This window comes from Jezberella sp., from assembly GCF_964834465.1.
The window spans coordinates 1-114,562 of sequence record NZ_CBAZRM010000007.1 but is presented as its reverse complement, the minus strand read 5'-3'; the positions used below and the strand labels follow the sequence as shown (position 1 = coordinate 114,562).

Sequence of the window (114,562 nt, the reverse complement as noted above, 5' to 3'; positions counted from 1 at the left end):
AGGATGCCGCACATGCTAACCCCTAGACCCGAAAGCTTGCTTCAGCTTTTTGAGCGCCCATTGTGGCGATCGAAAAAGTTGTTCTTTTCTTCTTCTGAGCTGATTGTTGAATCGATCGGGATGGCTGGATCCGCCGAAATTCTGATTCAACACGTGACGATCAGCGACCAGATTTTGTTTAACAACGGTTGGGTGAGTCAGCGGGCCTAAGGGCAACGCCGGTAACCCTGCTTGATCGTCTGCGGTCACGGTGTGCGTTGCCTCAGGCCCAAACCCGATATTCGTCACGAGGTTCACTTGAGGTGTCGCGGTCAAACCACCGTGATACCAAACCGTCGCCGTCCATTGATAATCCCAGGTATCGATCTCACCGCGCTGCACCCGATCAAGGAGGTCTGACCAGATTTTTCGCTCAACGGGGTCGGGCAGTTTTTTCACCCAGTCAACAGTGTCTTTCCAGCCAGGCCAAAAGGGGATGTCTACGCGATAGTGCTGCCATGCTCGGCGCCAAGTCGCCCAGCCCCAGCAATGGTTGAATTTCGAAAAATAATACGCAGCATCGCCACGCTTCTTACCGTTCTGAAAGTTATTGCCCGTGATGACCCAAACGCGCGAATCAGCCTCGTAACGCGTCAACAGGGTGTCACAAAAAGAGAAAAAGTCTTGGTTAGGCAGGCAATCATCCTCAATCACGATCGCCTTTTCTACTTGCTCGAAGACCCAGTCAAGGCCAGAACTGACGCGACGTTTGCACCCCATATTGGCATCAGCGTAATTTCTCAACACTTCACAAGGCCAATCAATGTGAGCAACGATCTCGCGCGTTTCTCGACAACGAGCGGCATCAGTGGGGTGCCCTGCGCGAGCACCGTCGGCGATGATCAATAATTTACTGGGCCGCTGCTCGCGAATCACTGCAAAACTTTGACGCGTATGATGCGGCCGATTGAAGATGATGAAGGCGATAGGGGTATCTAGCATCGTCTATTCAACGTCAGTCAATGCGTTGCCTGCTAGCCGTTTAAACAAATCCGACGTTGCCATCAAATCTTGGTAGGTGCCATCTGCAACGATACAACCACTATCGAGCATCACAATCCGATCGCAAGCCTGCACGGTACGCAAACGATGAGCGATCAAAATCATCGTTCGCTCTTGACTCAGGTCTTGCACGGCCTGCATTACAGCGTCTTCTGTCATCCCGTCGAGTGCACTGGTGGCTTCATCGAATACCAGCACATCAGGGTTATGGTAAAGCGCCCGGGCAATCCCCAACCGTTGACGCTGGCCGCCAGAGAGCTTAACGCCACGCTCGCCGACCACGGTGCCGTAGCCGTCGGGCAATTGGTTAATAAACTCTTCAGCTTGTGCCATCTGGGCGGCGCGATGAACGGCCTCGTGATCGATCTCGTGATCAGGGATACCGAGAGCGATATTTTTTTCGATCGAGGCGTTGGTCAAAAATACGGCCTGCGGCACATAGCCGACTCTTTTACGCCAAGCTCTCTCGTTCTGCTCGGTCAACTCAACCCCGTCAATCGCAATCGTGCCACTTGCCGGGGGATACAGCCCAAGAATCACATCGGCCAGCGTCGTCTTGCCCGAGCCCGTTCTCCCTACCAAACCGATACTTTGATTTTGGGGAATGGTGAGGGTGAGTTTATTAAGCGCTAAGCGCTCTGCGCTTGGATACTTGAAGCTCAAATCCGTCAATCGGATTTCGGTTTTAAAGCTCAAGGCAACTGCTTGCTCATCGTCAGCTTCTGTTTGCGCAGAACGCACCGTCGCCAAGTCAGCTTCTAAAGACTCGACGGCTTTGGTGTGATATTTGATCGTGATGGCGGCAGCAAATAGCTGCTGAAAAATCGGCACCAAGCGATTACCCGCCAAGGCATATAAAGCCAGTGATGGGATGGCAGACATCCCCTGCCCTTTAAGCACAAAGGCCAAGGTCACGGCCACAATGCCGGCATAGGCAAACACCTCGATGACATAGCGGGGCATGGCAGAGGCCAGCGAATTAGACGCTTGCGTATTCATCAGCTCGGTCATGGATCGGTTGTATTCAACCGTTGAGGCATTTTCGCGACCTAAGACGCGTAACTCTTTGATGCCTGACAGACCTTCGAGTGCGGTGCGACCCACGATCGTACTGGCCTCGACCATCTTCGCACCGAGCCTGACCTGTCTGACCCTGATCAACCGGTACACCATCATGTAGCCACAACCAAGCACCACCACCGTACCTAAGGCGACCAGAGGATCCACGGCGACGATCAGCGAAATCAGCACTAGCCCGCTCAAGCCTTTCGAAACTACAGCAAGCAGCGATGCCAGAAAACCGCCAACCGCAGATTCAACATCACCACCCAAGACACGCCCAAGCGAGCTGGTATCGCGCTGAATATGGAACGAGTAAGGCAGGTACAGGTAACCCGAGAACAACTCGGTTGCCAAGTGACGCCGCGCCGACGCGAGATAACGGGTCTGCACCCAAAGATTCGAGGCAGTCACGGCATTGCCAATCGCCAAAACGGCCACCGTCAAGATACCTGCGGCGATAATCGCTGATTGCTGATTGCTGATACCCAGATATCTCAGCGAGCTATCTAACCAGTGATATTTGGTCAAGATCGTGGGATCCATCACAATGGCCATGAACGGCAAAATGGAGGCCACACTGGCCGTCTCAAACAGGGATGCCACCAAGCTAATCAACACAACAAAGGCCAGACCGCGCTTACTGGCAACCGGCAATATCTTGTAGAGCCTTTTAAACGGCTCGATGACGCCAGAGACAATACTCACTGGGCGACCTTAACGCGTTTGACTGACAAAGTCAGCATACGCAAGCTTTAACCCCGTTTGGATATCGACTTGTGCCTGCCAGCCAAGGCGTTTCAATAAGCTGCTGTCGATCAGTTTTCTCGGGGCGCCATCCGGTTTGCTTGAATCGAACACAATTTCGCCGCTGTAACCCACCACTGATCCTATGGCATGCGCCACTTCTAAGATGGTGATGTCTGAGCCATACCCCACGTTGATGTGGCTTTGCATTGGGCTCGTATGCGCGTCATAGATTTCTTTATTCAGGTTCATGACGTGAACACTTGCAGCCGCCATATCGTCGACAAAGAGAAATTCGCGATACGGTTTGCCCGAGCCCCAAATCGAAACCGTCGGTGCATTCGCGATTTTGGCTTCGTGAAAGCGTCTGATCAAGGCCGGGATCACGTGCGAGTTCTCTGGATGATAGTTATCGCCAGGGCCATACAGATTGGTTGGCATCACCGAGCGATAATCAATACCATGCTCTTGTTGATATTGACGGTTATAGCTTTCACAAATCTTAATACCTGCGATTTTGGCAACGGCGTAAGGCTCATTGGTGGGTTCTAGAAACCCCGTGAGTAGCGCATTTTCTGGCATTGGCTGGGGCGCCAGCTTCGGATAAATGCAGCTACTGCCTAAAAATAAAAGCTTTTTGACACCATTGCGAAACGCCGCATCGATGACATTGGCCTGAACCATCAGGTTGTCGTAAATAAACTCTGCTGGATACGTATTGTTGGCATGGATGCCACCGACTTTGGCCGCAGCCAAGTAGACCTGATCAGGCTTCTCAGCGGCAAAAAACGCCCTCACCGCCGCTTGATCTGTTAGATCAAGCTGTGCGTGCGTGCGACCAACGATGTATGCGGGATCATGCCCCTTAGCAATCAACTGACGCACAATCGCCGACCCCACCATGCCGCGGTGGCCTGCAACGTAAATTTTGGGCATTTTGTTCTGTATCGTCATTTCAAAAACTCACCGCGTGTTTAAAGACTCAAGGCTTCTTGTACAAAAGCAATTGTTACCAATAACAACCGTTTTCAACCATTTCTTTATGGGTCGGGATATCCGTGGGTAGGGGTTTTATCCAATAGGGCGAATTATTGTAAAAATTTGCCTGGCGCCAAGTTTCATCGTATTCAGTCTCCCAGCGCTGCCCTCGAATACCGAATAATAGTTGGGTTTGCCCGCCTAGATGCACGCACGGCACGCCCATTTGCTTAATAAACTTCAGCAAAGGCAGAGAATAGGCACCCGCGCCGACCACCGCAAAATCAAATTGATGCTTGGCAATCTGCTTTTTGATCGCCGTTAAACAATCAAAATAGTTCTTGTAGGGATGCGCCGTGGTTAACCACGGCGGGTAAAACGACCTGACACAGATGGTTTTTTTTATGGCTGCCCCCGGCCAAATCGACCCAAACCGCAGGGCTTGCGCCTCGATGCTGTCAACCATGGGATGAACCACCAAAACCGTCTTATCCGCCAACCCATAATGCCAGGCGTCTTTGCCCAGATAAAACGGCAGCAGATCGTCGATTACCGTGGTCGTCAGTCGGGTTGGGTTGTATTGCTCAAGCAGCGCAGTATCTTTACCAAACCACCACTCTGCGACTGCATCGAGCGAGCGGATTGAGTCGAGATACTCTTTCATCCACTTAGTGACAACTTTCTCGGTCAAGGGGAACACACCGGCATTAATCCCGAGATTTTCGCCCCAAATCACTTGTTTATTCGCGTGGCTATTAGCGATGCAGTCTGTTTCAACGGCACCTAACTTGCCGAAGGACATTGGCCGCTTTTTCTGGATAGATTGTTTAATGAGTTCGTTAAACAGAACAAATGACATGTTTTTTGATCCGTCAGTGGTTGCTGACGTCTTTCTGAGCACGTTTGGTCAGCCGCAATTTAGGCAACACCCAACTAAAGTGTATTAGTCGGGCATACAAAAATGCGTACAAAACCGCGCAAAAAACAAAAGCAAGCATTAAACCAATCGTGCTCTTACGATAAACAATCGAGAGCGCGACAGGGATGATCGCGTAGGCGAGCATCATGGGCATCACACTCGAATTCTGCTTCAGGGTAGACGAACTGACCAACCATTTACGAGAGATACGCGACCAGACCAAGCTGTGTAAATGAAGTCGGTCGGGGTGCCCGATCTTCAAGGTGCGAGCCGAGCGTCGTGCCATCGAAAACAGCACCTCGAGAATAGGATAACCGCACGCCAACAAGGGTGCCCATGGTGACATCCCTGGATTACGCACGGCCACCATGACGGCGATCCAACCCAACAGGAAGCCCAATAGGTAGGCGCCACCGTCGCCCAGAAAGATCTTGCCTGACGGGTAATTCACCAAGAAAAACCCGAACGTTGCCCCGCCCAAGATGAAACAAATCTTGGCCATCTCGGCGTCACCATTTAAAAACGCGAGCAACCCTAACCCGGCTAAACAGACCAGCACCGTGCTGCTCGCTAGGCCGTTAAACCCATCAATAATATTGACGGCATTCGCCACGCCACCAACCGCAAATGCAGTAAACAGAACAGACACAGGGGTGATCGTCAACAGCCAATCTACCCCGCCGATCCCGACTCGTGTGAGGCTGTCGCCCGTCAGCCACCAAGCCAACACACCGCTGGCGCACGTCGCCAATAGCCGCTCGGTGACTCGACCACGCTTGACAACATCTTCGGTAACGCCAGCAATAAACGCGGGCAAGGCGGCAATCAAAATCGGGCCCAACATGACCGCGATCTCAGGGGGCGCAAAAAACCAGCCAATCCAGCTGCCAACTAATATCGCCACCCCGCCGATACGAGGGGTGGGCTCTTGATGGACTTTCTGCACACCAGCTTCTGAGTCGAAGGTATGGGCGCCGTGCAAATGGGTCGTCCAGACAATGCCGAGACAAATTGCCAACGAGGCAAAACCAGCCGCAGCGAGTGCAAAGTGGGGGATGGCAAAAAACACTATAAATGGACTCGTCAGACGGGCGAAAAGTCGCTCATGATAGCACGGCTATCGTCACTTGTTGCTGATATTTTAAGATATAACTCGTTGATCTATTTAGTTTTTATGCTTTGTTCATGTGGCCCGTTGAGCGATAACTGACGATCCCAGAACCCTTCATCGTACCGCTGCCAGGCATGACACCCAAAGGGCAGGCGATGCGCGTTGAGTGAATACAAATACCCAGGTTCTGCTTCAAAGGCAAAAGCCATCGCTTCCTCTAGTGGGGGCACCGTAAAAAAATCACAGTGCGCAGACACGAATAAGCCCCAGAAAACATCTTCATTCACATCCACGTTGATCTGGGTATTTCGATAAGCAAAGCACCAATAATCTTTGACATACCGATAGCAAGTGGACGCCCAGCTGCCCGGCCAATCCTCCATCAGCTTGTTTCTGAACAGCCGAGGTCGCCCCAACACCTTCAGAAAATCTCTCACGCGGCGCAATGAAAAACCACCGTTACCGACGCAAAAAAGGCTAAGCGGCTGGCTTGGTGTGGTGAAGCCCTTGAACATCGGCGCCCCGATATATGAGTAGCCTTTGCGGCACCAGAGGGCCAGTTCATCGCGAATCACCAGCGCATCAGTCTGAACAATGAGCAGGTACTCATAGGGTGCAAAGCGCGCATAAAAATGGGCGGAGAGCAGTAATTTGTTATAGCCCGCAATGCTTTCAAAGAACTGATCGGCAAACAATTGCAGCTGCAGCCGTTCGCCGTATTGTTGAGACAACTCAAGAAAATAGCCCTTGAGACGCGTTGGCCCAACAATGAAAAGGTCGTGCTCAGACAGCAAGGCAAGTGTCCGCTCAAGTGACAGACGCTCTGACGCCGTCAGCCCCTCTTTATAGAGCGGGACAACAATGGCTTGCCTGGGGCTCACGGTTGTCCCTTGAGGATTCTCAGCAACTTGCTTTTGACTCGACGCGGAAACGCCAGATATTTGCGGGGAAATTTCTGATTCAGACCACCCAGTTCGTGATCAAAAAAGTACTGATCTGCAACCGTGTTTTGGACAACAGCGGACGGATGCGTCAAGGGGCCAAGTGGTTTGACGGGAATGCCCGGCTCGTCTTCAAGGGCAACCGTATGAGTACCCTCTGGGCCTACGCCGATATTGGTGACGAGGTTCACTTGAGGGATCGCTGTCAGTGCCCCGTGATACCAAAGGGTGGCGAGCCAAGGATAGGCCCATGAGTCGATTTTGCCAGCTTTGACGCGATCAAGAATGTCGATCCAGTAGAGGCGTTCGAGAGGATCGGGCATTTTCTTGTCCCAATCCGCGCTTGCTTTCCAGGCAGGCCAAAAAGTGAGGTCGCCGTCAAAATGTTGCCACGCACGACGCCAACTGGCCCAGCCCCAACAGTGCCCGAATTTAGAGAAATAGTAGGATGCGTCGCCCCGCTTTTTGCCGCGTTGAAAGTTATTGCCGGTGATCACCCACACCCGCTCATCATCCTGGTAGCGATCGAGCAAGTCTTCGCAGTAGGCAAAAAAATCAGGGTGGGGGACACAATCATCTTCAAGAATGATGGCTGACTCAACGTGCTCAAACACCCAATTCAAACCACTTGAGATGCGGCGCTTGAGCCCGAGGTTTTGATCTGCATAGTTACGGTAGACCTCACACGGCCAGTCGATTTGCGCGACGATCTCTCGAACGTGCGCACATTTTTGTGCCTCATCTGGCCTGTCGTCTCGTGGGCCATCGGCAATCAGAAACAATTTCTTAGGCTGTTGAGCACGCACACAGGCGAATGACTCTCGCGTGTGGCGAGGTCGATTAAAGACGATCAGGGCGATTGCAAGGTCTGACATGGGTTCAATCTAGATAGGTTTTGACGCGATAATACAGTCTTCCGAGTAATTCTCTCAGGCACAGATCGGTGCCACTTAGCGCACCTGGGTTAGGCAGAAATGCGGTTTTCCAGTCTAACTGCCCACCTGCCTTGAAATCGACGGGGTAAGCGAACACATCGAACCCTCGCTTGTCGAACAACGCCTTCGCGCGATGCATGTGAAACGCCGAGGTCACCAAAATGATGCTCTGATGTGCGGGGTCAAGCATGTTGGCGACGGCCTGCGCTTCTTCGTCTGTGTTTTCGACCTTACCGGTCACTAAGATCTGATCTTCTGGTACCTGTGCAAGCATGGCAAAGCGCTTGAGCACGTCCCCCTCGGTCTCGTCACCCAGTTGCCAGGGCAACTTTCCACCGGTAAAAATCAATCGAGGTGCCCGCCCCGCCTTAACAAGTGCAATACCATCCCAAAACCGATCTGCGTCAACCCACTCGGGCGCCACACCGTGGCTTGTTTTAATCCAGTCAATCATGCCGCCTAGCACCACAATGGCGTCTGATTTGGGCGCGTCGGCGGTTGACAGCTTCAGCGCGTCGCCTTCAACGAACTGCGTTAAGTTCACTGACGTAAAGGGAATGCTGGCTGAATATAAGAAAAGAAAGGCGGCAAAGACCAAGCCGCGACGCTTTATCAGCACACCCAATAGCATCAGAAACAGCACAATCGCCAACGGAGATAAAAAAAGCGGCAAAACTTTATGTAGGTAAATCACTTCAGTTGCTATCCAAGTCAACAAACCAGTGGCTACAACTATAATCGCTCTTGTTTTGAAATATCTCAATCATCCGCTCAAACACTGGCGTCGTGGTTGTGTTTTTATTTTTTACGATGGCTTAGCCGATCCAATATGAAAAAAACACGAAAGGGCCTGATTTTGGCGGGCGGGGCTGGCACCAGGCTCTATCCCGCCACGAAAGCGGTCTCGAAGCAATTGATGCCGATCTACGACAAGCCAATGATCTATTACCCGCTGTCGACGCTCATGTTGGCCGGTATTCGAGATATTTTGGTGATCTCCACCCCAGAAGACACCCCGCGATTCGAAGCACTGCTTGGCGATGGTCGCCAATGGGGGCTCAACATTGACTATGTCGTTCAGCCGAGTCCCGATGGGCTGGCTCAGGCTTTTATTTTGGGTGAGCGCTTCATTGACGGGCACCCGAGCACCCTTGTCCTGGGCGACAATATTTTCTACGGGCACGATCTGGTTAAAAGCCTCACGCATGCGAGCCATGCTGAGACAGGTGCGACAGTTTTTGCTTATCACGTGCCTGATCCTGAACGCTATGGCGTGGTTGAGTTCGATGCAACATTTCGTGCGCTGAGCATCGCTGAGAAGCCGGCTCATCCAAAAAGCAACTATGCCATCACCGGCTTGTATTTTTATGACGAACAAGTGTGCGAGATTGCGAAAAGCATCAAACCAAGCGCAAGAGGCGAGCTAGAGATTACAGATGTGAATCAGCACTACCTCGACTTGAATCAACTCAGGGTCGAAATCTTGGGCCGTGGCTTTGCTTGGCTGGATACGGGCACACATGACAGCCTGCTAGAAGCGTCGAGTTTTATTGCGACGCTACAAAAGCGTCAAGGCTTGCAAGTGGCATGTCCTGAAGAGATTGCTTTTCGGCAGCAATGGATTTCAACTGAACAACTTGAACGCTTGGCTCAACCGCTAAAAAAAACCAATTACGGTGCTTACCTGCTCAAGCTCATTAACCAACCAAGTCTTTAACAATCCGCGGAGCTTTCATTGCCTTACACCGTCACTCAGACTGAATTATCAGGCGTCTTGATACTCGAGCCCAAGGTATTTGCAGATAGTCGCGGCTTTTTTTTTGAAAGTTTTAACCAGAGGGATTTTTCTGACGCAACCGGCGTAGACGTCGCGTTTGTGCAAGACAACCATAGCCAAAGTAGTAAAGATGTTTTGCGGGGATTGCATTACCAAGTCGCCCACCCTCAGGGCAAACTGGTGCGCGTGGTTCGCGGGGCGGTCTTCGATGTCGCTGTCAATCTGCAACTAGGGCATCCTGAATTTGGCAGATGGGTAGGGATCTATCTCGATGAAGCAAACAAGCGTCAAGTATGGATACCCCCTGGATTTGCACATGGCTTTCTCGTGCTCAGTGAACAAGCCGACTTTCTCTATAAGACTACTGATTTCTATTCCCCCACGGATGAACGCTGTTTAGCCTGGCACGATAAAACGGTTGGGATTGACTGGCCTTTGAGCGGTGAGCCCATTCTCACCGCCAAAGATCAAGCGGGCAAGTCCCTAGAAGAGGCCGACGTGTTTCAGTCGACACTCACGCCGAGCCGCCCTTAGCGATGTCGTCACTTCACCGTCTCGAAGCCCCTGCGGCGAGCCTTTTGAAGGCGTTGATTCAAGCAGCAGGTCTGCTCATCGGCTTTGCGGCTGTTTTGCTGATTCTCGCGAACCAATACCCTGCTCTCGTCAGCCTTGACCCAAAATATCGCATCACCACCTCGGCACTTGGTTTGATCTGCGCCTTAGCCACCAGCATCGTGAGCCCGCGTGCTGGGCTGATTGGGGTCATGTTTGCCTTACCCTTACAACCTAAACTGGCCTGGCAGATTCAGCAGTATTTTGGTTATGGCCGGATCTTAGGCATTGAGAACGCTGGCCTGGATTTGATTGCGGGTTTTAGTGTCGGCACGTTAATCAATAGCGTTTGGCGCAGACGCGCATGGCGCGACACCATTGCCATGCCTTGGCCTGTCGCGCTGAGCGCCTTGCTCGTCACGCTGTCCACTGCCCTCTCGATCGGTCGAAACTTACACCAAACATCGTCTCTCTTTCACGCCCAGACACTGGTCTATAACGTGCTTCATCTGCGCTCACTCGACTGGCACGACGACTTTCGTCCGCTGTTTGACTGGGTGGTCTACGGCAGCGCATTTTTATTTATTTCGGTCTTAATCCCTTTGTTCAAGACACTCAAGAGGCGCGAGTATTACTTGTTCATCCCCTTGATGATCGCACTGGTCATGGCCGCTCTCGTCGGTATCAGACAATCTCTTTACGGGATTGGTTATACGCCGGTGCAGATGCTCTTCAGGTCAGAATCCTTTGGCTTCATGGCACTTGGTTTTCAAAATGATATCCATGCCTTTGCCGGGCAACTGCTGATCGGGGCCATTGGTCTTTGGGGGTTGGTGTATGGGGCAAAAAGCCTGCCGCTTCGGTTGGTGATATTGCTCGGCGTGATGCCACTCGCCTGGATTGGTCTCTTTCTGAGCAAATCAAAAGCCACGTTCGCACTTGCCTTACTGGCGCAAGTATTGATCGCAATAATCTGGCTATGCAGAAGAGCAAAACGCTTCTGGCCAGTGGTCTATGCACTGACGATAGGCGCATTTGCGTTTCTAGTTTATGGTTTGTTTTTCAGTGAGGCTTGGCTAAATCTGATCAAGCAAGGCTTGCAGCTGGCTGGCCTGCGAGATCTTGAGGCGTTTAACCTTGCGCTTTCCTATCGGCCCGAAGTCTATGCCGCTGGCTTACACATGTTTTCGCTGTTCCCAATCTTTGGCATGGGCCAAGGCGAGTACTACCGACAAGCCGCCAATCATGACTTAACAAACTCGTACTTTTTAAGTATTCAACAAAACGGCGAGAATGGGCACAATTATTTTCTTCAAACGCTGGTTGAAACTGGGGTCGTTGGGGGCGTTGTGTTTGGCCTGCTGCTGCTTTATCCGCTCTTGGTCTCAAGCAATAAACGCGCCCTATTGCCCGCTGGGGTAGCTTTAAGCGCTATTTTTATCGGCAATATTTTTGCCCACTCTCTCTTAGTGCGAGAGACGCTATTCATTGCTGCCGGTTTGTTAGCCTTGCTCTATGTTTATACGGACACGGATATGGATTCAGGGTTTTCAATCTCTGCCAAAGCGTCAGCCACCGCGACGATGCACTGGTCTATCAAAGGGTTTTTTCTGTTGTTCACGGCCGCAGGGCTTGTCGCCAGCGTTGGCATGACCGGGGTTTTGAGTTACCGAGCTCAGGCTCGATTCCCGTTTACGGTGGATACTCAATGCTACAAAACCCGCGCCGTAGATGCTGATGGCTGGACATCTGGTTTGTTTGAGTTTCGAGCAACCCCTGACACTGCCTCGATCACCGTGAACTTAAAGCCCAATCAGCTCATTCTCGATCCTCGGTCGTTGAATATTGAAGTTGTTGTTAGAGAAGGCGATTCAGCGCCACGTTCTGCACAGACGATCCGCTTGACACCGTCCGGGCCCAGAACATTCACCATCAATCTTGACAACGAGACATCTCTGGCAAGCACTGAAAAGCTTGTCTCATTTAAGCTTGAGCGTTGTTTTATCCCAAGAAACTTGGGCATCAATGAAGATAGTCGGCGTCTCGGCCTACAAATTGAAGACGTTAGTTTTAATCAACGGTTGCGTTGAAGCAGCTGCTGACCGAGCCTGATGCCAGGCCGCTCTACCAGTCGATACAAGAGATATGACACACCGACCACCAGAGGTGCGGTGACCGCGAGCGCGATAAGAAACCTGAACCCCGGCCCAATACTCAAATATTGATCAAATCTCAAGAGCAACGAGACGACAACGGTGACGATAAAAATATGCGAGAGATAGATTGAATAGGATATTTCACCTAGCACGTGTAACACCTTGCCGCTGACCCAACGATTCAGTGTCGGTACGGCACTTGAAATAATAATAAAGAAAACCCCATAAATAAGCACCACAGGTTTGCTCAGTGGGGCCACACACACGAGCCCAAGCAAGATGTACACGACACTGGTCTTATTGATGCTTTTAGACGTTTGCAGGTGATGCCGCATCCAGTTGGCCGCGAGCATGCCAGCGACAAAGGCGTTAAGTCGATAAGTGATAAAGCTGGGCTGACCAAAATGAGCCCAACTGCCTGCGTCTAGGTAGTTGCCTAACAGCCTGGGGCTAAGCAACGCTAACGCTACACTGATCGCAACGAGTAAAACTTGTCGCTTTTCTGTTCGGAAGGACAACAGCAAGAACGGAAACAGGAGATAAAACTGCATCTCGAGAGACAGAGACCAATCAGGCAAAGGCGTACTCGACGTTTCGCTCGGGATCATGCCAAACGTAAAGCTCAGGTGGGTAGCCCACCATTGTGCTGAAGTGACAGCCCAAGCGGTCACAGGATGGTAATTCGCAGTATCGGTAATCCAAGGGGGAGGAAACGTCGCCAGAATGTGGTCCTGCATACTTGCCAATGGGTGAGCAAGCCAGAAGCAGGCAATCAGCAAAACCACATACAACGGGGCAATTCTGAACACTCGCGCGGTGTAGAACCTTAACGTCGTCACACCCCAAGGATTGTCGTAGCCGTGACGTCCCTTCCAGGTGTGCACCATCAGGAAACCCGACAACACCATAAACAAGTCGACGGCAAGCGGGTGTAACGCGAGTAATTTATTCGAGTAGCCGACAGCCTTGGCTAGATGACCTGCATACACCCATAGCGCAAGACACGCCCTAAAACCATCCAATGCAGATAGGTGTGAATACTGATCTGATTGGCGCTGTGTCATCTCAGTTGCAGGCGTAATCGCTCTGCGTGCTGCTGTTTCTAAAGGGATCGGTCAAAGCATCCGTATATTCACCCATTAACAACCGCTGTTTGGGCAGAAAGTGGCCGCGAAAGTAACGACTCGCTGTCGCAAGCGTATTGCCCCAGGCGGTTAACTTGACGCAACCCGCGTTGATGACGATCGTGCCCGATTGCTGTTGCTCGGTCAGACGCACATCGACCAGACGATGCTCTTTGACATACTCATTCGTGAACACTTGCTCGAACGCATCGAACTTAATGCCGCCCCCCCGTTGCTGAATTTTCTCTAGGATGTAAAAGGATAAAGAACGATCAATCACGGTTGGCACAGAGATCGCAAACGAATAACCTAACAATAAACAGATGCACAGCCACTGCACAGTTTCAAACCGGCTGAAGACTCGCAACCACCGGATGAGGCCAATCAGCGCAACGGCTAAAGCAACAGCAATGAAGGCATCGAAGATTGCACTGTAGAACACCACCTTGACCTGAAAGTAAGTGACATGCAGGTCATAAACCACGAGCAAACAGACACAGTACAACGCGAGGGCCACGATGAATTTAAGGTATTTCATACTTTAAACACCATGATTTTGTTACCGAGAAAGCTCAGAATAGTCTGAATGACGGTCGCCAACAGAAAGCTGAGACGATAGTCATTGCCGTAGACGTCCGTCGATAAATACATCACAAGCCCATGCACTGTCGCTAGCGTGACCGACAACGCGATAAATCGAGTCACTTGTTTCTGAAAGGGTTCGTCTGAGTTTTTAAAAACGAAATAGCGATTACCCAGAAACGATGAGGTAATGCCAAACACCGACGCAGTCATATTCGACAAGCCGGCCGAGTGCCAAAGCAGCACTTTTAAACAAAACGTCAACACCGAAAAGTGGACACCCGTCGCAAAGACACCATTGACAAGAAACTTAGCGGGCTGAACAACGCTTGCAAGCAATTGCCCGTTTAATCTACTACGCATGCTTCACAGTATCAATCAGAGCAAGGTAATCGACGGGGTTTGTCGTCCCACTGCGTGCGATGCCTGTCAACATCAGAGTCATTAAGGTCAGTGCACCTGTCTGCATGAATACCAGCACCAAAATCCCGAAGGCCACCGAGAACCAGCCCGGGGTTGCAAAGCCCATGAGTTTTAAGGCAATCGCCACGAAACTGATCAGAACCGATAACGCTGCGATCAATGCGCAGGCGATGCCTACGCGGACTAAGACATCTTCTGCGAATACCATCAAAGCCTTAAACCCATGCAGTGCAAGCCCGACGAAGTTCATCTTGCTTTGGCCAGCATATCGCGGCCCCCGATCAATCAATTGGGGCGCAATGCGAAGTTTTGAAGTCAAGGCACAGCCAGCGATGTGCGTCCAGAGTTCTTGCATAGCCGCCAAGCGTTTGACCGCGTTTGGCTTAAGCGCCATGTAATTACCGAAACTAATTTTGCGACCCGTCAACAGCTGAAAGAGACGCTTGTAGACGACATAGAAGGTTTTAAACCAAAACGTCTCGACCCGGCTCTTACGCTGTGCGACGACAATGTCAACGTCTGGGGCTTGCAAGGGTGCCATCAGCTGTCGAATGGATTGGGGCGTATCTTCACCGTCTGAATCCATCACGACCGTGACATTCATCGTAGGCATCTTGTCTGCGACGTAGCTCAACCCGATGGCGATCGCACGCTGATGACCGACATTGCGCTTCAAGGTAATGACAACCCCTTTCAGGCCCGCGGCTTCGAGGGCTTCAATCTGCACCGGTTGTCTCACCGACCCGTCATCTACCACGATCAGATAGGGGCGATCACCGTATTCACGACACAACGCTTGAAACAGCTGTGTGGATGCCTCACGATCCTCGTAGACCGGCATGACGACCGCAAAGGGCTGATCAGTGCTGAATGAGGACATGCATGTTCTCCGGGTGCGTTCAGAGCACCGTTTTAAAATAAGCAATCGTGCGCGCCAAGCCCTCTTCAAGCGCCACAGTCGGCACCCAGCCCAGCTGCTCTTTTGCTTTTGCAATATCGGGACGACGCTGCTTTGGATCGTCTTCGGGCAGCGGGAAGTGAATCAACTGGCTTTTCGACCCCGTCAGACGCAACACGCGCTCTGCCAGTTCAAGCATCGTGAACTCGCCAGGATTACCGAGATTCACCGGACCAATCACGCTGTCGTCTGCGTTCATCAAGCGAAGAAAACCCTCGACCAGATCATCGGCATAACAAAAGCTTCGTGTCTGAGAGCCTTCGCCGTAGACGGTCAGGTCTTTACCTTGAAGCGCCTGCACAATAAAGTTGCTGACAACGCGACCGTCGTCTGCCGCCATGCGAGGGCCATAGGTATTGAAAATCCTGACTACCCGGATGCGCAATTTATATTGGCGGTGATAATCAAAAAATAAGGTTTCTGCCGCACGCTTTCCTTCGTCGTAACAGCTGCGAATGCCGATCGGATTGACGTGTCCCCAATATCCTTCGGGCTGTGGGTGTACGATCGGATCCCCATAAACCTCAGAGGTCGACGCTTGAAAAATTTTCGCATTCGAACTGCGTGCGAGCTCAAGCATGTTCAAAGCACCTAGCACCGACGTCTTCATTGTGTGCACCGGATCATGCTGATAGTGCACAGGCGAAGCCGGACAAGCCAGGTTATAGATCTCGTCCAACCCATCGATATGGATAGGGTTGACGACATCATGCTCGATGACCTCAAAATTCGGGTGACCGTCTAGCTGAGCAATATTTCTTTTATTGCCCGTAAAAAAACTGTCTAGAGCAATCACGTGGTGCCCTTGTGCAATGAGCCGATCACAAAGATGTGATCCTAAAAAGCCTGCACCACCTGTCACTAGAATCTTTTTCATGCGTTTATTTGTCACAACCGTTAGACCCGACCAACGCCAGCATAGTGAAATCCGAGTGTCTTCATGGCGACCGGATCCAGATGATTTCGACCATCAAACACCACTGCTGACTTCAGCCGCGCTTTGACTAGCGCAAAATCCGCCTTTTTATATTCGGCCCATTCGGTCACAAGCGCGAGTGCATCTGCATCCTGCGTGGCATCACTCGCTTGATCAACAATGGTCAGACGATGATGTCGAATCAGGTCGGCGAATATTTGCTCGGCAACCTCTTTGGCCACTGGGTCGTGCGCCACGACGTGAGCACCCGCATGGCAAAGCGCACGAATGAGATCGATGGACGACGCCTCACGCATGTCGTCAGTTTCGGGTTTAAACGCCAAACCCCAAACGGCAATCTTGCGGCCCGTCAAATCTTTGCCAAACCGAGTCACGATCTGTTCAAACAGATATTGTTTCTGCTTCTTGTTGCGTGATTCAACACCATTCAAGACCATGGGCTCGACGCCGACACTCTGAGCAATTCTCACTAACGCCTGCACATCCTTGGGAAAGCAAGAACCACCATAGCCGCAACCCGCCTTCAGAAAAGCTGGACCGATACGACTATCCATGCCGACGCCTTGGCGTACGTCTTCCACATCAATGCCATAGCGATCACAAATATTGGCGATTTCGTTCATGAATGAAATCCGCGTGGCCAGCATCGCATTGGATGCATACTTGATCAGCTCTGCCTCTTTGACACCAACGGTCAGCAACCGCTTGTCGTCGTCAACAAAGGGGCGATACAGCCTGAGCATGTGGTGCCGCGTCTGTTCGTTATCACTGCCGATCACGATACGGTCAGGTTTGAAGAAATCCTCAATCGCAGCCCCTTCTTTGAGAAACTCGGGGTTACTGGCGACATCAAAGTCGATAAAACATTTACGTTGAAACAATTGCCAAGCGACTTCGCCTTTCACGGAATCGGCCGTCCCTACGGGCACGGTTGATTTATTAATCACGATCGCGGGCTTGGTCAGATGTTGACCGATTTCGCGAGCCGCTGCCAAGACATAGCGTAAGTCTGCAGAGCCATCTTCGCCTTGGGGGGTGCCGACGGCGATAAAAACCAAGGTAGGTTCAGCGCCGTCTTGCTCTATTTGGGACAACCCCGCTTTGATGCCGAGTTCGAACGACAACTGACCACTTGCCATCGCAGCGTCAACAATCTCTTTGAGCCCTGGCTCGTAGATCGGTATTTGACCCGCGGCCAATTTGGCTAATTTTTTCGGATCCGTATCAACGCAAACCACCCGATTGGTTCGATTCGCGAGACAAGCAGCTGTGACCAATCCGACATAACCTGCACCAACGACCAAGATGTTCATAAATAAGGCACTTTGCTTTGGTAAATCAATTAATTAGGCGGATTATACTGATACGGTTTGACGCCCGAACCTCTAGGCACAAACCACCTTTAACAGCTGCTGAGCACTTTCTTGCCAGGTAACGTAGGGCATGCCTGTCGAGACCGGATGGCTATTCGTGCGGTATAGCGCCAACCAGGCTAGCACGCCAGCCTTGATTTCGCGGGCAGTGAATCCCTCAAAATAAAACGCATGTTGACCTGCCACCTCTCTGAAAACCGGTAGATCGCTGGCCAGCAGCGGCAACCCATGAGAGGCCGCCTCAATCAACGGTAAACCAAACCCCTCGCCCACAGACGCCATGATCAAGGCGTCGCAGGTATCGTATAGCGCGAGTAGGTATTGGTCACTAATGCCTTCGAGCCAAAAAAGCTGCCTACCTGCTTGCTGATGGCCTCTGAGCCTTTCAGCCAAACCGTCAATATTCCAGCCGAACTTACCGACCAGCACAAGGTTGACGTCGTGACCGTCAGCCCAGAGTTGCTCGAAGGCAAGCAAGACTTGTTCGTGATTTTTTCTGGGCTCAATTGTCCCCACGACCAAAAATGTGGTGGAGGTTTTGAGTTGCGCCAACACAGCCTCTGCGCTCTCATCGATGCCTAGCGTCGGGACTGAATTGTCGATATCACAGCCTAACTGAAAATGCGTTACCCGCATCGGTTTGAGGCCTGCGGCATGAGGCAAAAAGTCTGCTTTGATTTCGTCTGCGACGGCTTTGGAAATGCAAATCAATTCTTGCGACTGCATCACTGTGTTGAACCATTGGGTAAAGACGGCTTCGATCCCCAGCGGAAAGTTCTTCGGCATCGTGAGCGGCAATAGGTCGTAAACCACAAATTTCACCTGAACCCCGAGGTTGCGCAGGCTTTGCAACAGTTGACCTCGTTCTGGCACAAATGACGGATGCAAGTCGAGCCCCAGAAAAATGTCCCTGTCAGTAAACAACACGGCTTCGTCTCGAGGAAGTTCACTTACTTTCTTATTTAGCCAGCGATGCATGAAGCGCTTGGCGCACCGATATCCTTGCTCATCAGGTGTTGTATAAATGGGCAGAATTTCATAGCCCGCTGGGGGTGCTTCAACAAAAGATTTCAGCAACGCCCGCACGACACGCTGAATGCCGCTCTTGGCATCCATTGCCACTAACATCGAGATATCGACGCAAATGCGTCTGGCCTCTTGTTGCGTTTGATTTCTGGCCATCGCTTGAGCAAGTCGAATCCGGTCAACCGCACTCCATTGCTGCAATTGAAGTGACGAAATCGCATCAATCAAGTCGCGACCTAGGGATGCCTGGCGCCGAACGCTTCTTAAGAGATGAGGGTGACCCGCATCCGTCGAGACGGACGAGGCCAATTCATGATCTGCCGCTTCGAGCAAGTGGATGACTTGCTCATACACGGCGTCAACTTTAATCTGCGTCAGGCACCGAAGACCATACGGGCACTGGTCTTTGACGGCGATATGGCAAGGGGAGCACGGTTCGGCTGTATGCAAAATGACGGATGTGCCGAACACAGGTGCCCACTCAGCAACGGTCTCGTGACCACCATAGATCCCCAACACGGTTAAGCCCAGATAAGAGCCGATGTGTGCCCCAAACGAGTTGTTGGCGATACATAGCTGATTGGCGGAGAGCGAAGCGAGCAGCCCGTCATAAGGCAAAGCCACATGAATCTGCAATTTGGGGGATTGCAGACTAACAAAGGGCCGACCCTCTTGGTCGTTGGTCACATAGATATTAATGCTTGTGACGGTCGGTTCTTCAATTAAACGACCAATCAATTCGATGAACTTGCCCAGCCCCCATTCTTTGACTTCGTTGCCTGCGTATGGGAACAGCGCGATTGACCCTGCAGCAGCAGTCGGTCTGTTCACCCCAACGGGTGCGTGAGGCAGGTAATCGTCATCCCGCGCCGGGATCGCATCAATCAAGGCGACCATCTGCTTGGTGGTCGATTGCTCGTTCAATACGGTCGTTTTGTAGGGGACATCTTTTGCAGACGAAAGCAGCAGATTGATTTGCTGGTCAAGGCTGGCATTGAACGTTTGATAAGCCACCTTCAACCGCGCGTCACACAGAGCCAGCAGTTGACGCCCATCGGGTTGCCGACGCAGATCAAGCGCGACATCGTATTGCTTGGGTAATCGTTGCAGAAAATGCTTGAGTGCTACCTGATTCGCGCTGGGAGACGCCGCTGATTTTTGTTTAAAAAAATCAAAAGCATGGATTTCGCTGAATACATTTAAGCTGCGTGCAAGGGGAACACACCAACTACCCACGACTGCATCGATATGGGCATTGGGATAGCGGGCTTTCAATTTGAGAATGGCGGGGATCGCCAGAATGAAGTCGCCCAGATGATCCAGCTTGATCACTAAAATACGTTGCGCGGGTGAGCATTGTGAAGCCACATGCTCAACGATCACTGGCGAGGACGTGCGCTCATTACCGCCCAGCGTTGCCGCGAAACGTTCAATGCTCTGTAGCGCCATGATCGCGCTCGCATCCCAAGAAAACCGTTTGAAATGCTCATCCCCGTGTGCAATTAGCCTTTCTCTAAAGGCGGGGTCTGTGAGCGCCAGTTGCAATTTATCCGAAATGCTCTGGACAGAGGTGGGATCAAACAAGGCCTCTGGCAACCCGATGACTTCTGGCAAACTCGAGGCATTCGCCGCAATAACGGGCGCACCACAGGCCATGGCCTCAAGGGGCGGCAAGCCAAAACCTTCGTGCAACGAGGGAAACACAAAGAGTTCGCAACAGTTATAGAGCTTTAAAAGATCTTGATCTTCAAGGTAACCCGTGATGACCAGATCCGCCTCTCTTAAGCCCTCTTCTCTGGCGACGCTTCTAAAGACCGACGTGTAGTCCACTGGCATTTTGCCTGCAAACACCAGCTGTTTCGACTGCCTGACTTCTTTAGGCAATCGGGCATAGGCTTGAATCAGGCGAACGAGATTTTTTCGCTCATCTGCGCCCCCCGTGTACATGATGAACGGCCGCTCAATCGAGTATTTGCGCTTGAGCGCTCGGATGTCGCTGTCGGATAAAGACAGCTTTTTAAAAGAGGCGTCGCACGCCCCTGAAATATTGACCACATCCTCGGCGCGAGACCCTAAGGCAGTCAAGGCTTCTTGTCGAGCACTCTCAGAGATAGCGAGCAAAAGCGGGCTATGACGCAGAGAGGTGATTTTTCGTTTGTAAAAATCCTGATGCATTTTGCTACTGAGAAAATGCTTATCCGGGCTAATCAGTGGGATTAAGTCATAGAGGATGACCGCTGTCGGCGTACGTTTGTCAAAAAGGCCAACGCTCGTGACAGTATCGTCGCCTAACCCTTCGAATAAGCTCGTGATCAGAACAAGATCGGGCTCGAGCCCTTCAATAAATGCCTCTCTCAGGCGCTCGGATACTTCACGACGCTGCGTGTTAGCGGGGTCGACTTCGCGTGTGGGGCCAATGCCATCCCAAACGCGAATTTGATCTTGCGGCAAAAGGCCATCGAACGCAGCTCGAATCGGGGCAACGGTGTCAGCCAGCAAACTGTTGAGCACCAACATAATCTCATGCCCGCTGGCATTGCGCACCATGGCCTGCGCGAGGGACAGAGAGTATCGTCCGATGCCGCGAAACCGGCTCTCAGACTGAGCCCCTTGCATGTCGATCACAATACGCATCAGTGCTTCTCTGTCTCTTTGATGGCGGCGTCTAGTTCGCTGAAAATTTGTCGAACGGCTTGAGGCTGGTCTGATAAGGTCGCCTCGTCGGCTACCTCAAGCCCGTCTTGCTGAGTGCGTTTAGCCGCCGCCGGGTTGCCAAGATTAATCATTCTGTGTAACAGGTCGAAGATACCCAGACGTTCGCTAATTTTGATCAACACGCCGTGAATGCGTGGGTTCGCATTCAACGTCGCTTGGCCTCTGCGAAGCGCCCCAAAGAGAACTTTTTTGACCCCTCGTTTGATTCTGGCAATAGGTCGTCGCGCCTCAATCAAGGTCAAATGATCTTGAATGCGTTGCTGATGCGCCTCGATTAGTCTCAGCCGTTGATCAAAGCGCTGATCTAACGCGGCTAAGGGCTCAGTAACCGCGTCATGGATATCCGCATCGTAGCGTGCCGATGCATCCCCGAGCGTGACGCCAACATCTTTATCAAACGCATGGCTGACCGCCATCAACACCTCTGCCGTCGCTGCCTTCTGCGCGACAATGGCATAGTCGGGACTGACACCGGCGAACACATCGTAAATCTTGGGCTGACGCTCGTGCGACTGATTCGCGGGCTCTTGTAGCCTGAGGATTTTGGTCCGGTGAAAACCATAGTACTCGGGCAAAAACTCCATGAGCAGGGGGGGGAGTGGCCGTTCGTGCGTGGGATCTAAGTAGAAATTACTCGTCCCAACCAAAATACTTTCAGGATTCGGCGTCTCAAGAATGAGCAACCCGCCAGGCAACAATACTCGAAGCGCATCCTGAACGACATTTTGCAGGACGTCAAACGGGATATGTTCAGCAAAATGAAACCCCGAAACAATTGCCTGACTCGCGTCAGGTAGCTCTCTCAAGGCTGCCAGCGCGTCCTGCGTCCGGACACTCAGTCCTCTTAGCCGACATTCAGCCAACATCCCTTCGTCGAGGTCGATACCAAACGGCTGAAAGCCTTGCTCACCCAGTAATTCAAGCCATTCGCCACGCCCACACCCTAGATCGATCGTCTGAGCGCCAGGGTACTGTTTGAGCAATGGCTTAACCAGGGGCAGATAGACACGCTGTCGTTGCTTGATGACATCGAGCGAGCCGCGGTGCTTATCTTCAAATGCTCGGTAAAACCCATCTGTCATCGCTTGCACTCCAGAACCGCCGGTAACCAAGTGACACCCACAAAATGTGGCTTGTCGACGTTAATGACGTCAAAGACTGTCGCCAGATCTCGCCACTCAAAGTTTTGTGAAATATGCGACTCGGCCGTATGCAGGGCAATTGAAACCGAGTAACTTCCTATCCCTAAATTTGCCGGAAAACTAAAACTGTAGGTGATGTGGCTCTCGGCTGAAATGCGTTCGAGCTTATCGTCAAGGTAATGCGTGTTTGTGCCAAAGACCGCTTGGCCAAGGCGGTCTTTAATCACATAGCCCAACACCAGCTCTGGGATATCTTGGACGGTGAGCACTTCGACAACCAGCTTGATGGCTTGGCCCACTGCCACGACCTCGAGCGGTTGACCCGATTCGCTGGCAATGAACACTTTTTCAATTTTTGCTTCGCCTGTGCCCGAAACGGTTTGAATCCTGCCGTCTTCACCCGTCAGCTGTCTGACGGTCAAGTTGCCACGCTCAGCAAGCAAGGCATTGTAGTAATCCATGACGGCAGCAGGCTCGCCCTCCATGGATAGACGCCCACCGTCTAACAAAATGGCTCTGTCACAAATACTTTGAATTGAATTCTTGTCATGCGAAACAATCAATAGCGTCGTGCCCTGCTCACCAAAAAGTCGAATTCGATCAAAGCTTTTATGCTGAAAATACGAGTCGCCCACCGACAAGGCCTCATCAACAATCAGCACATCAGGCCTTTTGGCCGTCGCGACGCTAAACGCCAAGCGCATTTGCATCCCACTTGAGTAAACCCGAACAGGGCGATCGATATAGTCACCAATTTCTGCAAAGGCCTCGATCTCTGGCATCAACTGTTCAACTTCCTGCCCGGTCAAGCCCAGCAACTGGCCCGCCATCATGGCATTTTGACGTCCGGTAAAGTCAGGGTGAAACCCCATCCCAAGCTCGAGTAAAGCCGCAACTCTTCCGGTGATATGAACGCTGCCGGCCGTCGGTTGCGACGTCCCCGTAATCATTTTCAGAAGCGTACTTTTGCCCGCGCCATTGATCCCGATAATACCGATCGCCTCACCGGGCTGTACGGTAAAAGAGATATCTTGCAACACCCATTTCAGTGTCGAGCGAGCCTTCACGCCAGGAATCATCCACTCGGCTAATCTCGACCACTTGCTTCGATATTGTTTGTACGCTTTGCCCAGGTTAGTGACAGTCACGGTGCCCATCAGAGTTCATCCACCATTTCGCCAGCGTGCTGCCGAAACAGCCTTAGCCCAAACAGACACAACAACACGGCTGCAAGGGTGACTGGCCAAAGCGAAACCCAGTTAGGCCAGATCCCTTCGACCAGCACTTGTTGATAAGACACGATCACCGCCGTCATCGGATTGTATTGAACGGCCTTTTGCATCGCTGCAGGCAGAATCGTGAGGGGATAAACCACCGGTGTAAGCCAGAACCAGAACTGCAAGACAACGGAAAAGAATTGCCCGATATCCCTAAAAAATACATTCAAGACACCTAGGCTCACGCCTAAGCCGATCGTAAAAAGAACCTGAATCATCAGCACAGGGATCAGCGCAAAAAAAACAACGCCGGGAAATAGCCCTGAAAAGATCAAGAACAAGGTAAACAAGCCAAAAATAATTAAAAAGTTAACTAACGCATTCGCCACAACAATCACAGGCAAACAGAGGCGGGGGAAACTGATTTTCTTCAGCAAGTTGGCCTGATCCAGAAAAATGTTCTGCAAGCGGCTAACCATCTCGGTAAACAGGCCCCAGGTCAGCACGCCTGCACATAAATAAACGCTGTAGGCGAACTTGGTGTCTACCCCGGGTAACTTCGCGCGCATGATTTGCGAAAAAATAACCGTGTAAACCACAATCATGGAAAGCGGCTTGATCACTGTCCAAACGGCCCCGAGCAGGGCGTTGGTGTACTGGCTTTGAAACTCGCGCTTGACGCTTTCGACAATGAAGCCTCGGTAACCCCAAAGGGCTGCAAACATGCGCATCGCTTAACCTTGATGGGTGGTCAGCATTAGACGCGCCCGTAATTGTCTTCAAATCGGACGATGTCGTCTTCGCCCAAATAACTGCCACTTTGCACTTCGATCATCACGAGATCGACTTTGCCGGGATTTTCTAGACGATGTTTATGCCCTGCGGGGATATACGTGGACTCGTTGGTAGCAATCAGCAGATCCTGATCGCCGTTGACGACCTTTGCCATCCCGTCAACAACAATCCAGTGCTCACTGCGGTGGTAATGCAACTGCAGAGACAACGACGCACCCGGCTTGACCACAATGCGCTTCATCTTGAAGTTAGTCCCTTCTTCAAGGACGGTGTAAGTGCCCCAGGGACGATGCACCGTGCGGTGCAGCTTGTAAGCTTCGTGATCGATTTTTTTTAACTGCCCAACAATTTGCTTCACATCTTGCGAGTGATTTTTGTCAGCCACCAGCAGTGCGTCAGGGGTATCGATGATGATGAGATTTTCGATCCCGACGGCAGCGATGATGCGATCTTCGCCCTGGATGTAACAGTTTTTGACGTCGTGCATAAAGGCCTCAGCCTTCACGCTGTTGCCGTTTGCATCGGGTTTGATCAAATCACCGAGCGCGTTCCAAGAGCCGATATCGCTCCAGCCGATCGAGCACGAGACGACGGCTGCGTGATGGGTTTTCTCCATGAGCGCGTAATCGATTGAAATGCTTTCGGCTTTTGCAAACGTCGCGGCATCAAGTTCGATCTGATATTGGCCTGCGCCCTCAACACGGCGTGACACCTTCAGGCTTTCGTCAACCGCCTTCAATACCGCTGGCGCGTATTCACCCAGTTCGGTCATGGCGGTTTGAGCCGTCATGCAAAACATACCTGAGTTCCAGAGGTATTTACCGCTATCCACATAGGCTTGCGCGGTGGCCAGATCGGGCTTTTCGACAAAACGCAGCACGTCGTGACCGCTGGCTTCTATGTACCCATAGCCGGTCTCAGGCGCTTCAGGTTTAATCCCAAAGGTAGCTACCTTACCTCGCAAAGCCAGCTCGATCGCCGTGGCAACGGCCTCGCTAAAGGCGGTGAAATCAGCAATCAGGTGATCTGCCGTCAAAAACAACATCACGGCATCGGGACCATAGGTTTGATGAATGGTGAGTGCTGCGGCAGCAATTGCGGGCGCGGTGTTTCGGCCTTCTGACTCGAGAATAAAGCCCAGGGGCACAGGGATGGGGCCCGTCTCTCGGTACTCGTCTGCGGTTTTGAAGAATAAGTTTCGATTGGTCACCGTCAGGACTTCGACGGCACCCGGCAGCGCGATGGCTCGCAGAAATGACTTCTGCAACAAGCTCTGGCCGTCTGCCAGGCGAATAAAAGGCTTGGGGTGCAACTCTCTGGACACCGGCCATAGGCGAGTACCGGCACCGCCGGACAAAATTACTGGGATTAATTTCATGCTGTCTATCGGTCTTCGATTGGCTACTGGTGGAGTTTGACCTTTTTTTGTACTTTTTAGTACATATCCGCAAGTATAATCGCCCTTTTGTTAGCGTATCGGGTTTAAGCGTGGCGAATTCAAGTCAAAAAACGATTGCAGTCGTAACCGGCATCACCGGACAAGATGGGGCCTACCTCACAGAATTGCTACTCGGCAAGGGCTACACGGTCTATGGCACCTACCGCCGCACAAGTTCGGTGAATTTCTGGCGTCTTGAAGAACTCGGCGTTGAAAAGCACCCCGACTTGCACCTGGTTGAATACGATTTGACAGATTTATCGTCAAGTATTCGTCTGTTACAAACGACCGGGGCTACTGAGGTCTACAACCTCGCCGCTCAGAGCTTTGTCGGCGTGTCTTTTGACCAGCCACTGGCAACAGCAGACATCACGGGCATCGGCCCAGTCAACTTGCTTGAGGCCATTCGCATTGTCAATCCCCGCATCAAGTTCTATCAGGCCAGCACCTCAGAAATGTTTGGCAAGGTACAAGCGATCCCCCAAATCGAGAGCACGCCCTTTTACCCGCGCAGCCCCTACGGGGTCGCCAAGCTCTATGCGCACTGGATGACCATCAATTACCGCGAAAGTTACGGTATTTTTGGTACCAGCGGTATTTTGTTTAATCATGAGTCACCGCTGCGCGGTCGCGAGTTTGTGACGCGCAAAATCACTGACTCAGTGGCCAAGATCAAGCTGGGCAAACTCGACTTACTTGAACTCGGCAATATGGATGCAAAGCGCGATTGGGGTTATGCAAAAGATTACGTCGAGGGGATGTGGCGCATGCTGCAGGCCGACGAACCAGATACTTTCGTGTTGGCAACCAACCGCACTGAGACGGTTCGTGACTTTGTCACCATGGCTTTCAAAGCGGCCGATATCTCGCTTGAGTGGAAGGGCACCGGTGAGCAAGAGCATGCGATTGACACAGCGTCTGGCAAAACCTTGGTGCGCATTAACCCCAGGTTTTATCGTCCCGCCGAAGTCGAGCTTTTGATTGGCAACCCAGAAAAGGCCATGACCAAGCTGGGTTGGGCCCCTAAAACGACCCTCGAAGAACTCTGCCGGATGATGGTTGTCGCAGATCTGGGGCGCAACGAACGCGGGTTCTCGTTCTAAACATGGCAATTGCTGGCGGCGTTAGCACCTCAGGCTCAAAGCGCGTCTTAATCACGGGTTTGCAGGGTTTCACGGGTCATTACATGGCGCGCGAACTCGAACAACATGGCTACGAGGTTTGGGGTCTAGGTGACACTCCCTCGGATCACCCTCGAACCGTCGTTGCCAATTTGTTGGATTTACCCAGTCTGAAAGAGGCCGTCGCCAGAGCGCGCCCCAACTATGTGGTGCACTTAGCGGGGATCGCGTTCGTCGGACACGGTCAGCCCAAGGCTTTTTACGACGTCAATCTGGTGGGTAGTCGCAATCTGCTAGAAGCACTTGCACCCGTCGCAGAGGGGCTAGCGTGCGTCTTGCTTGCCAGCAGCGCGAATGTGTACGGCAATCTTCAAGAGGGCTTATTGAGCGAGGCCAAGCCGGTTGAGCCCGCCAACGATTACGCAGTCAGTAAATTGGCAATGGAGTACATGGCCAAGATCTGGATCCCTAAAATCCCTGTGGTGATAGCCCGTCCATTTAACTATACGGGCGTCGGTCAATCAGACAGTTTCTTGATCCCCAAGATCGTGTCACATTTTGTACGCAAGCAAAACACCATTGAATTGGGCAACATGGATGTTTGGCGTGAGTTCAATGACGTCAGGGATGTTGTGCACGCGTACAGGACACTGCTTGAGGCCAAGCCTGTCGGGCAAATCATCAACGTCTGCTCAAGTCAGCTTGTGTCCTTGCGTGGGGCGTTGCAAATGGCCAGTGAACTCACCGGCCAAACGATTGAAGCACGAGTCAACCCTGCATTTGTTCGCGCTAACGAGGTACTTAAACTCGGTGGTGACAATCGCTTATTGAAAAAATACGTTCCTGATTGGGCGCCGCGCCCCTTGCGCGAAACACTTGCCTGGATGCTGCAAGCTGCGGCAGTGCAATCATGATTAAAGTTGGTTTTGGCGTCTCTGCACTGGTCAAAGGGATGGCGGGTGGCGGCATCGACGGCATTGGCAACTACACCCTCGAAATGCTGCGCCGAATGGAAGCCATTTCAAACGGTACGGTAGCCAGCAATGCGTCCCTCTACAGTGCGCCCATCCGATTGATGCCTTTTGCTTTTGGCGATGAGGTGCCTGCGAAACTGACTGAAGTACCTGGGATCACGTTGGGTCACTATTCACTGAGCGCGTTATTTTCGGCGACCACTGGGCTTAGTTGCCCGGGGATCAGCGATTTTGCGAAAAGAGTCGATCTTATTCACGCCACTGACCACTGGATACCGAAATGCTCTCGCGTGCCTGTAGTGGCAACCTTGATGGATGCGATACCGCTCTCGCACCCCCAATGGGTCAGCGGCAAATTACGGGGCTTAAAGAATGCCCTCTGGAAGAAAGCCGCCAATTGGGCTGATTCAGTGATCACCATCTCTGAGTATTCCAAGCTCGAACTTTCTCGCTGGTGCGATATCCCCCTGGACAGAATCACGGTCATCCCGCTGGCGGTGGATGAACGCTGGTACAACGATGTCGCGCCTGTTCGGTTGGCAAAGATACGCGACGAGTACAAATTGCCAGCTTCTTTCTTTGTGTCAGTCGGTACCTTACAGCCTCGCAAAAATCTCGCGGCAACCATTCACGCGCATCGATCACTCACCCCAGCTGAGCGTCTTCAACATCCACTTGTCATCATTGGTCGTGCTGGCTGGAAATGCGAAGACGTGATCGAACTGATCGAGCAAGATAGGGCTTCAGGCGCCATTCGATGGTTAAAGCACGTGCCCGCTGACGATTTACTGCCAGTCGTCAAAATGGCCAGAGCCATGTTATTCACCTCGCTGGCAGAGGGGTTTGGATTGCCCGTGCTAGAGGCGTTTGCGGCTCAAGTCCCTGTCATTACTTCCAACACAACGTCTTTACCTGAAGTGACAGGCGATGCCGCCATCATGATTGATCCAACCGACATTGCCGCCATGGCAACTGCGATGCGCAGCATCGTTGGCGATGATTCACTTCACGCCGACTTGCGCCAGCGCGGTCTCGCCAGAGCACAATGCTTTAGTTGGGATACCTGCGCTCAGCAGACATTAGCGGTATACAGCCAAACCCTTAAACGCTAGCGTTCTTGGGATGCTTGGTGGCGCTGACCGATGCCGATAGTTGCTCATAAAGCTTTAAATATGAGGCAACCATCTGATCCGCCATGAAGTGACCACGGTATCTCGCCAAGGCGTTCTGACCCCAAACAGCGACCTGCTCTGGTTGCTGCCAAAACGTATCCAACGCCCGGCCAAAACCTTGTGCATCGTTGGGCGCGACGACCAACCCCGTCTCTTGGTCTTGATTAACATAGCTCGTGCCTGTGCCGATCTCGCAAGTGATCATGGGGGTGCCCTGCTGCGCAGCTTCCGCCAGCACAATGCCAAAGGCCTCAGACCGCAAGTGCGAGGGGAAAACAAACCCATAGGCTGCCCGCATGATGCAGCGCTTGTCTTCGTTGGTCACATCATCAACAAAGTGCAGGTGTTTTAACCCTAGGGTTTGAGCTTGCGCTTTCAATGCCTCATGCTGATCGCCTTTACCGACAATCACTGTTGGATAGTCGCGGCCTTTGAGGGCCTCAAGCAGGATATGCAGACCTTTGTAGTAGCGAAGTGCCCCTAAAAAGAGAAAAAACCGTTCGCCGAAGCGTTGACGCCATTTGGCAACCGCGGGGTCTAGTAGCGAACCTTGTTCAAAATGTTCAATCCCATACGTGATCAACTGGGCTTTATGCTGCCACTGCTGCAAAACGGGGCTACTGGCCATAATCCCTGGCGAAGCTGCAAGGATGTGCTGCATCTTGCCAAAGTACCTGTCGCGAAGGGGGGCGTAGATCTGGTTGAGCCTGACTTGGCTGACCACATCCGAGTGATAACTGAGGAGCGACGGTTTATTTATCCCCGTCATCAGATAGGACAAATCCGCGAAAGGCCAAGGGAAATGCAGATGCAAAACATCAGCCCAAGCAGCCTCACGACGAAAATTCAGCAGAAAACTCGCCGACAAGCCGGTTGAGGCAATATACATATCTTGATGATAACGACGAATCTCATAGCCACTCGGGTCAACATCTATCCGCGTTTTACCAGGCGTCAGCACCAGCACTCGGTTGTCTATACCCAGCTTGGTCGTATGGCTTGCCAAGGTATGGGCAACCTGCTCGATGCCACCATAGGTATCAGGGAAAAAGGTTTTAAGAACGTGCAAGACTCGCATGTTTACTGACGATTCTTCTTTTGTACAACTAACCATTTAGGCATGCGAAACAGCACCAGCGTGCGGTACAGCACCACGTAGGATACTGAAAAAAGCACCGTGCAAATGATCAAGGGAATTTGAAACTGCCAAAACAACACCGCCGGGATCACTGCCATCGACGACAGCACCCAAAGATAGGGAGAGGTCATGGCATTGCGCTCGGTGATCAGGTGCGCCTCAGACGACCCAACCGCCCATCTCACGAGACGCTTGTAGACCAGCATATGCAAATGCACGCCATCGGGTGCACCGGGCGATCTGCCTCGGACGAATTTTTTGCGATAAATCGAAAACAGCGTCTCAAAGACAGGATAGATACATAACAACAAGGGAAACCAAGCCGACACCTGAGGATGTCTGGCAAGCATAGTCACTGATAAAGTGCCAATCATGTAACCAATGAAATAAGCCCCGCCATCACCCAAGAAAATTAACCCACGGGGGTAATTCCAGATGAGAAATCCGCCCAGCGCCCCCAGCATGCCAACGGCGGCGACCAAGATCAACCGATCGCCTAGGTAAAAAGCGACATAACCAAGCCCCGCCAAAATCATCGCTGCGACGACGGTCGCGAGACCGTTATACCCGTCGATGATGTTAATGGCGTTGGCAGCCCCGGCGATCGTAAAAATCGTGAACACAAAAGAGACTGCTGAGATCTTGAGAATCTCGTCGAGGCCGTAGACATTGACCCGTGTCACGGCTGACCCAAGCCACCAATAAACCAGCGCCCCACTGATCAGTGCCAAACTCAAGCGAGCCAAAACGCGGACGTTTTTAAACAAATCTTCGCCTAGCCCCCCCAAAAACACCGGTAAGGCGCAACCAAACAGAATCATCAAGTCGGGGTAAATGGCTGGATCACGAAAAGCCGCTAAGGCAAAAACCGGGATCATCGCCATGAAGATCGCGACCCCGCCGGTACGTGGGACAGGACTGGCGTGATATTTTTGAACCCCGGTGAGATCGTGGTCAACCCCAGCCAGTCGGAGTCGGCGATGCCGTACCAAAAGCAATGACATCACCAATGAAACGAGAAACGCGCCTAAAACGTAGGCCATGCGCAGCGAAATCCTTATATGTTTAGGGGATTTTACTCTGAAGCCAGCGGCGGCGTTTCGTCACTCGTGATCGATCGCAGTCACCGCCCCCGATCGTTTGCGCAGCTCGAATTTCTGAATCTTGCCAGTCGATGTTTTGGGTAGATCACCAAACTCAAAAGCCCCAGGGACTTTGAACCCAGCCAAATGCAGCTTGCAGTGTGCGACCAGATCTGCCGCCAACACTTGCGCGCCGGGCTTGAGTTCGATGAAGGCACAGGGTGTCTCACCCCACTTGGGGTGGGGTTTGGCCACCACGGCGACCGCAAGAATGGCTGGGTGTTTATACAGAACGTCTTCGATCTCGATGCTAGAGATGTTCTCGCCGCCCGAAATAATCACATCTTTGCTTCGATCTTTGATCTTGATGTACCCGTCTGCAAAACGCACACCCAGATCGCCGGTATGAAACCACCCCCCCGCGAACGCTTCGGCGGTGGCTTCAGGATTTTTTAGATAGCCTTTCATACAAATGTTGCCACGCACCATGATCTCACCAATCGTCTGCCCATCGCGAGGCACGGGTTGCATCGTCTGCGGATCAATCACATCTGCGCCTGCCTGTAAGTGATATCTCACGCCCTGCCGTGCATGAAACACAGCACGCTCGCCGCAAGGCAACTCATCCCAGGCCGCTTGTGGCGTGCAAAGCACGCAGGGGCCGTAGACTTCAGTCAATCCGTAAACATGCGTGAGAGAGATGTTAATGGACGCCATGCTTTCGATCAGTGTTGCCGAGGGTGCTGCACCAGCGACCATTGCCCGCACGACAGCAATCGGCTTGCCGGGCCCGATGTTTTCCATGCCATATTGCTTGAGTTGCTCGGGGGCATTGACCAACAGGCTGTGAACAATAGGGGCACCGCAATAGTGTGTCACGCCGTGCTCGCGAATCGCCCCGAACACGCCTTCGGGGGTGACTTTACGCAAGCACACATTGACGCCCGCCCGCGCAGCAATTGTCCACGGAAAGCACCACCCGTTGCAGTGAAACATCGGCAAGGTCCATAAGTAGGTGCAATGCGCCGGTAAATCCCACTCAAGAATATTACTGAGCGCGTTGAGGTAAGCGCCACGATGGTGATACACCACCCCTTTTGGCTCACCCGTCGTGCCAGAGGTGTAATTCAAGGCAATCGCATCCCATTCGTCGCCTTGGTAGTCGATGGGTGCATCTGACGACGCGCTGATCAGCTGGTCATACGTCAATTGACCGATGCGCTCGCCCGCGCCCTGATATTGACGATCATCGACATCGATCACCAAGGGTGAGCACTCAGGATTGATTCGCTTTGCCTCGATCAGCGCTGCGTGCATCACCGCCGAGAATTCTCGATCGACGATCACTACCTTAGACGACGCGTGAGTCAACATGTAGGTCAAGCTCGCGGCATCTAGCCGAGTATTTAGCGTATTAATGACAGCACCGATCGCGGGGATGCCGAAATGACACTCAACCATTTCAGGGATGTTGGGCAGCATGACCGTCACCGTATCGCCCCTGCCAACCCCTCGGGACGCTAAAGCGTTCGCTAGCTGCATGGCCCGCGCATAAGTCTCAGACCATGTGCGCCGAATATCACCATGAATGACCGCAAGGCGGTCGGGGTGCACTTCAGCAGATCGTCTGATGAAATCAACCGGTGACAATGCTGCAAAATTAGCGCTTGTCTTGGGCAAATGCTGCTCGTCAATGTTCATGGGTTTGTCTCGACCTGTATTTTCAGGTTGATTCTATAGAAAAAAGGTATTCGAAGCGAGGTTGGCTCGGGTGCTATGCTTTTGCTTATGCGCACTGAATTGCCGACCCCACCGAACGCTCACGAATCACCCTATCAGCGCAAACAATTACTGATGGCGATGGCGGGCATTTGTGCGGCAGTCGTCGTCGCCGCTTTTGACTCAACCATTGTGAGTACGTCCATGCCCAAAGTCGCCCAGGCATTGGATGGAATGGATAGTTACGCATGGGTGGGGACAGGTTACTTTCTGGCCTGCGCCATCACCATCATGATTTTCGGCCGGATTGGTGATCTTTATGGTCGCAAACATTTGATGCTGATCTCACTGGCTATCGTCGGGTTGGGGTCTATCCTGAGTGGTCTGTCGCAAAGTATGGCGCAACTTATTGGATTCAGAGTGTTTCAGGGCCTGGGGGGCGGCATGATGATCGCCACCACCTTTACCGCCCCAGCTGATATTTTCCCCGACCATAAAGAACGCGTTCGCTGGATGGCGCTCGTCTCCGTTGCGTTTGCGGTGTCGAGCGGTCTCGGGCCTGTGTTGGGCGGGATGGTGACGCAGGCGCTCAGCTGGCGTGCGGCGTTTTTCCTGACCCCTGCGGCTGCCGGGATTGCGATTTACATGATCTGGAAACACTTCCCGAAAGTCACGCCGCCACCCAAAGCTGACAATCATCGGTTCGACTGGCTGGGTGCTGCAGTACTCTCCGTTGCCGTGGGTGCCCCTCTCGCGGGCCTAGAGCTGGCTATCGCCCCCTCAAAGTCAAGCCATTTTTTACTGGCGTTCGGCCTCATGTTCGCGGGTGGGTTGTCTGCATGGGGGCTGATCCCCATTGAACGCCGAGCGGTGACACCGATTTTTCCTTTACGGATTTTGCGAACCACAGAGGCCCGCTGGCTTAACTTTTCAGCCTTCCTGATCGGCGCGGTCATGTATGTGTTGATTTTTTATATCCCGCTGCTGCTTCAAAAAGAGTTTGGCTACAGTCCCACCAAGGCCGGTTTGCTCATGACACCATTAGTTGCGGGGATTCCGATAGGTAGTATTTGCAATGGTTATCTTTTTAGACGTACCTCTCATCCACAAAGATTGATGGTTTTCGGTAGCATCCTTCTTGCGCTGGGATGTATTGCCATGGTTAGTTTTACTGCACAGAGTTCAGATCAATGGATTCTGGTGACGCTGGCCGTTTGCGGGATTGGCTTAGGTTTTTTGTTGCAAAACTTCACTTTGTTCATGCAAATGCTCGCTGATCGCGTCGACGTCGGTGCTGCCTCGGGCCTGATACAAACCACGCGGGCGGTCGGTAGTGCCATGGGAACCGCCATGGTCGGCATCCTGATTGCACGAATCTCTGTGGGCACAGGGGTGAAGGCTGGCCTGATCATCTGCGTGTTGTTATGTGTGTTTGTCGGCTGGATCAGTCACCGCATTCGCATCCGTCATGATGCCGAGCAATAGCAAAAACGTACAAAAACTTACAAACTGTTACAAAACACCTATGATGACACTGTAAGCGTCATGGCTCGTTTATCATTGCTCAATATGAGAATTTCTGTTCAGCAAATTAATTCTGCAGTGGGCGGTGTGGTCATTGCAGCGATACCCACGTTGCTTCTGACCGAACTTGGCCATTCAAGCATCGCATGGTATGGGCTCGTGTTTTCTGCATTTGCCATGTGGTTCACGCGAGAGGGTGGATGGCGTTTGACCCTTGCCAGCCTCAAACCATACCGTGCCCTGACAGGGGCACTCGCATTCGCGTTCGTGCCGATCTTACTGTTTATGGCCTTGCATCATTCGACCGCTGGCGCGGAACTTGAACGGGCCGTTCGGATGTTGCTCGGTTGTCTGTTTGTGCTGGGCGCGGCATTAAGCATGAAGCCGCAATGGCTACGTCAATCATCTTGGGGCTTCGCCATTGCTGGCCTTGCCAGCTCAGCCTATGTCTTTTGGCCTGCTGAACGTGAGTTAGGGCGGCCGGTGACCCCAGAGTTCAACTCTGTTTCATACGGCAATTTGACGCTGTTGATGGCCATGTTGCTGATGTATTCAATCCGCTGGTCATTGACGCCTTGGCCTCGCGCTGAAAAAGCGGCTAAATGGGCTGTGGTCTTGATCACGATGGTCGGCTTTGTTTTGACACAAACACGCACCGGGTGGCTCGCCGTGCCAGTGTTCGGACTCATTTGGCTTTACCTCAATGGCTGGATCAAACGCCTGTCAACCATGATTTACACAGCTGTCGGTTTGCTACTGCTATGTGGCGTCATGCTGTTCAGCATCCCGAAAATGCATGAACGCTTGATGGATGGCTATCACGAAGTCACTGAATGCTTGACGACCAACTCGACTGCCTTTAGCTCAACCTGTATTCGACTGCAATTGTGGCGTTCATCGATGGATATTTTTGTCGAACAGCCTTTGCTCGGCTTAGGATTACGCAAAAATTTTCAACCCGCGCTGCAAGAGCGAGTCAGCAAAGGACTGGTGTTGCAAAGAGTCGCTGATGAATGGGCAGAACCTCATAGCGACATGATGATGGCCCTCGCCACGCAAGGCGTTTTGGGTGGCGCAGCCCTGCTATTTGTCTATTTCGCCCCTGCACTTTTATTTGCTCGAAGATTGGCGACCGATCAAACGAATAACGCACGCGTTGCAGCGGCTATGGGTTTAGCGGTCTGCTTGGGTTTCGCCGTGTTTGGCCTAACCGAATTGATGTTTCGAGGCATGCGAACCGTTGGCTTCTATGCGGTCATGATTGGTTGGTTGATGGCGCTTTCAGACCCTATCCTCAGCACCAAACACCCTAAATAAGTCCAGTCAGCTCACGGCAACTCAATCTCAGCAATGATGGGGGCATGATCTGACAACTGAGTCCAAGGCCTGCCCTTAAGCACTTTTGCACTTTTCACGACGAAACCGCGTTGATAAATCCGGTCTAGCGGTAGCATCGGGAAGCCCACCGGAAACGTCCGCGGCGAGGGCTTTCTCTGCAACGTTTCAATGCCTAAGTCAGTCAATCGGATTGGCCCTTGATTTTTTTGAAAGGTTTGCGAAAACACTTCGTACACGCCCAGCTCATTGACAAACAAGGGGGCCAGCGAGTCTTGCCAATCATTAAAGTCGCCTGCAATCAGTAACGGTTCTTGCTCGGGCACCAGGCGTTTGATTCGCTCAGAGATGCGTTGTATCTGCCTGACTCGGCTTGCAGCAAATAAACCAAGATGCACCACCACACAGTGGATGCGAGCACCCTTGACGTCGATGATGCCATGCAAGAGCCCTCGCTGCTCGAGCACATGGTCAGAAATATCCTCATTCTCGAACTCGGTGATCGGGTACTTCGACAATAGGGCATTGCCGTGATGGGTGTGGTCACGAATCGCATTGGGGCCATAAGCGACCTGCATCTGCAAAGCAGCGCCTAAAGACTCATGCTGGGCGTGCAGATTTGACTGCTTCTCGTTGCGACCTTGAACCTCTTGCAGAAACAGGATGTCAGGATTCAAACCGTGCAAATGCACTCGCAACTCGGCCAGCGAATCTCTGCCTGAGACCGATTTACCCTTGTGGATGTTATAGCTGACAATACGAAGCACGGTCATCGCTTACCCTTCGCTGACCGTGCTTCGCTGAATCACATTAGATACTTCACGCAGGCTTGATATCTGCTTGGCGCAACCGGATATGCAGCTCGCGCAACTGCTTCTCGTCGACTGGCGACGGGGCTTGAGTTAACAAGCACTGCGCACGCTGCGTCTTGGGGAAGGCAATGACATCGCGGATTGATTCAGCACCGGTCATCATGGTGACAATCCGATCCAGGCCGAACGCAATACCGCCGTGGGGTGGCGCACCGTACTGCAACGCATCAAGCAAGAATCCAAATTTGAGCTGCGCCTCTTGAGCATCAATCTTCAGTGCGCGGAAGACTTTGCTCTGGACCTCTTCGCGGTGAATACGCACCGAGCCACCGCCGATCTCCCACCCATTGAGCACCATGTCATAGGCTTTAGCGATTGCTTTGGACGGATCCGTTGTCAGCAGGTCTTCGTGACCATCTTTGGGGCTAGTGAACGGATGATGTGCTGCGACGTAGCGGTCAGCTTCTTCATCGTACTCAAACATCGGAAAATCAACGACCCACAGCGGCTTCCAAACGTTGTCAAACAGACCCGCTGCCTTGCCAAACTCGCTGTGACCAATTTTGACGCGCAAGGCGCCCATCGCATCGTTGACGACTTTCGCTTTGTCAGCACCGAAGAAAATCAAATCCCCATTTTGCGCACCGGTACGCTTGACCATCTCAGCCACCGCAGCATCGTTGAGGTTTTTGACGATAGGCGATTGCAAACCATCGCGGCCCCCAGCAATGTCGTTGACCTTAATCCACGCCAATCCTTTTGCACCGTATATCGCCACGAACTTGGTGTAACTGTCGATCTCGCTACGCGAAATCGCTGCGCCCCCCGGGATTCGCAGCGCGACGACTCGGCTGCCTTCGGTGGTCGCCGCTTGCGCGAAGACTTTGAACTCAACATCCTTCATCACGTCAGTCAACTCTGTGAACTCGAGTTTGACCCGCAAATCGGGCTTGTCTGAGCCATATAACCGCATGGCTTCAGACCAAGGCATGATTGGAAATGGCGCAGGCAAATCGACGTTCTGAACCGCCTTAAAGACATGACGGATCATTTCTTCGAAAATCTCGCGAATTTCAATTTCTGACAAGAATGACGTTTCACAATCGATCTGGGTGAATTCAGGTTGACGATCTGCACGCAAATCTTCATCACGGAAGCATTTGGTGATCTGGTAGTAGCGATCAAAACCCGAGACCATCAACATCTGCTTGAACAATTGCGGCGACTGCGGCAAGGCAAAAAACTCGCCAGCATTGACCCGAGAAGGCACGAGGTAATCACGAGCGCCTTCAGGCGTGCTCTTGGTGAGCATGGGGGTTTCAATGTCGATAAACCCCAGCCCATCCAGAAACTTGCGGACTTCAATAGAGACACGATAACGAAGCATCATGTTGCGCTGCATTTGACCACGACGCAGATCAAGCACGCGATGCGTCAGTCGTGTTGTCTCTGACAAGTTCTCATCATCAAGCTGAAAAGGCGGTGTTACCGATGGATTGAGGATTTCAACTTCACGACACAAAATCTCGATTTCACCAGAGGCTAAATCACTGTTGCTGGTGCCAGCCGGACGCTCACGAACCAAACCCGTGACTCGGATACAGAACTCATTACGCAACCGTTCTGCAATGGCAAAGCCTTGCTCGTTATCGGGATCAAACACGATTTGCGCCAGACCTGCGCGGTCGCGCATGTCGATAAAGATCACGCCGCCATGGTCACGACGACGGTGCACCCAACCAAACAAAGTGACCGTCTGGCCTAGGTGATCACGACAAACCTGACCGGTGTAGCAGGTACGCATTCAGAGTACTCCAAGTAAGAACGAGCGATTCATGACGAATAATTACGACGCGGGTGGTGAAACCACCCCCATCGATACGATGTATTTCAACGCAGTGTCCACAGACATCTTGAGTGGAATCACTTCACTACGCGGCATAAGTAGAAAAAAACCTGACGTGGGGTTGGGGGTCGTCGGGATATAAACGCTGACAAAATCCCCATCAAGATTCGCAGCAACCTCACCCGAGGGTGCACCTGTTAAAAAGGCGATCGACCAGGATCCCTGATGCGGGTAGCGAATCATGACAGCTTCACGAAATGCCTGACCATTCGGGGCCAGCAGTGTGTCGCTGACTTGCTTGACTGATTGGTAAATCGAGCGGACCAGGGGGATGCGGCCCAGGATTTTTTCGGATAGGCCAAAAATACGTTTGCCAAAAAAGTTAGCGCCTAACATCCCTGTCACGAGCAATACCAACAACACCAGCAGCATCCGAAAGCCAGGTATATCAAGACCAAATAACGCCTGAGGAGACAAAAAGGCGGGCACCACACCTTCTAGCGTATTGACCACCACCCCAATCACCCAGATGGTGATCACCACCGGAACCCAGATCAACATTCCAGTTAAGAGATAGGTTTTAAGCCAGCGCATGATGTGAGTGATATCCTGATGGGCTTATTTGTTGGCTGTTGAACTGGCAGGCGAACTTGAAGGGGCCGTCGCGGGCGGTGCGGCGCTTGTTGAGGGCGAGACCGTCGATTGACTGGTTGACGCAGCCGCGCCAGCCGGCGCGGCCGCCGTATCAGCACTGGCCGACCCCTCTGAGGAAGCCACGCCATCTTTTTTTGCCACGACAGGGGCAGGCTCTGCTGTTTTGGCAGCACCAGTACCTTTGTCGCGAAAGTCCGTCACATACCACCCCGACCCTTTCAATTGAAAACCGGCGGCTGTTACCTGCTTAACGTAGGTCGACTGATGGCATTCGGGGCACACGGTTAAGGGCGCGTCAGACATCTTTTGTAACGTGTCATGAGCATAACCGCACGCGCTGCACTTATAGGCATAGATTGGCACGATAAAACTCTTCGAATAAACACGGGGTGCTCAAGCTAGACCTGAGCGCCCCATAAGTTGGGGAAAGCCTTGGATTTTAACGGGTTTTTACCCATTCAGTGATTTAGACCAGAAACATGGCCGCAGCGATCGCTGTTGGTAGAATCGCGGCCAGTAAAAGGCCACCACCAGAAATCGCCTCGTTTTTAAAGCTGCTCTTAAGAATGGAGTAACCGGCAGGATTCGGGGCGTTCGCAATGACGGTCAACCCGCCCCCCGTGACGGCACCAGCCACCAACATATACTGCCACGACGCTGAGGTACCGTCGACTAAAGATCCCAAAAAAGTCAGCGCTGCGTTGTCTGTCAGCGCAGTCAGCGCCATCCCGCCCCAGAACAGCACAAGGGGGGAAAGACCACCGAGCAAATCCTGTAACCACCATTTTTGCAAAGCCCCCAGAAGGACAAGGCCTGCCAGAAAAAACCCTACCAGCAATCCTTCTTTGATCATCAGGCGGGATTGATGACGTGGGTAAGCCGTACAAAATCCAATAAACAACACCAACAGGCCCATAAAAATGGCGGGATGATGCGCCGTCATCACGACACCAACCAAGCACAGCAAATGAACCGCAACCGTAGCAAACGGCACTCGGACGGTAGCCTCTTCGGTCACCCCGCGGTGCGTTTCAACCTCGCCAGCACTCAGTTGTTTTCGAAAAACCAAGGTCAGCCATAAAGCATTGACCACCACAGCAACGATGGCTCGCCAACCGAACTCAGACAGCATGTGCGAGGTTGTCCAACCAAAGGTTGAAGCAACCATCAACACAGGGGGGGCGGCATAGGCCGTCAATACGCCCCCGATTGAAACGTTGACGAACAAAACGCCCAGCGTCAAATATTTAAACCGTTCGTGCCCCGCGCATTTGAAATAGGCATCGCGCAGCAACAAGGCCGCCAACGTCATTGCTGCGGGCTCAGTAATCAACGACCCGAGCAAAGGCACGACGCTCAACACAATGAAAAAGGTCGCTAAATGCTTGTTGACAGGCAATGCCTTCGCCAGAACGCGCACGAGTGCAGCCACTAACTCAAGAATGGGCCGACTACCTGCAACCACCAATATCGCGAAAACAAACAAGGGTTCAGTGAAGTTACTATGGTCGACAAAATGGATGGCTGTGGCTGGCCCGGCCATCATCGCCATGGCGACAATCAGGATGAAGGCCCAGAGGCCAAACACCACCTCGACTTCGGCCAGCAAGTGCCAAAAACCCGAGTGCGTACCTTTTTTATCTGATAATTTGGCGAAAATCGTGACAGAAAAAGTGTGCAGGATGGCACACACGAACAGCACCGTCGCCAAGACTTGAACAGAAAATGGAATCACCATCAACGCGTCGCCTACCCTTAAACTATACCTAGGGCACTATACCGTGTGCGCGGTAACCGCGGTGAGGTTTTTACTCATTGTCTGAACAAGTACTTTTAGTTACACGCGGCCTGACAGCCTAGGGTCAACCGCGCTTTTGGCCCGGATCAACCAAGGTTTCACCGACTACTCCTATCGCCGATCCGCCAAGATCATTTGAGCCGCTTTTTCAGCAATCATCATGGTGGGTGAATTCGTGTTGCCAGACGTAATCGTGGGCATGATTGAGGCATCAGCAACCCTTAATCCCTGAATGCCGTGTACCCGCAAGCGTGCGTCAACCACCGCCATGTCGTCTTGACCCATCTTGCAGGTGCCGACGGGATGGAAGATAGTCGTGCCAATGTCACCCGCGGCCTGAGCCAGTGCCGCCTCATCATCACCGACACTGGGGCCGGGCTTGTACTCTTCTGGCTTAAATTTGGCCAGTGCCGCCTGGCCGACAATGCGTCGGGTCAAACGGATACTGTCTGCCGCGACGCGTCGATCTTCAGGCGTGGACAGGTAATTGCAAAAAATCTCTGGCGCTTGTGACGTATCAGCCGACAGTGGCTTCACATGACCGCGGCTGGTTGGTCGCACATTGCAGACAGACGCCGTGAACGCCGGAAAGGAATGCAGCGACTCACCAAATTTTTCGAGTGACAGGGGCTGAACGTGATATTGCACGTTCGCCCGCGTCTGAGTGGGATCAGACTTCGCAAACACCCCCAATTGCGACGGCGCCATGCTCATCGGGCCTCGTCGCGTCAGTGCATACTCAAGACCAATCATGGCCTTGCCCCAGAGCGAATTAGCCATCGTGTTCAACGTTCGTGTCCCTTGGACGCGATAGATCATTCGTAACTGCAAATGATCTTGCAGATTTTGTCCGACGCCCTTGAGCTCATGCACCAGGGGTATGCCCAAGGGGCTTAACACACTCGAATCACCCACGCCAGAGACTTGCAATATATGGGCAGAGCCAATCGAGCCTGCCGCCATAACGACTTCTTGGGCTGCCCGGGCAATCTGTTGACTACCGTCCTTGATGAACTCAACGCCGGTCACGCGTTTACCTTCAAACACGAGGCGCGTGGTGCGTGCATGCGTGAGCACCGTCAAATTACTGCGATGCTTGATGGGGTGTAAAAAGGCCTTTGAGGCATTCCATCGCCAACCGTCCTTCTGGTTGACTTCAAAATAATTGCTTCCCTCGTTGTCGCCCCGGTTGAAGTCGTCGATACGCGAGATGCCGGCTTGCTCGGCGGCATCGCGAAATTGATCAAGAATTTCCCAAGACAAGCGTGCACGATCCACTCGCCATTCGCCGTCACCGCCATGAAACTCGCTATTGCCCGCGTGGTGATGCTCCATCCCTTTATAAACAGGCAACACATCATCCCAACCCCAACCAGGATTGCCCGCAGCAACCCAGCTGTCATAATCAGCGCTCTGCCCGCGCATGTAAATCATGCCATTAATGGAAGAACAGCCCCCCAACACTCGCCCTCGGGGATAACCAAGCTGACGACCATTTAAGCCAGGATCAGCCGCCGTCTTAAAACACCAGTCAGTGCGTGGATTACCAATGCAATAGAGATAACCAACGGGGATGTGGATCCAGTGGTAGTTGTCTGGCCCACCCGCCTCGAGCAGCAAGACTCGGATCTTAGGGTCGGCGGATAGTCGATTGGCGAGCACACACCCGGCTGAGCCAGCGCCAACAATAACGTAATCAAATTCAAGCGCGGTAGAAGTCGTCATAAATATTCTTTTAAGCAGCAGGCGGTCAGGCCCGACGAATCGTTATTTTGCTGGAAGAATAGCCTGAACTTGGCCAATTTAAAAATTGAGGCAGCACTTCATGAACGCAGCAAACCAAGAAAGTCTACAAGGCGGATACGCGAAGGTCTGGAATTCTCTTCGTTTCTTTAAACCACGTCGTTACCCCATGCGCCGCCGCTTTGCCTGTTGCCATGCAACCGTTCAACAAATAACCACCGGTAGGGGCCTCCCAATCGAGCATTTCACCAGCCATAAATACGCCGGGCAGCTGCTTGGACATTAAGGTTTGTGTGAGCCCCTCAAACTTGACGCCCCCGGCGGTACTGATCGCCTCGTCAATGGGACGGCAGGCGAGCAAAGTCACTGGCAGTGCTTTGATCGCTCGTGTGAGTTTTACCGGATCTTTAAAAGTCTCTGCACTCGTGCACTCGCGTAGCAATCCAGCTTTAACCCCCTGTAAGCCCAATCGGGCCCGCAGATGTGTGGACATGGATTTAGAACCTCGTTCTCGCGTGATCTCATCAAGTACGCGTTGCGGTTGATGATCTGGCAACAGATCAATCGTGAGGATGGCTTTACCTCGGCTCAGGATCTGATCGCGCAGGTCTGCCGATAAGGCATAAACAACGCCCCCTTCGAGCCCTTGAGCGGTCAACATACATTCACCTCGGATGGCAACCGATTTTGTTGCCGAGGTTTTAAAGGTCGCCGTCTTAATCGGTTGCCCGGCATATTGATCAATGAAATGCTGCGACCATGTCGTCTCGAACCCACCATTGCTCGGCAGCAGGGGCGCCAGTTCAACCCCTGCCTTTTGCAGCAAGGGCCACCAAGCGCCATCGGATCCGAGTGAGGCCCAGCTTCCGCCCCCCAAGGCCAGCACTGTTGCATCAGCGGTGATATTTTTGGGGCCAGCTGGTGTGTCAAAGTGCAACAACTGATGCGCGTCTGTCACGGCCTCTGAGCCCCACCCAAGCCAACGATGACGCATATAAAACTGCACACCCTGACCACGCAATCTATGTAACCAGGCACGCAACAATGGGGCCGCTTTCATTGCTTGCGGAAAAACACGCCCCGAGCTACCAACGAAGGTCTCTATCCCCAAGCCCTGAACCCACGCGCGTAAGGCTAGGGCATCAAAGCGCTCGAGTAACGTGCGCATTTCTGCGTGCCGACCACGGTAACGAGTCACGAACAGGTCTGAGGGCTCTGAGTGAGTGATGTTCAACCCACCTCGCCCGGCCATTAAAAATTTTCGACCGACAGAGGGCTTGGCTTCATACACTTGCACCGTAAAACCCTGTTCGGCAAGCGTCTCTGCCGCCATCAGGCCAGCGGGTCCTGCGCCAATGACGGCGATCGTAGTCATGACGCAATCCCGCCAAAAAAGGGTTCAAAAACCCACCCCGTACGTCGGGGGGGTGTTGGATCAGACGTACTGTTTAAACCACGCCTGCATTTTTACCCATCCGTCCTTCGCTTCTGTCTCGTGATAGCTGGGGCGATAATCTGCATGAAACGCGTGGCCGACGTGAGGATACAGCACAAACTCAGAGGCTTTAGCCGCGGCATCACCGGTTTCAAGTGCTGCCTTCATCAGATTCATGCTGGCAACAGGGATGCCAGTATCTTGGCCACCGTACAAGCCAAGCACCGGCGCATGTAACTTACCCGTCAAATCGATCGGGTTGGTAGGGTGTAATTCGTCTTTATCGCCCACCAAACGTCCATACCACGCCACTGACGCTTTCAACTTAGGGTTGTGTGCCGAATAAAGCCAGGCGATACGTCCACCCCAGCAGAATCCCGTCAAACCCAAACGGTTGGCATTGCCGCCGTTCGCGACGGCCCATTTAACGGTCGCATCCAGATCGCTCATCACCTGAGCGTCGGGAACTTTGCTCACAATCTCAGCAAAAATTTTGCCCATCTCCGTATATTTGGAAGGATCACCTTGACGTGAATACAAGTCGGTGGCGATGGCGAGATAACCAAGCTTAGCGAGACGACGGCAGATGTCTTGGATGTATTCGTGAACACCGAAAATTTCCTGGACGACCAGGATGGTCGGCAGATTCTTTTTACCCGCAGGGGCCGCACGATAAGCGGGCACGCTCCCACCCGCAACAGGGATTTGTACTTGCCCAGCAATCAATCCTTTATCGTCGGTCTTGATGGCCGTTTGCGCCATTACTGGCCCGGCGGCAACGGCGAAGCCGCTCATGACTGACGTCGTGAGAAAGCCACGACGATTCAACACAAGCGGGGGTAATAGGCTTTCAAACTCTGGGGATGGTTTATTCACGGTAGATCTCCCTGAAAATTGGGGCAGCCAATATCTGTGAAGTCAGATGTTTAGTTGAGTTTAATGTTAGCCGCTTTCGCAACGGCCGCCCACTTTAAAATCTCGCCAGCAACGTAGTGGCGGAAATCTTCTGGCGAGCCGCCCGCCACGAAAGCAGAATCCTCTGCAAACTGTGCCTGCGTCTCTGGTCGCCCCAGCACCGTCAGTGCGGCTTGAGACAACTTTTCAACGATGGCGGGCGGGGTGCCGGCCGGCGCGAACAGACCGTTCCATGAGCTCACTTCAAAATCGGCCAAACCCTCTTCTTCAACCGTCGGAACGTTCGGCAGCTGCGGCAATCGCTTGGCACCAGCCACCGCAATCGCCCTGAGCTTGCCCGCTTGAACAGACGGCACAACGCCTGCGGCGGTCATAAATCCCATTGAGACATTGCCCGCCATAATGTCGGTGATCGCAGGAGATGCGCCTTTGTAAGGAACATGCAACAGATCAATCCCGGCTCTGATCTTCAGAAGCTCGCCGGCAAAATGGGTTGAACCGCCAGTGCCAGTCGTCGCGTAAGTCAATTTGCCTGGATTCGCACGGGCGTAAGCGATGAGTTCTTTTAAATGGTAGACCGGCAACTTGGGGTTCACGACCAGCACGCTCGGCGACGACATAAAGTGCGTGACAGGCACAAAATCTTTCAGTGTGTCGTAACGCAAATTATCGTAGACCGACATGTTGGTCGCGTTAGAAATGGTACCTACCAGCAGCGTGTAGCCATCGGGGGTCGCATGAGCAACGGCTTCACTGGCGATGTTAGACCCCCCGCCAGGCTTATTTTCAACAATGATAGGTTGACCCAGGATCTGCTCCATCCCATGAGCCATCAAGCGGCCAATCAGATCGGTAGGCCCGCCAGCCGAATAACCGATCACAAGCCTGATTGGCTTAGCGGGGTAAGGGGCTGCGGACTGCGCCTGCGCGCTTAGTCCCGTTAGCCCCGTTAGCACCGTTAGCACCGTTAGCCCCTTGAGTGCCCACAGCGCTAACCCTGACCAGACTCGATTGACGCGGCGGCGCTTAGCCCAGACTTTATGCCTTGTTAACATGCTTGGCTCCTCACTTGCTTTGACTTCACTGTCCTAGTTTAGTTTTCTGACAGCAATATTTTTCATGACTTCTGCTCAGTCGGGATCTTACCGGCCGTGAGTGGTGGCATCAGAAAATCAAAATCAGCACCTTTATCGGCCTGTGTCACGCTCTGCAAAAATAATTTGCGATAACCGCGACTCGCCGTCGGCACGACCACTGGCTGCGCCTGTGCTCGGCGCTCAAGCTCGTCTGCACTCACCAGCAAACTTAACGCTCTGTTGGCCACGCTTAATCTGATACGGTCGCCATTCTTGACGTAGGCAAGTGGGCCGCCAATGGCGGACTCGGGGGTGACGTGCAGCACGATCGTGCCAAACGCGGTACCGCTCATCCGACCATCTGAGATCCGAATGATGTCTTTGACACCTGCGCGCGCCAGCTTTCTGGGGATAGGCATGTAACCAGCCTCAGGCATTGCAGCGCCTTTCGGGCCGATATTTTTAAGGACCAGAATATCTTGTGCGGTGACATCCAGATCATCCGCATCAATGCGATTAGCCATGTCTTCCAGGTTTTCGAAGACGACAGCGCGGCCTTCGTGCTCCATCAGGGCGGGGTTCGCCGCCGACTGTTTGATAATGGCGCCGCCTGGCGCCAAGTTGCCCCGCAGCACGGCGATCCCGCCCTGAGGATAAATGGGGTTAGTGCGAGGGCGCACGACATGTTGTTCAAACCCGGGGCCTTGCGCTTCGAGCTCTTCACCCAGGGTACGACCGGTGACGGTTAAGGCGTTCAGATGCAAGAGCGGCTTGAGTTCGCGCAACAAAGTGGCCATCCCGCCCGCATGGTGGAAGTCTTCCATGTAGTGATCACCTGACGGTTTGAGATCCAGCAATACGGGGGTGTCGCGCCCCATACGATCAAGCGCATCAAGGTCAATCTCAAACCCCATTCGACCTGCAATGGCCGTTAGATGAACGATACCGTTGGTCGACCCGCCAATCGCCAGCAGTACCCGCATGGCATTTTCAAACGCCTCAGCCGTCAAAATTTTGTCAATGGTCAATTGTTTGCGTGCCATCTCCACCGCTAATTCGCCACTTCGCTCGGCCACCCTTATCCGGTCAGCGGTGACTGCTGGGGGCGACGCCCCACCCGGGACAGTCATCCCCAACGCTTCAGCGATACACGCCATGGTGCTTGCCGTCCCCATCACCGAGCAAGTACCCACACTCGCCACGAGTTGGTTGTTGACGTCTGCGATTTCTTCGGCATCGATTTCATCGGCGCGAAACTTGCCCCAATAACGACGACAATCCGTGCAAGCGCCCACGCGCTCACCGCGGTGAGATCCTGTCAGCATCGATCCTGTGATTAGCTGAACGGCCGGCAACCCCGCCGATGCCGCCCCCATCAACTGCGCAGGCACGGTTTTGTCGCAACCCCCAATCAGGACGACAGCATCCATCGGCTGAGCACGCAGCAACTCTTCGGTATCCATGGACATCAAGTTGCGCAAGAACATGCTGTTGGGCGAAGAGAAACTCTCGTGAATCGAAATCGTCGGGAAATCCATGGGCAGACCACCGGCCATCAAGACGCCGCGTTTGACCGCCTCAATCAGTTGCGGGGCGTTACCGTGACAAGGGTTGTAAGCGCTGCCCGTATTGGTAATGCCAATCACCGGCCGATCAAGCGCTTTATCGGTATACCCCGCCCCTTTGATAAAGGCTTTACGTAAAAACAGCGAAAACCCGCGATCGCCGTAATTGGTCAAGCCTTTAGACATGCCATCCAGATTAGCTGATGGATTGATGTTGTGATTGCTTGGTTTGTCTTGGTTGGACATGCTCGTCTGTTCTCTCACGAAGGGCTTAAGTAAACGCCTAATCGTTCGTAGAATACTCCTTAAAACCACTCGAATTCGAGCGGTTTAAGCGCCAGGCAGGCTAGTCAGCATGAACGCAACCTCTTGATCCTTTATTGCGCCTTCGCCAGGGGCAACCAGATTTCGTTTCTGCGCAAAAACCACAAGGTGAACGGCGCGTTATAACGCGAATAAACCGGCTCACCTACCGTGGCCAGATTGGCTTTGCGTAAGGCGGCCTCCAACTGCGCAAGGTGCTCGTTGTAATTATCATCTGACCAAAAGCCTGAATACTGAATAACCGCGACCCGTTGGGGATCGACATCCCGCAATTTCACTCTTTCATCCGTGGGCTCTGGTGCAGTCGCAACAGTGACCCCTTTGGGCAAAACAAACTGCACGATAAAACCACCTGAGGCAGCCGTCTGGGTAACAGGGGCGGTCATCTCTAGTTTCACTGGCTCGGCTGTTTGGGTAACGGGTGCTGTCATCTCTAACTTGCGCTCGCCTTTGTTTTTACCAAAGATATAGCCAGCAAGGATGGGAAAAGCGGTATTGCCAACGTCTGCCGCAGCGCCTTTAACCAATACTTCGGCAACCGCATAGGTACCGTACTCACGGATCTCGATGTCGTCGGCGAGTTTTTGTACGACTTGATAATCAGGTTCTTCGGTCGCGTGGCTGGGCATGGTGTATGAGAACAATAGGAAACCGCCCGACACCAAAGCGGCGCTTAGTGCCAGCACCTGATAGTTTCGGCGCTGTGAGAAAAACAAGCGTCCCAGTTTCATTGTTCATCGTCCGATAGTTTTGAGAGTTTCATTATCGACGAAGTCAGCAACCTTACCTGTACGGCACCGCACAAAGCGTCATTGATTCACACAACTGCGCCAACGGCAGAGCCCACCTTCACGACATCATGCTCACGTGTGCTGCCACCACCCGCCACCCTTCAGGGGTGCGCATCCAGGTTTGACTTTGGCGGCCTATCCTGTCGCTGCCAACGCGTCTGAACTCTGTATTAGCCGTGGCGAAGTCTCGTCCATAAGTCGTAATGACAATATTCATTCGCTCTCTTGCTAAACCTTGGGAAGGTCGATTGGCGCGAAAGGCCTGTATTGCTTCATAGCCATACAGATTTTCGGTTGCACCGTAACGCAAGGTATGAGGACTGTTGTAGAACAATGCATCGAGCGTGACGACGTCGTTGGTAACCAACGCATGTTCGTATTGTTCGAATATTGCGCTGACTTCAGCAAGGACATCCGGCAAATTAATATCCATTCAAAACTCCACGTGAGTGAAACGTGCCACACCGCTATTTTCTAAAACAGAGGCTACCCGAAACGCAACATCTTCGCACCACGGTGCGGTAATTATTTGAACACCTAAGGGCATGTTCTCTGCGCCATCCGGCCACAGCGGGGCGACCAATACGGGACACCCTGCGAATGAAATTGGCTGGGTCAATATGCCCATGGCTGCTCGGCTCGGCATTTGCTGTCCGTGTAATGTCAACCATTCCGTGCCAATACAAGGGGCACTCACCGGGGTAGCGGGCGCTAACAAGACATCCCAATGCTTAAACAAGGTATTCACTTTTTCTCGGTAAACGCGTCTAAAACGTTGTGCTTGTACATACCACGCGGCCGGTTGCAAAGCGCCCGCCATGAAACGATCGACCGATAAAGGCTCAAGGTCTTGTGCTTGTGTTCGTAAGTGATCGAGATGCAACTGACCCCCTTCGCTGGCTGTCACGATAAAAGCCGCCGCTCGCGCCAAAGCCGCGTCAGGCCAAGTGACTTCAGCAGTCGCACCGAGGATTTGGGCGGCATCTTGCACTGCTCGACGAGCAAGGACACTCGCATAATCGTGGAAGTATCCGTCCAGCACGCCAATGCGCAGCCCTTGGAGACCTTCAGTTAACCTCGTCGATACGGGCTCAATGAGGCTGGCGCGGCACCCTGGATCTTGCTTGTCTGGACTTTGCAACGCATCATAGGCTTGCGCAAGACCGCTCAGCGAGTCAGCAAACGGCCCTAAATGATCAATGCTATGCACAAAGGGGTAGGAACCCCTTCGCGATAGACGACCGAAGGTCGGCTTCAAGCCCCAAACGCCGCACAAAGATGCGGGAACTCTTATGGATCCGTTGGTGTCTGATCCCAAAGAAATGGGCACTTGCCCCGCAGCCACCGCCGCGCCAGACCCGCCAGAGGATCCCCCCGCGATGCAATTCAAATTGTGCGGGTTTCGGCTAGGCCCATAATGAGAGTTCTCTGTGGTGAAGCCATAAGCGAACTCATCCATGTTGAGCCCTCCCATCAACACGGCGCCGGCAGCCACCATTCGTTGAATCAAAAACGCGTCGGCTTGCGCAGGGGGGTTAGAGCGATTCACGGTCGAGCCCGCCAGCGTGACTACCCCCTCAATGTCGAAAAGATTCTTCACCGCAAAAGGCACGCCAGCCAATGGGGGCAGTACATCACCACGGGCGCGACGCTTATCAATCGACTCAGCTTCACGCAGCGCGCGGTCAAAGCAATGTGTTGTGAAGGCATTGACGCTCGCGTCGGTGTCTTGAATTCGTTCGATATAGGCGCCGACCACTTCCTCAGCCGTAAAATCACCACGGACAATGCCCTGCGCAAGTTGGGTCGCACTCGCTGATTGAATGTTCATGTTAGCGCTGCTTGGGACAGAAAATTTCGGCAGGCTCATCGAAGGGCGTCAAGTTTGCGCTCTCCAGCAGCTTGGCCATCTCAGCGGTCCGTTGCAAATGCACGGCGACCCGTTCGGCGCGACCATCGTCCATGGGAATGCCCAGTGCTTTGGCACTGGCCAGCACAAATTCAAGGGTATCGGCTTCGTTCATTTACGCACCTCACGCTGGAAGATCTCAAGACTACGTTTTTTTGCTTCAATGAAGCTTGGTTGAGTCAACGTTTCAATACTGCGGGGACGTGGGTCGTCGTAATTTAAGATTTCGGAGACGCTAGTGGGTCTCTTAGTGAGCAACAAAATCTGATCAGCGAGGTAGACCGCTTCTTCTAGGTCGTGAGAGACCAACAACATGGTCGTGCCGGTTTGTATGAATACATCCTGCAATTTCTCGCGGATAAACAAGGTCATCTCAAAATCGAGCGCAGAGAATGGTTCGTCTAAAAATAATACTTCGGGCTTGGGCGCGAGAGCACGCATGATCGAGGCTGTTTGTTGCTGGCCACCCGACAATTCATAGGGGTAGCGCTTCAGGTCGAAATTCACGTCAAAGGAGACGATCAACTCTTCCATGCGCTGCGCGACTTCGGCGTTTGACTTCCCTTCAAGCTTGAGGGGATACGCAATATTGTCGATGGTGCGCATCCAGGGGAACAGTGCTTCGCGGTAGTTCTGAAACACATAACCAATCTTGGTCTCGCTTAAAGATTTGCCATCAAACAGAATCTCGCCACGATCGATCGGAATCAGACCCGCAATCATGTTGATCAGTGTGCTCTTGCCGCAACCATTAGGACCAAACACCGAAACGATTTTATTTTTCGGAATATCTAAATTGAAATCCTCATATAACGGAGAACCTGCAAAATATTTGGTCAAATTACGAATGGTGATATGCGTGCCAATAGGGCCAGGAACAAACGCGGGCGGCAGCGGATCTGGCGCGATCAGGGGGTTCAGGACAACGCTCAAGTTTATCTCCCACTCCAGTGCACGATTCGTTTTTCGAACACCAAAAATATAATATTCAACACGTATCCCAACGCACCAGCCGCCAAAATAGAGGCGTACATATCCCTGACATTCATCACTTGCTGCGAGTCGATGATGCGATGGCCAAGACCTCGCTCAGAACCAATGAACATTTCCGCCACGATGACAATCACCAGTGACATGGATACGGCGCTTCGTAAGCCTACAAACGTTGGCTGTAGACTTTCCCAGATCAGCACGTCTTTGAAAATCTGAAAGCGACTGGCGCCCATCACCTTGGCAGCCATGACCCTTTGCTTGCGGGCGTTGATGACCCCATAGGCGCTGTTGAACAACACGATGAGTAGTGCACCAAAGGCGGCAATTGCGACTTTGTTGATGTCAGAGACGCCAAAAATCATCAAGAACAAGGGTATCAAGGCCGACGAGGGGGTCGAGCGAAAGAAATCAATCACAAACTCGACGCTTCGGTAAGCCCGCTCGTTACTACCCAGCAGTACGCCGAGCGGCACACCCATCACCGCCGCAATCAGAAAAGCCTCTGACGTTCGCAGCAGGGTGTAGGCAAAATCGCCAGACAGACTACCCCCTCCCATCCCCGTCAACAGCGTCGCCAAGGTTGTCCACGGTGAAGGTAGAAGAATGGGGGGTATGAGCTTGAACCGCACCACCAGATCCCAGATCAAGAACAGGATCACTGGGCCGATCAGTGGCATAAGACGTGCTGGACTCCAGCGAAGAGTGTCCTGCATGACTAACCCTTGTAAAGCATGGACTCGACCATGGGGCGCGACGTGAAGATGCCTTTATCAAAGAACAGATCGAAGAATTTCTGAAAGTATTCGATATCTTTGGGCGTGAATTCGTTGTACATCGTATAGGCAGCCATCGGGACTTCTGCCGTGAGATCGCCTTCGATCGCGGTGTAGCCCTTCAAGTACTGACGCGCCTCAACGGTACTCTTGCGCACGTAATCAATACCTTTGCCATAGGCCGTGACAAATTTCTTGGTCTCGGTCGGGTACTTTTTGACAAAATCTGCGGTCAGTGAGGCCGAACCACCGAACCACGGCGCCATCGCATCACCGAGGATGTACTTAGAGATGACGCCAGCTTCCAAGACGCGGGTGGCACCATTCAAGCGACCAATCGTCCCGGTCGGCTCCAGGGTATAGACAGCATCAACCTGACCTGCGGCAAGTGCTGCCACGTGTTGTGCAATCGGCAGTTCAATCACGGTAGCCCCGGTTGCACCTGCACGCTCAAGTACTGTTCTGGCCAGTGTTAGGTTTTGAATGCCAGGGCCACTGGCAACTTTTTTGCCTTTGAGCTCAGCCATGGTTTTTACGGGGCTGCTAGAGGCGACTAAAAATTCGTCCAACACGTCTTTGACATTACTTGGGTTGGACGCAAAGATTTTAAAGGTACCGGGGGAGGCAACTTCACCGATGCCCAAGTTGGCTGAGCCGGTACCGTTGGCGCTACCGTCACAACGACCGGCAAGCATCGCTTCCATAATCTGTGCGGCACTGGCGAATTTAACGCCCTCAACGTCCAGACCCGCCTCTTTGAAGTAACCCTTTTCAAGCGCCGCGTAAAAGGGCAGACCTGCCGCTATGGGCCAATAGCCGATTCGAATTTTTGGGGTGCTTTGCGCGTGAACGAGCGATGGGGTTCCCAGCACGCTCAATGCACCAGTGGCCGCCCCTGCTTGTAATAGCTTGCGGCGCGAAGTGGAGACAAAGGGCTTAGCTGTCAAGGTGCGATGGGTCATGAAGAACTCCAAGGGTGAGTAAAAGGTCAATTGGTTGAGTGGGTCAAGCTGTTTACGTAGGCGCGCCATCCGCCCAGATGAGTAATATCCGTCGCTGTTGTTAGCGCTTGTGCTTCACAAACGAAGCCTTGCACTGAAGAGCCATCGGCGAGTGTCAAGGTACCAATGCCCAGCGGGGCTGGGATCGACGCAACGAATGAACCGTAGTGGGTTAGCGGCATCTCCCAGATCTCGAGGGCGATTGCGGCCCCCTGGCCTGACTCCACACGCAACAAACCAGGTTTGGGCGGTTGCGAGTCTGCTAACGCAAAAAAGCGATAGTCAGGTGCTGTATGCGTAGCTTCGACCAAGGTGGCATCCCGCTCTGTCAGTTGCCAGTTCAACGGCATGCCGCTCAGGTGTGCCCCCAATACAGCGACCCGTACGGTAGCGGGCGTCTGCAAAGCTGCGATGGGCTCTGGCTCAGGCAAGGTCTGCGAGGTGGCGCCAAGCGATAAATCCGTGGCGTGGTGATAACGCTGGCCCAGATCGGCCAATTGCCAATCGCTGCCAGCTGGGCCAATCAGGGTGACGCCAAAGGGCAATCCATCGGGCCTGATCAGACTCGGTACCGACAGCGCAGCGTAGTCAAACAGGTTAACGAAGTTGGTGTATTGCCCAAGGTTACGGTTAAGGGCGACAGGATCTGCTTGCATTTGATCGATGGTGTAGTGCGTCGGTGCGGTCGGCACAAACAGGACATCGATCTCTTGCCACATCCGCCGGGCTACCTGACTGAGGGCCAACATCTCAATCTCAGCACGAATGTAGTCAGCGGCGCTATATTGCCGTCCTTTGGCGATGATGCTGCGTACCGGCTCGATCACCTCTTCTTCATGGGCATCAAAAAATGCTTGAATGGCGGTATAGCGCTGACTGACCAATGCACTGTCGTAGAGCATGGCCGCGGCCTGCGCAAGCGGTGCGTAATTAATCGTCACCGCGGTACCACCGAGGCGCGTCAGCTGATCCAGAGACTGGGTAAAAGCCGCCTCAGCGAGTTTGTCGCCAAAGAATTCAAGGGTATCGGGTACGCCAAAGCGAAACTTTGCTGGTAAGGGTTTCGAAGCCATCGTAACCCTTCGGGAAAACGGATCCGCCTCGTCATAGCCTATACACGCCTGCAACACCTTCGCTGCCGTTGAGACTGTCGCTGCAAAAATCGAGACGCAATCGACGTTTTGTGCTGCGGGCACCACGCCTCGGGCCGAAATCAAACCACGGGTCGGCTTCAGGCCCACAAGGTTGTTCAGACCAGCGGGCACACGTCCCGAGCCTGCCGTATCCGTGCCCAGAGAGAAGTCGGCCAGGCCTTTGGCCACGACGTAAGCCGAGCCGGAACTGGATCCGCCCGAAACATAGGCCGCGTTGATTGCATTAGGAACCGCGCCGTAGGGAGAACGTGTTCCGTTGAGACCGCAAGCAAACTGATCGAGGTTGGTTTTGCCTATCAGGCGCGCACCAGCCCGAAGCAAGTGGTCTACCACCTGCGCGTGCTCGCTCGGCGAGTAAGCAAAAGCCGAGCATCCGGCGGTTGTCGGTAAACCCGCCACGTCAATATTGTCTTTGACGGCAAAGCGCAAGCCATCCAGTGGGCCAGCGCCAGCCTGCGATTGCGGCTGACTAGAGGGCTCAGCGGACACGCGCGTGATCCACGCCGAATCTGTATCTGTGGCCTCGGCGCAAGCTGGTCTGCGAGTGATTCCAGCGAATGGTGGTTGCACGGTATTGCGTCTCCCTGTTTTGTTTAAGGGTAGAAGCAATATTTGTGCCAATCTCAGGTGGTGACGCTAGTCAGCAGACAGCTCTGACTAGCGCCACGGGACGGTCTTAAGCCGCTAACTTATCCTGCGCGTCTTCTGGCAACAGTCGGCCAGCGCCGCCGATCGAGATCTTGCGGGGCAGTTTCTCAGCGGGGATCACGTTTTCAAGCCTAATCACCAACAAACCGCTTTCAATATCAGCCGAACGAACCACCACTGTCTCAGCGAGCGTGAAGTCATGTTTAAAGTCACGATTCGCAATGCCTTTGTGCAGATATTCACCAACCGGCTCAGACTTAAACTTCCCTGTCACCGTCAACTTGCTGCCTTCAGACGTGATGTCGATTTCGTCTTGTTTGAAACCAGCGATCGCAATCTCAATGGCGTAGTCACGCTCACTGATTTTGACGATGTTATAGGGTGGATAGCTCTGGGCTTTATTGACGCCGTCACTTGAGCTCATTTGCTCAAACGCATCGATCAGCCGATCAAAACCAATTGAATTCAACAGCACGTTTCTACCTAGCGTGTAGGTCATCATTTTCTCCTTAAATTTAAGCAAGTTTCATTGCCCAGACCCTTAAGGCATCCGGGTACTGACTATTTAGGGATTGACCAACAAAATTTCAAGAGGAGAAGCGAGCGTGGGGCAAGATCAAGCGATCATTTTGTGTTTTTCGATGGGCTAGCAAAAACGCCATAAAAAAAACGGGGCCATCTTCATGACCCCGCTGGCTTTATTGACACGGCTAACAACATGGGCGTTAAAAAGGAAAAGTTTACCGGAGACTTTAATCGCCTTATGCGAATAACAAGATTTATGCCATTTTCATTGGTGAAATACAAATTTTTCAAAATTGAAAGTGGCAAAAGTGTAAATTTATTTGTAAATAAATTCGCTCTAACTATTTCAAAGACATGACTGAACAGTCTGGTTGACTTGACCACGCGAATCGGATATCTTGAGCGATCAAAGGCTGTCAACCGAAACAGCCTTATTTTCAGGTTTGCCACGTCAAGATTGTTTTGATCGCGCAGGACATAAGGCGGACAATTTGACTAGGAGTAACCATGAAGAAGCACTCGCAGCCAATTGACTCGAATGGCGGTAAGGTCGGCCCGTTGCTGTCTAAGTCGGATTTCGAAAAGTTTGCGGACTCTCTTTGGATGCCATCTGTATTAGAGGACTCTTATTTTGAAGAAATGCGGAAACAGAGATCACCAAAAGACATTCCAAAACGGCATATTGATGGCCAGGATGTTTCCCAATGAGATAAGGCATCAATGCATATTCCGGTCTGACGGATCAACTTCTCCGGAAGTCCCTGACCACCGTATATCAATTTTCTGGTGTCGCTATAACAGGTTCGACGGCGCCGCTTTGGGCTGCAAGCCGACTTAGCGTTTTACGATCTGCCTTCTCCAAAGCAGTCATCGCTGCCATAGGAACGGTACGCACCCATCAGCTAGCGATAGTTGAACATTGTCTCTAGCTACCAAATCCCTGTGCCTGGGCAACTGCGAGTGTTGACGAATGTCTGAAACATGGAAAATTGGAACGATCCATGATGTTGAGAGGGATTCATAATGACCCCAACAGTTATCTTAAGCAATTGAAAGAAAAATACCGTCTGAGACGACATGGAAGACACGAATTCAAAACTCGGCCTAGACAGTTTCGACATAGCGCAGTTAAGGTTTCTTCAAGCGCTTCTAGACTCCCAAGCCATTACCCGCGCCGGAGAGCTGCTTGGTTTGAGTCAACCTGCTGCATCACGCGCAATGATGCGGCTGCGGCGGCATTTTTCTGATCCCCTGCTGGTGCGTACAGCGCGCGGCTATGTTCTAACGCCTGTTGCTGAGCTCTTGCGTCCTGCAGTGCGGGCTGCCATGGCGAGTATGAATGCATTGTTTGAAGTGTCTGCTTTTGATGCAAAAGCGTCGACGCGAACCTTTCGCTTGGCCAGCACGGATTACGGTGTTTCTGCGGCGCTCATGCCGAACTTGGAAAGCCTGCGCAAGCTAGCCCCTCTGATTACGTGGCAAATCGATCCCTGGTCTGACGAGACCACCGCAAAGCTGGAGCGAGGTGAGCTTGATTGTGCCCTTTATTCCGACGACTCGCTCCCCCCGGACTTTCATTTCCGAAAGCTCTTCAGTGATGGTTACGCTCTGGTTTGTAATCAGCAACACCCCCTAACGACTATGGAAAAGCCCGGTGGCAAGGCCCTACTCATCGAGGCCGCTAAATATCCGCAATGCGCACCGCGCTACTTGGCATCAAGGCGTTACGTTACCGACAATCTTTATGAGCAACTTGGACTCAAAGCTTTGCCCATTGTGGTGGCATCGCCGTATTTCTATACGGCCTTGGAAAGTGTCCTTAGCAGCGATTGGGTCGCGGTAGTACCGCAAAGGCTTGCAAGCCTGTGGGCCGCACGTTACGCCATCGCAGTGCTTCCGATCATGGAAAAAAGTCTGCAGTTTGATTACCGACTTATCTGGCACGAACGTGCCCATCGGGATAGGGGCTTGCAATGGCTGCGCGAGCAATTCAAGCTTCAGTGACCGCGTCCTTCAGTCGGAGTCGCTCATAGTTGGCGCGAAATAGTTCAATCGTGTCTTGCACATTTTTCTCGTTGGCAATGGTCACCTGGGTCCAGTAGCGGTAAGCGGAGTCTTGCCGAAATCGAAAGGGTTGTGCTTTGCCTTCTGCAATAAAGCGCTCACACAATGTGCGGTCGCTGGTGATATGCGCTTCGCCATAAAAATGAAGATGACCTATCTCGGTTTCACCGATGTAAAAGTCAACACCGTCAGGCACCGTGGGCCGGTACAAATCCCAGTGCGTAGCGGCAATGATGCCCAGCCAGCTTTGAATCTCTGTTGAGATGCGGCCTAACAGGCCGGGCATGGATGGTGGAGATGCAATGGGGCCTTTGTCAGATAACTTCATGTGTGAATCTACAGTTAATGGCTTGGAGATGACTTCAACACAGCTTCCAACGCAGCCTGCAACGAAACTTGTCCCTTGCGTGTTTCGTGGGTGCCTTCAAAGGCGATCAGCCCGGAGTTAAATCCGTCAAACATATCTACAAAAGCCTTAACCGTCGTGGCGGGAAAGCCTTTGCTGGCCATGATGGCTGAGAAGCCAACGGCATTGTCTTCAACAGCTTGTATGTTGCGGCCAAGCAGTTTGGAGAACATGTCGGCCGCATCTGCGGGCGAGTAGTCTTGCGGACCATGCAGTTCAACGATTCGCGTATTGGCGGGGCTTTCAACTATCAGTGCCGCAGCAGTGCGGCCAATGTCCAACGCGCTGACCATGGGCAAGGCGCGCTCCAGCGGCCCGAACATCGAAGGCAATATGCCTTTTTCCATAACGGGCTGCATGGACCAGGCCCAGTTTTCTATGAAATTAGCAGCGCGCAAAATTGTTGCAACGCCTTTGTAGTTTGCAAGCTGTTGTTCCAGGTCGTGGGTTGTCAATATGTTTCCCGTTCCATGGGCGTGCTGACCACCTACAGAAGATAGCGCCACCACGTGCGGTACTTCCGCCGCGTTTGCAGCTGCGATCAAGGTCTGGTGCACAGCACGCGCCTGCGCGAAAAGGTCAGGAACAAAGTAGGCGGGCGGGTTCATCAGGTAGGCACCTTTGACGTTGGCTAGCGCCCGTGTTACCTGCTCAATGTTGGTCAGATCAGCAATGACGACCTCTGCCCCTTTTTCGCGCCACAGCGCTGCTTGGGCATCGTCGCGCCGAACAATCATGCGGATTGATTGGCCCGCATCTATTAATGCCTGGCTCATGGCTAGGCCAGTTTGCCCGAAGGCTCCTGTAATGGCGTACATGGATTAGCTTCCTAAATTGAAAAATGAAAGTGGAGAAATAACGCAATTGGGGCGCGGGTGGGGCATGCGCTACTTGCTTTCCAACTGCTGTAATACGTCCCAGTACTCAACGATTTTTCCGTTCTTGACACGAAAGAAGTCAACAATTTTGGTGTCCGTCTTTGTGCCATCATGGCTATACAAATAGTGTTGAACCACCAGATCTCCTTTGGCATAGACATGCGTCCACTCCATCACCTTTGCATTGGGATGTTTGTCTTTCAAATAGTCCGCAAAGCCAACCATGCCTCTTTTGCCGTCGATTTGCGGGTTGTGCGTTATCAGTTTGTCGTCGATGTACTTTTCGACCTTAGCAGCACTTTTGTCGATATTGAGCGCATTCATGAATGCGTATGCAACGGCGACATTACCTTTCTCTGTAGCGGTCATGGCGACGGGGAACTTGACCGGGGGCAGTTCGAGCTTTTCAGCCGCATGGGTAGCGGTGCCGAACATAAGGAGAGTGCTTGCCAGCGCTGGGATGATGCGAAATTTCATGCGTTTTTTCGGTAGATTGCGATGCGGACTGTTTAAAACCTCAAGCGGCGTACTTGCGAAAGTGCTCTGACAGGTGTGGAATAACCATGTCAATGGTTAGCGCGTCCTGGTAAAACTGAATCTGGTTTCTGCCTTCAAACCACACGGCCTTTTTGTCTTTGCTGGCAATCAGCTCAAACATCTGGCGCGGAATTTTGGGGCCGCTGGCGGCGCGGTCACTGTGAACCATCAAGGCTGGTTTATCCAGACGCTTTAACTGTTCGTCAATGCGATGCCCCCAGATATCCGCCTCGCTCATTTGCGTAATACGGTTTTCCCACAAGCCTTGGAACGCCGAGAACGGGCCACGGTCTGCCCAGTGGTAGTAGAAGTCGTAAATGGCGCGAGCAGTCAGCAATGCGTTGGTGTCCGTCAGGCTGACGACGGGGATGTAATCCACCTGACCGGTGCTCTCAAACGCCGCTTTTGAAGCCTTGGCTTTGGCAATGCGGTTCGCTACGTTCTCTGCATTGCCCAGGTACAGCGCGGCGGTTTCTGGCATCAGATAGTGGCCTGCCACCAACGCGACAGCCTTGACCCGCGGATTACCCACGCAAGCCTCAACCGCCCAATTCATGCCCTGGCAGAAGCCCACCACGCTGATGCGAGACGCGTCGACTTGCGCCCTGGTTGCCATAGATTCAACAGCAGCTTGAATGTCCTCTACCTTGGCCTTGCGGCTTTCAAAACGCCTTGGCATTCCGGCAGATTCGCCGTGATAGCGTGGGTCATAAATAAGCGTTGCAAAGCCCTCTTTGGCAAGGCGGCTTGCATACTGCATGGGCGCCTGCTCTTTTATGTAGGCCACCGGTCCGGTCATGACGATGCCGGGCTTTTTGCCTGCCCCGGCAGGGATGAAAAGGTTGCCAACTATTTCAATCCCGTCGCAAAGGAAAGTAACCCGCTCCACCGAATATGCACCCATATCAACACGGTGGTCAGCATTCCAAGGCTGTGTTGAGAATGGACCGGCGGGGCTTGCGCTAAGGTGCGCAGGGGTAGAAGCAGTGGACATGTTTTTCTCGGTGGTTTGGGCCATGATGGAGGCTGCAAAAGGCGCGAGCGAAAGTGCCGCGCCTGTGCCCAGGAATTTCCTTCGGCTGGTGGTCATTGGTAGGCTCTCTTTATTTATTGCCGCGCAATTGATTCAATGCCTCAGGCCAATCTTCCATGTGCCATGTGTGCGCAATGCGATTGCCGCGCATTTCTTGAATATCAATGGTCATGATGGAGAACGAGCGGCCTGAATGGGGCACGCCGAAAAAGTCACCAACGGGTGTGCCGCTGAGCTGTCCGCGCACCACGATGCGGTCGGCGGTGACAACAATGTCTTTGATCTCGTGCTTCAGGTCTGGCATGGCTTTGGCAAAGCCTGCGAATGCTTTAGCTGATTCCTCGCGCCCACGGCATTTATCCAATGCGCTGCAAGACTTCCAGTTTTCGGTGGTGGACGCGGCAATCAACTCAGCGTTGGGTGCAGGTGTCGGAACGCTGAAGTTCGCGTAAAAGGTTTTGATGGCTTGAGGTGTTTCTGCTGCGTAGGCTGACTGGTTACCGAGCGTCAAAATTATGGCGAGACAGAGAGAACTGAAAAGTGGCTTGGAACGCATAAAAGTCCTTTGAGTGAGATTGAAAAATTGCTTTCAATGCAGCGGATTCTATGTTCTTGCCACATATCGGGAAAGATTAATAACGGCATACCCAACATGCACAAACCGACTAATGGAAAATTGGCACAATTCAGCCATGACAGCCATTGCATATGTCCATGCATACGTTGACGATTCAGAATGCGCTTTACTTCCAATGACAGTGGCAGAAGCATCGCAGATAGCGCAGCGGGCAATGGAATCAAGTTAGTGGCAAAGCGGAGTTCCGGCGCGGGCCTAACGCGCTGCCCATAGGTACGCGCCAGCCAGTAACAGACATGGAACAGCTCGCGCGTAGCCGTGATGGCATCGGTACGCTGGATGGGACGGGTGCTGTGCACAGCCAAATTACCCAAGTCCTTAATGAGCTTGGTCTTAGTGAACACGGCGTCACCCACGGCCGCCCGGAAGCTGGGCTCGTGAATCAGGGCACTCAAGTGGTCTTGGTAGGGAAGGCGCAGCGACTTGTCATGTTTGTAAAGCCACCCCACAGCCAATTCCAGCGTGCGCCGAGCATAGAAACAGGATGCGCGTGCATCCGTGTTCGCCATTTCTTCGGCCTTGATGGCCGCGCCATAAAGGATGGACCATTCAGACTGGAGAAAGGCGAAGTTGCTCATTGCCCAGCCTTTTCCTTGATAAATGCGTTCATGCGTGCAGCTAACGCCTCACGTCGAAACTTCAGAAACTCCCTGTAGCGTTCAGTGGACCAAAGAGCTGGGTCAGTTGGAACGCATTGACTCTCCAATGCGGCGGTTCCCTGTTTAGCAACTACATCCGCCAAATACCCTGTAGCTTCCTTGTTGCTGATGCGTCTGTTAGTTTGTCCTGTGATGAAAGCCATGTTGGCGATTTCATTGATTTCACCCGTTTCAAACCCTTGCTCCTTGACCAAGGACTTGGGGATGATGTGATGCCACTGGATAAAGTGAAGTTTGCCTTGATGAGTCAAAGACAGTCCCAACCCGCTGTACCAATCTTTAGCGCCTGAAGCCTTTAACGCAAGATACGCTAATGAGAAAAGAGGGCTATTCACACCACGACCAGCCAGGTCATTAGGTTCTATAGTCAAGCGTCCAAACTGTCGCTTGACTGGCTCCATCAAGGCAGAAAGATCACCCGTACGAAAAATGATGGCCAAATCCTCATTCAATAAAGATTCTGTTGAACCGCGTGAATATCGACCCCGCGCATTAGCTACCAACAACCAATGCAACATTTCGTTTTGCTCTTTGGCGGTGAGTTTATTGTCCTTGACTCGGCTGACTACGGCCAACACATGGATGAACATGGGGGATGAAAGCAAGGTTTCATCCTCAATCCCAGCATTAGTACGCAGAAAATTGATGGCAAACGTTCGCCGCTTTGCATCACAAAACTTTTGGTTTGGAATTTTTTAATTGCATTTAATACGAAAGCTTCTTGATAAATCTGTACGTTTTTTAAGGTAAAGCATTTCCATATTTAACTCAATGAAGTTTTACAATATTTAATAATTGAAAAATGATAAAGGCCCCGTAAAACGGGGCCCTTGGGAGAAATAATTTACAGTATTGGTCGCAGGTATATTTTAAAACGGAATATCGTCTTCCATATCAGCTAAATTCGCGCCATTCGCAGCTGGCGCCGCTGGACGTTGACCTTGCGGTCTGGCTGCTGGACGAGGGGATTGACCTTCATTCATCCCACCCGAGACACCACCAGCAGCGCCCGCACTCATCCCCTCACCGCCCTCGCGCCCCCCGAGCATTTGCATTTGATCGGCGACCACTTCGGTCGTGTATTGATCAACGCCCTCTTTGTTCTGCCATTTGCGGGTCTTTAAGCGACCTTCGACATAAACGGGACGACCTTTACGCAAATACTCGCCAGCGATCTCAGCCAAGCGGTTGTAAAACACGACACGATGCCATTCGGTTTCTTCGCGGCGATCACCGGATGTTTTATCCTTCCAGCTACTGGTTGTCGCAATCGACACGTTACAGATCGCGCCACCGTCAGGGCTATAACGCACCTCGGGATCGCGGCCGAGATTACCCACCAAAATTACTTTATTGACCGATGCCATGCCGATCTCCGTATATTCAAAAAACTATTCATCAAACGGGCTCGGTGGATAAACACCCAACCCTGCACAAACCGATATCATCAGGCGGCGAGCCCATTTACGCTAGACGCAAAACTACCTAGCTCGTCATTGTCTTGACACAGTTTAATCGACATCCAGCGGTTTGAAACGGGCCAAAATATGCTATACGAGATGAAAATCCCGCATCGCGATGGTCAGCGGGCCGCCGCTCAATCAAAACACTTTCTGGTGATGTGATCTACATGCCTAAACTTATCGCTGGTTTTTTAGTTGCTTTCGGTCTGGCGTTTCAACCGCTTGGCGTGCAAGCGCAAAGCGTGGCAAACCTGACTCAACCCCTGACCGTTATCGTTGGCTATCCCGCGGGGGGCGACTCTGACCGCGTAGCGCGCATCATCGGCGACAGGCTCAAAGACGAATTAGGCGTGCCCGTTATCATTGAAAACAAGCTGGGTGCCGGCGGTCGTATTTCAGCGCAACTCGTCAAGAAAGCTGCTTCAACCGAGAATGTGCTGCTCATTGGCAACCCCGCTGTCATGGTCATTGCGCCGCTGGTGATGTCAGATATTGGCTATGATCCCACGAAAGACTTCAACATCGTTTCGATGGTTACCAACTATCGCTTTGCTCTGGCCGTGTCGACTGAATCGAAAATCAAACGCATGGCGGATCTGATTTACCAGCTGGGCTACTATCCCGCCAAGTACAACATCGGCGTTCCCGCAACAGGTAGTTTGCCGCATTTCTTTGTCATGATGATGGAAGAAAAAATCGGGGCGCCGGTACAAGTGATTGGCTACAAAGGATCCGCCCCGTTGCTCAATGACTTGGCGGGTGGGCATTTAAATGTCGCCATGGATACGCTCAATTCACTGTTGCCCATGCATCAAGCGGGCAAGGTCAACATCATCGCCGTTTCGGGAGAGACCCCCGAGCCATCTCTTCCCAGTGTCCCTACCTTTAAACAGTCAAACCTCGCTTTGACAGGCATGGGGTGGAATGCATTCTTTGCGCCCGCCAGCATGCCTGAGGAAAAGGTCAAACTGCTCAGCAGTGCGATTAATAAGGTCATGCAGGATGCGACCGTGCAACAAACCATTCACGCGATGATGCTGGATCCTGTGGTCGCTGATTTAGCGCAATCGCAAGCGATGTTGGCAAACTTTAGAAAGCAATGGGAGCCCATCATCAAACAATCAGGTTTCAGGGCAGAACCTTAGTCTTAAGCCCCCAAGTCACCAGTAACCAGGCGGCAGACAGGGCACACACTGCCCAAAATACTGCATCACTCCCGCCATGTGACATCAACCTGCCACCCAGTGCCCCACCCAGAAACAGGCCCACTGCTTGTGACGTATTGTAAAAACCCAAGGCTAAGCCTTTCAACTCGGGAGGCGCCATGCGTGATACCAAGGAGGGCTGTAGCGCCTCAAGCACATTAAACATCACGAAGAAACCCGTTAAGGCAAACGCCAGCGTATAAAAATCGCCGCTACTGGCTGGCAAAATCGCACAGACAACGACCAGACCGGCCACCGCCAACCTCAACAACTTGACGTGCGCCTTGCGCCTTTCTGCCCAGAAAATCGCTGGCACCATCAACAAGAAAGAGCCGAAAATAACGGGTAAATAGACCTTCCAAAGTTCGGAAGACTGCATATGACCAAGTTTGATAAACAATGGGGGCACAACCACAAACAGGGCAACCTGGGTCATATGCAAACAAAAGACGCCAAAATTGAGTCGAATCAAGGCTGAGTTAGTGAGCACTTGCAGTGGCTTCACACTATCATCCATCTTAGTTGTGATAGGGGCATCGGGGATAACCCAACCAGCAACGGCCAAACAAATCAGGCCCAGCAGCGCGATCGTCCAGAACAGGCCCGTTAAACCGGTAGCCCCCACAATCAGCGGTGCCGCCACCAATGAAACGGCAAACGAAATACCGATCGACCCCCCCACCATCGCCATGGCACGCGTGCGCACCTCGGGACGGGTCGCATCCGCTAGCCAAGCAGTGACTGCGGCGGATATCGCGCCAGATCCCTGAATCGCACGGCCAATGGTGATCCAGAAAACGTCTTGCGATAAGGCACAGACGACGCTACCCAAAATAAACAAGACTAATCCCGTGACGACCACGGGGCGACGCCCCCACCGATCAGAGGCGAGGCCGAAAGGGATTTGCATCAATGCTTGCGTCAACCCGTACATCCCTAAGGCTAATCCCACCTGCGCGGGATCGTCACCCCCAGGCAACCCCTTGGCGGCGACGGCGAAAACGGGCAAAAGTAAAAACAACCCCAGCATGCGAGCCGCAAATAACCCGGCGAGTGCGAAACTCGCTTTGCGTTCGAGAGGAGTAAGTGAAAGGGTAACTTTGCTAGACATCGATTTGTTAAGAGTTTTTCAGACCTGGCAGGGTAGCGCACTGAGCGACGCAGACAAACAACCCAGTTTCTTCAGCGAACAGTGTGGGTCGTCACATGCGCTATGACCAAGCACGTTATAGTACCAAGTTGCCCGTCACAAATGCGATCAATCAGACTCTATGGACGAAATCCGCATTCGGGGTGCTCGCACCCACAACCTCAAGAATGTTTCGCTTACCCTCCCACGCCATCAATTAGTCGTCGTGACGGGTTTGTCGGGCTCAGGCAAATCCTCGCTCGCTTTTGATACGCTGTACGCGGAAGGTCAGCGACGTTACGTCGAGAGCTTATCTGCCTATGCCAGGCAATTTCTGCAATTGATGGACAAGCCCGACGTTGATTTGATCGAAGGTCTGTCGCCAGCCATCTCCATTGAGCAAAAAGCGGCCGGACATAATCCACGTTCAACTGTCGGCACCATCACTGAGATACACGACTATTTGCGCCTGCTATATGCCAGGGTAGGCATCCCTTACTGCCCTTCGCATGGTTTGCCGCTTGCAGCCCAAAACATCAGTCAAATGGTGGATAGCGTGATGGCCTGGCCCGGCGAGCGCAGGTTGGCTATCCTGGCGCCCATGGCACGCACGAAAAAAGGTGGGTTCGAAGACGAAGTCGCAAGCCTGCAGGCGCAAGGCTTTGTCCGGCTGCGCGTGGATGGCGCGATGGTAGATCTTGATTCACTGCCCGTCATCAATAAAAACGAGAAACATGACATTGATGTTGTCATCGATCGCGTTCGGATCAAGCCAGAAAGTAAGCAACGATTAGCCGAAAGTTTCGAGACCGCTCTCAATTTATCTCAGGGCCGGGTGATCGCTCTGGACATGGATAACAATACAGAGCATCTCTTCTCCAGCCGTTACGCTTGTCCCGTTTGCAGTCATAGTCTGCCAGAGCTTGAACCTCGCCTCTTTAGCTTTAACAATCCTGTCGGGGCCTGCCCGAGCTGTGACGGGATTGGTCATGTCGGTTATTTTGATCCAAAGCGCGTGGTCGCCTTCCCCGAGCTCAGCTTGGGGTCTGGTGCTATCCGAGGTTGGGACAAACGCAATGCGTTTACTTTCTCCATGCTATCGAGCTTGGCTACGCATTATGAGTTCGATATTGAAACGCCTTGGGATCAAATCCCGGAAGGGATCCGAGAGATTATTCTCTTCGGTTCTGGCCCAGTCGAGATCCCTTTCTTCTATTTGAATGAAAAGGGGCACAGCACGGTAAAACGCCACCCGTTTGAAGGGATTATTCCCAACCTGACTCGGCGATGGCTTGAGACGGACTCCTCGGTGGTGCGCGAAGAACTCAGCAAATGCAGAGCGGTCCAGACCTGTCCAGATTGTCAAGGTTCTCGACTCAGAGCCGAGGCACGCCATGTACGAATAGGCGACGAAGTGATCGCCACCCCGAAAGCCATGGCTGACAGCCCAGCGGCAACAGGCTGGCAAGAACGCGGTTTGGGTATCTATGAGGTCGAGGCACTGCCGCTCTCTAAATGCTTACAGTGGTTTAAAGATCTGCAGCTCACAGGTGCGCGAAAAGAAATCGCAGATCGAATTGTGCAAGAAATTGCCTCCCGGCTGACCTTTTTAAACAACGTCGGTTTGAACTATCTGTCGCTGGATCGAAGCGCAGACACGATCTCGGGTGGTGAAGCGCAACGTATCCGATTGGCGAGCCAAATAGGCTCGGGCCTGACGGGCGTCATGTATGTGCTTGACGAACCGTCCATCGGTTTGCATCAGCGCGATAACGACAGACTGATCGCAACCCTGCAGCATTTGCGCAATCTTGGCAATAGCGTGATTGTGGTCGAACATGATGAAGACATGATCCGACAAGCAGATTGGGTCGTTGACATGGGGCCAGGCGCTGGTGAGCACGGTGGTCAAATCGTCGCCGAAGGCACCCCCGAAGATATCGAAGCGAATCCGGACTCGCTGACAGGTCAATATATGTCTGGTACTCGACAGATCGAGGTACCAACAAGGCGCGAGATCAAGGACGAGCAAGCTTGGATCGAACTGACTGGTGCAACTGGCAACAATTTGAAATCTGTCGACCTTAAGCTACCGCTTGGCAAATTGGTGTGCGTGACGGGTGTCTCCGGCTCGGGTAAATCGACGCTGATTAATGACACGCTAGCAGTCGTCGTCGCGCGAGCGCTACATCATTCGCAAGCAGAACACGCGCCTTATGAGACGATCCGTGGTTTAGAGCACATCGACAAAATCATCAACGTGGATCAAAGCGCGATCGGGCGCACGCCGCGCAGCAATCCGGCGACCTACACTGGGTTGTTCACACCGATCCGCGAATTATTTGCGGGCGTCCCTGAAGCGCGGGCGCGCGGCTACGACGTCGGGCGTTTCAGTTTCAACGTCAAGGGTGGACGTTGTGAAGCTTGTCAAGGCGATGGGGTGGTGAAAGTCGAGATGCATTTTCTGCCCGACATGTATGTACCTTGTGATGTCTGCCAAGGAAAGCGTTACAACCGCGAGACGCTCGAAATCCGTTACCGGGGTCGCAACATCCACGAGGTTTTATCGTTAACGGTCGAGCAGGCACTGGTGTATTTTGATGCTGTCCCTATCGTCGCACGCAAGCTGCAAACCTTGATTGACGTCGGTTTATCCTATCTGCGGCTGGGGCAGAGCGCGACCACGCTCTCTGGGGGCGAAGCGCAACGGGTCAAGCTTTCGCTTGAGTTATCCAAACGAGGCACCGGGCGTACGCTCTATATTTTGGATGAACCCACGACAGGCCTGCATTTTCACGATATCGCATTGTTACTGAAGGTATTAAATCAACTCGTCGAGGCGGGCAACACGGTGGTGGTCATTGAACACAACCTTGATGTCATCAAGACCGCAGATTGGGTGATTGACATGGGCCCTGAAGGCGGGGATGGCGGCGGCCTGGTCGTGGCAGAGGGGACACCAGAAAAAATTGCTGCTACCCCGACAAGCCATACGGGACATTACTTGAAACGCGTCTTGTCAAGGTAGTTTGCCCGCCGTTATTTCACGCCAGCTTCTTTGAGCGGATGAACGGCCTCAGGCAAGCAAGTCGAGGTTGAGTAAATCGGGACGGTAGAGCTGCATTGCTGCCCGTCTGGATAGCTGAGCGGATCGTAGGGACGACCCGGTTCGATTAACCGGCGGCTTGCGGTGACACCGTTCCATTGACCCCAAACCGCACGGATATGGTTGGCATTTTTACAGACACCTGGTGTCTGGGTATCACACGCTTGCAAAGCAGCTTTGAGGGCGGCAACCGGATCGGGATAACCGCAAACCGTTGCGTTACCAGACACCACGCCGCCAGAGGATATGGTGCCTTCCTGCGCAGTCACTGAAGCTACCCATCCAGGAGAGCAATTGGCTTGCATCGATATTTTCGGCCCCAGCATCGAATCACCCGAGCGCGTCAGATAAGCCTGGGACAAGGCCACAACATCTTCGCCTCGATGAGAATCCACGAACCTCAGCTGACATTTGAACCCTTGCGCGTTACAGAATTGCACAATAGATAGTTGATCAGGTGGTCTCGCTTGCGCTGATGCGTTGGTCGCCAGGCTAACGGCCGTCGCGGCGAGTACAAAGCGCGTAATAAACATCATGGCGGACGGTGAAGCGAATGCAAAGGTAAGTTTCATTTAGGATTTACTCCCGTGGCAAGACAGTATCGGTTGCAAAGGATTTTGACAACAGATACCTAAAAATGTTCGCCCATTTTGAATAACTGTGCATGCTCTCGTATCGCATATCGATCCGTCATACCGGCGATGTAGTCGGCGACAGCCCTGCCTTGCGCGGCATCGTCTTCGCGTCGGTAATCAGGTGGCAGCAACTTTGGCTCGTGGATAAACGCACTGAATAACTCGCGCACGATCGCGCGTGCCTTAGTGGTCATCCGAAGCACTTTGTAATGTCGATAGAGATGATCAAACAAGAACTTTTTCAAAGCATTCGCTTCTGCCCGAATTTCAGTAGAAAAAGCCACCAACTCGCCACAGCGGCGCGCGTGATCCACATCCTGCGGGGCAGCCTTTTGTAAACGTGCGGCTGTGGTCTGACCGACGTCCATGATCAGGGTGTTGATCATGCTTCGAATCGTTTCAGAAATCGCCCGGCGCAAGGCAATGGTGGGCCATGCCACCCGTACCTTTTGATAGTGTCGTGCAAAGATTGGGACGCCAAGCAACTGTTCTAGCGTCAACAATCCTGACCTTAGCCCATCATCAATATCATGGTTGTTGTAGGCGATCTCATCGGCCAAATTGGCAATTTGCGCCTCAAGCGACGGTTGCGTCTTGTCAATGAACCGCTGACCAACATCGCCCAGCCGTTGGGCATGTGCGATAGAACAATGCTTGAGCACCCCTTCGCGCGTCTCAAAACACAAGTTCAATCCATTGAAGGCGGCATAGCGCTCTTCGAGTTCATCCACCACACGCAAGCTCTGCAGGTTGTGTTCGAAACCTCCTGCGTTTGGCACAAACTCGCGCATGCAGGCATTGAGCTCGTCTTGCCCCGCGTGGCCGAACGGGGTGTGACCAAGATCGTGGGCCAAGGCAATCGCTTCGGTCAGATCTTCATTGAGCTGAAGGTTGCGCGCTAGCACCCGAGCAATCTGCGCCACTTCGAGCGAGTGCGTTAATCGGGTGCGAAATAAATCGCCTTCGTGGTTAATAAAAACCTGAGTTTTGTATTCGAGACGCCTGAACGCATTCGCGTGAATGATACGGTCACGATCCCGTTGAAATTCGCTTCGGTTGCTGGGCGAGGGCTCAGGATGTCGCCGACCTTTCGTGCGCTCTGGATGACAGGCGTAACCGGCAAGTACTGACATGAAACGCCCTTTTTTGATCGTCAATTAAGCGGTATTGCGGGCAATGACTTTAGCGACCAGCGCTGGGTCTGCCTTCGTGCGCACCGCCTCGCCCAAGCGCGGCATCAAAATGTACTGTATCTCACCCGCTTCGGCCTTTTTGTCACCAAGCATCAAAGACATCCATTGCTCAATGCCACCCAACCGGGGAGCAACCGTGGGGCAACCAATCGCCTGCACCAGCGCTCTCACCCGCTCAACATCTGCACGATCGAACCCAAACACTTCCGCAGATAAATCAGCCGCCATGAGCAAACCGCAACCGACGGCTTCACCGTGCAACCATTGCCCGTAGCCTAATCCAGCCTCAATCGCGTGACCAAAGGTGTGACCTAAATTCAGGTGCGCCCGCATGCCAGTCTCGCGTTCATCTTTTGAGACAACATAGGCCTTGAATTCGCAAGAGCGTCGAATCGCGGTCGCCAACAGGTCAGGATCGCGCTCACGCAGCCCTGTGACCTGTTGCTCGCACCAAGCAAAAAAATCTTTGTCCATGATGAGACCGTATTTGATGACTTCGGCCAAGCCCGCGGACAATTCTCGCTCTGGCAATGTCTTTAATACATCCGTATCAATTTCGACGGCAATCGGTTGGTAAAATGCCCCAATCATGTTTTTACCGTGCGGGTGATTGACCGCTGTTTTACCGCCGACAGAGGAATCGACTTGCGCCAACAGCGTCGTCGGGACTTGAACAAACCGCACGCCGCGCATGTAGGTCGCGGCGGCAAACCCTGCCATATCCCCGATCACGCCGCCGCCCAAGGCAACCATAACCGTGCGTCGATCGAGTTTTGCCTCAAGCATGCGGTCAAAGATCAGATCCAAGGTTTCAAGGGTCTTAAACGCTTCACCATCAGGTAAATTGACCTGGATAATTTTCTTACCCGCTTTGCTCAACTCGACCATCACCCGCTGACCCAGCAACGCGTCTATCGTCGGGTTAGTCACCAATACGATACTGGTGGCATCTGCCGGCACCGATTGCGACAAGAGATCGAGCCTGCCCGGCGCGATGTGGATAGGATAATGTCCACCCGAGGTGGTCACGTTCACGGTATGCATGGTGGGTTCTCGTTTTCTGGCAGCCGAGCAAATTTCGGACTGGCTTTTAATTGGTCAATCACCACGGTCACCAGATGACTCACACTGGTTGTTCCCGTCTCAATGACAAGGTCGGCCACTTCTCGGTAAAGAGGTTCTCTTTGCTCAAGTAAGGTTCGCAACGTGCCTTTAGGATCAGGGGTTGCCAGCAGCGGGCGGTTGCGATCGCGGCTCGTACGCCGAAACAGTTCATCGACGCCTGCACAAAGGTACACAACGACGCCACGGGCTTTCAGGCGTTGCCGATTCGCCGGTGCCAGGACCGCACCGCCTCCCGTTGCCAGCACAATACCGGGGGTTTGGGTGCACTCATCCAGTACTTGACACTCTCTTTTACGGAACCCTTCTTCGCCTTCGAACTCAAAGATGGTGGGAATGCGCACACCACATCGGGCCTCGAGCTCATGATCCAGGTCGACAAACTCTCGGTGCAATACTTTCGCCAAATGCTTGCCGACGGTGGTTTTTCCTGCACCCATCATGCCAACCAGGAAAACCGGATGATCATGACCCAGCAGGTCGACCAAACTTTCTCGCGGTTGCGCAGCCGGCAGCTCAGATACTTGGGTGCGCAGCTGGGCAGGCAATGGCTCATGCGTGTGAGCCGAGCTGGCATCGTCAGGAGAAAGGGGTTGCGAATCTGCTTCATTCATAATGACATTATCCCATTACTGCGCAAATCGTCAGGACAACCCCTGCAAAACCATTAAAATACTCGGCAATGGATAAATACTCTGACAATTACGATGACGATGACAACCAACCCGAACGTAAATCGGGCGGCTCGTTCATCCTCAATTTTCTCCTCAAGTTAAGCATTCTAGGGCTGGGTCTTGCGCTCTGCGGCTTGCTACTCGGCGCGATGGCGTTGTCACTTGCCTGGCCCAACCTGCCTGACTTAACTGCGATGACAGATTACCGCCCGCGGGTGCCGTTGCGCATTTATAGCGCAGACAAAGTCATGATCGGCGAGTTTGGCGAAGAGCGACGCAACGTGTTGCATTTTGCTGAAATCCCAGACGTCATGAAAGCAGCCGTGCTTTCTGCCGAAGATGATCGCTTCTATCAACACGGCGGGATTGATTGGGTGGGTGTGATCCGAGCCGGTTTAACCAACCTCTTGTCGATGTCAAAAACGCAGGGGGCAAGCACCATCACGATGCAGGTGGCACGCAATTTTTATTTGTCATCTGAAAAAACGTATTCGCGTAAATTCTACGAGTTGCTTCTGACGTTCAAGATTGAAGCCAGTTTATCCAAAGATCAAATTCTCGAGTTGTATCTGAACCAAATCTATTTGGGTAACCGTGCCTACGGTTTTGCGGCAGCCTCGCGCGCTTACTTGGGTAAAAACCTCGCTGATATTACGCCAGCTGAAGCGGCGTTACTTGCGGGTATCCCCAAGGCACCATCTCGGTTTAATCCCATCGCAAACAAGCCTCGGGCCATCATCCGGCAACATTACGTGCTGGGTCGTATGCACGGTCTCGGGTATTTGAACGATGCCGAATATAAAACCGCAATGGACCAGGCCATCGTCCTGAAATCGGCCGAAGGGACGCCTGCCGGCGGGTACGCAGTGCATGCCGAATATGTTGCTGAACTCGCTCGCCAGCTGATGGCTTCGTCCTATCCGGATAATCTGTATTCACGTGGTTTAAATGTCTACACCACGATCGTTGCCAAAGATCAGGAAGCCGCATACCAATCTTTGCGCGAAGGGATCATCGATTACACACGACGGGCACCTTATCCTGGGCCTGAAGACACCGTCGACATTCCTCCTGGCATAGAAAACAACGCGGCTAAGTTTGATGAGTTTTTGGATGGTGTGATCGAAAAACATCCTGATCGCACGGATATGCTGACCGGCGTCGTACTCTCTGCAAAGCCAGATGAAGTCCGTGTTGCCCGCAGTTCGTCTGACATTATCTCGATCAAAGAGAAGAAGGCGCTGGGGGTTATCCAGCGCGCTTTGAACCCCAGGGCGCTAGCGGATCAGCGTTTACAACGAGGCTCAGTGGTTCATTTACACAAGACTGCAGACTATTGGGAAATCTTAAACCCCCCGACCGTGCAAGCCGCCTTTGTCGCCATGAGACCGCAAGACGGTGCGTTGCGTGCGATGGTCGGGGGTTTCGATTTTTATCATGGCAACTTTAATCGGGTCACTCAAGCGTGGCGGCAACCAGGCTCGTCGTTCAAACCGTTTATTTATGCCTCGTCCATTGAAAAAGGCTTGACACCCATGACGCTGATTTCAGATCAGCCCTTTGAGTTGTCAGCCGCGCAAACGGGATCCAAACCCTGGACACCCAAAAATTATGGCAACCAGTACGAAGACATGCTGACGATGCGTGATGCATTGGCCAAATCAAAGAACATGGTGTCGATTCGTATTCTGCAGTTAGTCGGCCCGCAATACGCACAAGAGTACATCACACGTTTTGGATTCGATAAGTCGCGTCATCCTGCCTATCTGCCCATGGCACTGGGTGCAGGTGAAGTAACCCCAATGCAGTTAGCGAGTGCTTACTCAGTATTCGCAAATGGTGGTTATCGTGTCACGCCCTATCTCATCGACCATGTGACCGATGCCAACGGGCAAGTGTTGATGCAGGCCAAACCTGTCATCGCAGGAGACACCGCAATCCGAACGGTTGACGCACGGACGATCTACATCATCGATGATTTATTGCGCAACAACGCGACGGTTGGGACCGCAGCCAAAGCGCGGCAAATTCTTAAGCGCAATGATATTTCAGGTAAGACGGGCACCACGAACGACTCAGTGGATGCTTGGTTTGCTGGCTATATGCCGCAGCTCGTCGGGATTGCCTGGATGGGCTTCGACAAACCTAAATCGTTGGGTTCTGGCGAGACCGGCGGTGGCGCAGCACTGCCGATCTGGGCTGGCTATATGATGTCTGCCTTGAAAGACTACCCTGAGCAGAAGCGTGCCCCAGCACCAGATGGCATCATCGCTGAGGGTGGAAACTTATATTTAAGCGAATTCCCCCCTGGTGAGACAGTCACTCGCGTTGGTCTGGATGGCCCTCAGGGTCAACAAGGCGTGGCGATGCCACCTGTGACAGGACAAGACTCGCTGGGTGATTTCTTAAACAATTTGGGTTCAGGCAACTCACCTTATCGCCCAGGGCAATAAGATTGAGCTGCGTGCTTTCAACGAAGGAATCGGGTTAGAGGCTGACGATCAACGGGCGCCCCGCGGCCTCACTGCAAACCGAGGACAGTGCTTCATGTAAGTCGAGGCCACCGCGTGTGTCTTTCCAGTGAGTGCCGTCAAAGCGGTAATGAAACCCGCCACTCGGTGCCGCAAGCCACATTTCCATCAGTGGTGCTTGGCTGTTGATGACAATTTGATGTCCGTTATCAAAGATGAGATTCAGTACATTACCTTGACGACGTGTTTCAACGTCAAGGTCTAGCGTTTCGAACCAATGGTCTGCTTGAGACTCGATAGCATTGAGTAAAGTGGCGACTCGGTCAAGAAATTCGGTTTCAGTCATAATGTACCTTCGGGCATGACGGAGTTTGTTTTGATGGTTTTTACTTACCACCGCAGGATTATTCGCATTGTAGCGATGCTGGGACTTGTCGCTGGCATTTCGGGCTGTGGCCTGAAAATGCCGCTTTACATCGCACCCCCGTATGCCCCGAAGAAACCACCGATTGATCGTACGTGGACACCGCCCGATTATGTCAAGGTTCCGCCTGCTGTCGACTCAGACCAAGAGGTTTGGGATGACCAGGATCCCATTGGCCCGCTCTTCATGGTGCCCGTGCCACTGACCCCTCCACCCATCGTGATTGAATAAGCGCAATATCCTTTGATGACTACCCATCTGCCTTCTGTCAGTGTCCCCGCTGGGACACCGCATTTTCATTATCAAGGTTCACAGCTATTTGCCGAGGGTGTGGCACTCGCTGAGTTGGCAAAAGTGCTTGGCACCCCGCTATATGTCTACTCTCGCGCAGCACTCAAGATGGCCTGGGCCAACTATTCGAAGGCAACGAGTGGTCACGACGCACTGGTGTGCTTCGGGATGAAAGCCAACTCTAACCTCGCCGTGCTCAATGAGTTCGCCAAAATGGGCAGCGGTTTTGACATCGTCTCTGGTGGCGAGTTAGCGCGGGTGCTCTCGGTTGGGGCAGATCCCGCCAAGATTGTGTTTTCAGGGGTAGGCAAACAAGTCTGGGAAATGCAGGCTGCCTTAACCGCTGGCGTCAAGTGCTTCAATGTTGAGTCGCTACCTGAGCTTGATCGCTTGTCCGCTGTGGCCACGGCAATGGGGCACGTCGCTGCGGTCTCGTTGCGTGTCAATCCCGATGTCGACGCAAAGACGCACCCTTACATCTCTACCGGCTTAAAAGAAAACAAATTCGGTATTGCCATCGAAGAAGCGTTGGATGCGTATTTGCGTGCGGCCGCTCTGCCTGGCATTAACGTCATTGGTGTTGATTGCCACATTGGATCTCAGATCACCGAAGTCGGTCCTTACCTGGATGCGCTCGATAAACTACTCAAACTGATTGGGCAACTGGATCAAGCAGGTATCAAACTACATCACCTTGACCTAGGGGGTGGCCTTGGCATTCGTTACGATGATGAAACGCCCTTGGCACCCAAGATCCTCTTGGATCAAGTCTTCGCCGAACTGAAAGTAAAAGGGTTCGAACATCTGCAACTGGTGCTAGAGCCCGGTCGGTCCTTGGTCGGCAATGCGGGGGTGCTACTCACGACGGTTGAGTATTTGAAGCTCACTGAAAGCCGTAATTTCGCGATTGTCGACGCAGGGATGAATGACCTCATCCGCCCAGCGCTTTATCAAGCCTGGCACGGGGTCTTGCCGATAGTGGCGCGCGAGACGGCCACTACCCGATACGATATTGTGGGGCCGGTTTGTGAAAGCGCTGACTGGCTGGCGAAAGAAAGAGATCTCGCCCTGATGCAAGGCGATGTTATCGCCATCGAATCTGCCGGTGCCTACGGCTTTGTCATGGCAGGCCACTACAACAGTCGCCCCCGCCCCGCCGAGGTCATGGTGGATGGCAATCAATATCACGTGATCAAGCAGCGCGAAACCTTTGCTGATCTGATCCGGGGTGAGAGCTGCCTACCGTAAGCGATTGACCCTGTTCATCTGCGCTGCAATGCTGCAGCGCAGCTCGTCGTCCTCAGCGTGGCGAACGATTACCGCCCAAGCAAACCAGAGAAAAAGCTAACCGTATTCGCAGCCAGCGAGTCGTAATGGTAGCCCCCTTCTTGCACCACCAAGGTCGGCAGGCTCAAACCCGCAATCAATTTACCCAGTCGATTAAAGCCTTCGGTCGTCACGGCGACCTTGGATTGCGGATCTTCTTCGTACACATCAAAACCGAGAGACATCACAAGCACGTCTGGCTTGAAGTCTTTTAGCGCTGCAAACGCCGCGTTGACCTTATTAAAAAAGACCTGCTCGCTTGAGCCATGTGGGATCGGCAAGTTGACATTAAAGCCTTTGCCTGCGCCAACACCCATCTCATCGTCAAAACCTGCCACGACCGGATAAAAATTGGTCGGATCTGCATGGGTCGAAACATAAAGCACATCATCGCGTTCATAGAAAATATCTTGGATGCCCTGCCCGTGATGAACGTCTGTATCCAGAATTGCAACACGTGCATATTTCTGTTTTAAATATTGAGCGGCAACGGCGGCATTATTGACATAACAGAACCCGCCGGCAGCATCCAGACGGGCATGGTGGCCCGGAGGACGGCACAACGCATAAGCTTTCTGGTCACCTTCTAGGATGGCCTGAGCACCGGCGACAGCAGATTGCGCTGACCAATAAGAGGCCAGCCAAGTTTGTGCCCCAACGGGGCAACTACCATCGGCCAGGTACATTGCTGCCTCTGCCATGATGCCACGCAAAGGATTGCCTTCGCGGATGAAAACATTGGAGATCACCTCATCCCCCCAATCGGGCCCTGTCTCAACCCAACGGGCATGGGCAGTTTCAAGAAATTTCAAATAACCTGCATCGTGCACGGCGAGCAAAGGCTCAACACCAAAATCCTTCGGCTGCTCAACAGGCAAACCCAATTGTGCAATACCGTCGAGAATACGAGCGCTACGTAACGGGATTTCTTGAGGCACCCGCATTTTGCCGCGTGACAAGTACGTCTGAGGGTGATGGAGATTCTGATCGGGGTGAAAAAAAGTCTTCATGTTCGCAGCGAATCGCTTAGGTTTATAGGTTTAGTTGGACGAACTGGGATATCGGTAGAGCATCACTAGTATAGACAAGGTCACCAGCGCTGGCACAGCGAGAAAGCCATAACCTGCGCCATAACTATGCAGGGCACCGGCTAAAACGCCAAACAGGGATGGCCCCATCACAATACCCAAAAACGTAATGCATAGCGACCCCCCCGTTGCCATACTGGTTTGTCCAGCAGGTGCCTGACGGGCAACTTCTGCGAGGAAGACACCATTCCAGCCAATTGCCGTGGCACCGAATACGATCAGTAACGGAAACAGAAACCAGTTTGACGTCTGCTCAGTCAACAGCGGCGTGGCCAGCGCTGCAACCAACAGCAAAAGGGCGATGACGATCAGCATCACGATGGGTCCGCGCCAGTTGTCAGAAATAAACCCCCATAGAATACGACCACTTACCCCTGCTGCTTGGGCCAACGTGAGTGCAGCACCGGCCGCGACCAGGCCCCAGTGCAGGTCTTCGTATAGAAACGTGACCAAGTAGGCCATTAAGGACATCTGACAAATGGCGAATAAAAAAGAACAGGCCGCTAGCAAGCGAAGTACGCGAAGGCCCAGAACCAGTCTTAAAGGATTGACCAAACTTGCCACCACCGAGAATCTTGCCTTGGGATCGCGATCATCGTCGAGTTCATCGCGCAAGGGTTGCACAGCATAGGCACACACCGCACAGGCAATCCCCGATGTGATAAATGACCACTGCCAACCGATCCAAATAGTCATCGAAGGAATCAGAGCGCCCGCCACCATCCCGCCAAGTGGCACACCCGTCTGCTTGATCGAGAACACGAAGGACAGCTGGTTGGCAGGTGTTGTTTTAATGAGCAAGTGAGAACTGGCCGGAGTAATCGGCCCATATCCCAACCCGATTAACAGCGCACCGATCAACAAACAAATGGGATTGGGGACGGCACAGAGAAACAGACCCAGGGCGTCAACACACAACCCCATCTGACTCAAACGAATTGCCCCCCAACGCTTGACTGCTGCGCTACCGAGCAGGCTGGCAATCATGGCTCCGATATAAACCGTCGCGACGTATACCCCGAGATAGGCGGTAGAAACCCCAATATCTTTGGCAACTGCGGGGGCGACCACCGGCAAGGTCATCAACGCCATGGCAACGAGGGCCTGAACAAATGTCGTTGCTGTCAGCACCACCCAAGGTTTGGCTGGTGGTCGTGGTGGTGTCACCAATCAGATGGCTCCGTAAGAGTGCAACCCAGACAAGAACATGTTGACACCCAGAAAGGCAAACCCCGTCACCAACAGCCCAATCAGTGCCCAGTAGGCCGCCATGGTGCCGCGAAGCCCTTTCATCAGCCGCAAATGCAACCATGCTGCATAATTGAGCCAGACAATTAAGGCCCACGTCTCTTTAGGATCCCACTGCCAATAAGCGCCCCACGCATCGGCGGCCCAGAGTGCCCCCAAAATAGTCGCAACGGTAAAGAAGGCGAAGCCGATCGCGATAGACCGATACATAATATCGTCAAGGACTTCAAGAGACGGCAAACGGTCTGCAATCGACCGCCGGAAAAACAAAATAGCCGCAACAATCATGGCGCCGAAACCAAAATACAGCATCCACGTCGCTGATACGCCTTGCGTACGAAAAACCATGGGTTCGATACAGAGTAATACCCCTAGAATAAACAGGGGCATCAGCTTAAGCCATGACCTCGTGCGCCCATGTTCTTTAATGAGGTAGGCAAACGCCACCATCGCGGCCAACGAAAATGTGCCATAACCAATGAAATTTGCTGGCACGTGGATTTTCATCCACCAGCTCTTGAGGGCAGGCACCAGCGGTTGTATCTGCGCAGCATCTCGGCTAAACGAATACCAAAGCAGAAAAATCACGGCAGAGGTGATCACCAAGAGCACAAAGCCGCCCAAGGTTCTCGTGTTGTAGCGTCGTTCGAAAAACAAATAAAACAATGCCGTGATCAACGAGAAAAGCACAAAAACTTCATAAAGATTGCTGACGGGGATATGCCCGATGTCGGCACCCATCAGATGCCCCTCGCGCCAGCGAACCAACATCCCGGTGGTCCCTAAAAACACAGCGCCCCAGGTCAACGCCGTACCTAGCCATGCGGCGGTGGGGCTGGCAAATCCGATCCAATAACAGACGGTTGCCAAAACGAATAAGGAACACATCCAGAGAATGGCAGACTGCGACGAAAAAAGGTACTTCAACAAGAATACCGTTTCGGCACGACCAAGATCACCGTGGTAGAGCCAAATCGCCAACCCCGCCGCCAAGCCGACCGCAATCATCAACAGACGAATCGGCCGCCACAACCATCCGATCCAAGTCAGGACTGGGACTGCGCAGCACAAGATCACCTGCTCGTAATAATCCATCGCCTGACTGAAGCGGTCAAGCACCAAGCCTGCGCCAATGGCGAGCACCATAAAAAAGATGATGTCGTACCAGTTAGGAAGGGTTCGTGAGGGGCGTGCATCACCGGTATCGGATAACGCATCCCAATCGTTGGTGAGATCAATGACTTGGGCATTTGCCCCGGAAGAGTTACTCATGATGGATCTTTACCTTCGAGCGAGCCTAGACGGCTCAACGCCAGTTTGAAGCGGTCAAATTCACGATTGAAGTCAAGTGTACGCTTCTGCGAAGTCATCGCTGCTAACACCCGAGTCCCCGTTAAGGTTTCTGATGATTTGAGCCATATCCAAATCCGCCGGTCTTGTACAAAAAACATGGTGAAGACGCCGATGACGAGCAGCAAACAACCTAAATAGACGATGTTTTTACCTGGGGTCCTAGAAACTTGAAACACGCTTGCCTGCACTTGCTCAAAACTTTTTAATGTCAGCAACATGGCCGACGGATATAGCTTGAGGTCTGATAATGCCGCCACCGCTGCCCTTGACCAGTCAACAGCACGATTCATGTCATCAGGTGAGGACTGACTCACTGCTGACAAACCCAGCCGCTCTCGGGCAATATTGCGCAACTCGGCAATCGTCGATCCCAGCAAACGAATGACCACATCTGCGGCTCTCTCCTGTTCAGCTAACGGTACATTAGTTTCTAGAAATTTTGATATCGCTTGCAACCCACCCGTTTCAAAAGTATCAATCGCACGTTCTGCCGACAGCCTCAGCGCTTGCTGATCTGCCTCAGAGGCACGATAGGATTTGACAAAGCGATCGACGGCCAGCCTTCGGGCGGCTGGGTCAGCAAGCGTCGCACGCAGGCTCATGAACTCACCGACGGTGCCATCGGCATCGGCAGGTATACGTAAGTAGCGAAACCCACCCCCTTCATTGACGCCAATCAGAATGACGGGTAACCCATCGAGTTCAACCGGGGCCATATAGTTATGAAACAGGGTCGCTTGCCCGTTTTGATCGATGATTCGATATTCAACGCTTGGCCCAACGTTGTGGAGATTTTTATTTTTTTTACCCGCTGCACTACCCGTTACTGACGCGACATGATCAATAAAAGCGGTCTGACCAACGGGATCACCGCTTGTAAAATCTTCAACGTTAAAAGGCCGCAGTTTTGTGATTTCAACTTTAACCTGCTTGCCCGTAGAGCCCAGTGCGACGTCCGTCGCATCGCCTACTTTGCCTTGGACATCAAACGTCAGATTGGCGCTACCACTGAGGGGATAACCCAACAACGCCACCGAGCTTCCACCATCATCAAAACTCGATTGGTAAACAGTCACCCCTCGATAGCGCAGTGGTTCGTTGACTTCGATGGTTGTTTCGAATGTTTTACCATTTTCTGGATCAGTCACCTCAACCTGACTGGCAAAGCGACTCGGCATGCCCGTTGAATAAAAATCCACGTTGAATTTTTTCAATTTAAGCGTGAACGGCAAAGGTTGCACCAGTGCACCATCGTCAACGTTGATGATCGCGCTGCTTCGCTCTGAACCCTCAGGCACCAAGACATTTGCGCGATAGCTTGGGTTATCCACTGACAGACGGCCTTGCGATGGCACGTTGGCAATCAACATATTTTCAACGATGGGCGTTTTACCCATCAACATGATTTGCAGCCGGGTGGGTAGCTCACTATCCAACAAGCCACCGACACAGATAATGACAATGGATGCGTGAGCAAAGATATAGCCCAGTCGATTTCCACTGCCTTTTTTTGCCGCCAACAACAATGCGCCAGTCTCTTGCCGCACCTTCACTGCGTATCCCTGCTTGTGCAGCCAGCGCTGTGTCACTCGCGCCGAGTCTTGTAGATCGCGGGACGTCTCAAGATCGATCTTGTGGTGAAACGACTTCAGACTAGAGGCACGGATATTTTCGCGAAAGGACCGAGCGTCCTTCAACATCTTGGGCGTGTTGCGAATCAGACATAAGCTCGTCGATGTCACCAGAAATGCCATGGTGACCAAGAACCACGCACTGTTGTAGATATGCCAGAGTGAAAATTTATCTAACACTTCGTACCAGAACGGGCCGAACATATCGACGTAGTTGGCTGCTGGCCGACTCTGCGGCAAAACGGTGCCAATCACACTTGCGAGGCAAATGAACATCAACAAGCTAATGGAAAATCGCATTGAACTGAGCAACTCAATGAATCGCACGAACAAGTTGTCTCGCGGTGATGTCACCGGTGACTTTAGTGCGGTCTCAGCTGAGCTCATGTTGTCGATTGCTGCGTCGTGAAGAAAAAAGGGGTGTCTTTACGACGCCCCTTTTTTTGAATCAAGCCTAGCCATTGATGGCGGCAAGTAAATAATGATCTGCTTGGTGTTTTAGCGCAAACCCGCTGCGTAATCAGATACTGCTTTGATGTCTGCATCATTCATCCGACCAGCCACGGCATTCATCATATTCGCCGTACGATAGCCCGCTCTAAAGTAATTCAATTGCGTGGCGATGTAATCCGGATACTGACCACTTAAGCGCGGATACTGCGCAGGGATGCCGGCACCAGTCGGCGAGTGACAACCCGCACAAGCTGGAATATTACGCTCAGGCACGCCAGCACGCCAAATCGTCTGGCCTTGTTCAACAAGCTTAGGGTTCGTTGCCGTGGCCGGGCCTGTTAGCTTTTGTTGCGACAGATAACCAGCAAGGTTTTGCATGTCTTCGGCAGTCAACGGGCCAACCATCGCTGCCATCACGGATGGAGCGCCTTCAGCGCCACGACGAACCGCCAGCTCGGCACCTGGTTGCACTTTGAAATTACTTAACTGCTTGGCCAGATATTCGTGTGATTGTGCAGACAAGTTGGGATTGGCGGGCAACACACTATTGCCACCGGTACCATGGCATGACACACAGGCCACCACACCTCGGGATGGGTCGCCTTCATTGAAGAGTTTTGCACCCTTGGCAACATCAGGTTTAGCGGGGCCAACGACGTCAGCGGCGAGTACGACAGTACTGACTGAACACGCACCAACCAGTGCAACGCTGGCAAATAAGAGCCGGGACAGCAAATGCTTCATTGAAGACCTCGACGACCGTAATCTCGATATTACGTAGAATTAAGCCTCTGATTATACAATACGGGTTGATCCCTGTTATTGGTTAATTGTGTCCATTCTCCATCGTGCCTCTTTCTTTACCTCTGCTGCCCGGTTAGATCAATTGCCGTTGGCTGGTCCACCTGAGGTCTGTTTCGTTGGCAGATCGAATGTGGGCAAATCAACCGCGATCAACGTGCTTGCCAACCAGAAGCGCCTCGCGTTCTCAAGTAAAACGCCCGGCCGAACTCGTTTGATCAATATGTTCGGCATGCCAGACCCGCTGGATCCCGAGAACAGTCAACTCGGTTTTCTGGTGGACTTGCCTGGCTATGGTTACGCCTCAATTGCGCAGCGCGCGCGAGAAGAGTGGGCAGACATTCTTGGTGGCTACCTCGCCGATCGCCCCTCATTGGCCGGCATTGTGCTGTTAATCGACATTCGTCGAGGGGTCACCGACTTGGATCGCCGACTAGCGAATTGGATTGCTCCAACGGGTAGGCCTGTCATGACCTTGTTAACCAAAGCCGATAAATTCCCCTACGGACAACGGATTAAGGCCGTTTTTGCGGTGAAGAAAGAATTGGCTGACATCGGTGCCCTGAACGCGGTACCGTTTTCAGCAACCGCCCGAATCGGGCTGGAAGAAGCAACACAACAAATCGAAAACTGGATTTCTCCTCAGGTGGTGCCATGACAACTCCCCACATTATTCTTGCAGATTACCCCATCAATCGCCCTCGTCGTTTACGTCGAGATGATTTCACAAGACGTTTAGTCCGTGAGCACACACTTACCGTAAATGACCTGATTTATCCTGTTTTTGTGACCGAAGGAACAGGCGTTGAGCAGCAAGTGGGCTCCATGCCAGGTATTTTGAGGTATTCGTTGGATACCCTGTTGCCAATTGCTGAAGATTGCGTCAAGCTGGGCATTCCAGTGATGGCCCTGTTTCCGGTGATTGAGCCATCACTCAAAACACCAGACGGGTCAGAAGCGTTGAATCAAAGCGGCTTGATCCCTCGGGTCGTGTCGGCGTTAAAAAAGCGGTTTCCTGAGCTCGGTATCCTGACCGACGTCGCACTCGACCCCTACACCAGCCACGGCCAAGATGGTGTCATTGATGATAACGGTTATGTACTGAACGACATCACCAAGGATATCCTCGTCCAGCAAGCGAGAGTGCAAGCACAAGCGGGTGTCGATATTTTGGCACCGAGCGATATGATGGATGGCCGGATTGGTGCGATTCGTCATATGCTTGAGTCAGAATCCCTCATTAACACGCGGATCATGGCTTACTCAGCCAAATACGCCAGTGCTTTTTACGGCCCATTCAGAGATGCAGTGGGCTCGGCGACAAACCTAGGTAAATCCAACAAAATGGCTTACCAGATGGATCCGGGCAATATCGATGAGGCATTGAGAGAGGTCGCTGCTGATTTGCAGGAAGGTGCTGATATGGTGATGGTCAAGCCCGGCATGCCTTACCTGGATGTCTTGCGCCGTGTCAAAGATGCCTTCAGAGTGCCAACATTTGCCTATCAAGTCAGTGGTGAATATGCCATGTTGCAAGCAGCCGCAGCCAACGGATGGCTCGATCTCGACAAAGTCATGATGGAGTCTCTACTGGGTTTCAAACGCGCCGGTGCAGACGGCATCCTGACTTATTTTGCGCCAGCAGCTGCTCGTCTGCTCAACAAGGCCTGAGCGAACAGCAGTGCAAGCGACGGAATAGCGATGGCGGCGAGCACAAAGACCCACACCAAGCCAAAGCTGTCTCCGATCCAGGCGTCTAAAGAAACGCCGATCGACTGACCCATAAAAAGGCTGGACGCAAACAAAGAGACGGCGGTCCCTCGCACAGCAGGGGCCATTTGCGTCGCGTTCGTCTGCAACACCGCATGCAACAGGTAGAATCCGAAGCCGAGCAAAACCGTGCCAAGTGCGGCGAAAGGCCAAGCGCTTGACGCCCAGAAGCAGGTAAATGCGATGGCCATGACCAACCCACCCAACTGCGCCATCTTGCGCTCACCGAACCGCTTGACTAGTGCATTCGAACGAAACACGTAAATCAGTGCGCCAATGGCGAACATACCGCCGATGATGCCTGCAGTTGATGTCGACACCCCATGATGCTTCTGCAGATACGAGGGTAAAAACGCAAGCGAACCAAAAACAACGGCCCCTTCGGTAAACACGGTGAATAAAATGACACGTGCCCAAGGAATGCTAAGCACCTGTTTGATGGGGCCAAACAACGAAGTATCTTGGCCAGGCGTTGGTTTTTTTTCGGGCACTGTTTTCAATCGACTCAGCAACAGCAACCCAACGATCACATAGATTGTGGCCAAGAAGTAGAACGCTGCCCGCCAACCCAACGTATCAGCGAAAACGCCCCCCATCAGCTGGCCAAGCGACACCCCAAAAATTGTGCCGGTGATGAACTGCGCCAAAGTCGTTTGTCGTTGCTCATAGGGCACATGATCACCAATCCACGCCATCGACAGGGGGACAATACCTGCCGCGGTGGCCCCGGCAAGAAACCGGCCAATCACCATCATTTGCAAACTCGGTGCCATGGCAACCATCAAGCTCCCGATCGCACAACCCAAGGTGGCGCAAGAAAGCGTTCGAAATTTGCCGTAGCGATCAGCAATCGGGCCGTAGAAAAATTGCAAAAACCCATACGCCACAGAGAACGAGGTCACCACATAAGACGCCTCTGTCAACCCAACATCAAACTCATGCGCCAGCAAAGGCAACAATGGATCACAGACTCGAAACGCACTTGAGCTCGCAAAGGCGGCGAGTGCCAATAAAACAATGACACTTCCATTGGAGGAAGTCGCTTTCGATGCGGCAGTGGCTGGTGTTGCCATGAGGGTAGCTTATGCTTTTAGAAGATCCAGCAAGGTTCTGGCAATCACTTTTGTAGCACGCCGCAGATCTTCGAGCACGAGATGTTCATCAGCACCTTTGGCATTGGATTCGGCGACCGTTCTGGGCCCAGCCCCATAAATCACGGCAGGAATGCCTCGTTCGCTAAACAAGCGCGCGTCGGTATATAGCGGTGTGCCTGACGCCTCAACGGGCTGTCCAAACAGTGCTGTCGCGTGGGCGCATAGTGGGCCAGATAACAGCTCAACGCCTGGCAAGGGTTGCATCGCATTTGCCAGCAACAGTCGCTTCATGCTGACCGTCACACCCGCTAGCGTTGTGGCTGCCGTCTCGATGATCTCGCACAAACGGGCTTCGACCTCGCCTGGGTTTTCTTCAGGGATCATTCTGCGGTCGATCTTTAAGACGACTTGCCCAGGAATCACGTTTGTATTGGTACCGCCCATGATTTGTCCGACGTTGATGTAGCCAACGTTAATCCCTTTAACAGCGCTTTTGCGCTGACCTAAACGGGCATTTTCATCGTAAAGAGCAACCAATACCCGAGTCGCCGCTTGCAAAGCGTCTATCCCTGTCTGCGGGACAGCCGCGTGACCCATTTTGCCGCTTACTGTCACTTCCATTTGCAGGCAGCCATTATGCGCGGTGATCACCTCATAGCTAAAACCTGCTGCGATTTCCAAGTCTGGCTTCGTCAAATGGTGCTGCAATAACCACTTTGGGCCAAGCTCACCCCCGAACTCTTCGTCATACGTAAACAACAGGTCGACGCCACCTGATAACGAGACACCTAAGGCCTCGAGAGCTCTGGTCGCAAACGTAAACGTCGAAAAGTCTGACTTGCTAACCGCTGTTGCGCGGCCATAGAGCTTGCCGTCAACGACCTCGGCGCCATACGGGTCGTGCGTCCATCCATCCCCAGGTGGCACGACATCGCCGTGGGCATTGAGCGCAATGATCTTTCCCCCCTCCTGGTATCGGCGACGCACCACCAAATTGGTAATCGACTGCAAGCCATAGGCTTTAACGGTCGCATCAGGCACTTCGTGGGCTTGCGCCTCAAAACCAAGCGCTGCCAGTAGCTCGCGTGTGCGCAACGCATGCGGGGTATTGTTACCAGGGGGGGTGTCCGTCGGCACGCGGATAAGCTGCTGCAAAAAGCTAACCTGCTCGTCGAAATGAGCGTCGATATATTGATCTAGACGTTGGTATTGTTCATTGATGTTCATGGCAATTAGACGCTCAGCTCATCTAACAGTGATTGAAAGGCCACAACACAGAGATCCATGTCATGGTTGGTCGTTGATTCAAGCGGATTGTGACTAATCCCCGCATTTTCACCGCGCACGAACAGCATGGCCTGCGGCATGATGGCGTGCATTTTCATCGCGTCGTGACCCGCACCGCTGGGCATCGTAAAGACGGGCACACCCGTGGATGCGACGGCTCGTTCCCATCGAGACTGCCAGGTCGGTGAGCTGGGCGCGGCAGAAACTCTCATCGCCTCTTCCAGCTGATAGGACACCCCTCGTCGAGCGCAAATCGACGATAAAGCGCCAAGCACATCAACAATACAAGCGTCCCGGACTTCATCAGTGGTCGCGCGGATATCCAGACTGAATTGGCACCGACCTGGCACCACGTTGATCGAGCCATTGGGGACGCAGAGCATGCCAACGGTTGCCACCAGATCTGGCACTGTACTCGCTCGTTGCTCTGCAAAAAGAAGCAACTCAGCGACGGCAGCCGCAGCATCGCGCCGGCGATCCATCGGTGTCGTCCCTGCGTGACTCGCCATACCGATGATTTCACCCAGAAAGCGGACGCTTCCGTTAATCGAGGTGACGACACCCAATGGCAAATCCAAATCATTGAGTACGGGCCCTTGCTCAATGTGTACTTCGACAAAGCCAAGGTAGTGGGATGCGTCACGCTTCAGACTGGGGATATCCGCCGTTGACAAACCAGCATGCTCCATGGCCTCTTTCATGGTGACCCCTGCCGTGTCAACTTGTTCTAACCAAGCAGGATTAAAATCACCAGTCAAAGCACCTGAGCCCAAAAAGACGGCCTTATAGCGCTGGCCTTCCTCCTCTGAAAATGCCACGACCTCGATGCCGAAAGGTAACCGGCGACCTGCGCGTGCGAGGGCTTGTACGCAAACCATGGGCACGAGAATGCCCAGTCGCCCATCATACTTACCAGCGTTGCGTACTGTATCGTAATGGCTTCCCGTCATTAACCGCTGGGAGGTAGTTGTCGTACCGTGATAAACCCCGACGACGTTTCCTACCGCATCGGTTTTTACTTCATCAAAACCGCAATCCTGTTTCATCCAGTTTTCGATACACTTGGCGACCGCTCGGTGTGCGTCGGTCAAATACGTGACCGTTAATTCGCCGCGCTCGGCGTAGCCTGGATCGCTATGACCGGCTAATGCCTCAGCCCAATCCCAGACCAAGTTACCCAGTGTTGGCTCTTGGTTGAATATTTCATCGAGCTTGATCTCGTTGATACGATGGATGTTTCGCAACGCTTCATCAAACTCAACATCGGCAGGGTGATTGAGACGACGCTCAAGTGTTGCGATCAGCTGCTGTACCGTTAGACCCTTACCTCTTGGCCCGCACTGCGCAAGGACGAACTCAAACCCAAACCCGTCTCGGTACTTCTTGCAAAGGTGCCCAATGCGTTCGACGTCAACGTTGGGGCCAGACAATTCGCTAAACGCCTGGCGTTGGACGACTGAGTGAAGCTGAATCAGGGCAACTTGCTGCTCACGACGACTCTGACGTAACGCAACGGTGAATGCGCGCTTGAGCCCTGTCAACGTTTTAAAAGGCCTGGCGCTATAGACCTCTTTTATGAGCCAGTCTTGACCGGCATAAAGCCCGTTTAGGCTTGAGACAAATTCATCCTGGTCAGCCGCATTGAGTTGTTCTAACGTGTGAGTCATGGACATAATCAACCTCTGATGGATACCTTATCGATTCGCCCGGCCAACTGAATTATTTCAGCAAGCGGTCCAGTGTGTTACTAAAGCGCGCAGCATCTTGAAATCCGATGACCCGAATGTCTTGCCTCTGTTGGCCGCCTTTCGAAAAAAACATGATGCCCGGTGGTCCGAAAAGACTGAATCGCTTGAGTAACTCTCTATCTTGAACATCATTGGCCGTCACATCTGCTTGTAACAAAAGCATCTGCTCGAGCTTTTGCGATACCGTCGGATCAACGAACGTCAGCGCCTCCATCTCTTTGCAAGAGACACACCAGTCGGCATAAAAATCCAGCATGACAGGTGTCTGTGATTGCGCCAACAGCACGTCAAGCTCTTTGACAGACTTGATTCGTCGAAATTTTACTGGTGTACTGTTTGCACTGGTTAGTCTAGCGGTGCTCGTTGCTTGGCCATCACCCAACAGACTTTGCTTGGCTGAGCTGGGGATATTCACCTCGTTAACTGCGCTGGGTCGTGATACTTCCAAGGTCGATACTGGTTTTGCGGCCAAATGCGCGAGTGGGGAAAGCAAGGACCGCCCGCCACTCGCCACGCCAATTAGCCAGATCAAGCTCACTGCGGCCAACAGCAGGCCTAGGGTTTTGCTCAACACTTTCGTGAAATACTTTCGATGATGGCTGACAGGGGTCAGGGGCAACGCATCAAACGTTCGCAATAAGACCGCTGCGAAAAGGGCCAGGGCAGCGCAACCGATGATCTGCAAAGCAATTGGCAATAGTGGTGTGATCATCCACCAGGCGGTCGCCAACAACAGCACCCCAAAAAACTGTTTGACACCATCCATCCAGGCACCGGCCTTCGGCATCAGCTTTCCAGCAGAGGCACCCATCGCTAATAGCGGCACCCCCATCCCCCAAGCCATGGCGAATAAAGCAGCCCCGCCCAGCACAACATCGCCTGTCTTCGAGATGTAGAGCAACGCACCGGCCAGGGGAGCCGCCACACAGGGGCCAACCACCAGCGCTGACAGCGCACCCATGACGAACGCCGCCATCAGGCGCCCTCCGCGCAGAGATGACTGATGCTCGGTTAATTTTGTTTGAACACTGGAAGGCATCTGAAACTGGAACACGTCAAACATCGCCAGCGACAAGCCAACGAGAAGCAACGCAAATAACGTCAGAACCCAAGGCGTTTGCAACCATCCCGCCAAGCCCGCCCCACTTAAACCAGCAGCGACCCCCAGCAGGGTATAAATCACAGACATGCCCGTGACATAAGCCAAGGAAAGCAGCAAACCTCGTCCTCGGCTGGCCCTCTGGTGCCGAGTATCACCCAGTATCACCGCAGAGAGAATCGGCACCATGGGTAAGACGCAAGGCGTCAAGGAAAGCAAAACACCCATCACAAAAAACAGCAGTGCGATTTCAAACAAACCGCTGGAAGCTAGCAAGCTGGCTAAACTGATGTCATCAGCACCAAATAACAAGTCACCCCAATTTGTGTTGAACCAATTATTTGCAGCGGCATTGTCGAGGTGATCCAACACAACATAGGTAGTTAAGTCTGGTGCGGCCGTTAGTTTGATCAAAAAGTCCATCGGCGGATAGCAAAGCCCGGCTGTCGCACAGCCTTGTCCCGTTACTTTTAGTGTGAACGGGACGGGCGTTGTACCTTTAGGCCAGGCGGCGATTGGCAAGCGAATGGGCAATTCGTTGAAATACAACTCCATGTCCTGGTTAAACGTGGGGTCATGTTTGATTTTGCCGGCTGGGAAGTTGGGCTCGCCTAACTGAACCGATTGCTGCACGCTGTCAGGCTCAATCGCAAAGCTAAACCGCGAGCGATACATGTAATAGTTTTTTGCGATGGCAAAGTTAAGTCTGACGGTCTGTGGTGATTCTATGGTAGCGGTTACGACGAACGCTTTTTCTGGCTCAAGAAAATCCGCTTCAGCGGCTCGCACGATAGCCCATGCGGATGAAACAAACATCATGATCGCCAACAGCCATGGTGATATTGATCGAGTTATCTGAGCGATACGCATTAAATGTCAGCCTTGGGGTCAATCGGGGATTTTGTAGCGTCAGCGACCCATTCAAGATAAGGGGTGTAACCGCCAATGACTGGGATGACAATGGCCTCTGGAATGTCATAAGGGTGAAGTTCGGCGATTCTCTTGATCAGTCTCTCACACTGCAATCGTGTTGTTTTAATGGTCAGGGGGATCTCGTTGGCGGCTTGAACCTCGCCCTCCCAGGGATAAACCGACAAAACTGTTGCGCCCAAGTTGATACAGGCTGCTAGCCCCTCTTCGATCAGCACGTGAGCAATTCGCTTAGCCAACAATAAGTCTGGTGCCGTGGTCAAAACCAGCAAAACATCCGCACTCATCGGTTCTGTCACCATCACTATCCACCGGGTCAAGGATTTACTTAGAGATTTGCAAAAAAACAAAACCGCAGACACGTATTGTATCGGTAGCAGCTAGCAATCTCTAAGGGGATACCCTAGTTTGAGATGTTTCATCGAGATCACACTGTCATCAAAGCGTAGAATCTTCTGCTGACTTCCAGATGCTTTGAAAAGGCAATTGCATGACCATTTTGCAAAAAATTGCGCAAGCTCGCTCTTTATCGAGGGCAGTAACAGCTGCAACGAAGTTATTGTCAGAGCGTGGCGAATCCAATAGCGCAAGTATGGCCAATGAGTTACTCACCTGTTATAAAAATCTGGCCGATGATCAAAAAGCAGTCTTCTTGGCGAATATTGCCAGTCAATTCAATCCCGATCCGACTGCGGTCACAGAGGCCGCACAACAGTATGCTGCCAAACCATCTGCTAAAAGCCTCATCGCCTTGACCAAGGTTGCTGAGCCACCGCGTCAAGAGCTACTGCGTCGCATCAACCGTAGCCCCGGCGGCACGGTGGGTCTCTTGGGTATGCGCCGTGACCTGTTGAAGTTGTTAAGTAAGTCGCCTGAGCTGGCGGCCGTTGATTATGACCTGCGCCATTTGTTGCAGTCGTGGTTTAACCCGGGCTTTCTCAAAATGCACCAGGTTGACTGGCGCTCACCAGCACTGATTTTAGAAAAAATCATTCAGCACGAAGCCGTCCATGAAATTGACGGGTGGGATGATTTGCAACGCCGCCTAAAACCCGATCGTCGGTGTTTTGCATTTTTTCACCCACAGATCCCTGACACGCCACTCATCTTTGTTGAGGTTGCGTTAGTGCAAGAAATCCCTGCAGCCATTGGGCCATTGGTGGATAAAAAATCAGCGATTTCCTCAGCGAACAATCCCCGCGTCGCGGTTTTCTATTCGATCAGTAACTGCGAACCAGGCCTTCGCGGTGTGTCGATGGGCAATTTTTTGATTAAACGCGTCGCCGAACATCTCAAGGCTGAGTTTGATTCGTTACGGACCTTTGTCACGTTATCGCCCATTCCGGGTTTCATGGACTGGGTCATTGGCGGTGCCAAGATTGGTGAGACTTCCTCAAAACTGGCCATCCCTCAGAAAATTGATAAATCGCTAGAGACGCTGAACCTGAGAAAGCAATCATGGCCTGAAAGGTTGTCAAACGGTTGGGCCCCCGAAACCGCTACTGCGATCGAGCGAGAGGCGCTCGAATCCCTTTGTTCAATTTATTTAATGTTTGTGACTCAAGAAAAGCACGGTAATCCGGTGGCGAAGTTCCACCTGAGCAATGGGGCAAAGTTAAACCGTATTAATTGGGCGGCAGACTTATCCAAAAAGGGATTACGGCAATCGGCTGGGTTGATGGTGAATTATCTTTACGATCTGGCCACTGTCGAAGAGAACCATGAGAAATTCACTCATGGCGAAATTATTTCATCGCGCCTCGTTAGCAGGCTTGTTTAACCTCAAGAACACCGTTCGCTACGAATAAAAAGGGCAATAACAATATGAAACATCTGCAATCTATTGATCGCGTTCGTCGTCAACTTTTACTGGGCGCAGCGGCGTTGCCTTTCGTTGGCGACAGGCTCGCTTTAGCGCAAGCGGCAGGTACCAATCTAAAAATATCTCACCAGTTTCCCGGTGGCACCATCGACGAAGGTGATTTTCGTGACCGCCTTGTCAGACGTTTTGCGCAAGCGGTAGAAAGCCGTTCAAATGGCGAGATCAAATTTCAGATTTACCCAGGTTCTTCGTTGATGAAGGTCAACTCGCAGTTCAGTGCCATGCGAAAGGGCGCTCTCGATCTGTCTCTGTTTCCTATTCCCTACGCGGGTGGTGAAGTGACTGAAACCAATATCGGTTTAATGCCTGCGCTTGTCACTAGTTATGAACAGGCCGCTAAATGGAAGACGGCCGATGTCGGTGCGATGTTCAGCAAATTGCTGGCTGACAAAGGGATCGTGATCTTGAGTTGGATTTGGCAAGCAGGTGGCGTGGCGAGTCGTGGGAAAGCCTTGGTGAGCCCCGATGATGCTAAAGGGTTAAAGGTGCGAGGTGGTAGTAAAGAGTTCGACATGATGCTCAAGGATGCCGGTGCATCTGTCATTTCTTTGCCCTCCAGTGAGATCTATGCAGCCATGCAAACGGGCGCGATGGACGCTGCCTTTACTTCATCGACAAGCTTTATCTCGTTCAAGCTTGAAGAGCTCGCAAAAAATTACACTGGCGCGCAAGATAAGTCTTACTGGTTCATGCTCGAACCTTTGATCATGTCGAAAAAGATTTTTGATGCGTTGCCTAAAGAGCAGCGCGATTTGTTGATGGCCGTCGGAACCGAGATGGAATTGTTTGGTTCAGTTGAGGCGAAAAAGGACGACGTCGTGGCGGGACAAATCTACCAAAAAGCGGGTGCCAAGGTGTATTCACTCGATGAGGCAACCATTTCGAAATGGCGCGAAATTGCAACACGCACGGCCTGGAAGGACTTCAGCGACCGCAATGACACCTGCGCGGCCCTGATGAAGGCCGCCCAACAGCTGATTTGATTATTTCTGATGAACATCCTCTCCTTTGTACAAGGGTTAGTCTCGTACATTAATCGCTTGATGGTGCTGCTGGGTTCTTGTGGGCTTGCTGCTGCTGCGCTGATCCTCAGCTATTCCGTTGTTTCACGCTCACTGTTTAACGCAACGACGGATTGGCAAGATGAGGCGGCAGTATTCTGCCTTGTCGGGGTGACTTTTCTGAGCGCTGCCTTCGTGCAGGAGCGACGTAATCATATTGGCATCTCTGCGCTCGCAGACCTCTTACCACGTGCCTTAGAGAAGCTCAGGCTCTTTATGATTGATTTGGTGAGCGCTGTTTTCTGTAGTTTCTTTGCCTGGAAGTCTTGGACACTTTGGCACGAAGCCTGGGTCGATGGTCAGGTGACGTCATCCACGTGGGGGCCTCCGCTCTCGATTCCATATGGTTTGATGGCCGGTGGGATGTCCTTGCTGTGTGTTCAATTATTGTTGCAAACGCTCGGTCATCTTTTCGGTGCGACCCCAACCGTTGCTAAGGGGCACTGATGATGTCGATATTATTGATGGGTTTTCTGTTCGTCGCGGTGACCCTCATCGTGATGTTCTCAGGCATTCCGATCGCTTTTGCGTTGGGTACGGTTGCATTGATTTTCATGACATGTTTCATGCCAGCAGCATCACTGGATATCGTGACGCAAAACGTGTACGAAGAGATGGCCAGCATCACCTTACTTTCCATACCGCTGTTCATCTTGAAAGGGGCAGCGATTGGCCGCTCTCGGGCCGGACAAGATCTTTACGGAGCACTCCACGCGTGGCTAGGCAAAGTGCCAGGTGGGTTGGGGGTGGCTAACGTTTTGGCGTGTGCTTTGTTCGCTGCAATGGCGGGGTCTAGCCCAGCCACTTGCTCAGCCATTGGCAGCGCTGGTATTCCAGAGATGCGTAAACGGGGCTACTCACCCGGTTTTGCGGCTGGCATCATCGCGGCAGGCGGCACTCTCGGGATCTTATTACCCCCGTCTATCACCATGATTTTGTATGCAGTTGCTGCTGAGCAATCTCTCGGACGATTGTTCCTTGCAGGTATTGGCCCCGGCGTGATGCTGGTGGCGCTGTTTTCTATCTACACCGTTTGGCAGTTCAGACAGCAATATCGAAAGGCTCAGACTGAGGTGCGGTCAGCTGGCGCAGATGCACCAGTGCCCGCTATTTTGTTATCAGAGTCTTATTCGCGTGAGCAAAAACTGTCATATCTACCTCGGGTGTTGCCGTTTTTGCTGTTGCTTACCGGGGTCATGGTGGCGTTGTATGGTGGTCTTGCTACCCCGTCCGAAACCGCCGGGTTGGGTGCGGTGCTTGCGTTTGTGCTGATCGGCGTTATTTATCGTCTGTGGCGGGTTCGCGATTTGAAGCCGATGTTTGAGGCGACGATTAAAGAGTCAACGATGTTGATGTTTATTATCGGCATGTCTTTGCTGTTTTCAAACGTGATGAGCGACCTTCACCTGAGCCAGTCTGCTGCTGAGTGGATCGTCGCATTGAACCCCTCTCGGTGGGTGCTGCTTGCCGCCGTGCTGTTGTTGGTGATCGTGCTGGGCTTCTTCTTACCGCCCGTCTCCATCATTTTGATGACGGCGCCCATCATCCTCCCACCCTTGAGGGCGGCAGGTTTTGATCTGGTCTGGTTTGGTGTTGTGATGACCATCGTCATGGAGACTGGTTTGATTCACCCACCTGTGGGTTTGAATATCTTTGTGATCAAAAATATCGCACCGGATATTCCCTTGCGTGACATTATTTGGGGAATTGTGCCGTTTGTGATTATTATGCTGCTGTCCGTCGTGGTGTTGTGTTTTGTGCCTCAGATTGTCACTGCACTTCCCGATGCCGTGATGAGCGTTACTGCGACGAAGCATTAGCAAGAATATCGAGGGCGACGGCCTCAGCCACTTTGATGCCGTCCACCCCTGCTGACAGGATACCGCCTGCGTAGCCTGCGCCTTCTCCAGCAGGGTAAAGTCCCTGTGTGTTGACACTTTGATAGTTGGCCCCACGTGTTATTCGCAGGGGCGCAGAGGTTCTTGTCTCAACCCCGGTCAACACGGCATCATGCATAGAGAAACCTTTGATTTGTTTTTCAAACGCGGGGATAGCTTCACGCAACGCCTGAATCGCGTAGCCTGGGAGACAGTCTGACAAGTCAGTTAAATGCACCCCTGGTTTATAGGACGGCGTAACGCTACCCCATTGAGTTGAAGCGCGACCAGCCAGAAAGTCACCTACCAGTTGGCCTGGCGCTTCGTAGGTCGAACCGCCCAACTCAAAGGCTTTCGACTCTATCTGGCGTTGAAACGCGATTCCAGCCAAGGGCCCACCTGGATAATCCTCTGGAGACACGCTGACGACAATGCCGGCGTTAGCGTTTCTTTCATTTCGTGAGTATTGACTCATCCCATTGGTGACCACACGATTGGGCTCAGACGTAGCTGCCACCACGGTGCCGCCTGGGCACATGCAAAAGCTGTAAACCGCTCGCCCATTGCTCGCATGATGTACCAGTTTGTAATCTGCCGCGCCGATGATTTTGTTGCCTGCATGCGGGCCTAGTCTTGCGCTGTCGATCATGGATTGGGGGTGCTCGATGCGAAAGCCGACTGAAAATGGCTTGGCCTCCATGTAGATACCGGCGGTATGCAATATTTCGAAGGTATCCCTTGCACTATGGCCGAGCGCCATGACCACATGGGTTGCCTCGATCGTTTCACCACTCTCTAGTTCAACCGCTTGAATCTTGCGATCCTTAACGACCACGTTAACCACTTTTTGAGAAAAACGTATCTCTCCGCCCAGAGAAATGATCTCTGCTCTCATTTTCTCAACGATACCCACGAGTCTGAAAGTACCAATATGCGGCTTTGCAACATATAGGATTTCTTCTGGTGCACCTGCTTTGATAAATTCTTGAATAACTTTACGACCATAAAACTTTGGGTCTTTGATTTGGCTGTATAGCTTGCCATCAGAAAACGTGCCAGCACCACCTTCACCAAATTGGACGTTGGACTCTGGATTCAGCACATTCTTGCGCCACAATCCCCAAGTATCTTGAGTGCGCTCTCGAACAGGCTTACCGCGCTCAAGCACGATAGGCTTAAACCCCATCTGGGCCAGCAATAGTGCGGCAAATATGCCGCATGGTCCGAAGCCCACAACAACAGGCCTCGCCCTGTTTGACCTTGCTGTCGAATGTGGGGTGTCAGAGGGCGTTGCTGTTACACGTGTGGGTGCTTGAGCCACAAAGTGATAAGTGGTGTCGGGGCTGGGTTTAATATGAATATCGTCGACAAAATGGGCGAGTGTCGCTGTTTCGACGTCAGTTTCAACGCGCGCATCCAAGGTATATGTCAGGGTCAGCTTTGTATTCTTGCGGGCGTCGTAGCTGCGCTTAAAAATATCAAAACCCAACAATTGATGTTTTTTGATTTTTAGGCGAGCGAGCAGGGCAAGTTCAAGCGCCTCTGGCGCATGGTCAATCGGTAGTCGCAATTCAGTGATGCGGATCATGATGTACCGAGATCCTGAAAGAAAAAGGCCCTACTGGATATTCAGCAGGGCCTTTTTTGGTGATGGCTTAATAACCTGCTGGTAAGTGAGCAGTTACTCAGCAGCGTTGTCAACAACTTCGCCAATTTCTGGGCGATCGACCAGCTCCATAAATGCCATCGGGGCGTTATCGCCCTGACGGAAACCCATCTTCAGCACACGTGTGTACCCACCATTTCTGGCCGCATAACGTGGACCAATTTCAGCGAATAACTTAACCACCACGTCGCGGTCGCGCAACCGTGCGAAGGCCAAGCGCTTGTTGGCCAAAGTGGGAGCCTTGCCGAGCGTGATCAGAGGCTCAACAATACGACGCAACTCTTTTGCTTTTGGCAACGTGGTCTTGATTGCTTCGTGAGTAAGCAGCGCAACAGCCATATTGCGAAACATCGCAAGACGATGGCTGCTGGTGCGATTTAGTTTACGTAATCCATTACCGTGACGCATGATGACTTCCTTTAAATCTTGAATCGTGAAGGGTGGCAAGCCACCCGGAATTTTTGCCGGATCTTCTATCAGTAAACTGCGGTCCGGTTGGTACTAGCACTAAATTACGGCCGCTCGAGACCCATGGGTGGCCAGTTTTCGAGCTTCATACCCAAGGTCAAACCACGGGCAGCCAACACTTCTTTGATTTCATTGAGTGACTTACGACCCAGATTTGGTGTCTTCAACAATTCATTTTCTGAACGCTGAATCAAATCACCAATGTAATAAATATTTTCGGCCTTCAAACAGTTGGCGGAACGCACTGTCAACTCGAGATCATCCACTGGACGCAACAGGACTGGATCCACCTGAGGCGCGCCGCGCGATGGGATCTCGTAGGAGTCACCCGCGCCTTCAAGCGCAGCAAACACAGAAATCTGATCCATCAGGATACGGGCAGATTGACGCACTGCCTCTTCAGGGGAAATCACGCCGTTCGTTTCGACATCAAGAATCAATTTGTCCAGGTCGGTGCGCTGCTCAACGCGTGCGCTTTCGACTGAATAACTGACACGACGAACTGGACTGAACGATGCGTCAAGCACAATACGGCCAATGGTGTGGGCACGATCGTCGATCAGCGCACGCACATTGCCGGGTACATAGCCGCGGTTCTTTTCAACCTTGATTTGCATCTCAAGCTTGCCGGACTCTGTCAACGTCGCAATGACTTGATTAGGATTGATAATCTCTACGTCGTGTGGCAGTTCGATATCTGAGGCCAGCACAACGCCCGCGCCTTGCTTGCGCAACACCAGCGTCACGTCATCGCGGGTGTGCAGTTTGAAGACAACGCCCTTCAAATTCAGCAGAATATCAACAACGTCTTCGCGAACACCCGCTATCGTTGAGTACTCGTGAACCACACCGGTGATCTGTACTTCAGTGGCTGCGTAGCCTGACATTGAAGACAACAAGATGCGGCGTAACGCATTACCCAGCGTATGACCGTAGCCGCGTTCAAAGGGCTCCATGACGATTCTGGCATGGTGAGTACCGACTGGTTCGACTTCGATCGAACGTGGCTTCAGAAAACCTTGTGTTGACATGCTTTTTTCCTTTTCAATACCCTCGGCTCGTTACACCGATAAGGCTGACACTAAAATGAGTTTGGCGATCCGGCTTCAACCAGATCGCCCTTCTAACAATCAAACGGCAAAGCAACCGATTAACGTGAATACAATTCGACGACCATCGACTCGTTAATATCACGAGCCACGTCGGCGCGGTCAGGCGCTTGTTTGAATGTACCAGTCAATTTGGCCGAGTCCACCTCGCACCATTGAGGGATGCCGTTACCACTCGCCAAATCCATCGATTCGCGAATACGCGCTTGCCCTTTCGATTTTTCACGAACGGCGACGATATCACCGGACTTGATCAGCATCGAAGGGATATCAGCGGTGTGACCGTTGAGTTCAATCGCGCGGTGCGTCACCAACTGGCGAGCCTCAGCCCGTGTCGAGCCAAAGCCCATGCGATAGACAACGTTATCCAGACGCGACTCAAGCAACTGAATCAACTGTTCACCAGTGTTGCCCTTGCGGCGCTCAGCTTCAGCAAAATATTTACGAAACTGCTTTTCGAGCACGCCGTACATACGCTTGAGCTTTTGCTTTTCGCGCAATTGCAGACCGTAATCAGACGTACGAGCACCAGAAGTGCGGCCATGCTGACCTGGTTTCGAATCCAGTTTGCACTTAGAGTCGAGCGTGCGACGTGCACTCTTTAGAAACAAATCAATACCCTCGCGACGCGAGAGTTTGCATTTGGGACCTGTGTAACGGGCCATTTGGCTTCCCCTTAAATACGACGACGCTTAGGCGGACGGCAACCATTATGCGGAATAGGCGTGATATCGGCAATGCTCGAGATCTTGATACCTAACGCATTGAGCGCACGAACAGATGATTCACGACCTGGGCCAGGGCCCTTGATCCGAACCTCTAATGTTTTGATACCACATTCAATCGCCACTTTACCGGCAGTTTCCGCAGCGACCTGAGCTGCAAACGGGGTCGACTTACGTGAACCCTTGAAGCCAGCGCCACCTGACGTTGCCCAGGACAGTGCATTGCCTTGGCGATCAGTAATGGTGATGATTGTGTTGTTGAAGGATGCATGGACGTGAGCAATCCCGTCCGACACATTCTTTTTAACTTTTTTACGGACGCGATTAGCGCCACTAGCAGAAGCTTTAGCCATCTTCTAATCCTTTTTATTTCTTCAGGCTTGCAGCAGCGCGACGCGGTCCCTTACGGGTGCGGGCGTTGGTGCGAGTGCGTTGGCCGCGGACTGGCAGGCCGCGCTTATGGCGCATACCGCGGTATGTCCCGAGATCGATCAATCGCTTGATCGACAGCTGCACTTCACGACGCAAGTCGCCTTCAACCGCAAACACACCTACGTGTTCACGGATGCGCTCCAGCTCTGCGTCGGTAAGATCTTTGACCTTTTTTGAAAAGGGCACACCAGCGGCTTCGCAAATTTTGCGTGAGCGAGTGCGTCCGATACCAAAAATGGCGGTCAAGCCGATCTCAGCGTGCTGATGCGGCGGAATGTTGATGCCAGCTATACGGGCCATGACTGTTCCTTGATGTAATACGTTGCGCTGTTGCTAAACAAAATTAGCCCTGACGCTGTTTATGCCGCGGATCGGTGCAAATCACTCGCACCACACCGTGACGTTTAATAATCTTGCAGTTGCGGCAGATCCGCTTAACTGATGCCATTACTTTCATGGTTCTGACTCCTGTTTTCCTTCCGTTACCCGACCGCTATTTCGAGCGGAACACAATTCTGGCGCGCGTCAAGTCATAGGGCGTTAACTCCACTGTGACTTTGTCGCCCGGCAAAATCCGGATGTAATGCATACGCATCTTGCCAGATATATGCCCCAAAACCACGTGGCCGTTTTCTAACTTGACACGAAACGTTGCGTTGGGGAGATTCTCTAGAATCTCTCCTTGCATCTGAATGACGTCGTCCTTTGACATTGTTCTCGCTTATCTCATTGGTAGATTCTGGCTCTTGAAGTTCGCCTTCTTGAGCAATGAATCGTACTGGTGAGACATCATGTAGGCCTGAACCTGTGCCATGAAGTCCATCGTTACTACAACAATAATCAGCAAAGAAGTGCCACCAAAATTGAAGGGTACATTCCAACGCATGACTAAAAATTCGGGTACTAAACAAACTAAGGTGATGTAGATAGCGCCAGCTAAGGTCAATCTCATCAAAATTTTGTCAATGAACTTTGCAGTTTGCTCACCAGGGCGAATGCCAGGCACAAAAGCGCCGCTCTTTTTCAAGTTATCCGCTGTTTCTCTGCTATTGAATACAAGCGCGGTATAGAAAAAGCAGAAGAAAATGATTGCAGTGGCATAAAGCGTAATGTAGAGCGGTTGCCGAGGCGCCAAAGCGGCAGCAATATCACTCAGCCAACGCATGTTCTCGTTGTTAGAGAACCAGCTTGTAATCGTCGCTGGAAACAAAATAATCGACGATGCAAAAATTGGTGGAATAACACCCGCCATATTCAATTTCAATGGCAAGTGAGACGTCTGGCCACCATAAATTTTGTTGCCAACCTGACGCTTCGCATAATTGACTGTGATCTTACGCTGACCACGTTCTACCAACACCACAAAACCAGTCACGAACACGATCAGGGCGATGATAAAGAGCGCTGACAATGGTGACATTGCATTCGTTCTAACCAACTCAAGCAACCCAGCAAGTGCGTTCGGTAGACCTGCGACAATCCCGGCGAAAATCAAAATCGATATCCCGTTGCCCAAGCCACGTTCAGTAATTTGTTCTCCAAGCCACATGACGAACATCGTGCCAGTCACCAAGGTAACAACTGTCGTGATGCGAAAGAACATCCCAGGGTCGATAACCAAATTGGGCTGCGACTCAAGAGCAATTGAAATACCGACCGCTTGCACCAACGCAAGCAACACGGTTCCATAACGGGTGTACTGAGTAATCTTGCGTCGACCAGCCTCACCCTCTTTCTTGATCGCTTCGAGAGAAGGTAAAACCACCGACATCAGCTGCATAATGATGGATGCAGAAATATAGGGCATGATGCCAAGCGCAAAGACTGAAAATCTTGACAACGCACCGCCAGAAAACATATTAAACATACCTAGGATGCCGCCTTGATTCTGGCGAAACAAGTCAGCCAGTGCATCAGGGTTGATCCCAGGAACAGGGATATGAGTCCCTGCGCGATAGACGACCAAAGCGAGCACCAAGAAAACGAGACGGCGCTTCAAGTCGCCGAACCGCTGTCCTGTTGCCTTAGGTGTCTGTGCTGTTGCCATTATCTAATCCGTCTTAAGCTAATGAGCCACCCGCTGCTTCGATCGAAGCACGCGCGCCAGCCGTTGCACTGATACCCTTCAGGGTAACTTTGCGTGACAGTTCACCAGACTTAAACACTTTCACAAACTTCACTTGTGTGCCAACGACGTTAGCTTGCTTTAACACTTGCACGTCAATCTCGTCCACAGGTAAAGCCTGCAAATCCGACAAACGAACTTGGGCGTACAAATGATCGTCGAGCGTCACAAAGCCACGTTTTGGCAAACGGCGTTGCAAAGGCATTTGACCGCCTTCGAAACCAACTTTGTGGAAACCACCTGAGCGTGACTTCTGGCCTTTATGGCCTCGGCCCGCTGTTTTACCAAGGCCTGAGCCAATGCCACGACCCACGCGCCGTTTTGCGTGAGTAGAACCTTCGGCAGGCTTGATCGTATTGAGTTGCGTAATCGACATGGTTATTCCTTTCAGGCCTCTGAAACCTTAACGAGGTAATCAACCTTGTTGATCATCCCGCGGACTTCAGGTGTATCCACCAGCACTTTGCTGCTGTTCACTTTATGCAAGCCCAGACCACGAACTGTCGCTCTGTGATCTTGCTTGGTACCGATGGTCGATTTGACCAGGGTGACTTTAATTTGTTTCTGAGCCATGATTAACCCAAGATCTCTTCAACAGTTTTGCCGCGTTTGGCAGCAACTTCTGATGGGGTGTGTGAAGCACGCAAACCGTTTAAAGTTGCGCGTACCATGTTGTACGGATTGCTCGAGCCAAGGCTCTTAGCCACAACGTTGCGAACGCCCATGACTTCAAAAATTGCACGCATCGGGCCGCCAGCGATCACGCCAGTACCTTCTGCTGCGGGCGATATCAAAACCGTCGCTGCACCATGTTTGCCAACAACCGTGTGGTGGACCGTACCGTTCTTGAGCGTGACTTTGAACAATTCACGACGCGCCTGTTCCATTGCTTTTTGTACTGCAACAGGTACTTCACGGGCCTTACCTTTACCCATACCGACTCGCCCGTCGCCATCGCCGACGACGGTCAGCGCCGCAAAACTCATGGTGCGACCGCCCTTCACGACTTTAGTGACGCGGTTAACCGCAATCATCTTTTCGCGAAAGCCGTCATCCCGTTCTTCTTGAGCGTTTTTACCCTGTGCTTTAGTAGCCATTTGACGAATCCTCGCTTAAAACTTCAGACCGGCTTCACGCGCGGCATCGGCCAGGGCTTTAATACGCCCGTGGTAACGGAAACCAGAACGATCAAACGCCACCAGCTCAATGCCAGCTGCCTTTGCCTTCTCGGCCACACGCTTGCCCACCAATGAAGCAGCGTTGGCATTGCCACCGCGACCCGACTGACCAGCCAGCTCTTGACGCACTTCTGCTTCGACGGTTGAGGCCGAAACCAGCACGCGATCGCCTTCTGGCGAAATGATGTTTGCGTAAATGTGCAAATTCGAACGGAAAACCTGGAGGCGATGTACTCGCAACTCTGCAATTTTCTTGCGTGTCGGAATTGCACGACGCAAACGGGAAATTTTCTTGTCCATGATGTTTCCTTGTTTGCGCGATTATTTCTTTTTGGTTTCTTTGATGATGACACGCTCGTCGAAGTAGCGTACACCTTTGCCCTTGTAGGGCTCTGGTGGACGATACGCGCGAATCTCTGCCGCCACTTGACCAACCACTTGCTTGTTCGAGCCTTTCAGAATAATTTCTGTTTGGGTCGGACATTCTGCCTTGATGCCGGCAGGCATTGGATGGACAACATCGTGTGAAAAACCAAGCTGAAGCTTAATCGCATCGCCTTGGATGGCTGCGCGATAACCCACACCAACCAGGGTCAACTTACGCTCAAACCCTTTGCTGACACCGGTCACCATATTGGCCACCAGCGCACGCAATGTACCTGACATTGCTTTCGCTTGACGAGAATCATTAGCAACGATAAACGACAATTTGCCGCCATCTTCGTTGACGATGACATCGCCGGTTAATGCTTGAGTCAAAGAACCAAGAGGCCCTTTAACAGTAATGTTGTCTGCCTGAATGCTGGCCTCAACACCCTTGGGCAATTCGACTGGATATTTAGCAATACGTGACATTTGGTTCTCCTTAGGCCACGTAGCACAACACTTCGCCGCCGACGCCATTGGCGCGAGCTTTGCGATCGGTCATGACGCCGCGGGAGGTAGACACGATTGCAACGCCCAAGCCATTCATGACCTGAGGAATGCTGCCGTGCCCTTTATAGATACGCAAGCCAGGACGCGAGACACGTTCAATCCGTTCGATCACAGGGCGACCGGCGTAATATTTCAACGTAATTTCGAGTTCCGGTTTTTGTTCGGTACCCTTGATTTTGAAGCTATCGACGTAACCTTCATCCACCAGCACAGCAGCAATAGCCGCCTTGAGCTTAGAGGAGGGCATGGTCACTGCGGGCTTATCTACCTGCTGCGCATTACGAATGCGTGTCAGCATATCGGCGATTGGATCGCTCATGCTCATAATTATTCTCCTACCAGCTAGCTTTGGTCATGCCGGGGATTTCACCCTTCATAGCCAATTCGCGTAGTTTCATACGGCCAAGACCGAACTTGCGGAATACACCGCGTGCACGACCCGTGATTGCGCAGCGATTACGCTGGCGTGATGGACTCGCGTTGCGAGGCAACGCTTGTAATTTCAGACGCGCGTCATAACGCTCTTCGTCAGACTTGGACTGATCGTCGACAATTGCCTTGAGGGCAGCGCGCTTAGCGGCAAATTTCTCTACCGTTTTGGTGCGCTTGATGTCGCGATTGATCATTGAAAGTTTTGCCACGTTTGCGCCCCTTAGTTGCGGAACGGGAAGCTAAACGCTGTCAATAGCGCCTTTGCTTCTTCGTCGGTCTTGGCGGAGGTGGTGATGCTGATGTTCATCCCACGCAGCGCGTCAATTTTGTCGTATTCGATTTCAGGGAAAATGATTTGTTCCTTGACACCGACGTTGTAATTGCCACGGCCATCAAACGCACGCCCCGAAATACCACGGAAGTCACGAACACGCGGCAATGCCACAGAGACGAGACGATCGAGGAATTCGTACATACGCTGACCGCGCAATGTCACCATACAACCGATTGGATAGTTTTCACGGATTTTGAAGCCGGCAATCGCTTTCTTCGTTTTGGTAATCACTGGCTTTTGACCAGCAATTTTGGTCAGGTCATTGACTGCGTGGTCGATAACTTTCTTATCGGCAACGGCTTCTGACACACCCATATTCAAAGTGATCTTAGTGATGCGTGGCACTTGCATTGAGCTTTTGTAACCAAATTGCTCTGTCAGCTGGCCAACGATCTTGTTTTGATAGAGTTCTTGAAAACGAGACATTTATTTGGCCCCTTACGCTTTCGCGCCAACGACATCGCCGCTGGATCGATAGATGCGAACTTTACGACCGTCGACTTCTTTAATGCCTACGCGATCGGCCTTGCCTGTCGCAGGATTAAACAAACCAATGTTCGAGATATGAATAGGCATTGTCTTATCGATAATGCCACCAGCCACGCCTTGCATTGGATTTGGGCGCGTATGCTTTTTGACGACATTGATACCCTCGACCAGCACGTGGTCCGCATCAACGCGAGAGAGCACAGTGCCACGGCGCTTTTTATCGCGCCCTGTCAAGACGATAACCTCATCACCTTTACGAATTTTTTCCATGATGGCTCCTTACAGGACTTCAGGGGCCAGTGACACGATCTTCATGAACTTCTCGCCACGCAACTCACGCGTGACAGGTCCGAAGATACGAGTGCCAATTGGCTCGAGTTTGGCGTTGAGCAATACAGCCGCATTGCCGCCGAACTTAATCAGCGAACCGTCTTTGCGACGAACGCCTTTAGCTGTACGAACAACAACGGCGTTATAGATTTCGCCTTTTTTAACGCGCCCGCGTGGAGCAGCGTCTTTAACGGTTACCTTGATAACGTCGCCGATAGAGGCATAACGGCGCTTAGAACCACCGAGCACCTTGATACACATCACAGAGCGTGCACCGGTGTTATCGGCCACGTCTAGCGTGGTCTGCATTTGGATCATGATTTTTCCTGTTCCAACTTAGTAAAATGAATGTGCTTGCTTATCAAACACGCCCAAGTCACCAGTTTTGGTCCCGTCAGACGCCACACGGCGCCCTGGGTTGAAATCTGTTAACTTACTTTTCTGTTTCGCTTTTCAATTTTGCCAAGCGATTCAGGAAAGTCCACCAGTATATACCGCAAATATTTATTATGCAAGCGAATTGCCCGACTAAGTTGATATCTGTGGGATATGGACATCAAATTGCCCTGAAGGATTGCCGCCTTGGCAGTGGGCAGGTATCAAATAATGTCTCAGGTCGCCTGAGATAGCGAGTTTTGTTTCCCTGTACACTAAGCAACGGTTTTTTTACGTGCAATCACTCGCCTACAGGAATCCTCATGTACCAGAACTTATCGCTGTACATCAACGGAGAGTTTATCTCCGGTGACGGCAGAAAAATGCAAGATGTCATTAATCCGGCCACCCAAGAATTACTCGGGCAGCTGCCCCACGCGAGTGAAGCGGATCTCGAACACGCACTAAAGTCTGCACAAAAGGCCTTTGAAACATGGAAGGTTTCTTCGCCGATGGAACGTTCAGCTATTTTGCGCCGTGTCGGACAGCTAACCCGCGATAGAGCACAAGAGATTGGCCACAATATGACCCTCGATCAGGGCAAACCACTTGCGGAGGCCGTTGGTGAGGTTGTTGGCTGTGCTGATCACTGTGATTGGCACGCCGAAGAATGCCGCCGCATTTATGGGCGTGTCGTCCTGCCTCGGTCTGCAAATGTGCGCCAACTCGTGCTGAAAGAGCCCATCGGGGTCTGCGTTGCCTTTACTCCCTGGAATTTTCCGTATAACCAGGCCATCCGCAAGATTGCAGCTGCTATCGGGGCAGGCTGCACGGTGGTTCTAAAGGGCCCTGAAGATGCGCCGAGTGCGGTCATGGCCATTGCACAGATGTTTCATGATGCGGGCCTACCACCTGGTGTGCTGAACATCGTGTGGGGCGAGCCGGCGAAGGTTTCTGATTATTTAATCCGGTCACCTATTTCACGCAAGGTATCGTTCACGGGCTCGGTCCCGGTTGGTAAGCTTTTGGCTGGTTTGGCGGGTGCTCACATGAAGCGGGTCACCATGGAGCTTGGTGGTCATTCTCCCGTGCTGGTCTTCGATGACGCTGACATCGATCGTGCTGCGACCATGCTGGCGAACTTTAAGATTCGCAACGCGGGTCAAGTTTGTGTCTCGCCAACTCGCTTTTACGTTCAAAAGCCGGTATATGACAAGTTCTTGGCAAAGTTTACCGATGTACTCAAATCCATTAAGGTTGGCAATGGTTTAGAGGCCGGTGTTCAGATGGGGCCCTTGGCACACGAGCGTCGCATTCCAGCACTTAGTCGCTTTGTTGAAGATGCCCGACAACGCGGTGGTGAAGTGGTCATTGGTGGCGACCCGTTAGGGGGTAAAGGGTTTTTCTTTCCACCCACGGTTATTACTGGTTTAAAAGATGATGCAATGTTGATGACCGAAGAGCCGTTTGGTCCGATTGCGCCTGTCGTGTCATTTTCGGACGTTAACGAAGTATTGACGAGAGCCAATAGTTTACCGTTCGGTTTGTCCTCTTACGTGTTTACCAATTCGCTTCAAACTGCGACGAAGGTGTCCAATGCACTAGAGTCAGGCATGGTCAACATCAATCACTTCGGTAGCGCTTTACCTGAAACACCATTCGGTGGTGTTAAGGATAGCGGCATTGGTAGTGAGGGTGGGGCAGAGACATTCGATGCGTATCTCGTCACCAAGTTTGTGACTCACGTGTAAATGACGTAGCCAAAAAAAAAGCGACTGCTTAAAAGCCAGTCGCTTTTTTATGATATCAACCGCTTTGTCATTAAATGACGCGAGCAGCCTCGATCAAACGTGTCGCAGTCCAGGATTTAGAACGCGAAATAGGGCGACCCTCGGCAATCTCAACGGTATCGCCTTCGTTGTACTGATTGGTCTCGTCGTGCGCCTTGTACTTGGCAGACCGCATCACAATCTTACCTAATACAGGATGCTTAACGCGGCGCTCGACCAGCACAACAATGGTTTTATCCATTTTGTTGCTGACGACTTTACCAACTAAGGTACGTTGACGCTTAGCGGGTGTTGCTGTTTGGGCTTGGGTCATATTAATTTCCCGCCTTTTCAGTCAATAGCGTACGAACGCGAGCAATATCGCGACGGACGTTACGGATCTGGCTGTGGTTAGTCAACTGCTGAGTCGCTTTCTGCATACGCAGACCAAACTGAGCTTTCAGCAGGCTTTCGAGTTCTTGACCGAGCTCGACGGCTGTTTTTGTACGAAGTTCGCTGGCTTTCATTTCGATTCCTTTTTAACCTTAGGCACCGATGTGACGCGAAACGACGGTGGTAGCAATCGGCAACTTAGCCGCTGCGAGACGGAAAGCCTCACGCGCCAGTTCTTCGCTTACCCCATCCAGCTCGTACAGCACCTTGCCGGGTTGAATTTCTGCAACCCAATATTCTGGATTACCTTTACCGTTACCCATACGCACTTCCGCAGGTTTCTGCGAAATTGGCTTATCGGGGAAGATACGAATCCAGATTCGTCCGCCGCGCTTAATGTGGCGGTTAATTGCACGACGTGCCGATTCAATTTGACGAGCCGTCAAACGACCACGACCGGTTGCTTTCAAGCCAAATTCACCGAACGAAACGTTCGCACCACGAGTTGCTAAGCCAGTATTACGGCCTTTTTGCTCTTTACGATATTTCCTGCGTGCTGGTTGCAGCATGCTTATTCTCCTTCGGGCGCCGGTGCGGCGTCAGTCTTGCGAGGTGCACGAACACGACCGGCAGGGCGCGCAACGCGGGCACCTTCTGGCTTGTCGCCACGGGGTGCACGGCGTGGACGACGCTCTTCTTCACGAGGAGCGGCCGTTTCGACGGGCAACTCGCCATTTGCAAGCATATCGCCTTTATAGACCCACACTTTGATGCCGATCACACCGTAAGTGGTATGGGCTTCAGAAGTACCGTAGTCAATATTGGCACGTAGTGTATGAAGTGGTACCCGACCTTCGCGATACCACTCAGTGCGAGCGATCTCAATGCCGTTCAAACGACCAGCACTCATGATCTTGATACCCTGAGCACCCATACGCATCGCATTTTGCATCGCACGCTTCATTGCACGGCGGAACATGATACGTTTTTCGAGCTGTTGCGAAATCGAATCAGCAATCAGCTGAGCATCTGTTTCAGGCTTGCGAATTTCTTCGATGTTGACGTGAACTGGCACGCCCATCAAACGTTGCAAGTCTGCCTTCAGACCTTCGATATCCTCACCACGCTTACCAATCACCACGCCTGGGCGTGCCGAATAAACAGTGATGCGTGCGTTCTTAGCAGGACGTTCGATAACAACACGTCCAACTGAAGCCGCCTTAAGCTTTCTTTTCAGGTATTCGCGAACGCGGATGTCGGAGACAAGCATGCCACCGAAATCTTTATCGTCTGCGTACCATTTAGAGCCCCAATTACGTGTGACCGCAAGACGGAACCCAATCGGGTGAATTTTCTGACCCATCGTGACTCCTTAGGCTCCGACCTTCACAGTAATGTGGCAGGTCTGTTTTTCGATCTGGTTACCGCGGCCTTTGGCCCTAGCGGAAAAGCGCTTCATTGACTCTGCTTTGTCCACGTAAATCGTGGTGACTTTAAGCTCGTCGATATCGGCGCCGTCATTGTGCTCAGCATTTGCGATTGCTGATTCAACAGCTTTCTTCAGAATGCCTGCAGCCTTCTTGTTTGTGAAGGTAAGGATGTTCAAAGCCTGAGCAACAGATTTGCCACGAATCAAATCAGCGACGATTCGTGTCTTTTGCGCAGAAATATGCACCCCACGGATAATGGCAGTGGTTTCCATTTCTTACCTCTTGGCCTTTTTGTCGGCAGCGTGACCCTTGAACGTACGGGTCAGCGCGAATTCGCCGAGTTTGTGGCCTACCATGTTCTCGTTAACGTAAACGGGAACGTGTTGACGACCATTATGCACCGCGATGGTCAACCCAATAAATTCGGGAAGAATCGTGGACCGACGCGACCAAGTTTTGATCGGCTTTTTACCCTTTTCAGCGACAGCAGCCTCGATCTTCTTGATCAAGTGTGCGTCGACGAATGGGCCTTTCTTGACTGAACGTGACATGATTCGCCCTCTTATTTACGCTTGCGGCGCTGGACGATCATATTGCTCGTCCGCTTATTGCTGCGGGTCTTATAACCCTTAGCTGGGGTACCCCATGGGCTGACTGGCACGCCACCCTCACCGGTACGACCTTCACCACCACCGTGCGGATGATCAACCGGGTTCATGGCAACGCCACGCACCGTCGGACGAATACCGCGCCAACGAACCGCACCAGCTTTACCGATCTGACGCAGACTGTGTTCTTCGTTGCCTACTTCACCGATAGTGGCACGGCATTCAATATGAACACGACGAACCTCACCAGAGCGCAGACGCACCTGAGCATACGTGCCCTCACGAGCCAGCAGAACCGCAGAAGCACCCGCCGATCGCGCCATTTGAGCGCCCTTGCCAGGCATCAACTCGATACAGTGAATCGTTGTACCAACTGGGATGTTGCGGATTGGCAGGGTGTTACCTGCACGAATGGGCGCTTCTATCCCAGAGATCAACGTCGCGCCAACCGCGAGGCCGCGGGGAGCAATGATGTAACGCCGCTCGCCGTCCGCATAACACAACAGTGCAATGTGCGCGGTCCGGTTCGGATCGTATTCAAGGCGCTCTACCTTTGCGGGTATACCGTCTTTGTTACGACGAAAATCCACAATACGGTAATGCTGCTTATGACCACCGCCGCGATGACGTACGGTGATGTGGCCGTTGTTGTTACGCCCTGAGCCGCGAACTTGTTTTTCAAGCAAAGGCGCAAACGGTGCACCCTTGTGCAAGGTCGGAGTAACGACCTTAAGCATCCCACGCCGACCAGGCGAAGTTGGCTTAACTTTTAAGAGAGCCATTTAGTTCACCTCCGCGAGGTTAATTTCTTGGCCGTCTTTGAGCGAAACATACGCTTTCCGCTCGTGACGACGACGTCCCATGAAGCGACCAAAGCGCTTGACTTTGCCCTTGCGATTGAGCACCTGCACTGAGTCAACCTCTACTTTGAACAACAGTTCAACAGCAGCTTTGACTTCTGGCTTCGTTGCATCAGCGATCACGCGAAAGGCGACTTGATTGTTCTTTTCAGCGACCATCGTGGCTTTTTCAGTCACGATAGGGGCCAAAATGATTTGCATTAAACGATCGTTGTTCATCCCAGCATCTCCTCGAGTTGCGCGATCGCCGTCTTGGTGATCAACAATCTCTTGTAATGGATCAATGACAACGGGTCGGCGTAGCGCGGCTCGACAACAGCAACATGCGGCAAATTGCGCGTTGCAAGGTAGACATTTTCGTCAACCGAATCAGTAATAATCAGCACAGAGTCAACCAAACCCATGCTTTTCAACTTATCTGCTGCCAGCTTCGTTTTTGGTGACTCAAGCGTGAACGAATCAACAATTGAGATTCTGTCTTCACGGGCGAGCTGAGAAAGAATCGAACGGATACCCGCGCGATACATCTTCTTGTTCACCTTTTGGCTGAAATTCTCTTCAGGTGAGTTCGGGAATATCCGACCACCCCCACGCCACAAAGGCGAAGACGTCATACCGGCACGAGCACGCCCAGTACCTTTTTGACGGAAAGGCTTTTTCGTCGAGTGATGAACCTCAGCACGATCTTTCTGTGCACGATTACCAGAGCGCGCATTCGCTTGGAAGGCAACAACAATCTGGTGAACCAGTGCTTCGTTGAAGTCACGGCCGAAAATCGTATCGGGTGCTGCAAACGTCGATGAAGATTGACCTTGGTCATTCAGGAGCTTGATATCCATGACTTAGGCTCCTTTCTTTGCGGGGGCCTTGATGGCCGGGCGCACAACGATGTCGCCACCTGCATAGCCAGGAACAGCGCCCTTAACCATCAGAAGACCACGCTCGGCGTCAACACGGACAACATCGAGGTTTTGAACGGTACGCGTGTCATCACCGAGGTGACCAGACATACGCTTACCAGGGAAAATACGACCAGGATCTTGGGCTTGACCAATCGAACCAGGCACGCGGTGCGAACGGCTGTTACCGTGAGACGCGCGTTGCGATTTGAAGTGGTGGCGCTTGATCGTGCCAGCGAAGCCCTTACCGATTGTGGTACCGGTAACGTCGACTTGTTGGCCAGCCTCAAAGACGCTTTCCACTGAAACCACGCTACCTGGCGTGAATTCAGCAGCGCGAGCTGGATCGAGACGGAATTCTTTTAAGATGCTGCCAGCCTCTACACCAGCTTTGGCGTAGTGGCCCGTTTGCGGTTTGGCTACACGTGAGGCGCGGCGCGTACCGTAAGCAACTTGGACAGAGGCGTAGCCGTCTGACTCAAGTGACTTCACTTGGGTGACACGATTGTTCGATACATCCAGCACTGTTACGGGGATGGATTCACCATCCTCCGTAAAAATACGGGTCATACCGACCTTGCGGCCCACAAGCCCTAGCCGATGCGCGGCAGGCGTGGTTGTCGATTTCGACATCGTTTTTCTCCGGGGTTGGACCCCAATTCCCGACTTCGATTGGTCGGGGCTGATAAAACCCTAGCTTTCGCCGGGCGCTCATATACTGCATGAACTTTTGTTGCCTCTAACTTGATAGGGTCAACAGTCCTTTTGTGATTTTAAAGCTTTGTCACTGTTATCGTGCTATTTTGCGCACGATTTTACAGCGAAGCCTTGCATTCTAGCACTGTTATTTGTTAGTTGACAAGCGTTTGCTATTTTCAAACGCGTGATAAGCAACAAATTTTATTGCAGTGCAATTTCGACATCGACACCTGCTGGTAAGTCGAGACGCATTAACGCATCAACCGTCTTATCTGTCGGATCCACAATATCCATCAGGCGTTGATGGGTGCGGATTTCAAACTGGTCACGAGACGTCTTGTTGACGTGTGGCGAACGCAGAACGTCGTAACGACGAATGCGTGTCGGCAGTGGCACTGGGCCACGAACTACAGCACCCGTACGCTTTGCAGTGTCAACGATTTCAGCAGCCGATTGGTCAATTAACTTGTAATCAAAAGCTTTGAGACGGATGCGGATTTTTTGATTTTTCATGACGATTCCAAAAGAGCGATAAAGAACAACTTTTTACGTGCATTGCTTGATGTCACCATTGGCCAGCGCTTTGCTGGCCAATGTGTTTCTATCAATTTACTTCAGAATTTTAGCAACGACGCCTGCACCCACGGTACGGCCACCTTCGCGGATAGCGAAACGCAGACCTTCTTCCATGGCGATTGGGTTGATCAACTTGACCACCATCGAGACGTTATCGCCTGGCAGAACCATTTCTTTATCT

119 protein-coding genes (1 of these 119 cut by a window edge) are annotated in these 114,562 nt (G+C 52.4%); 22 read left to right on the top strand and 97 right to left on the bottom strand.

Annotation, left to right across the window (positions count from 1 at the left end):
* The 9 genes from asnB to AC1W8Y_RS07105 all read right to left on the bottom strand — a co-directional run.
* A protein-coding gene (asnB, locus tag AC1W8Y_RS07145; RefSeq protein ID WP_482013785.1) for an asparagine synthase (glutamine-hydrolyzing) crosses the window boundary here: on the bottom strand, positions 1–14 show its start. Its footprint begins 1,921 nt before the window's first position; only the first 14 of its 1,935 coding nucleotides appear in the window; the start codon lies at positions 12–14; its stop codon lies off the left edge, out of view.
* 1 nt (position 15) lies between these two features.
* Entirely contained in the window at positions 16–981 is a 966-nt protein-coding gene (locus tag AC1W8Y_RS07140) for a glycosyltransferase family 2 protein (RefSeq protein WP_482013784.1), read from the bottom strand.
* Between the two features lie 3 nt (positions 982–984).
* Complete coding sequence (locus AC1W8Y_RS07135) at positions 985–2,808, bottom strand: ABC transporter ATP-binding protein (RefSeq protein WP_482013783.1); 1,824 nt, start codon at positions 2,806–2,808, stop codon at positions 985–987.
* Positions 2,809–2,817: 9 nt separating this feature from the next.
* Entirely contained in the window at positions 2,818–3,801 is a 984-nt protein-coding gene (gene fcl, locus AC1W8Y_RS07130) for a GDP-L-fucose synthase (RefSeq protein WP_482013782.1), read from the bottom strand.
* Between the two features lie 55 nt (positions 3,802–3,856).
* A complete protein-coding gene (locus tag AC1W8Y_RS07125) occupies positions 3,857–4,684 on the bottom strand; it encodes a hypothetical protein (RefSeq protein WP_482013781.1) in 828 nt (275 codons plus the stop codon).
* A 13-nt stretch (positions 4,685–4,697) separates the two neighbouring features.
* A complete protein-coding gene (locus AC1W8Y_RS07120) occupies positions 4,698–5,813 on the bottom strand; it encodes an MraY family glycosyltransferase (RefSeq protein ID WP_482013780.1) in 1,116 nt (371 codons plus the stop codon).
* Positions 5,814–5,905: 92 nt separating this feature from the next.
* Positions 5,906–6,736 carry a DUF5672 family protein gene (locus tag AC1W8Y_RS07115; RefSeq protein ID WP_482013779.1) on the bottom strand — a complete coding sequence of 277 codons (831 nt, stop codon included), beginning with the start codon at positions 6,734–6,736 and terminating at the stop codon, positions 5,906–5,908.
* Complete coding sequence (locus AC1W8Y_RS07110; RefSeq protein WP_482013778.1) at positions 6,733–7,671, bottom strand: glycosyltransferase family 2 protein; 939 nt, start codon at positions 7,669–7,671, stop codon at positions 6,733–6,735. Before AC1W8Y_RS07110 ends, AC1W8Y_RS07115 begins: the two co-directional genes overlap by 4 nt.
* 4 nt (positions 7,672–7,675) lie before the next feature.
* Positions 7,676–8,425 carry a YdcF family protein gene (locus AC1W8Y_RS07105; protein ID WP_482013777.1) on the bottom strand — a complete coding sequence of 250 codons (750 nt, stop codon included), beginning with the start codon at positions 8,423–8,425 and terminating at the stop codon, positions 7,676–7,678.
* Positions 8,426–8,560: 135 nt separating this feature from the next.
* Here AC1W8Y_RS07105 and rfbA point away from each other — a divergent pair, with 135 nt between their 5' ends.
* From rfbA to AC1W8Y_RS07090, 3 genes are read left to right on the top strand one after another with little or no spacing between them, the layout of a single operon-like run.
* Positions 8,561–9,448 carry a glucose-1-phosphate thymidylyltransferase RfbA gene (gene rfbA, locus AC1W8Y_RS07100; RefSeq protein ID WP_482013776.1) on the top strand — a complete coding sequence of 296 codons (888 nt, stop codon included), beginning with the start codon at positions 8,561–8,563 and terminating at the stop codon, positions 9,446–9,448.
* An 18-nt stretch (positions 9,449–9,466) separates the two neighbouring features.
* Positions 9,467–10,042 (top strand): dTDP-4-dehydrorhamnose 3,5-epimerase, encoded by a 576-nt coding sequence (gene rfbC, locus AC1W8Y_RS07095; RefSeq protein ID WP_482013775.1) that lies wholly within the window; start codon positions 9,467–9,469, stop codon positions 10,040–10,042.
* Between the two features lie 2 nt (positions 10,043–10,044).
* Positions 10,045–12,150 (top strand): O-antigen ligase family protein, encoded by a 2,106-nt coding sequence (locus AC1W8Y_RS07090; protein WP_482013774.1) that lies wholly within the window; start codon positions 10,045–10,047, stop codon positions 12,148–12,150.
* Here the strand turns inward: AC1W8Y_RS07090 and AC1W8Y_RS07085 are convergent.
* The 11 genes from AC1W8Y_RS07085 to AC1W8Y_RS07035 all read right to left on the bottom strand — a co-directional run bounded on the left by AC1W8Y_RS07085 (position 12,135) and on the right by AC1W8Y_RS07035 (position 25,886).
* A complete protein-coding gene (locus tag AC1W8Y_RS07085) occupies positions 12,135–13,280 on the bottom strand; it encodes an acyltransferase family protein (RefSeq protein WP_482013773.1) in 1,146 nt (381 codons plus the stop codon). The genes AC1W8Y_RS07090 and AC1W8Y_RS07085 overlap by 16 nt on opposite strands.
* Before the next feature lies 1 nt (position 13,281).
* Positions 13,282–13,878, bottom strand: a complete 597-nt coding sequence (locus AC1W8Y_RS07080) for a hypothetical protein (RefSeq protein WP_482013772.1) — start codon at positions 13,876–13,878, stop codon at positions 13,282–13,284.
* Positions 13,875–14,285 (bottom strand): GtrA family protein, encoded by a 411-nt coding sequence (locus AC1W8Y_RS07075; RefSeq protein ID WP_482013771.1) that lies wholly within the window; start codon positions 14,283–14,285, stop codon positions 13,875–13,877. The genes AC1W8Y_RS07080 and AC1W8Y_RS07075 overlap by 4 nt, the downstream gene beginning before the upstream one ends.
* A complete protein-coding gene (locus AC1W8Y_RS07070; RefSeq protein ID WP_482013770.1) occupies positions 14,278–15,225 on the bottom strand; it encodes a glycosyltransferase in 948 nt (315 codons plus the stop codon). Before AC1W8Y_RS07070 ends, AC1W8Y_RS07075 begins: the two co-directional genes overlap by 8 nt.
* A 19-nt stretch (positions 15,226–15,244) precedes the next feature.
* Positions 15,245–16,180 carry a UDP-glucuronic acid decarboxylase family protein gene (locus AC1W8Y_RS07065; RefSeq protein ID WP_482013769.1) on the bottom strand — a complete coding sequence of 312 codons (936 nt, stop codon included), beginning with the start codon at positions 16,178–16,180 and terminating at the stop codon, positions 15,245–15,247.
* Between the two features lie 20 nt (positions 16,181–16,200).
* Positions 16,201–17,553: a UDP-glucose dehydrogenase family protein gene (locus AC1W8Y_RS07060; RefSeq protein ID WP_482013768.1), complete on the bottom strand. Its 1,353-nt coding sequence runs from the start codon at positions 17,551–17,553 to the stop codon at positions 16,201–16,203.
* Between the two features lie 72 nt (positions 17,554–17,625).
* Positions 17,626–21,273, bottom strand: coding sequence for a glycosyltransferase (locus AC1W8Y_RS07055; RefSeq protein ID WP_482013767.1), 3,648 nt, complete (start codon positions 21,271–21,273; stop codon positions 17,626–17,628).
* A complete protein-coding gene (locus tag AC1W8Y_RS07050; protein WP_482013766.1) occupies positions 21,273–22,436 on the bottom strand; it encodes a class I SAM-dependent methyltransferase in 1,164 nt (387 codons plus the stop codon). The genes AC1W8Y_RS07055 and AC1W8Y_RS07050 overlap by 1 nt, the downstream gene beginning before the upstream one ends.
* Positions 22,433–23,653, bottom strand: a complete 1,221-nt coding sequence (locus AC1W8Y_RS07045) for an ABC transporter ATP-binding protein (protein ID WP_482013765.1) — start codon at positions 23,651–23,653, stop codon at positions 22,433–22,435. Before AC1W8Y_RS07045 ends, AC1W8Y_RS07050 begins: the two co-directional genes overlap by 4 nt.
* Positions 23,653–24,444 (bottom strand): ABC transporter permease, encoded by a 792-nt coding sequence (locus tag AC1W8Y_RS07040; protein WP_482013764.1) that lies wholly within the window; start codon positions 24,442–24,444, stop codon positions 23,653–23,655. Before AC1W8Y_RS07040 ends, AC1W8Y_RS07045 begins: the two co-directional genes overlap by 1 nt.
* A 26-nt stretch (positions 24,445–24,470) precedes the next feature.
* Positions 24,471–25,886: a mannose-1-phosphate guanylyltransferase/mannose-6-phosphate isomerase gene (locus AC1W8Y_RS07035; protein ID WP_482013763.1), complete on the bottom strand. Its 1,416-nt coding sequence runs from the start codon at positions 25,884–25,886 to the stop codon at positions 24,471–24,473.
* Positions 25,887–25,996: 110 nt separating this feature from the next.
* Between AC1W8Y_RS07035 and gmd the strand changes: the two genes are divergently transcribed.
* From gmd to AC1W8Y_RS07020, 3 genes are read left to right on the top strand one after another with little or no spacing between them, the layout of a single operon-like run.
* On the top strand, positions 25,997–27,049 hold the full coding sequence (gene gmd / locus AC1W8Y_RS07030; RefSeq protein WP_482013762.1) for a GDP-mannose 4,6-dehydratase: 1,053 nt from the start codon (positions 25,997–25,999) through the stop codon (positions 27,047–27,049).
* A 2-nt stretch (positions 27,050–27,051) separates the two neighbouring features.
* A complete protein-coding gene (locus tag AC1W8Y_RS07025) occupies positions 27,052–27,981 on the top strand; it encodes an NAD-dependent epimerase/dehydratase family protein (RefSeq protein WP_482013761.1) in 930 nt (309 codons plus the stop codon).
* Positions 27,978–29,153 (top strand): glycosyltransferase family 4 protein, encoded by a 1,176-nt coding sequence (locus tag AC1W8Y_RS07020; protein WP_482013760.1) that lies wholly within the window; start codon positions 27,978–27,980, stop codon positions 29,151–29,153. The genes AC1W8Y_RS07025 and AC1W8Y_RS07020 overlap by 4 nt, the downstream gene beginning before the upstream one ends.
* Here AC1W8Y_RS07020 and AC1W8Y_RS07015 read toward each other — a convergent pair.
* Genes AC1W8Y_RS07015 through AC1W8Y_RS07005 form a run of 3 tightly spaced genes read right to left on the bottom strand, consistent with a single transcriptional unit; the run spans position 29,143 to position 33,134 of the window.
* Entirely contained in the window at positions 29,143–30,291 is a 1,149-nt protein-coding gene (locus AC1W8Y_RS07015) for a glycosyltransferase (RefSeq protein ID WP_482013759.1), read from the bottom strand. The two genes, AC1W8Y_RS07020 and AC1W8Y_RS07015, sit on opposite strands and share 11 nt — an antisense overlap.
* A gap of 2 nt (positions 30,292–30,293) precedes the next feature.
* A complete protein-coding gene (locus AC1W8Y_RS07010) occupies positions 30,294–31,394 on the bottom strand; it encodes an MraY family glycosyltransferase (RefSeq protein WP_482013758.1) in 1,101 nt (366 codons plus the stop codon).
* A 60-nt stretch (positions 31,395–31,454) separates the two neighbouring features.
* The gene (locus tag AC1W8Y_RS07005; RefSeq protein ID WP_482013757.1) at positions 31,455–33,134 is read right to left on the bottom strand and encodes an acyl-CoA synthetase; all 1,680 of its coding nucleotides are present in this window, start codon (positions 33,132–33,134) and stop codon (positions 31,455–31,457) included.
* Positions 33,135–33,209: 75 nt separating this feature from the next.
* Between AC1W8Y_RS07005 and AC1W8Y_RS07000 the strand changes: the two genes are divergently transcribed.
* Together AC1W8Y_RS07000 and AC1W8Y_RS06995 are read left to right on the top strand one after the other, a co-directional pair.
* Entirely contained in the window at positions 33,210–34,637 is a 1,428-nt protein-coding gene (locus AC1W8Y_RS07000; protein ID WP_482013756.1) for an MFS transporter, read from the top strand.
* A gap of 60 nt (positions 34,638–34,697) precedes the next feature.
* On the top strand, positions 34,698–35,993 hold the full coding sequence (locus AC1W8Y_RS06995; RefSeq protein ID WP_482013755.1) for an O-antigen ligase family protein: 1,296 nt from the start codon (positions 34,698–34,700) through the stop codon (positions 35,991–35,993).
* An 11-nt stretch (positions 35,994–36,004) separates the two neighbouring features.
* Here AC1W8Y_RS06995 and AC1W8Y_RS06990 read toward each other — a convergent pair whose 3' ends face one another.
* From AC1W8Y_RS06990 to AC1W8Y_RS06900, 19 genes are all read right to left on the bottom strand, one after another.
* Entirely contained in the window at positions 36,005–36,784 is a 780-nt protein-coding gene (locus AC1W8Y_RS06990; RefSeq protein ID WP_482013754.1) for an endonuclease/exonuclease/phosphatase family protein, read from the bottom strand.
* Positions 36,785–36,830: 46 nt separating this feature from the next.
* Complete coding sequence (gene aspS / locus AC1W8Y_RS06985; protein ID WP_482013753.1) at positions 36,831–38,627, bottom strand: aspartate--tRNA ligase; 1,797 nt, start codon at positions 38,625–38,627, stop codon at positions 36,831–36,833.
* A gap of 42 nt (positions 38,628–38,669) precedes the next feature.
* A complete protein-coding gene (locus AC1W8Y_RS06980) occupies positions 38,670–39,263 on the bottom strand; it encodes a DUF502 domain-containing protein (RefSeq protein WP_482013752.1) in 594 nt (197 codons plus the stop codon).
* Positions 39,264–39,287: 24 nt separating this feature from the next.
* Complete coding sequence (locus AC1W8Y_RS06975; protein ID WP_482013751.1) at positions 39,288–39,686, bottom strand: FmdB family zinc ribbon protein; 399 nt, start codon at positions 39,684–39,686, stop codon at positions 39,288–39,290.
* 103 nt (positions 39,687–39,789) lie between these two features.
* Positions 39,790–41,055: a putative Na+/H+ antiporter gene (locus tag AC1W8Y_RS06970; RefSeq protein ID WP_482013835.1), complete on the bottom strand. Its 1,266-nt coding sequence runs from the start codon at positions 41,053–41,055 to the stop codon at positions 39,790–39,792.
* A 177-nt stretch (positions 41,056–41,232) separates the two neighbouring features.
* Complete coding sequence (locus AC1W8Y_RS06965) at positions 41,233–42,846, bottom strand: GMC family oxidoreductase (RefSeq protein WP_482013750.1); 1,614 nt, start codon at positions 42,844–42,846, stop codon at positions 41,233–41,235.
* Between the two features lie 124 nt (positions 42,847–42,970).
* Positions 42,971–44,239, bottom strand: a complete 1,269-nt coding sequence (locus tag AC1W8Y_RS06960; RefSeq protein WP_482013749.1) for a TIGR03862 family flavoprotein — start codon at positions 44,237–44,239, stop codon at positions 42,971–42,973.
* A gap of 60 nt (positions 44,240–44,299) precedes the next feature.
* Positions 44,300–45,175 carry a dienelactone hydrolase family protein gene (locus tag AC1W8Y_RS06955; protein ID WP_482013748.1) on the bottom strand — a complete coding sequence of 292 codons (876 nt, stop codon included), beginning with the start codon at positions 45,173–45,175 and terminating at the stop codon, positions 44,300–44,302.
* A 50-nt stretch (positions 45,176–45,225) separates the two neighbouring features.
* Positions 45,226–46,269 (bottom strand): Bug family tripartite tricarboxylate transporter substrate binding protein, encoded by a 1,044-nt coding sequence (locus tag AC1W8Y_RS06950; protein ID WP_482013747.1) that lies wholly within the window; start codon positions 46,267–46,269, stop codon positions 45,226–45,228.
* 62 nt (positions 46,270–46,331) lie between these two features.
* Entirely contained in the window at positions 46,332–48,101 is a 1,770-nt protein-coding gene (locus tag AC1W8Y_RS06945) for an IlvD/Edd family dehydratase (protein WP_482013746.1), read from the bottom strand.
* Between the two features lie 131 nt (positions 48,102–48,232).
* Positions 48,233–48,910, bottom strand: coding sequence for an SOUL family heme-binding protein (locus AC1W8Y_RS06940; RefSeq protein WP_482013745.1), 678 nt, complete (start codon positions 48,908–48,910; stop codon positions 48,233–48,235).
* A 118-nt stretch (positions 48,911–49,028) separates the two neighbouring features.
* Positions 49,029–49,403, bottom strand: a complete 375-nt coding sequence (gene hpxZ / locus AC1W8Y_RS06935; protein ID WP_482013744.1) for an oxalurate catabolism protein HpxZ — start codon at positions 49,401–49,403, stop codon at positions 49,029–49,031.
* Entirely contained in the window at positions 49,404–50,801 is a 1,398-nt protein-coding gene (locus AC1W8Y_RS06930; protein ID WP_482013743.1) for an AtzE family amidohydrolase, read from the bottom strand.
* Position 50,802: 1 nt separating this feature from the next.
* Positions 50,803–50,994: an AtzG-like protein gene (locus AC1W8Y_RS06925; RefSeq protein WP_482013742.1), complete on the bottom strand. Its 192-nt coding sequence runs from the start codon at positions 50,992–50,994 to the stop codon at positions 50,803–50,805.
* Positions 50,991–51,812 (bottom strand): ABC transporter ATP-binding protein, encoded by an 822-nt coding sequence (locus tag AC1W8Y_RS06920; RefSeq protein WP_482013741.1) that lies wholly within the window; start codon positions 51,810–51,812, stop codon positions 50,991–50,993. Before AC1W8Y_RS06920 ends, AC1W8Y_RS06925 begins: the two co-directional genes overlap by 4 nt.
* Positions 51,813–51,814: 2 nt before the next feature.
* A complete protein-coding gene (locus AC1W8Y_RS06915) occupies positions 51,815–52,585 on the bottom strand; it encodes an ABC transporter permease (RefSeq protein WP_482013740.1) in 771 nt (256 codons plus the stop codon).
* Between the two features lie 2 nt (positions 52,586–52,587).
* Positions 52,588–53,607 carry an ABC transporter substrate-binding protein gene (locus AC1W8Y_RS06910; protein ID WP_482013739.1) on the bottom strand — a complete coding sequence of 340 codons (1,020 nt, stop codon included), beginning with the start codon at positions 53,605–53,607 and terminating at the stop codon, positions 52,588–52,590.
* Positions 53,608–53,633: 26 nt separating this feature from the next.
* Complete coding sequence (gene atzF, locus AC1W8Y_RS06905) at positions 53,634–55,370, bottom strand: allophanate hydrolase (RefSeq protein WP_482013738.1); 1,737 nt, start codon at positions 55,368–55,370, stop codon at positions 53,634–53,636.
* A gap of 106 nt (positions 55,371–55,476) precedes the next feature.
* Positions 55,477–55,947 carry an Hsp20 family protein gene (locus tag AC1W8Y_RS06900; protein ID WP_482013737.1) on the bottom strand — a complete coding sequence of 157 codons (471 nt, stop codon included), beginning with the start codon at positions 55,945–55,947 and terminating at the stop codon, positions 55,477–55,479.
* Between the two features lie 533 nt (positions 55,948–56,480).
* Here AC1W8Y_RS06900 and AC1W8Y_RS06895 point away from each other — a divergent pair.
* Positions 56,481–56,681: a hypothetical protein gene (locus AC1W8Y_RS06895; RefSeq protein ID WP_482013736.1), complete on the top strand. Its 201-nt coding sequence runs from the start codon at positions 56,481–56,483 to the stop codon at positions 56,679–56,681.
* A gap of 369 nt (positions 56,682–57,050) precedes the next feature.
* Positions 57,051–57,977: a LysR family transcriptional regulator gene (locus AC1W8Y_RS06890; protein ID WP_482013735.1), complete on the top strand. Its 927-nt coding sequence runs from the start codon at positions 57,051–57,053 to the stop codon at positions 57,975–57,977.
* Here AC1W8Y_RS06890 and AC1W8Y_RS06885 read toward each other — a convergent pair.
* The 8 genes from AC1W8Y_RS06885 to ssb form a co-directional block, all read right to left on the bottom strand.
* Positions 57,964–58,365: a luciferase domain-containing protein gene (locus AC1W8Y_RS06885; protein ID WP_482013734.1), complete on the bottom strand. Its 402-nt coding sequence runs from the start codon at positions 58,363–58,365 to the stop codon at positions 57,964–57,966. The two genes, AC1W8Y_RS06890 and AC1W8Y_RS06885, sit on opposite strands and share 14 nt — an antisense overlap.
* 14 nt (positions 58,366–58,379) lie before the next feature.
* Positions 58,380–59,261, bottom strand: a complete 882-nt coding sequence (locus tag AC1W8Y_RS06880) for an NmrA family NAD(P)-binding protein (protein ID WP_482013733.1) — start codon at positions 59,259–59,261, stop codon at positions 58,380–58,382.
* A 69-nt stretch (positions 59,262–59,330) separates the two neighbouring features.
* Positions 59,331–59,798 (bottom strand): nuclear transport factor 2 family protein, encoded by a 468-nt coding sequence (locus tag AC1W8Y_RS06875; RefSeq protein ID WP_482013732.1) that lies wholly within the window; start codon positions 59,796–59,798, stop codon positions 59,331–59,333.
* 40 nt (positions 59,799–59,838) lie between these two features.
* Positions 59,839–60,948, bottom strand: coding sequence for an alpha/beta hydrolase (locus AC1W8Y_RS06870; protein WP_482013731.1), 1,110 nt, complete (start codon positions 60,946–60,948; stop codon positions 59,839–59,841).
* 13 nt (positions 60,949–60,961) lie between these two features.
* On the bottom strand, positions 60,962–61,402 hold the full coding sequence (locus tag AC1W8Y_RS06865; protein ID WP_482013730.1) for an ester cyclase: 441 nt from the start codon (positions 61,400–61,402) through the stop codon (positions 60,962–60,964).
* A gap of 2 nt (positions 61,403–61,404) precedes the next feature.
* Positions 61,405–62,106, bottom strand: a complete 702-nt coding sequence (locus AC1W8Y_RS06860) for a DUF4145 domain-containing protein (RefSeq protein ID WP_482013729.1) — start codon at positions 62,104–62,106, stop codon at positions 61,405–61,407.
* Positions 62,103–62,792, bottom strand: a complete 690-nt coding sequence (locus AC1W8Y_RS06855) for a hypothetical protein (protein WP_482013728.1) — start codon at positions 62,790–62,792, stop codon at positions 62,103–62,105. Before AC1W8Y_RS06855 ends, AC1W8Y_RS06860 begins: the two co-directional genes overlap by 4 nt.
* 264 nt (positions 62,793–63,056) lie before the next feature.
* Positions 63,057–63,554, bottom strand: coding sequence for a single-stranded DNA-binding protein (gene ssb / locus AC1W8Y_RS06850; RefSeq protein WP_482013727.1), 498 nt, complete (start codon positions 63,552–63,554; stop codon positions 63,057–63,059).
* Between the two features lie 263 nt (positions 63,555–63,817).
* Between ssb and AC1W8Y_RS06845 the strand changes: the two genes are divergently transcribed.
* On the top strand, positions 63,818–64,795 hold the full coding sequence (locus tag AC1W8Y_RS06845; protein WP_482013726.1) for a tripartite tricarboxylate transporter substrate-binding protein: 978 nt from the start codon (positions 63,818–63,820) through the stop codon (positions 64,793–64,795).
* On the opposite strand, the gene AC1W8Y_RS06840 is transcribed toward AC1W8Y_RS06845, so the two are convergent.
* Positions 64,779–65,966 (bottom strand): MFS transporter, encoded by a 1,188-nt coding sequence (locus AC1W8Y_RS06840; protein WP_482013725.1) that lies wholly within the window; start codon positions 65,964–65,966, stop codon positions 64,779–64,781. The genes AC1W8Y_RS06845 and AC1W8Y_RS06840 overlap by 17 nt on opposite strands.
* Before the next feature lie 160 nt (positions 65,967–66,126).
* On the opposite strand from AC1W8Y_RS06840, the gene uvrA reads away from it, so the two are divergent.
* The gene (uvrA, locus tag AC1W8Y_RS06835; protein ID WP_482013724.1) at positions 66,127–69,012 is read left to right on the top strand and encodes an excinuclease ABC subunit UvrA; all 2,886 of its coding nucleotides are present in this window, start codon (positions 66,127–66,129) and stop codon (positions 69,010–69,012) included.
* 11 nt (positions 69,013–69,023) lie between these two features.
* Here uvrA and AC1W8Y_RS06830 read toward each other — a convergent pair whose 3' ends face one another.
* From AC1W8Y_RS06830 to AC1W8Y_RS06815, 4 genes are read right to left on the bottom strand one after another with little or no spacing between them, the layout of a single operon-like run.
* Positions 69,024–69,662 carry a hypothetical protein gene (locus AC1W8Y_RS06830; protein WP_482013723.1) on the bottom strand — a complete coding sequence of 213 codons (639 nt, stop codon included), beginning with the start codon at positions 69,660–69,662 and terminating at the stop codon, positions 69,024–69,026.
* A 59-nt stretch (positions 69,663–69,721) separates the two neighbouring features.
* A complete protein-coding gene (locus tag AC1W8Y_RS06825) occupies positions 69,722–70,858 on the bottom strand; it encodes a deoxyguanosinetriphosphate triphosphohydrolase (RefSeq protein ID WP_482013722.1) in 1,137 nt (378 codons plus the stop codon).
* Between the two features lie 24 nt (positions 70,859–70,882).
* Entirely contained in the window at positions 70,883–71,962 is a 1,080-nt protein-coding gene (aroB, locus tag AC1W8Y_RS06820; protein WP_482013721.1) for a 3-dehydroquinate synthase, read from the bottom strand.
* The gene (locus tag AC1W8Y_RS06815; protein ID WP_482013720.1) at positions 71,950–72,654 is read right to left on the bottom strand and encodes a shikimate kinase; all 705 of its coding nucleotides are present in this window, start codon (positions 72,652–72,654) and stop codon (positions 71,950–71,952) included. Before AC1W8Y_RS06815 ends, aroB begins: the two co-directional genes overlap by 13 nt.
* A gap of 68 nt (positions 72,655–72,722) precedes the next feature.
* Between AC1W8Y_RS06815 and AC1W8Y_RS06810 the strand changes: the two genes are divergently transcribed.
* A complete protein-coding gene (locus AC1W8Y_RS06810; RefSeq protein WP_482013719.1) occupies positions 72,723–75,167 on the top strand; it encodes a penicillin-binding protein 1A in 2,445 nt (814 codons plus the stop codon).
* A gap of 34 nt (positions 75,168–75,201) precedes the next feature.
* Here AC1W8Y_RS06810 and cyaY read toward each other — a convergent pair whose 3' ends face one another.
* A complete protein-coding gene (gene cyaY, locus AC1W8Y_RS06805; RefSeq protein ID WP_482013718.1) occupies positions 75,202–75,531 on the bottom strand; it encodes an iron donor protein CyaY in 330 nt (109 codons plus the stop codon).
* 33 nt (positions 75,532–75,564) lie between these two features.
* Here cyaY and AC1W8Y_RS06800 point away from each other — a divergent pair, with 33 nt between their 5' ends.
* A complete protein-coding gene (locus AC1W8Y_RS06800; protein ID WP_482013717.1) occupies positions 75,565–75,840 on the top strand; it encodes an LptM family lipoprotein in 276 nt (91 codons plus the stop codon).
* Positions 75,841–75,855: 15 nt separating this feature from the next.
* Positions 75,856–77,148, top strand: a complete 1,293-nt coding sequence (lysA, locus tag AC1W8Y_RS06795) for a diaminopimelate decarboxylase (RefSeq protein ID WP_482013716.1) — start codon at positions 75,856–75,858, stop codon at positions 77,146–77,148.
* A 68-nt stretch (positions 77,149–77,216) separates the two neighbouring features.
* Here the strand turns inward: lysA and AC1W8Y_RS06790 are convergent, their stop codons facing one another.
* The 5 genes from AC1W8Y_RS06790 to AC1W8Y_RS06770 all read right to left on the bottom strand — a co-directional run bounded on the left by AC1W8Y_RS06790 (position 77,217) and on the right by AC1W8Y_RS06770 (position 83,743).
* Positions 77,217–78,236 carry a histone deacetylase family protein gene (locus AC1W8Y_RS06790; RefSeq protein WP_482013715.1) on the bottom strand — a complete coding sequence of 340 codons (1,020 nt, stop codon included), beginning with the start codon at positions 78,234–78,236 and terminating at the stop codon, positions 77,217–77,219.
* Between the two features lie 30 nt (positions 78,237–78,266).
* A complete protein-coding gene (locus tag AC1W8Y_RS06785; RefSeq protein ID WP_482013714.1) occupies positions 78,267–79,481 on the bottom strand; it encodes an MFS transporter in 1,215 nt (404 codons plus the stop codon).
* Positions 79,482–79,484: 3 nt separating this feature from the next.
* Positions 79,485–80,834: a c-type cytochrome biogenesis protein CcsB gene (gene ccsB, locus AC1W8Y_RS06780; protein ID WP_482013713.1), complete on the bottom strand. Its 1,350-nt coding sequence runs from the start codon at positions 80,832–80,834 to the stop codon at positions 79,485–79,487.
* Complete coding sequence (locus AC1W8Y_RS06775) at positions 80,831–82,846, bottom strand: cytochrome c biogenesis protein ResB (RefSeq protein WP_482013712.1); 2,016 nt, start codon at positions 82,844–82,846, stop codon at positions 80,831–80,833. The genes ccsB and AC1W8Y_RS06775 overlap by 4 nt, the downstream gene beginning before the upstream one ends.
* Positions 82,847–83,044: 198 nt before the next feature.
* Positions 83,045–83,743, bottom strand: coding sequence for a c-type cytochrome (locus tag AC1W8Y_RS06770; RefSeq protein ID WP_482013711.1), 699 nt, complete (start codon positions 83,741–83,743; stop codon positions 83,045–83,047).
* A gap of 88 nt (positions 83,744–83,831) precedes the next feature.
* On the opposite strand from AC1W8Y_RS06770, the gene yihA reads away from it, so the two are divergent.
* Positions 83,832–84,458: a ribosome biogenesis GTP-binding protein YihA/YsxC gene (gene yihA / locus AC1W8Y_RS06765; protein ID WP_482013710.1), complete on the top strand. Its 627-nt coding sequence runs from the start codon at positions 83,832–83,834 to the stop codon at positions 84,456–84,458.
* Positions 84,455–85,471 (top strand): porphobilinogen synthase, encoded by a 1,017-nt coding sequence (gene hemB / locus AC1W8Y_RS06760; protein WP_482013709.1) that lies wholly within the window; start codon positions 84,455–84,457, stop codon positions 85,469–85,471. The genes yihA and hemB overlap by 4 nt, the downstream gene beginning before the upstream one ends.
* On the opposite strand, the gene AC1W8Y_RS06755 is transcribed toward hemB, so the two are convergent.
* From AC1W8Y_RS06755 to cutA, 5 genes are read right to left on the bottom strand one after another with little or no spacing between them, the layout of a single operon-like run.
* Positions 85,429–86,643 (bottom strand): MFS transporter, encoded by a 1,215-nt coding sequence (locus AC1W8Y_RS06755; RefSeq protein ID WP_482013708.1) that lies wholly within the window; start codon positions 86,641–86,643, stop codon positions 85,429–85,431. The two genes, hemB and AC1W8Y_RS06755, sit on opposite strands and share 43 nt — an antisense overlap.
* A 9-nt stretch (positions 86,644–86,652) precedes the next feature.
* Positions 86,653–87,891: a M20/M25/M40 family metallo-hydrolase gene (locus AC1W8Y_RS06750; RefSeq protein WP_482013707.1), complete on the bottom strand. Its 1,239-nt coding sequence runs from the start codon at positions 87,889–87,891 to the stop codon at positions 86,653–86,655.
* 5 nt (positions 87,892–87,896) lie between these two features.
* Positions 87,897–89,618 carry a hydantoinase/carbamoylase family amidase gene (locus AC1W8Y_RS06745; RefSeq protein WP_482013706.1) on the bottom strand — a complete coding sequence of 574 codons (1,722 nt, stop codon included), beginning with the start codon at positions 89,616–89,618 and terminating at the stop codon, positions 87,897–87,899.
* A 52-nt stretch (positions 89,619–89,670) separates the two neighbouring features.
* Complete coding sequence (dsbD, locus tag AC1W8Y_RS06740) at positions 89,671–91,668, bottom strand: protein-disulfide reductase DsbD (protein WP_482013705.1); 1,998 nt, start codon at positions 91,666–91,668, stop codon at positions 89,671–89,673.
* Entirely contained in the window at positions 91,668–92,030 is a 363-nt protein-coding gene (gene cutA, locus AC1W8Y_RS06735) for a divalent-cation tolerance protein CutA (protein ID WP_482013704.1), read from the bottom strand. The genes dsbD and cutA overlap by 1 nt, the downstream gene beginning before the upstream one ends.
* 188 nt (positions 92,031–92,218) lie before the next feature.
* On the opposite strand from cutA, the gene AC1W8Y_RS06730 reads away from it, so the two are divergent.
* Genes AC1W8Y_RS06730 through AC1W8Y_RS06715 form a run of 4 tightly spaced genes read left to right on the top strand, consistent with a single transcriptional unit; the run spans position 92,219 to position 96,491 of the window.
* Positions 92,219–93,508: a malonyl-CoA decarboxylase gene (locus AC1W8Y_RS06730; protein WP_482013703.1), complete on the top strand. Its 1,290-nt coding sequence runs from the start codon at positions 92,219–92,221 to the stop codon at positions 93,506–93,508.
* Between the two features lie 44 nt (positions 93,509–93,552).
* On the top strand, positions 93,553–94,593 hold the full coding sequence (dctP, locus tag AC1W8Y_RS06725; protein WP_482013702.1) for a TRAP transporter substrate-binding protein DctP: 1,041 nt from the start codon (positions 93,553–93,555) through the stop codon (positions 94,591–94,593).
* Between the two features lie 9 nt (positions 94,594–94,602).
* Positions 94,603–95,118: a TRAP transporter small permease gene (locus AC1W8Y_RS06720; RefSeq protein ID WP_482013701.1), complete on the top strand. Its 516-nt coding sequence runs from the start codon at positions 94,603–94,605 to the stop codon at positions 95,116–95,118.
* A 2-nt stretch (positions 95,119–95,120) separates the two neighbouring features.
* Positions 95,121–96,491: a TRAP transporter large permease gene (locus tag AC1W8Y_RS06715; RefSeq protein WP_482013834.1), complete on the top strand. Its 1,371-nt coding sequence runs from the start codon at positions 95,121–95,123 to the stop codon at positions 96,489–96,491.
* Here the strand turns inward: AC1W8Y_RS06715 and AC1W8Y_RS06710 are convergent.
* The 19 genes from AC1W8Y_RS06710 to rplN all read right to left on the bottom strand — a co-directional run bounded on the left by AC1W8Y_RS06710 (position 96,472) and on the right by rplN (position 107,090).
* On the bottom strand, positions 96,472–98,136 hold the full coding sequence (locus tag AC1W8Y_RS06710; RefSeq protein ID WP_482013700.1) for an NAD(P)/FAD-dependent oxidoreductase: 1,665 nt from the start codon (positions 98,134–98,136) through the stop codon (positions 96,472–96,474). The two genes, AC1W8Y_RS06715 and AC1W8Y_RS06710, sit on opposite strands and share 20 nt — an antisense overlap.
* Positions 98,137–98,229: 93 nt before the next feature.
* Positions 98,230–98,622 (bottom strand): 50S ribosomal protein L17, encoded by a 393-nt coding sequence (gene rplQ / locus AC1W8Y_RS06705; RefSeq protein ID WP_482013699.1) that lies wholly within the window; start codon positions 98,620–98,622, stop codon positions 98,230–98,232.
* Positions 98,623–98,726: 104 nt separating this feature from the next.
* Positions 98,727–99,713, bottom strand: coding sequence for a DNA-directed RNA polymerase subunit alpha (locus AC1W8Y_RS06700; RefSeq protein WP_482013698.1), 987 nt, complete (start codon positions 99,711–99,713; stop codon positions 98,727–98,729).
* Positions 99,714–99,832: 119 nt separating this feature from the next.
* On the bottom strand, positions 99,833–100,456 hold the full coding sequence (gene rpsD / locus AC1W8Y_RS06695) for a 30S ribosomal protein S4 (RefSeq protein WP_482013697.1): 624 nt from the start codon (positions 100,454–100,456) through the stop codon (positions 99,833–99,835).
* 11 nt (positions 100,457–100,467) lie between these two features.
* Entirely contained in the window at positions 100,468–100,869 is a 402-nt protein-coding gene (gene rpsK / locus AC1W8Y_RS06690; RefSeq protein WP_482013696.1) for a 30S ribosomal protein S11, read from the bottom strand.
* Between the two features lie 13 nt (positions 100,870–100,882).
* Positions 100,883–101,248 carry a 30S ribosomal protein S13 gene (rpsM, locus tag AC1W8Y_RS06685; protein WP_106227232.1) on the bottom strand — a complete coding sequence of 122 codons (366 nt, stop codon included), beginning with the start codon at positions 101,246–101,248 and terminating at the stop codon, positions 100,883–100,885.
* Between the two features lie 43 nt (positions 101,249–101,291).
* Complete coding sequence (rpmJ, locus tag AC1W8Y_RS06680; RefSeq protein WP_003805360.1) at positions 101,292–101,405, bottom strand: 50S ribosomal protein L36; 114 nt, start codon at positions 101,403–101,405, stop codon at positions 101,292–101,294.
* A 36-nt stretch (positions 101,406–101,441) separates the two neighbouring features.
* Complete coding sequence (gene infA, locus AC1W8Y_RS06675; protein WP_028816445.1) at positions 101,442–101,660, bottom strand: translation initiation factor IF-1; 219 nt, start codon at positions 101,658–101,660, stop codon at positions 101,442–101,444.
* A gap of 9 nt (positions 101,661–101,669) precedes the next feature.
* Positions 101,670–102,995 (bottom strand): preprotein translocase subunit SecY, encoded by a 1,326-nt coding sequence (secY, locus tag AC1W8Y_RS06670; RefSeq protein WP_482013695.1) that lies wholly within the window; start codon positions 102,993–102,995, stop codon positions 101,670–101,672.
* A 13-nt stretch (positions 102,996–103,008) separates the two neighbouring features.
* Positions 103,009–103,449, bottom strand: a complete 441-nt coding sequence (gene rplO, locus AC1W8Y_RS06665) for a 50S ribosomal protein L15 (protein ID WP_482013694.1) — start codon at positions 103,447–103,449, stop codon at positions 103,009–103,011.
* A gap of 11 nt (positions 103,450–103,460) precedes the next feature.
* On the bottom strand, positions 103,461–103,646 hold the full coding sequence (rpmD, locus tag AC1W8Y_RS06660) for a 50S ribosomal protein L30 (protein ID WP_482013693.1): 186 nt from the start codon (positions 103,644–103,646) through the stop codon (positions 103,461–103,463).
* Positions 103,647–103,648: 2 nt separating this feature from the next.
* The gene (rpsE, locus tag AC1W8Y_RS06655; RefSeq protein ID WP_482013692.1) at positions 103,649–104,170 is read right to left on the bottom strand and encodes a 30S ribosomal protein S5; all 522 of its coding nucleotides are present in this window, start codon (positions 104,168–104,170) and stop codon (positions 103,649–103,651) included.
* A gap of 15 nt (positions 104,171–104,185) precedes the next feature.
* A complete protein-coding gene (gene rplR / locus AC1W8Y_RS06650; protein WP_482013691.1) occupies positions 104,186–104,551 on the bottom strand; it encodes a 50S ribosomal protein L18 in 366 nt (121 codons plus the stop codon).
* A 21-nt stretch (positions 104,552–104,572) separates the two neighbouring features.
* Positions 104,573–105,106: a 50S ribosomal protein L6 gene (gene rplF, locus AC1W8Y_RS06645; protein WP_482013690.1), complete on the bottom strand. Its 534-nt coding sequence runs from the start codon at positions 105,104–105,106 to the stop codon at positions 104,573–104,575.
* Between the two features lie 10 nt (positions 105,107–105,116).
* Complete coding sequence (gene rpsH, locus AC1W8Y_RS06640; RefSeq protein WP_482013689.1) at positions 105,117–105,512, bottom strand: 30S ribosomal protein S8; 396 nt, start codon at positions 105,510–105,512, stop codon at positions 105,117–105,119.
* A gap of 10 nt (positions 105,513–105,522) precedes the next feature.
* The gene (rpsN, locus tag AC1W8Y_RS06635; protein ID WP_482013688.1) at positions 105,523–105,828 is read right to left on the bottom strand and encodes a 30S ribosomal protein S14; all 306 of its coding nucleotides are present in this window, start codon (positions 105,826–105,828) and stop codon (positions 105,523–105,525) included.
* An 11-nt stretch (positions 105,829–105,839) separates the two neighbouring features.
* Positions 105,840–106,379 (bottom strand): 50S ribosomal protein L5, encoded by a 540-nt coding sequence (gene rplE, locus AC1W8Y_RS06630; protein WP_482013687.1) that lies wholly within the window; start codon positions 106,377–106,379, stop codon positions 105,840–105,842.
* A gap of 12 nt (positions 106,380–106,391) precedes the next feature.
* Positions 106,392–106,712: a 50S ribosomal protein L24 gene (gene rplX / locus AC1W8Y_RS06625; protein WP_482013686.1), complete on the bottom strand. Its 321-nt coding sequence runs from the start codon at positions 106,710–106,712 to the stop codon at positions 106,392–106,394.
* 9 nt (positions 106,713–106,721) lie between these two features.
* Positions 106,722–107,090 (bottom strand): 50S ribosomal protein L14, encoded by a 369-nt coding sequence (gene rplN / locus AC1W8Y_RS06620; RefSeq protein WP_106227221.1) that lies wholly within the window; start codon positions 107,088–107,090, stop codon positions 106,722–106,724.
* Between the two features lie 380 nt (positions 107,091–107,470).
* Between rplN and AC1W8Y_RS06615 the strand changes: the two genes are divergently transcribed.
* Entirely contained in the window at positions 107,471–108,898 is a 1,428-nt protein-coding gene (locus tag AC1W8Y_RS06615) for an NAD-dependent succinate-semialdehyde dehydrogenase (RefSeq protein ID WP_482013685.1), read from the top strand.
* 70 nt (positions 108,899–108,968) lie between these two features.
* On the opposite strand, the gene rpsQ is transcribed toward AC1W8Y_RS06615, so the two are convergent.
* The 12 genes from rpsQ to AC1W8Y_RS06555 form a co-directional block, all read right to left on the bottom strand.
* The gene (gene rpsQ / locus AC1W8Y_RS06610) at positions 108,969–109,250 is read right to left on the bottom strand and encodes a 30S ribosomal protein S17 (RefSeq protein WP_482013684.1); all 282 of its coding nucleotides are present in this window, start codon (positions 109,248–109,250) and stop codon (positions 108,969–108,971) included.
* Between the two features lies 1 nt (position 109,251).
* Complete coding sequence (rpmC, locus tag AC1W8Y_RS06605) at positions 109,252–109,443, bottom strand: 50S ribosomal protein L29 (protein ID WP_482013683.1); 192 nt, start codon at positions 109,441–109,443, stop codon at positions 109,252–109,254.
* Positions 109,444–109,461: 18 nt separating this feature from the next.
* Positions 109,462–109,878 carry a 50S ribosomal protein L16 gene (gene rplP, locus AC1W8Y_RS06600; RefSeq protein ID WP_482013682.1) on the bottom strand — a complete coding sequence of 139 codons (417 nt, stop codon included), beginning with the start codon at positions 109,876–109,878 and terminating at the stop codon, positions 109,462–109,464.
* A 2-nt stretch (positions 109,879–109,880) separates the two neighbouring features.
* Positions 109,881–110,672: a 30S ribosomal protein S3 gene (gene rpsC, locus AC1W8Y_RS06595; protein WP_482013681.1), complete on the bottom strand. Its 792-nt coding sequence runs from the start codon at positions 110,670–110,672 to the stop codon at positions 109,881–109,883.
* A 9-nt stretch (positions 110,673–110,681) separates the two neighbouring features.
* Complete coding sequence (gene rplV / locus AC1W8Y_RS06590; RefSeq protein WP_106227215.1) at positions 110,682–111,011, bottom strand: 50S ribosomal protein L22; 330 nt, start codon at positions 111,009–111,011, stop codon at positions 110,682–110,684.
* Between the two features lie 3 nt (positions 111,012–111,014).
* Positions 111,015–111,290: a 30S ribosomal protein S19 gene (gene rpsS / locus AC1W8Y_RS06585; RefSeq protein WP_482013680.1), complete on the bottom strand. Its 276-nt coding sequence runs from the start codon at positions 111,288–111,290 to the stop codon at positions 111,015–111,017.
* An 11-nt stretch (positions 111,291–111,301) separates the two neighbouring features.
* On the bottom strand, positions 111,302–112,129 hold the full coding sequence (gene rplB, locus AC1W8Y_RS06580; protein ID WP_106227213.1) for a 50S ribosomal protein L2: 828 nt from the start codon (positions 112,127–112,129) through the stop codon (positions 111,302–111,304).
* Positions 112,130–112,426 carry a 50S ribosomal protein L23 gene (gene rplW, locus AC1W8Y_RS06575; protein WP_482013679.1) on the bottom strand — a complete coding sequence of 99 codons (297 nt, stop codon included), beginning with the start codon at positions 112,424–112,426 and terminating at the stop codon, positions 112,130–112,132.
* A complete protein-coding gene (gene rplD, locus AC1W8Y_RS06570) occupies positions 112,423–113,046 on the bottom strand; it encodes a 50S ribosomal protein L4 (RefSeq protein ID WP_482013678.1) in 624 nt (207 codons plus the stop codon). The genes rplW and rplD overlap by 4 nt, the downstream gene beginning before the upstream one ends.
* A 3-nt stretch (positions 113,047–113,049) precedes the next feature.
* On the bottom strand, positions 113,050–113,739 hold the full coding sequence (rplC, locus tag AC1W8Y_RS06565) for a 50S ribosomal protein L3 (protein WP_482013677.1): 690 nt from the start codon (positions 113,737–113,739) through the stop codon (positions 113,050–113,052).
* Between the two features lie 267 nt (positions 113,740–114,006).
* Positions 114,007–114,318 (bottom strand): 30S ribosomal protein S10, encoded by a 312-nt coding sequence (gene rpsJ / locus AC1W8Y_RS06560; protein WP_003806903.1) that lies wholly within the window; start codon positions 114,316–114,318, stop codon positions 114,007–114,009.
* 96 nt (positions 114,319–114,414) lie between these two features.
* Positions 114,415–114,562, bottom strand: a 148-nt coding sequence (locus tag AC1W8Y_RS06555) for an EF-Tu C-terminal domain-related protein (protein WP_482013833.1), incomplete at its 5' end; no start/stop codon positions are given.

Bases quoted from the DNA above. Each gene is read 5' to 3' on its own strand.
- AC1W8Y_RS07140 (WP_482013784.1), bottom strand. From the start codon at position 981: ATGCTAGATACCCCTATCGCCTTCATCATCTTCAATCGGCCGCATCAT.
- fcl (WP_482013782.1), bottom strand. From the start codon at position 3,801: ATGACGATACAGAACAAAATGCCCAAAATTTACGTTGCAGGCCACCGC.
- AC1W8Y_RS07125 (WP_482013781.1), bottom strand. From the start codon at position 4,684: ATGTCATTTGTTCTGTTTAACGAACTCATTAAACAATCTATCCAGAAA.
- AC1W8Y_RS07110 (WP_482013778.1), bottom strand. From the start codon at position 7,671: ATGTCAGACCTTGCAATCGCCCTGATCGTCTTTAATCGACCTCGCCAC.
- rfbA (WP_482013776.1), top strand. From the start codon at position 8,561: ATGAAAAAAACACGAAAGGGCCTGATTTTGGCGGGCGGGGCTGGCACC.
- AC1W8Y_RS07090 (WP_482013774.1), top strand. From the start codon at position 10,045: ATGTCGTCACTTCACCGTCTCGAAGCCCCTGCGGCGAGCCTTTTGAAG.
- AC1W8Y_RS07085 (WP_482013773.1), bottom strand. From the start codon at position 13,280: ATGACACAGCGCCAATCAGATCAGTATTCACACCTATCTGCATTGGAT.
- AC1W8Y_RS07080 (WP_482013772.1), bottom strand. From the start codon at position 13,878: ATGAAATACCTTAAATTCATCGTGGCCCTCGCGTTGTACTGTGTCTGT.
- AC1W8Y_RS07075 (WP_482013771.1), bottom strand. From the start codon at position 14,285: ATGCGTAGTAGATTAAACGGGCAATTGCTTGCAAGCGTTGTTCAGCCC.
- AC1W8Y_RS07070 (WP_482013770.1), bottom strand. From the start codon at position 15,225: ATGTCCTCATTCAGCACTGATCAGCCCTTTGCGGTCGTCATGCCGGTC.
- AC1W8Y_RS07065 (WP_482013769.1), bottom strand. From the start codon at position 16,180: ATGAAAAAGATTCTAGTGACAGGTGGTGCAGGCTTTTTAGGATCACAT.
- AC1W8Y_RS07060 (WP_482013768.1), bottom strand. From the start codon at position 17,553: ATGAACATCTTGGTCGTTGGTGCAGGTTATGTCGGATTGGTCACAGCT.
- AC1W8Y_RS07055 (WP_482013767.1), bottom strand. From the start codon at position 21,273: ATGCGTATTGTGATCGACATGCAAGGGGCTCAGTCTGAGAGCCGGTTT.
- AC1W8Y_RS07050 (WP_482013766.1), bottom strand. From the start codon at position 22,436: ATGACAGATGGGTTTTACCGAGCATTTGAAGATAAGCACCGCGGCTCG.
- AC1W8Y_RS07045 (WP_482013765.1), bottom strand. From the start codon at position 23,653: ATGGGCACCGTGACTGTCACTAACCTGGGCAAAGCGTACAAACAATAT.
- AC1W8Y_RS07040 (WP_482013764.1), bottom strand. From the start codon at position 24,444: ATGCGCATGTTTGCAGCCCTTTGGGGTTACCGAGGCTTCATTGTCGAA.
- AC1W8Y_RS07035 (WP_482013763.1), bottom strand. From the start codon at position 25,886: ATGAAATTAATCCCAGTAATTTTGTCCGGCGGTGCCGGTACTCGCCTA.
- AC1W8Y_RS07025 (WP_482013761.1), top strand. From the start codon at position 27,052: ATGGCAATTGCTGGCGGCGTTAGCACCTCAGGCTCAAAGCGCGTCTTA.
- AC1W8Y_RS07020 (WP_482013760.1), top strand. From the start codon at position 27,978: ATGATTAAAGTTGGTTTTGGCGTCTCTGCACTGGTCAAAGGGATGGCG.
- AC1W8Y_RS07015 (WP_482013759.1), bottom strand. From the start codon at position 30,291: ATGCGAGTCTTGCACGTTCTTAAAACCTTTTTCCCTGATACCTATGGT.
- AC1W8Y_RS07010 (WP_482013758.1), bottom strand. From the start codon at position 31,394: ATGGCCTACGTTTTAGGCGCGTTTCTCGTTTCATTGGTGATGTCATTG.
- AC1W8Y_RS07005 (WP_482013757.1), bottom strand. From the start codon at position 33,134: ATGAACATTGACGAGCAGCATTTGCCCAAGACAAGCGCTAATTTTGCA.
- AC1W8Y_RS07000 (WP_482013756.1), top strand. From the start codon at position 33,210: ATGCTTTTGCTTATGCGCACTGAATTGCCGACCCCACCGAACGCTCAC.
- AC1W8Y_RS06995 (WP_482013755.1), top strand. From the start codon at position 34,698: ATGGCTCGTTTATCATTGCTCAATATGAGAATTTCTGTTCAGCAAATT.
- AC1W8Y_RS06990 (WP_482013754.1), bottom strand. From the start codon at position 36,784: ATGACCGTGCTTCGTATTGTCAGCTATAACATCCACAAGGGTAAATCG.
- aspS (WP_482013753.1), bottom strand. From the start codon at position 38,627: ATGCGTACCTGCTACACCGGTCAGGTTTGTCGTGATCACCTAGGCCAG.
- AC1W8Y_RS06980 (WP_482013752.1), bottom strand. From the start codon at position 39,263: ATGCGCTGGCTTAAAACCTATCTCTTAACTGGAATGTTGATCTGGGTT.
- AC1W8Y_RS06965 (WP_482013750.1), bottom strand. From the start codon at position 42,846: ATGACGACTTCTACCGCGCTTGAATTTGATTACGTTATTGTTGGCGCT.
- AC1W8Y_RS06960 (WP_482013749.1), bottom strand. From the start codon at position 44,239: ATGACTACGATCGCCGTCATTGGCGCAGGACCCGCTGGCCTGATGGCG.
- AC1W8Y_RS06950 (WP_482013747.1), bottom strand. From the start codon at position 46,269: ATGTTAACAAGGCATAAAGTCTGGGCTAAGCGCCGCCGCGTCAATCGA.
- AC1W8Y_RS06945 (WP_482013746.1), bottom strand. From the start codon at position 48,101: ATGTCCAACCAAGACAAACCAAGCAATCACAACATCAATCCATCAGCT.
- AC1W8Y_RS06940 (WP_482013745.1), bottom strand. From the start codon at position 48,910: ATGAAACTGGGACGCTTGTTTTTCTCACAGCGCCGAAACTATCAGGTG.
- hpxZ (WP_482013744.1), bottom strand. From the start codon at position 49,403: ATGGATATTAATTTGCCGGATGTCCTTGCTGAAGTCAGCGCAATATTC.
- AC1W8Y_RS06930 (WP_482013743.1), bottom strand. From the start codon at position 50,801: ATGAACATTCAATCAGCGAGTGCGACCCAACTTGCGCAGGGCATTGTC.
- AC1W8Y_RS06925 (WP_482013742.1), bottom strand. From the start codon at position 50,994: ATGAACGAAGCCGATACCCTTGAATTTGTGCTGGCCAGTGCCAAAGCA.
- AC1W8Y_RS06915 (WP_482013740.1), bottom strand. From the start codon at position 52,585: ATGCAGGACACTCTTCGCTGGAGTCCAGCACGTCTTATGCCACTGATC.
- AC1W8Y_RS06910 (WP_482013739.1), bottom strand. From the start codon at position 53,607: ATGACCCATCGCACCTTGACAGCTAAGCCCTTTGTCTCCACTTCGCGC.
- AC1W8Y_RS06900 (WP_482013737.1), bottom strand. From the start codon at position 55,947: ATGACCTACACGCTAGGTAGAAACGTGCTGTTGAATTCAATTGGTTTT.
- AC1W8Y_RS06895 (WP_482013736.1), top strand. From the start codon at position 56,481: ATGAAGAAGCACTCGCAGCCAATTGACTCGAATGGCGGTAAGGTCGGC.
- AC1W8Y_RS06890 (WP_482013735.1), top strand. From the start codon at position 57,051: ATGGAAGACACGAATTCAAAACTCGGCCTAGACAGTTTCGACATAGCG.
- AC1W8Y_RS06885 (WP_482013734.1), bottom strand. From the start codon at position 58,365: ATGAAGTTATCTGACAAAGGCCCCATTGCATCTCCACCATCCATGCCC.
- AC1W8Y_RS06880 (WP_482013733.1), bottom strand. From the start codon at position 59,261: ATGTACGCCATTACAGGAGCCTTCGGGCAAACTGGCCTAGCCATGAGC.
- AC1W8Y_RS06875 (WP_482013732.1), bottom strand. From the start codon at position 59,798: ATGAAATTTCGCATCATCCCAGCGCTGGCAAGCACTCTCCTTATGTTC.
- AC1W8Y_RS06870 (WP_482013731.1), bottom strand. From the start codon at position 60,948: ATGACCACCAGCCGAAGGAAATTCCTGGGCACAGGCGCGGCACTTTCG.
- AC1W8Y_RS06860 (WP_482013729.1), bottom strand. From the start codon at position 62,106: ATGAGCAACTTCGCCTTTCTCCAGTCTGAATGGTCCATCCTTTATGGC.
- ssb (WP_482013727.1), bottom strand. From the start codon at position 63,554: ATGGCATCGGTCAATAAAGTAATTTTGGTGGGTAATCTCGGCCGCGAT.
- AC1W8Y_RS06845 (WP_482013726.1), top strand. From the start codon at position 63,818: ATGCCTAAACTTATCGCTGGTTTTTTAGTTGCTTTCGGTCTGGCGTTT.
- AC1W8Y_RS06840 (WP_482013725.1), bottom strand. From the start codon at position 65,966: ATGTCTAGCAAAGTTACCCTTTCACTTACTCCTCTCGAACGCAAAGCG.
- uvrA (WP_482013724.1), top strand. From the start codon at position 66,127: ATGGACGAAATCCGCATTCGGGGTGCTCGCACCCACAACCTCAAGAAT.
- AC1W8Y_RS06830 (WP_482013723.1), bottom strand. From the start codon at position 69,662: ATGAAACTTACCTTTGCATTCGCTTCACCGTCCGCCATGATGTTTATT.
- AC1W8Y_RS06825 (WP_482013722.1), bottom strand. From the start codon at position 70,858: ATGTCAGTACTTGCCGGTTACGCCTGTCATCCAGAGCGCACGAAAGGT.
- aroB (WP_482013721.1), bottom strand. From the start codon at position 71,962: ATGCATACCGTGAACGTGACCACCTCGGGTGGACATTATCCTATCCAC.
- AC1W8Y_RS06815 (WP_482013720.1), bottom strand. From the start codon at position 72,654: ATGAATGAAGCAGATTCGCAACCCCTTTCTCCTGACGATGCCAGCTCG.
- AC1W8Y_RS06810 (WP_482013719.1), top strand. From the start codon at position 72,723: ATGGATAAATACTCTGACAATTACGATGACGATGACAACCAACCCGAA.
- cyaY (WP_482013718.1), bottom strand. From the start codon at position 75,531: ATGACTGAAACCGAATTTCTTGACCGAGTCGCCACTTTACTCAATGCT.
- AC1W8Y_RS06800 (WP_482013717.1), top strand. From the start codon at position 75,565: ATGGTTTTTACTTACCACCGCAGGATTATTCGCATTGTAGCGATGCTG.
- lysA (WP_482013716.1), top strand. From the start codon at position 75,856: ATGACTACCCATCTGCCTTCTGTCAGTGTCCCCGCTGGGACACCGCAT.
- AC1W8Y_RS06790 (WP_482013715.1), bottom strand. From the start codon at position 78,236: ATGAAGACTTTTTTTCACCCCGATCAGAATCTCCATCACCCTCAGACG.
- ccsB (WP_482013713.1), bottom strand. From the start codon at position 80,834: ATGAGTAACTCTTCCGGGGCAAATGCCCAAGTCATTGATCTCACCAAC.
- AC1W8Y_RS06775 (WP_482013712.1), bottom strand. From the start codon at position 82,846: ATGCGATTTTCCATTAGCTTGTTGATGTTCATTTGCCTCGCAAGTGTG.
- AC1W8Y_RS06770 (WP_482013711.1), bottom strand. From the start codon at position 83,743: ATGAAGCATTTGCTGTCCCGGCTCTTATTTGCCAGCGTTGCACTGGTT.
- hemB (WP_482013709.1), top strand. From the start codon at position 84,455: ATGACAACTCCCCACATTATTCTTGCAGATTACCCCATCAATCGCCCT.
- AC1W8Y_RS06755 (WP_482013708.1), bottom strand. From the start codon at position 86,643: ATGGCAACACCAGCCACTGCCGCATCGAAAGCGACTTCCTCCAATGGA.
- AC1W8Y_RS06750 (WP_482013707.1), bottom strand. From the start codon at position 87,891: ATGAACATCAATGAACAATACCAACGTCTAGATCAATATATCGACGCT.
- AC1W8Y_RS06745 (WP_482013706.1), bottom strand. From the start codon at position 89,618: ATGACTCACACGTTAGAACAACTCAATGCGGCTGACCAGGATGAATTT.
- dsbD (WP_482013705.1), bottom strand. From the start codon at position 91,668: ATGCGTATCGCTCAGATAACTCGATCAATATCACCATGGCTGTTGGCG.
- cutA (WP_482013704.1), bottom strand. From the start codon at position 92,030: ATGGTGACAGAACCGATGAGTGCGGATGTTTTGCTGGTTTTGACCACG.
- AC1W8Y_RS06730 (WP_482013703.1), top strand. From the start codon at position 92,219: ATGACCATTTTGCAAAAAATTGCGCAAGCTCGCTCTTTATCGAGGGCA.
- dctP (WP_482013702.1), top strand. From the start codon at position 93,553: ATGAAACATCTGCAATCTATTGATCGCGTTCGTCGTCAACTTTTACTG.
- AC1W8Y_RS06720 (WP_482013701.1), top strand. From the start codon at position 94,603: ATGAACATCCTCTCCTTTGTACAAGGGTTAGTCTCGTACATTAATCGC.
- AC1W8Y_RS06715 (WP_482013834.1), top strand. From the start codon at position 95,121: ATGTCGATATTATTGATGGGTTTTCTGTTCGTCGCGGTGACCCTCATC.
- AC1W8Y_RS06710 (WP_482013700.1), bottom strand. From the start codon at position 98,136: ATGATCCGCATCACTGAATTGCGACTACCGATTGACCATGCGCCAGAG.
- rplQ (WP_482013699.1), bottom strand. From the start codon at position 98,622: ATGCGTCACGGTAATGGATTACGTAAACTAAATCGCACCAGCAGCCAT.
- AC1W8Y_RS06700 (WP_482013698.1), bottom strand. From the start codon at position 99,713: ATGTCAACACAAGGTTTTCTGAAGCCACGTTCGATCGAAGTCGAACCA.
- rpsD (WP_482013697.1), bottom strand. From the start codon at position 100,456: ATGGCCCGTTACACAGGTCCCAAATGCAAACTCTCGCGTCGCGAGGGT.
- rpsK (WP_482013696.1), bottom strand. From the start codon at position 100,869: ATGGCTAAAGCTTCTGCTAGTGGCGCTAATCGCGTCCGTAAAAAAGTT.
- rpsM (WP_106227232.1), bottom strand. From the start codon at position 101,248: ATGGCCCGTATAGCTGGCATCAACATTCCGCCGCATCAGCACGCTGAG.
- rpmJ (WP_003805360.1), bottom strand. From the start codon at position 101,405: ATGAAAGTAATGGCATCAGTTAAGCGGATCTGCCGCAACTGCAAGATT.
- infA (WP_028816445.1), bottom strand. From the start codon at position 101,660: ATGTCAAAGGACGACGTCATTCAGATGCAAGGAGAGATTCTAGAGAAT.
- secY (WP_482013695.1), bottom strand. From the start codon at position 102,995: ATGGCAACAGCACAGACACCTAAGGCAACAGGACAGCGGTTCGGCGAC.
- rplO (WP_482013694.1), bottom strand. From the start codon at position 103,449: ATGTCGATTACGCAACTCAATACGATCAAGCCTGCCGAAGGTTCTACT.
- rpmD (WP_482013693.1), bottom strand. From the start codon at position 103,646: ATGGCTCAGAAACAAATTAAAGTCACCCTGGTCAAATCGACCATCGGT.
- rpsE (WP_482013692.1), bottom strand. From the start codon at position 104,170: ATGGCTACTAAAGCACAGGGTAAAAACGCTCAAGAAGAACGGGATGAC.
- rplR (WP_482013691.1), bottom strand. From the start codon at position 104,551: ATGGACAAGAAAATTTCCCGTTTGCGTCGTGCAATTCCGACACGCAAG.
- rplF (WP_482013690.1), bottom strand. From the start codon at position 105,106: ATGTCACGTATTGCTAAATATCCAGTCGAATTGCCCAAGGGTGTTGAG.
- rpsH (WP_482013689.1), bottom strand. From the start codon at position 105,512: ATGAGCATGAGCGATCCAATCGCCGATATGCTGACACGCATTCGTAAT.
- rplE (WP_482013687.1), bottom strand. From the start codon at position 106,379: ATGTCTCGTTTTCAAGAACTCTATCAAAACAAGATCGTTGGCCAGCTG.
- rplX (WP_482013686.1), bottom strand. From the start codon at position 106,712: ATGGAAAAAATTCGTAAAGGTGATGAGGTTATCGTCTTGACAGGGCGC.
- rplN (WP_106227221.1), bottom strand. From the start codon at position 107,090: ATGATCCAAATGCAGACCACGCTAGACGTGGCCGATAACACCGGTGCA.
- AC1W8Y_RS06615 (WP_482013685.1), top strand. From the start codon at position 107,471: ATGTACCAGAACTTATCGCTGTACATCAACGGAGAGTTTATCTCCGGT.
- rpsQ (WP_482013684.1), bottom strand. From the start codon at position 109,250: ATGACCCAAGCCCAAACAGCAACACCCGCTAAGCGTCAACGTACCTTA.
- rpmC (WP_482013683.1), bottom strand. From the start codon at position 109,443: ATGAAAGCCAGCGAACTTCGTACAAAAACAGCCGTCGAGCTCGGTCAA.
- rplP (WP_482013682.1), bottom strand. From the start codon at position 109,878: ATGCTGCAACCAGCACGCAGGAAATATCGTAAAGAGCAAAAAGGCCGT.
- rpsC (WP_482013681.1), bottom strand. From the start codon at position 110,672: ATGGGTCAGAAAATTCACCCGATTGGGTTCCGTCTTGCGGTCACACGT.
- rplV (WP_106227215.1), bottom strand. From the start codon at position 111,011: ATGGAAACCACTGCCATTATCCGTGGGGTGCATATTTCTGCGCAAAAG.
- rpsS (WP_482013680.1), bottom strand. From the start codon at position 111,290: ATGTCACGTTCAGTCAAGAAAGGCCCATTCGTCGACGCACACTTGATC.
- rplB (WP_106227213.1), bottom strand. From the start codon at position 112,129: ATGGCTCTCTTAAAAGTTAAGCCAACTTCGCCTGGTCGGCGTGGGATG.
- rplW (WP_482013679.1), bottom strand. From the start codon at position 112,426: ATGAACAACGATCGTTTAATGCAAATCATTTTGGCCCCTATCGTGACT.
- rplD (WP_482013678.1), bottom strand. From the start codon at position 113,046: ATGGATATCAAGCTCCTGAATGACCAAGGTCAATCTTCATCGACGTTT.
- rplC (WP_482013677.1), bottom strand. From the start codon at position 113,739: ATGTCGAAATCGACAACCACGCCTGCCGCGCATCGGCTAGGGCTTGTG.
- rpsJ (WP_003806903.1), bottom strand. From the start codon at position 114,318: ATGAAAAATCAAAAAATCCGCATCCGTCTCAAAGCTTTTGATTACAAG.